The organism is uncultured Desulfobulbus sp. (assembly GCF_963662935.2).
Classification (GTDB): Bacteria; Desulfobacterota; Desulfobulbia; order Desulfobulbales; family Desulfobulbaceae; genus Desulfobulbus.
On record NZ_CAXXTL010000001.1, the window covers coordinates 749,730 to 865,072 of the forward strand.

Below are 115,343 nucleotides of genomic sequence, written 5' to 3' on the forward strand. Positions count from 1 at the left end.
GAAAAAACCTGCGCGAGATGATCGCCGACATCGGACGCCATCCCGAGCGGTACGCCATCAACGAAAATGAGAACATCTGCCGCGATGGCAGGCGCGTCTGGATCGCCTGGACCAACAATCCGCTGTGCGACGCTGAGGGTCAATTCAGCGAGATTCTGTGCATGGGCAATGAAATCACCGATCGCAGGATGGCCGAAGAAGCCCTGCGGTGGGAACGACAGCGCCTGGAGTTCGTGATTGACGGTTCGCGCCTCGGGGTATGGGAATGGAACGTCCAAACCAATGAAACCGTGTTCAACGAGATTTGGGCGGAGTTAATTGGTTATACCCTCAAGGAATTACTGCCTTACAACTACACCACCTGGGAAGAACTGCTCCATCCCTATGACGTGGAACGAGCCAAAGATGCGCTGTTTTCGTGCGTGGAAGGAAAAAACTCTGCTTACGACTGCGAGATCCGGATGCGCCACAAGAGCGGCCATTGGGTCTGGATTCTCGATCGCGGTAAGGTTTTCACCCGCGACGCCGCAGGCAACCCGCTGTCGATGTTCGGTACCCATACCGACATCACCACCATCAAGCGGGCCGAGGAGGAGGTGCAGGCCACCAGTGAGCTGCTCTCGCAGTTCATCAAAAATTCTCCGATTTACGCCTTTATCAAAGAGGTGAGCCCCACCGAGAGCCGAACCCTCAAAGCCAGCGACAATTTTCAGGATATGATCGGCATGCCGGTTGCTGAGATGCTCGGCAAAACTATGGCTGAACTCTTCCCGTCGGAATTTGCCGCCGAGATCACCGCCGACGACTGGCAGGTTGTCTCTCAAGGAAACATTCTTCAGCGCGAAGAGGTCCTGGAAGGACGGACCTACACCACCATCAAGTTTCCCATTCGGATAGGAGAAAGGAACCTCCTCGCCGGTTACACCATTGATCTCTCCGATCGCGTCCGGGCCGAGGCGGCCCTGCGGGAGAGCGAGGCAACCTTTCGCAATATCGTCCAGGCCTCGCCCATGGGTATTCACCTCTATCAGTTGGACAAGGGCGACCGCCTGGTCTTCATCGGGGCCAACCCTGCCGCGGACCGGCTTCTGGGTGTCGATAACAGCCGATATATCGGCATGATCTGCGAGGATGCCTTCCCGCAGCTGCGCGACACGGACATCCCCGAGCGTTATCGCCGGGCGGCCCGTTTCGGCGAAAACTGGCAGATCGAGCATGTCAGCTATGCCGAAGGGGGCATTACCGGCGCTTTTGAAGTCCATGCCTTTCAGATGGCATCGGACAAGGTGGCGGTCTTGTTCAACGAGATCAGCGCCCGCAAACGGGCGGAAGAGGAACGGGAAAAACTGCGGGGGCAGCTGATCCAGGCGCAGAAAATGGAATCTGTGGGCCGGTTGGCCGGCGGAATCGCCCACGATTTCAACAACATGCTGAGCGTCATCATCGGCCATTGCGAATTGGCGCTCCGGGGTCTGGAGACCGTTCATCCGCTCCATGCAAGCCTGCAGAATATCCGCATGGCGGCCGAACGGTCCGCCGATCTGACCCGCCAGCTCCTGGCCTTCGCCCGGCGGCAGACGGTCGCTCCCAAGCTGCTCGATATCAACACCACCGTGACAGGGATGCTGGAGATGCTGCGTCGGCTCATCGGTGATGGTATCGATCTGGTCTGGCAGCCGGAAAGCAATCCGGGCCAGGTCCTCATCGATCCTTCGCAGCTCGATCAGATCCTGGTTAACCTCTTCGTCAACGCCCGCGACGCCATCGGCGATACCGGCAAGGTCACCATCGAGACCGATCTGGTCACCATCGATGAGCAGTACTGTGCCGACCATATCGAGGCTTTGAAGGGCGCCTATGTTCTGCTGGCGGTGAGCGACGACGGCTGCGGCATTGATTCAGCCACCTTGCCCCACCTGTTCGAACCCTTTTTCACGACCAAGGAGATGGGTAAGGGCACCGGCCTGGGGCTGGCGACGGTCTATGGCATCGTCAAGCAGAACAAGGGGTTCATCAATGTCTATAGTGAACCCGGCCAGGGCACGACCTTCAAGATCTACCTGCCTCGGCACAGCGCCGGTACCGAGCCGGCGGTTGAGGAAGTGGCGGACCAGGCCGCAACGGGCAGCGAAACCGTCCTAATAGTTGAAGATGAGCCAATGATCCTCGAAATGGCCACGACCATGCTGGAGAGTCTGGGCTACACCGTTCTGGCCTCGTCCTGCCCGTCCGAGGCCATCCGTCTTGCCAGCGAGCACGGCGGCACGATCCAGCTGTTGATGACCGATGTGGTTATGCCCGAAATGAACGGCCGACTTCTGGCCAGCCACCTGCGCGGCCTGCTCCCCAGCCTGAACTGCCTATTCATGTCCGGCTACACGGCCAATGTCATCGCCCACCATGGCGTGCTTGACGAGGGCATGCACTTCATCCAGAAGCCGTTCACCCTGCAGACCCTTGCCGCCAAAATCAGGGAGGCGCTGGCGGCGGAGGGGACTGGGGAGACCGCTGAAGCTCGAGATCCTCACTGATCAGAATGATCTCGATTCTCCCCTTGGAGCGCATTTGGAGGTAATTGTCCAGATATTGCATACGCGCCCCGAATTGTTGCATGCAATGCTCAACTATCTCGGGACAATCCGGCAGTGTCACCGTTGAACTGTCATCGGTCTCCAAGAAGAAAACGTTCCATGTCAGCGGATGAGCATGCTGGTAGAAATACTTGACCGTTTTCGTGTTGAGCTCGACAAACGCCTCGGGCTTGAGTTTTTTTGCTTTGCAAAGGGCTGCCTTAGAGACAATGTTCCGGGCCATTACATTGCCTGAAAGGATCTTCCAGAATTTGTTGAGTTCGGTGGTAGGAGCTTTTGATCAGGTTGCAGAAATACAGGATCAGTGCGGGAAGGGGCAGTTTTCTGTTACGAGTGAAGTCTCATGATTGATGACGGTTTCGTTCAATGAAATCTTGATAAAAGATGATTTTTTGAACAAACTCAACAATATAGGTACAGGTTTTCGAATGCAGGTCCCGTGGCAGTTTGCTCAAGATTTTTAAATGTATCAGCCATGATGCCCTCCTCTGGAGGGTAGATTTGACAGGGTTGACGAAGCAAGAAAAATGCAACAATAACATAGTTTTTCGACAATGTTTGTCCGAATTACTTGAGCGTTCAGTTAATGACATTGAGTTTGAAACCACAACCTGGAGCTCATTGGCCAGCGGGGAGTACTATGAAAATATTGATCACACCACGAATGGACCGATGTATTGGTTGCCACTCCTGTTCCCTGGCCTGCGCTCGCTTGCTTCATCATCGTCTTTCCTGGGATACCGCAGGGATTCGTATTCATTCTTCTGGTGGTTTGACCACTGGATTCACCGCCGTTCATTGCTTGGCCTGCGACCCACCTCCCTGTGCCGGCGCCTGCCCTGTCGGCGCCCTTGTTCCGCGGAAGGACGGCGGGGTGACGGTCAAAAAAAAACTGTGCAATCGCTGCGGTTCATGCGCCCCCGTCTGCCCGGTTGAGGCCATTTTTATCGATCAGGAAGGAGAACCTTTTGTCTGCCTGCACTGCGGCCTTTGCGTCCCCTTCTGTCCACATGACTGCCTGGAACTGGCCGAGGCAAACAGCCTCCGCCTTTCATCCTCCAGCAATTCGACGGAGTCTGCATCATGAACGGGGATCACTTCAACATTTTACTCTTTGACCTGACCACCGGAAAAGGGGAACGCACCCAAGTAGATGGCCGCGACCAAGTAGCTGGCGGTAGTGGCCTGGCAGCCCTTCTGTTCACCCGATACGGGCAACCGGATGCCTCTTGGGATTCTCCCGGCCAGCCCCTTATTTTTACCATAGGCCCGCTCTCTGGTTACTTTCCTTTGATGAGCAAGACGATCTGCGCCTTCAAATCTCCCTACCATAATCAATATACCGAGAGCCACGGCGGCGGCCGCAGTGCGATGGCACTTCGCTTGACCGGTCTCGACGCTTTGGTGCTGATTGGCCGATCACCGACGCTTTGTTTTTTTGAAGTGAGTGGCACTCATTTTCAAGTTAGGGATTGTGGTTTTCTCTGGGGTCAGGATGTGTTCGAAACCGGCAAAATTCTGCGGCGCATGAGCAAAGGCTCCGGACACCGTTCCATCTTGCGTATTGGCCCAGCGGGAGAGAACGGTGCAGCTATAGCGGGTATCAATGTTGACACCTATCGCCATTTTGGACGACTGGGGGGCGGTGCGGCAATGGGGGTGAAAAACCTCAAAGCCATTATCCTCCACGGTGACGCCATCTTGCCCTTGCCCAAAGATAACCGCTACTCCAAGTTGTTTGCCGAGGTGCACAGCCAGGTCACGGACAATGGGATGATGAAAAAATACCACGATCTTGGCACCCCGGCTAATCTCAAGACACTCAACGATCTTCAATCCCTGCCATGGCGCAACCTCCAGGCAACGGCCGACGAGGCCGTTGATCGCATCTCTGGGGAGCGATTCGCCGATGAAGCCCTGTTGCGCAACTCAGCCTGCTCCGGATGCCCGGTAGGTTGCATTCATGTTGGATTTGTCCGGGAAAAATTCATGGACAGCCACCGATACCTGTATCGGCAGGTCAGCTATGACTATGAAACGATCTTCTCGCTGGGAACCATGTTGGGAGTGTCGGACAGGTCTGCGGTGCTCACCCTCCTTGATCTGTTCGAAAAGGCCGGCATGGACGCCATGTCCGCCGGTGTGGCCCTTGCCTGGGCGACTGAAGCCACTGAAAAGGGCTTTGTTTCCGTTCAGGAGACCTTGGCGCCACTGGCCTTTGGCGACTTCGCCGGCTACCAGCAGGCCGCTAGCTCGTTTGGCACCGGAGCCAATGCCTTCTACCGGCTTCTTGGCCAAGGAACCCTCAAAGCAGCCGAAGTATATGGCGGGAAAGATTTTGCCTGCGTGCTCGGCCAGGAAATGGCCGGTTATGCCACCGGTGAGGTGTTTTTCGCAGCACAAGCGCTCGGGTTCCGTCACTCACATCTGGACAGTGGCGGTTATTCGTACGATCAGCAACATGCAAACCAGGATGTAAACGCTGCGGTGGAATTTCTTGTCCGGGACGAAGCATCACGTGCCTTCATGACCTCCATGGTTGCCTGTCTTTTTGCTCGCAATGTCTATACCGATTCACTCCTGGCAGATTGCCTGCAGTCCCTCGGTTATAAAAAACTGGCAGCCACCATACCCGAGTGCGGCAGGAATATTCAGAAGATCCGCTGGCAGACCCGTATTGCCGGCGGTTTCCACCCTGAATCCATAACGATCCCTAAACGGTTTCGTGAAATCACCACCTGGAAAGGTCCTATTGATCCACAGTATCTCCAAGCCCTGCAAACCGAGTACGGTCAGGCGATTCTTTCACTTGTAGGTAGGTGAATAGGTCCGCGGGCAACACGGTAATAATCACACCCTGTGTGGCCACCTTTTTCATAACAATCGACAAGTACAATATCTCCTGTTTTGATGTTCATGTTATAATAGATTGGAATAATGTTGATCCTATCGCTTCGCGATAAAAATGGGGTTCAGAAAAATCCAGCACTGTCGTCTTGATTTATTGGCCGCTGTTGCACCGGTATTCAGCTTCGGGTTTGCTGCCATGCTTATGGCTGCCGGAACAATTGTCTTGTTTCATTCGGACAGAAAAGAGTAGAATTATCTCTCAGGTGCTCGTTATTCTCCAAATGAAGTGAGGGAGGCTAATATGTATTCTTCAGAAATTGATACAGAGCAGAATAGGGTGCTAGCGAAGCTTCTGCCCTGTAAGGATAGAATGTTGGGATCATACCTGGTGAACAGCAAAGTGAATAACCCGAAAAACAATGGGCCGGTTTGTGTTGCGAGAGTCTAAGTGGTGAATTACTCATCTGCGCACAAGCAAGGATATCCCGCATTTGCTCAACAAAACCTCATTGAGCATAAAAAGGAAGCCGTGCTGCAAGAAAACAGTTCAAGATTACAATTGAAGTGGTTGAGGTGGGACATGGATTTAAATTCAGGAAAAAAACATGGCAAAATATGAGCAAGGCACAGCGCCCGGAGTGATTTTTATAAATCGAGAAGTCCTTTTTGCATTCCGAGGAGGAAAACTTGAACTTAAGGACGAGAAGGTCCGTGAGAATGGTGGTACACTTCACGATAAACTGATAGCTGCCGGTGCCATTTGTATCGAAGATGGCCGTATTTAATCCTCAGATGATCAGCGATATACAAAAATTCCGGACTCGCCGATTGAAAGTTTATTGGAAGATGTTAACTTTAGCTGGATTTACATGAACTTAAAAGACGATATTAAATTGGTTATCTTGCCCTCCCAGAATTGATAATTTTTTTCAGCTTCAGCGGGTGTTCCCCCTACCCCACTGCAGGATAGAGTCCACGTCAATCCCGGTGTAGCTGTCATCAGTACACGCCCAGAAGCATAAGTATTTTCAGCTGTTTTGTACTGCACCCTCGCAATATGTGCAGGGTGAGAATGGAGAGTACCTGTACTGGCCTTTGACACCTTAAAAGCATTGTTTGCCTGACTAAAAATTTCCTCAACTTCAGATGGTGTCGGCGGCACAAGGAATATTTGGTCGATATCGCTCTGCTTAGCAGAGATTGCTTTGGGATAGCGCTTTACAACCACAGCGCATTCAACCGCCTGGGTGTTGGCGGGTGACGCCACCTTCACCTTCAAGTTTGGCACCGAACCAGGTCTCTCCACCCATGACGCGGGATATTGAAAGCTGAAACGAAACTCCTCATTGTGGTAGCTGGTTAGCTTTTCGGCACAAGTCGCAGAGGGTACAACTGCTGCCAGAATTAGAACGAGAAGGCATAAATATTTTGAACAGGCGATAGGTTTCATTTTTTAAGCTCAATCGATTTGGTTGAATAGAGTCCGACTCCTGCAAGAATGTAGACGTCAATCTATCACATTGCTGGTAACTTGCCAATCAAGCGGTTCTGCTTCAACCTGCATAATCACCTCTGGCAATCTGAAATATGGCTGAAATGGGATTGTCCACGACACCAATTTTTACAAAATAGTAGGCTAAGCAACTTGGGAGGAATTTTGCAATGGCGAACAAAAATGAATCACCTTGGGTCGCTCATGTTTTTGTTTGTACCAATGATCGTGGCGGAGAGAGAAAATCGTGCGCTGACAATAACAGCCAGCTCGTTAAATCTAAATTGAAAGAAGCTGTTCACGAGAAAGGGTGGAAAGAGAAGGTCCGGATATCTACTTCAGGGTGTATGGGACTTTGCGCTAAGGGCTCCAACGTGATGATTTACCCACAGAATATATGGTTTTCCGAAGTTTTGCCTAACGAAGTGGATGAAATCATCTCCACAATTGAACACGTCATGGCAACGGACTAATATTATTATATTTGTCATAATTCAGTAAAGAATAGCAGATCGAGCAACGGATGAGATGTGAAAAAGAGATGCAGATGGTGCGGCAGCGACCCCCTTTACCATGCTTACCACGATGATGAATGGGGAGTTCCTGTCCATGATGATCAACGCCTTTTTGAGTTTATCGTGCTTGAAGGCGCGCAAGCAGGGTTGAGTTGGCTTACCATCTTGAAAAAACGAGAAAACTACAGAAAAGTTTTTCAAGGCTTTGAATGTGAACGCGTTGCGAGGTTTTCGGAAGGCGACGTTGCCCGTCTGATAGCTGACCCGGGGATTGTACGTAATCGCCTTAAGATCGAATCAGCAATCAAAAACGCGCAAGGTGTTCTGGATATTCAGGAAGAATACGGTTCCCTTGATGCCTTTCTATGGCGCTATGTTGAGGGAAAGCCCATACAGAATGCATGGAGATGTTTGGAAGAAGTTCCAGCACAGACAAAGCGGTCCGATCAGATGAGCAAAGACCTGAAAAAACATGGTTTTAATTTCGTGGGCTCTACCATCTGCTATGCGTTCATGCAGGCAGTTGGTATGGTAAATGATCACACAATTGATTGCTTCCGATATGTGGAAATAGCAAACCTTCCCTAAAGAGAAGCGGACAGAGACCAAATTTAAAATACAGCATCGCAGGAGAGCTTCATGATAACCGTAATTGTTGAATTCAACCTCCCGCAGTCGATCACCAGCAGTCAGGCCAAAGAAATTTTCCTCAGCACGGCACCTAAATACCAAGGTATGCCTGGTTTATTGAGAAAATATTACTTCCTCACGCCGGATGGCGCTAAGGCCGGCGGAATTTACCTGTGGAAGTCTCGTAAAGATGCTGATCGAGTGTATACCGAGGAATGGAAATCGTTTGTGCGCGGTAAATACGGCGCGGACCCTTCGTTGACCTTTTTAGAAACACCCGTTGTTGTTGATAACGTCTTGAATGAAATTGTTTCGGGCACGTAATGGATTGGAAATGAGCGAGAGGCCAGGAGTTCATTGGTATAGTGCTGAGTAAATCAAACATTCAGGGAAAATTCCCGGTACTGCACACTACGCGAGGCAAATCGGCCCGAGTTAATCAGCGGACCGTTAGACCGCTGAAGAGCGTAGTAGCCTAACCGACATATCAATACAGAGACGGTACAATGGCGCTTATTCACTGCCACTTCTATTCGCAGGTTCTGGGGCTGATGTCGACCATGAGCGTGATTCTCCCCGATCCAGGACCATTGGCGGTCGGCGTCACAACCAAAAAACGACAAGTACGCTATCCGATATTATACCTTCTGCATGGGCTATCCGATGATCACACCGCCTGGCAACGCCGCACGTCGATCGAGCGCCATGTGGAAGACCTGAACCTGGCGGTTGTCATGCCCGCTGTTGATCGGAGTTATTACACAAACATGATGACTGGTCAGCGTTACTGGACGTATATCAGCGAAGAAGTGAGGTGGTCGGGGTTTGTGAGACATCCTGAGGTGTGAAATAAGCAATGTTGCTTTTATTATACAGTTACAGGCCTCAGGCTGCCTTGCTCAATTGTTCGATTCGTTTTGAATAAGCCTCATTTGGAGTCTGCTTGTCAAGTGACGAATGTTTTCTTTTCTCATTATATGAAATAGTTTCGACTTGACCTGACACCTCACTTGAAAAAATGAGGGTTACCAGTTTTGATAATGGTGCGAACCAACCATCAAAACAAATGGAGGCAACCCTCATGCTGCATGGTAACGAACGAATCGTAAAACACAAGATTGGATTGCTCAATCTGGCGGAAGAACTCTCTAATGTCTCGAGGGCCTGCAAGATCATGGGTCTTTCCCGAGATACCTTCTACCGTTACAAGGCGGCTGTTGGTAACGGTGGCATCGAAGCGCTGATCGATAAAAGCCGTCGCAAGCCCAACATCAAAAACCGTGTCGAGGAGATGACGGAAGCGGCTGTGATTGCCTATGCAGTCGAACAACCTGCTTATGGCCAGGTGCGGGCCAGCAATGAACTGCGAGCAGGGTATATTCATCTCTCCAAGCGGGGTGCGTTGTGTCTGGCTGCGTCATCAACTGGGGCGGTTCAAGGATCGCTTGCGAGCACTGGAGAGCAAGGTGGCGAAGGAGGGTTTGATCCTCACCGAGGCACAGGTGCAGGCGCTTGATGATCTTGCCTCTGGCGAAATTGAAACTTGTGGGCTCCCAGGACACCTTTTATCGGCACGCTCAAAGGTGTGGGTGAGGTGTGAAATAAGCCAATGTTGCTTTTATTATACAGTTACAGGCCTGCGGCAAGGTGGAGACGCACTGCTCTTGCCTCAATCGTGCGAGCGGTTCCATAAAACCATCCTCAATGAATTCTACCAGGTGACTTTTCGCAAAAAACTCTATGCTACAATAGAGGAACTTCAAAAAGATCTCGATTTGGAGTCTGCTTGTCAAGTGACGAATGTTTTCTTTTCTCATTATACCAGCCGAACCAGGAAGTCAGATCCTTGACAAGCTCAGTTCCCGTTTCGTATGACTTCAGGTAGATCCTTTCGTATTTCAGGGTGCGCCAAAGTCGCTCGATAAAGATATTGTCCTTGAATCGTCCTTTGCCGTCCATGCTGATTTTGACGTTCCAGGCCTTGAGGACTGAGGTGAACGCTTCGCTGGTGAATTGGCACCCCTGATCAGTATTGAATATCTCAGGAGCGCCATATTTAAAGAGAGCCTCTTTCAAAGCCTCAACGCAAAATCTGGTGTCCAGAGTGTTGGATAGTCGCCAGGCGAGAACCTTTCTGGTGGCCCAATCCATGATCGCGATCAGGTACATGAAACCCCGAGCCATAGGGATGTAGGTGATGTCAGTCGCCCACACCTGATCGGGCCTGTCAATGGTCACTCCCCGGAGCAGATAGGGATAGACCGGATGCTTCGGCTGTCGCCTGCTGGTGCCCGGCTTGGGAGCTAAAGACTCGATGCCCATGACCCGCATTAAGCGACGGACACGACCTCTTCCCACCACGAGTTCGGGAGTTGTGAGGTGATCAGCAAAGGAACGGCTCCCCATCCAGGGGTGCTCAATATAGAGTTTGTCTATCCGGGCCATCAGTTCCAAATCACCAACACGTAGACCGAAGCCAAGGCCGCGGTAATAGTTGGAACGAGGCAGTCCGAAAAGCTGGCAGCAACGCTGAACAGAAACTTCAGGATGTCCCATAGCGATCACCTGTTGTTTCTGCGCCCGGCCAAGTTCAGACCGGGCAGATTGGCTAAAAAATCGTTCTCAACCTTGAGCTTGCCGATCTGACGGTGGAGCTCGGCCACTTCGGCCTCATGGTTGACTTCTTTCTTCTTGCCCTTGCCAAAAAGCTCAGAAGCGTTCTTGGTCAGATCCTGCTTCCAGCGGGTGATCTGGGTCGGGTGAACCCGGTACTCAGTAGCCAGTTCAGCCAGAGTCTTGGACTCCGACAGTGCGGCCAGGGCTACTGTGGCCTTAAATTCTGCGCTGTGACGTGGACGATGAGGTGGGTTTGACATTGAACTTCTCCTTGCAAAATAGGTTGGTTCATTGCTTATACACCTGTCTCAATAATCGGCACCTCTTCAAAGTACCCGCCATTGCCCGTCACTTTTTTCCTCTCTCCGAGGATCGCAACAAGAACTAGCTATCGATGGGGGGGTATGGGGCCTTCAAATTGGCTTTGACCTATCCGGAGCGTTATGCGGCAGCGGCGAGTTTGTCGGGCGCGTTGGATGTGGTCCGTCTCGCACAAGCAGAACAAGCGGCGGGCCAGAGCGAGTTGAAGCACATTTTTGGCGAGGCCAACGCTTTGGCTGGCAGCCCGAATGACTTATTCTCTCTGGCTGAGCAGGTAGTTGAACAGAGGCGACCACGGCCCAGTCTGTATCAGTGGTGCGGAACGGAGGATTTTCTGTATGCGGACAATGTACGTTTTCGTGAGCATACAGAGTCTTTGGGCTTAACGATGACGTACGAAGAAGGAACAGGTGGGCACGAGTGGTCCTGTTGGGATACGCAGATTCAACGGGTATTGGCTTGGCTACCGGGTGAACCAAAAAAGACAGGGTCTGGGTAAAAAACTCAATTGAATTTGACCTGACAGGCACCTAAAAAATAGGTAACGGTCAGGTCAAGTAGCAACGAATGATATCTGCCGCAATGCAATCAATCCGCCTCCTTTAACCTTGAGGCCATGAGCGGAGAGTCTTAGGCTCCTTATTTTGTTTTCAGTTTCTTTTCCAGCACGTTCTGAGACCAAGACATGGCAGCCATGGTCTGTGGAAAACCTATCGTTGAAACCAAGAGCAGTAGGGTATGGGAAATCTCCTCGGGGCTTGCCCCCGCCTGCAGCGCCCTACGGGTATGTGAACAAACCGATCCTTCGGATTGTCCGGCGGCCGCAGCCGCCAACTGAATCAGATGAGAGGTCTTCTCATCGAGAGGACCGGCCGTGCGCAGAATTGTCCCGAGCTTTTCAACAGCACTGATAACTTCAGGGAATTTTTTACTGACTTTCTTGTAAAATGATGGTTTGCCTTTATCCGACATAGATATCTCCTTCTAAAGTTTTTAAAAGCGCCTTGCATGTCTACGGCCACTAGCCCTATCTATCGGCGGTTTGAGTAAATAACCCGTTCGTTTTTTTGAACTTTAATCCTCCAAGAGATAGGCCAGATATCGTCAGATATAAAAACCTTATACCGCACTATCTCTCCATTCTCTTCTTTTTCAAAAATATAATCCGCAAAGGAAGAGTTGGAGAATGTTTTAAACTCACCTTTACCGTCGTACTTTACCAACTCATCTCTGCTAAAAACCGTTTTTTTAATCTCAATAGCGTGGCCGTCTGATAATATAGTATACCTTGCCATGACTTCACCCCTCCGAAACCCCGGACACCACCTATGGAATGCATATCGTGGAAGAGGTGCATGCAACTCTCCACAACCCCCGGAGAGCATCTACCTTTGAACGTGATGCTATCACTAAGCCAGGAAGTCAGCCCACGCCCAGTATAGTCAGCTCTTGTTATAAACGTAGGACTGGAAATGCGGTTGTCAATGGTAGTAAATAGTTGAGAAGTGGGCTGGAAAGAACTGGACTTATCATCAAATTTACCTGTCTCAAACAGTTAGGCAAGGCTGATGTGGTCTGAATATCCTGTATGGGGAACTGGGTGGGAGGGGCTTTGGAAATCGTTTCGTAACCGAGATTATAAATGTTGTTGCGAAAAGACTGAGTGGGCAGTATCCCTCTTTTCTCTAACTGCCTGGATCTGATCGATTGTTCCTCGCAGAGTTTTGTGGCGATTACGATATTTCATGCTTTATCCTGAGAACCCTCGGGCCTGTTTTGCCCAGCAACCAAAATTGGACCAGTCTTATGCAAAGAGCGCTCATTATTCAGATTGTCATGGCATTTCTCCTGACATATCAGGGTGGTATATGCCAAACAGTAGACGCGAGTTCCACCACATCTTGGAGTACCACCGTAACAACTAAGACGTCTTCAACGTCGACGGTTCGAAGAATCACATCCTCGCCCACAACAAAAAACACATCAATATCTTCTACTGCCTGTCCAGTAAACTTTTCTGCTGCCAATCCGGTAATTAAAAAAGTTGGCAACGGAAGTAACGATCACAATTGCGTTTTGTATTTAAGGCAGCAGCGAGGAATTAAACTACCAGCTCAAAATCTTACGACTTATGCTTCAAAATTATCGATCATCAATTCACGTTTTCCATGTGAAAAAAGTGTCGCAATCATTAAAACACCTGGCAGTAATGCAGGAATTGGACACCTCGCTGAGGTGACAGGTTTAGAACAAAAAGATGGTATGATAACAATGCGGTTGTCGGAAGCCAATAATCCAACTCGAGGATATTATGAACGTACGATAACAGGAAAAAAATTAGAAGATATACAAAAGAATGCGAATATAGTCGGATATTATGTGGAACCCACTGAAATCATAAAGGCTCAAATCATCCCGGCGCCACGATATTTGTGACACGGTTTTTCTTGCTCCGTTTCTACTACTTCAGTCGTTCAAAGCTAACCTTTCTCCTGATAACTTCACTATTTCAGTAGCCCCATTCGACTCTGATGGATCGATAAAAATATCGTGTTAAATAAAGTGGGTCGGGATCAGATTATTGCGGGTTGGCCCGTTTAAGAGTGCGAGCAGTTACAGGTAAGGAGGGCGTATCGTGTACCAGATTCAGAACAGGCCGATTGCCGAGCGCATTGAATGGATTTTTGAACTCGCCAGGCGACATGGCGAGAATTTCAGCAGCCCCGAGGCATGGTTGGCGCGCCAGCGCTATCTTGCCGAGCACCCCACCGCGATTGCAGTTTTGAAATGCATGGATGGCCGCATCAACATTCCCGTGGCAACCAACACGCCCACCGGCATTCTTATGCCATTCCGCAATCTGGGCGGCATGTTCAACCTGGGCTGGCCCCACCTCGGCGAAGTGCTGGCCCATCATGTCATGCGCATGACCGGTTCGGGCAGGCGCGTGCTCATCCTTATCACCTATCACTGGTCCAAGGGCGATTCCAAGCGTGGTTGTGCCGGATTCAATCACGATACAGAAGCGGCCTTTGCCCATACCCTTGAGATCCGCCGCCAGGTGGAACACATCTTCGGCCTCGGTCATGGTACGGTCTACCCGCTCGTCTGCGGTTTTGAAACCGATGAGGATGCCCTGGTGATTCACGGGACGGATAATGGCGCACTCGATCTTGCCTCCCTTTCTGCCGACGACGGAGCAACCCTGCCCAATCTGCTGGAATCGCTCCTGCCGGACATGCCCGCCCAGATGCGCGCTGATTTACTGCCGCTCTTGCAAGGCAACATGGAGCACATCGCCCAGGTGCGCGAGCAGGTTCAACGACATGAGCGGACCCTTGATATCGAACACCGCGAGTGGATGATCTGCCTTGGCCGTGGTTTCGACTTCCTCCACACACCCAACCTGGCCCTGATCATTGGCCCCTACAGTCCGGATCTGGCCGACCCCTTGCGTAAAGCAGCCGCAATTATCGAAAATAATATGCGGGCAGGCCGCATCCCGGATGACGGTTTCCTGCTTCTGGCCTCGGTTCCCTACGACGAGATCGGTGTCGACCGGGCGCGGGCGGAATTGAAGTCGACTTTTCTTTCCCAATTCGCCGCAGAGGTCATCGGTAACGAATTCGGTGCATTGGCGCACAAGATGAAAAAGTGCACAGCCGTACTCGACTGGAATTCGCGAACTCTTGAACAGATCGACGACTGAGTAAAAAAATGGTCCGGTAAAAGAGGGGCTTATGCATGCAAGCAGATCTGTTTTTCATTTTCGCTATGCTGAGTTCACATATCTGAAATATTGACTTCCGGCTTGTAAGTCTGTTTCCGTTGGGATTGTGCAAAACAAACAGATCAGTAACCGTGTTCTTTCAAGGCCGGTGTATCGACAGGCAGGCTCTTTCACCATTAAGCCGGGCAATTTGGCCTGTCATTTCGATTACCAGACAACAGGGAGGGGACAATGATTTCAGAGAAAAAAATATTTATGCTTGGCGTGTTTCCACTGTATTTGTTGGGATTTTTCTTGTTTCCATGCTTTCTGTCGGGGGTAGCAGCAGAGCTGACAGGGGTAAAAATAGTCAATCCCTCACACGGCTACGCCAATATCAAAGGTGAGAATATCAGCTACTATTATTACAGAGCAAAAATTGCAGCAGATACAGAAAAATCCGTGCTTTTCAAACAAGACACCTGTTTCGTATCAGACCAGAAAAGTAAGAAATATTCGAAATGCTGGATTCATATAGCTGGAGCATCTGCAGGACTGTCACTTTCTCAGCAGGCGCCAATAAGTATGAAAACATTTGGCGTTGGACTTGAAGGCAGCAAATCAACCGATGTTGTTCAATGGAATACCTTGTTGATTGATGGTCCAGACGGTTCGATTGAGTTCATGATACCCAAAGGGGGGTACGTCGAACTTAACTTCCTTTGGGAAGTGCCAAAAGGATTCTCGCCAAGCAACATCAAAATCGGCGATATTGCCGAGGTCTCTCTTTGACAAAGAGAACTATCTCGAAAAGCATATCCCGAGCGTAGACTTTCTAATCATCAAATGAGCCCGAACGCTCCATTGCATCACCAACAAAGGTGGCCTAGTTGTATATTTGTGACTTTGGTGAATTATGTCAAACCCCTCTCCGAGGTGAAATCGTCAGTGAATTTTCTGCGTTCTTTTTTCCCCATGTGAACACCTACTCAGAGCAAACTAATCGCTCTTAACTTTGTGTCCACTTTTTCTGAACCAGGTATCCTTCAAAACTGCATAATAACCAGTCAGCTGAAACCCAAAAAACGGTGACTCGTGGACCGGCTGGATAGAAACACTGAATGGCTAACCAATAAGGATTGAAGACGACCGCTCTCGCGGATCATTTCAAACCTTTCTGGTTCAAAGGGCTGCGGGCGGGAAATTGGAAAATTAGGGGGTCCCCCCCCCGATGGATTTATGAAATTTACCATTAGGTTTAAAGCGTGAAAATTTATCTTCTTTTTGTGAGCATCTTTATTTCCATGATGTTCCTTGGATGCACAAAACAGGCCTGGTTTGAAGGGTTGAAAAACAGGGAAAAGCAGGAGTGCTACAAGTATCCGAGTGATATTGACGTGAAAAATTGCTTGGATCAGATTGATGGTGTCACTATTGATGATGGCAGGAAATAATCGAAGAGACTGGGCAAGGATTCAGTCAGATCTCTTGCGTTAAATGAGAACGGAACCCGATATTTTTTCTTTCATTGTGGAACTAGGGGATGATCCATCTCTCTGCGCCGAGTCCATATATCTCCAGTTTACCACGACCTAAGTCAGTGACCACCGGCAAAGCCGGTGGCTTGAAAGATTGTGAACCGCTCAAAGCGGTATGTTTAACAGATACTCTGACCACCATTCGGTGGTCGACTATCTGAATAGTTGCAGTTGCTCGACACGATGGTCTTCTTGTTCTTGCTCGCGGATGTAAGCCCGCACAACCTCTTCATCGGCACCGACAGTTGAAACAAAATAGCCCCGTGCCCAAAAACTCATGCCGCTATAGTTCTTCCGTTGGCCAAGGTAGGTCCGCGCTATATGGATCGCGCTTTTTCCTTTCATATACCCAACCATCTGCGATACCGCATATTTCGGCGGTATCGAAATCAGCATGTGCACATGATCGGATTGCAAATGCCCTTCCAACACCCGGCTCTCCTTCTGCCGGGCAAGGTCATGGAACACATCTCCAAGATTCTTGCGAAGTTGACCGTAAAGCATCTTCCGACGGCATTTCGGTATCCACACTACATGGAACTTGCAATCCCATTTCGTGTGGCTTAAACATTGTAAGTTGTTCATGAAGCCTCCTTTCTCGTGACTTTGAGCGGTCCACGTGAGAGGAGGCTTCTTTATTATGCCGGAACCGTCAAACTTTTGTTGTCCCCCGGCAAAGCCGGGGGTTTACCTAACGGAAATTATAGATGATCAGTGCAACAACATGCATGCGATTAATCGAAGATGATTGCCGATGAACCCAAAGAGCGAGGATGCACCTTGAGTATAGAAGGCTTATTTCAATATAACCTTGTTCCTACCAACGAAATTTCCCAACGTGTCTCAAGGCTTCAGCACCGGTTACAAGAAGGGACGGTGGATGGAGTTCTGATTCTCGATCCAGTGAACATGTATTACTACACAGGGACAATGCAACAGGGGGTTGTCTTTGTCCCGACAGAGGGAGATCCGGTCTTCCTGGTCAGGCGAAGTTTTGAGCGGGCACAGCTGGAAACACCGTTGAAAAGGGTTATTCCTTTGAAAGGGTTCAGCCAACTGCAGGCAACCCTTTCAGATTTTGGCCTACGAGCCAATATCTTGGGGGTGGCGGAAGCAACCCTGTCTGTTGCCGTTTTTAAAATGTTAATCAAGGCTTTTCCAAGAGGGACGTTCACGGATATCAGCACCCTATTGGGCATGGTTCGGGCAGTGAAATCCGACTACGAAGTGGGGCTCATCCGCAAAGCCGGGGCACTGCATGGGAGAGTCTATGACGCCATCCCTGCCATGATTAGTGAAAGGATGACGGAATGGGAGCTCGGGGCCGAGATCCACAGGAAGACGATGGCGTTGGGTTACACCGGGATTACACGGTTCGCTGTTTCTGGCATGGAGATGTTTTTGGGGATCGTCAGCTTTGGTGAATCAAGCAACTATCCCACCGCTTCGATAGGGCCGGGCGGACAGGTGGGACTGTCTCCAGCCTTCCCCTTGGTTGGGGGAATGAAAAAACTTGGAAGGGGTGAACCCATATTCGTGGACACCGGCTTTGGCTATGAGGGGTATTTCACCGATAAAACAAGAGTCTTCTCCCTTGGAGCTTTGCCTGCTGCGGCGATGGAGGCGCATAAGATGTGCCTGGAGATCCAGGAGGCCGTCCGGTACCGCCTCAAGCCTGGCGCCATTCCTTCTCAGATATACGAGGAGGTCTACGACGAATTCGTTCATTCCCGTGGTTTTGCAAAGCACTTCATGGGGTTTGGCAGCAATCAAGTATCGTTTCTTGGCCACGGGATCGGATTGACCATTGACGAATTCCCAGTCATCGCCGGCAAAGTGCATACACCCCTTGAGGCCAACATGGTCATTGCCGTGGAGCCGAAAAAGGGGTTGGAAGGCATTGGTCTGGTAGGGGTGGAAAACACCTTTCGGGTCACCGCGGAAGGGGGAGAACGATTGACTCCCGGGCCGGACAAGGTGACGATTGTATGACTTGGGCTGTTTTTACCGTCAAGAAGCATAGCGATATTGCGATCCACTTTCAGGAAAACAATCCAGTCTTGCGTATACCTGAATTAGAAAGAAACGGAAGAGAAAATAACCTGGATACCGGTGCTTTCCTCACATTTCAAAGGAACAAGGCTTGAGGTGAGGTGTCAGGTCAAGTCGAAACTATTTCACATTATTGTTCACATAACTCCTGTTTACGTGATTGGAAGTAGGTTGCCTGCAATGCTGAGAGTGTGCCGAGATATGCCCAGTGGTCTCGCGATCACCCTTACGCCTTTTTCGTAATATGACGATTGCGAGCTCTGTTTGCAGTGCGTCCGCACTTGTCCGAACCGGGCGTTTTTTTTTTGCCGCCGCAGTTGCCTCCAGGATTACAGCCATGTCTAAACGAAGTGATGAAGCAAAGGTGGCTCCCATTTCCTGTTCAACAACGCACGAGTTTTCCTATCTATGACTGCTATCACAAGCCTGCCGTTGCGATTTTCAGACGAGATACTTGTCCCCTGTCCTCCGGCTAAGGTTTGGCCGGTCCTGGCAAATATTGCTGAATATTCGCAATGGTGGCCGCGATATTTATTGGTAAGATTCCTGCATCCGGCGCCACATTTCATAGGGACGGAGTTCGTGATACGACCTTACGGATGGCGTTCCATTTTGTGCCGAGTGACATCTTTCGAAGAACCAGCCTGCATCTGCCTGCAATATGACGGTACGTACATGAGGGGGGCCGCAAACTGGCGTTTGGAGAGTGGAAAAGATGGCACTAGGGTCATCTATGAGATGGATGCGGTGGTGAATGATCTCGCTGTCTATCTGGTTAGTTTCATAGCAAGTTTGAAGAGTATTCATTCCTTCTCTATGCGAGGTATCTTTATGAATTTAACCAAGCAACTTGCTGATTGAATAGGTTATTTCACCGTTACAAGCCAACATATCTCTGAAGATATTGACCAAGTCTCTTCCATTTCCTTCAACCTGTTTCAATGTCCATTCCCCCTTAGTAGGCAAAATGCCTTATTTTGTCTGCTAAGGGGAATTTGCCTATTGGGAATGCAGCCCCTCTTTGCTCCCATCTCCCAAGACCTTATACAAGGTCACCAAATTTATTAACCGGGCTAGGCGAGTGGCAATCAACCCTTGTTGGGCGCTGTAGAGCGAACGCTGGGCGTCGAGCACATTGAGGTAGCTGTCAATGCCCTTGTCATATCGAGCCTGGGCAAGCAGATAACGGACGTTGGTGGCTGTGACCAGTGCCTGCTGCGCCGCCCATTGTTCATCAATGGTTCCACGTTGCGCCAGGGCATCGGCTACCTCCCGGAATCCGGTCTGGATCGCTTGTTCATACTGGGCAACGGCGATTTCTCGATCTACTTCGGCCACCTGCAACTGTGCTGAGCGTGCCCCGGCATCAAAGATCGGTACAACAATTTGCGGGGAAAAGGTCCAAACATCGGACCCGGATTTGAACAGCCCGGACAATTCATCGCTCCGGGTTCCGACGGTGCTAATCAAAGTGATGCGCGGGAAAAAGGCCGCCCGCGCTGCGCCAATATTGGCATTGAAGCCCTTGAGTTGGTGTTCGGCCTGGAGAATATCAGGTCGCCGCAGGAGTACTGTGGAGGGCAGGCCAGGTCTAACCTCTTGTACTTCGAGTTTTTCCGAGAACCTACTGGGAAGTAAGTTTGCAGGGGCCTGGCATCCCATCACCAGGTTGAGGTTGTTTTCATCCTGCGCGACCAGGGTGATGGCGCGAGCGATATCGACCCGCGCTGACTCCACCTGGGTTTGTGCCTGTCGCAGATCGAGCTCGGAGGAGGCGCCGACCTCAAAACGACGTTGGATCAGTGCCAATGAGGACTGCTGGGTTTTCAGGGTTTCCTGGGACAGCTGAAGCCGTTCACGGTCGGCGGCAAGGTTGAGGGCTGTCACAGCTACCTCCGCCACCAGGCTGATCTGAACCGTATGGCGTGCCTGCTCGGTGGCAAGATATTGCTCCAGGGCCTGATCCTTCAGGCTTTGCACCCGGCCGAACAGATCGAGTTCGTAGCCACTGACACCAAGGGCTACTGTATATTTCTGGTCGCTGGCAGCCTGGTTGTTGACGATCGAGAGGGCATCGAGCTTGGGGATGAGTTCGGCTCGTTTAATCTGATACTGCGCCCGGGATCGTTCGATATTGAGGGCAGCAATCCGCAGGTTCCGGTTGTTTTCAAGGGCCAGCTTGATCAATCCCTGCAGGTGTGAATCGGTAAAAAAGCTCTGCCAGGGAATATCGGTCACCCCCTGGCCGGACGCGTTGCCAGGCTGCTGCTGGTAGGCGGGGCCGCTGGGCCAGACATCTGGAACTGGTGTTTCCGGCCGGATGTACGTGGGGGCCATTGTGCATCCGGTCAGGCCAATACATAAGCCCAGAAAGAGACAGAGGGCGGTTGTTGTCCTTTTTCTTGATTCCATGTCAGTTCCCTCTCGGAGCAGGTTCGATCGCTGGAGGTTGCATGACCGGTTTCTTTGGTTTTTTTCCGAACACCCGAGAGATCAGGACAAAGAAAAACGGAATAAAGATCAGGTCGATGAAGGTTGCCGAGAGCAGGCCACCGGTAACGGCGGTACCGATGGCGTTTTGGGCCGCAGCTCCGGCCCCTTTGGTCAACGCCAGCGGCAGGGTGCCGAAAAAGAAGGCCAGCGAGGTCATGATCACCGGTCGGAGCCGGATCTTCACCGCCGTTAGGGTGGCTTCAACCAGCTCGTGTCCCTGCTGCATTTGCGCCTTGATGAACTGGATGATCAGGATGGCGTTCTTGGTGGAAAGACCGACCGTGGTCAATAGCCCGATCTGGAGATAGACATCGTTGGGCAGCACCCGCAGCTTGACCGCGGTCACCGCTCCCACTAACCCCAGCGGCAGCATCAGCAGGTTGACAAAAGGGATGGTCCAGCTTTCATAGAGGGCTGCCACGCTAAGAAACACAACCAGCAGCGAGATGGCATAGAGTGCTGGCGCCTGGGCACCGGCGTTTTTTTCCTCATAGGAGAGGCCCGTCCATTCGTAGCCGATCCCGGTCGGTAGCTGGGAGGCCATCTTTTCCATTTCGGTCATCGCTTCACCGGTGCTGATCCCCGGAGCAGCTTGACCCAAAATCTCCACAGATGGAATGCCGTTGTACCGTTCCAGACGGGGTGAGCCGTACAGCCAGCGTCCGGCGGAAAAGGCGGAAAACGGCACCATCGACCCGGTTTTATTGCTGACATACCAGCTGTTGATATCCTCCGGCAACATCCGGTACCGGGGATCTGATTGGAGGTAGACTTTTTTAACCCGGCCGTTCTGGATAAAATCGTTGACGTAGGTACTGCCCCAGGCTGTAGCGAGGATGTTGTTGATATCTGAGAGCGACACACCTTGGGCGCTGGCGCGGACATCGTCAATATCCAGTTTGAATTGGGGGGAGTCATCCTGGCCATTGGGGCGTACCGCGACCAATTTCGCATTTTTTGTTGCCATACCGAGCATTTGGCTGCGGGCCTCCATCAGCTTTTCATGTCCCAGGCCGCCTCGATCCTGGAGCTGCAAATCAAAGCCGTTGGCAACACCGAGCTCAAGGACCGCCGGTGGTGAAAAGGCGAAGGCCAAACCGTCACGGATCTGCGAGAATGCCTTCATGGCTCGTCCGGCAATGGCTGGCGCCTTCAGGTCCGGGGTCTTGCGCAAATCCCAGTTCTTAAGTTTGACAAAGGCCAGCCCCATGTTCTGGCCCCGGCCGGCAAAACTAAAGCCGGTCACGGTGATAACCCCCTCCACGGTCTTGGGCTCCTGGGTAAGAAAATGTTGCTCCAACTGGCGAATGACCTGGATGGTCCGCTCCTGGGTCGCCCCGGCCGGTAGTTGGACCTGGCAAATAAGAAATCCCTGATCCTCGTCGGGGAGAAAGGAGGTGGGGAGACGCAGGAAAAAGTACGCCATGATCGCGACAATCACGCCGTAGAGCACCAGGTAACGCACCGGCTTGCCAAAGGAACGGCCCACGATGCCTTCATACTTGGTTCTGTTCCAGTCGAAAAACCTGTTAAACCATTGGAAAAATTTGCAGAATGGACCGCACTCACCTGGTGCATGCCCTTTTTCGATCGGATTGAGCAGGGTGGAACAGAGCGCCGGGGTCAGGATCATGGCCACCATCACCGAGAGGATCATGGCGGCGATAATGGTGATGGAGAACTGGCGGTAGATGACGCCGGTGGAGCCGCCGAAGAAGGCCATGGGCAAGAAAACCGCAGTCAGGACGGTGGCGATACCCCACAGGGCGCTGGTGATCTGTCCCATGGATTTGATGGTGGCATCATGGGGCGACAGCCCTTCCTCGGACATGATCCGTTCGACGTTTTCCACCACCACGATGGCGTCGTCCACCAACAGGCCGATGACAATCACCAGGGCAAACATGGTCAGGGTGTTGATGGAAAAGCCGGCCGCCGCCAGCACCCCCATGGTGCCGAGCAGTACCACCGGTACGGCGATGGTGGGGATCAGGGTGGCACGGAAGTTCTGCAGGAAGAGAAACATGACGAAGAAGACCAGGCAAACCGCCTCGATCAGGGTATGGACCACCTCGACGATGGATATCTTGACGAAGGGAGTTGTGTCGTAGGGATAAACCACCTTCATTCCGGGAGGAAAGTATTTCGCCAACTCCTCCATCTTGACCTTGACTCGATTCCCTGTTTCCAGGGCGTTGGCGCCGGCTGCCAGCCGGATGGCCATGCCGCCCAGCGGTTTGCCGTTGTAGAACGACTGGAGTTCATAGTTTTCGGTGCCGATCCTGCTTTCAGCTACATCCTTGAGCTTGACCGTAGACCCGTCACTGTTGGTGCGTAGAATGATGGCGTCGAATTGCTCCGTGGTCTGAAGCAGGGTACGGGCGGTGACGGTGGCGTTCAACTGCTGCCCTTTGCCGGCGGGGAGGCCGCCGAACTGACCGGCGGAGACTTGGGCGTTCTGAGCCTGGAGCGCTGCAATCACATCGGTGGTGGTCAGGTGGTAATTATTCAACTTGGTCGGATTCAGCCAAATCCGCATGGCATTCTGGGTGCCGAACAGCACCAATTCCCCCACTCCATCCAGGCGGCTGATGATGTCCTGGATGTTGGAGACCATGTAGTCGGCCAGGGCGTTGCGGTCCAGGGTCCCGTCTTCCGAGACCAGTCCAACAATCAACAGGAAATTTCGGGTGGATTTAACCACCGCTATCCCTTGCCGTTGCACGACCTGGGGGAGAAGCGGCACGGCCAGTTGCAGCTTGTTCTGCACCTGGACCTGGGCGATGTTCGGATCGGTTCCCGCCTTGAAGGTGAGGGTGATGGACACCGCGCCTGATGAGTCGCTGGTGGAGGACATGTAGATCAGATTGTCGATGCCATTGAGCTTTTGCTCAATCACCTGGGTGACTGTATCTTGCACGGTCTGGGCCGAGGCACCCGGATAGGTGGCGTTTATGGCGATCTGCGGCGGCGCGATTGCCGGATATTGGGATACCGGCAGCGTTTTTATCGAGAGCAGGCCTGCCAGCATGACCAGGATGGCGATCACCCAGGCAAAAATCGGACGATTGATGAAAAAACGGGGCATGGCGGTTCCTTACGGTTGTTTCGCTGCGGGTTGGCTGCCGGGCGCTACCGCTTTGGTTTCAAAGGGCACGACCTTCACTGTCGCTCCGGGGCGAACCCGCTGGAGGCCTTCCACGATCACCCGCTCCCCGGCCTTTAAACCTTCGGTGACCAGCCAGGCATCACCCACTGTCCGTTCGGTCTTCAACATCCGACGTTCCACCACATCGTTTTCACTGGCCACCAGGGCAATGGCATTACCGGCAGGATCGCGGCTGACTCCCCGTTGGGGCACGAGCATCACCTGCTCCCGAACCCCCTCCTGTACCAGGCCGCGGACAAACATGCCGGGCAGCAGTAACTGGTTCGGATTGGGAAACAGGGCCCGCAGAGTGACCGAACCGGTTCCCTGGTCCACGGTCACCTCGCTGAATTTGAGTGTCCCCTCAAGCGGATAAGGACTGCCGTCTTCCAGCAGCAGCTTGACGGTGGCTTGGCCTGGATCATTGCCTTTGAGCTCGCCGCTGGCCAGGTTCCGCTTGAGGCGGAGCAGGTCGGCACTGGACTGGGTCACGTCCACATAGATGGGATCAAGTTGCTGAATCGTGGCTAGCGCGGTCGCCTGGTTGGCAATGACAAGGGCACCGGGGGTGACGGTCGAACGTCCGATTTTTCCTGCGATCGGCGCCGTGATCCGGGTGTAAGCGAGGTTGATTCGCGCGGTCTCCACTGCGGCCTTGCCGGCCTCTATATCGGCTTCAGCCTGCTTGAGTCCGGCGGTGGCATCGTCGTACTCCTGTCGGCTGACGGCTGAGATGGCCACTAACTGCTTGTACCGCTCGGTTTTCTGCCGGAGGGTGAACCCATTGGCCTCGGCCTTGGCCAAGGTAGCCTTGGCACTGGCCAGTGCAGCCTGATAGGTCGCCGGATCAATCTGGTACAGGGCCTCGCCGGCCTTGACCTCACTGCCCTCGGTGAACAGCCGTTTCTGAATAATGCCGCCAACCTGGGGACGAACTTCAGCCACCATCTGCGGCGAGATTCGGCCTGACAGTTCCATGGTTAAGGTCACCTGCTCAGTGGCCATGATCACCACCCCCACCTCAGGGTTGGGTTTGGATGTGCCCGGACCATCAGGTGCGGCCTGTTGCTTGCAGCCATTTATCACGATCATTCCGGCCAGCACTCCGGCCATGAGGAGCAGATTGATTGTGTCAGTGGTTTTCATCACTCTAGTCCTTAGGGTTAAGCAACTTTTCATCTCGTTTGTTATGAGTATCCCTTGATTAGTACCCTGAAAAGGATGTTTATTCAATTGCAACCAAACTTTAACAACCGCCATCAACTTTTCCGAAAACGCTTCGATGTATGCGGCAAATTATGCTAGCATTCATTGCTCATATATCTCCTGATGTACTCTCCCCCATGTGCGACCGAAAGACGGTATTCTAGAACAGGGTTTTGCCAATGAACATTCCATTCTTCAATTTGCACAGTCTATTCCCCTTCCTACGCTGGTGGCCTATGGTCAATCGACACACCTTGCGCGACGACCTTGTAGCCGGGGGTACTGGTGCGTTGGTGGTGTTACCACAGGGCGTGGCTTTTGCCACCATTGCTGGATTGCCACCGGAATACGGATTGTACGCCGCCATGGTGCCGACCGTGATGGCTGCTTTGTTCGGTTCTAGTTTGCACTTGGTTTCTGGGCCGACCACGGCAATATCAGTAGCGATCTTCGCTGTGTTATCAACGCACTATGAACCGGGTTCGGCACAGTATATCAGCATGGTCCTGACCCTGACCTTCCTCACCGGAGTGTTTCAACTGGTGCTTGGGCTGGCACGCATGGGCGCGCTGGTCAATTTCATCTCGCACAGCGTTATTATTGGTTTCACCTCAGGCGCAGCCTTGCTCATTGCTGCGAGCCAAATCCGCAATTTTTTTGGCATTGAAATCGTGCGTGGCGCACCTTTGCACGAAATCCTACATCAGTTAATCCTGCAAATCGGCAGTATTCATTGGCCGGTACTCTGTATCAGCCTCGTGACCCTGGCCACCGGTATCGTTATCAAGCGCTGTTGCCCCAAAATTCCGTTTATGGTTGCTGCCATGGTCGTCGGCAGCATCGTAGCGAGTTTGCTGAATTACTGGCTAGGCACGACCGCCACCGGGATTCGCACCGTGGGGGCCTTGCCGGCTCATTTGCCGCCACTGTCCCACCCCGACCTGTCTTTGGAAAGCATACGGCTCACCTTTGGGCCGGCCCTCGTCATCACTATGCTGGGGTTGACCGAGGCCGTGGCCATCGCCCGTGCCATTTCAGTGCGTTCCGAGCAGTGTATTGACGGTAACCAGGAGTTCATCGGCCAAGGACTGGCCAATGTCATTGGTAGTTTTTTCTCCGGGTATGCTTCGTCCGGCTCCTTCAATCGCAGTGGCGTCAATTTCGAGGCAGGTGCCAAAACCCCGCTGGCATCAGTTTTTGCCTCAATACTGTTACTGCTCCTGCTGTTGTTGGTCGGTCATTTGGCCGCCTATCTACCGAATGCCGCCATGGCCGGAATTCTGTTTTTGGTGGCCTGGGGGCTCATTGATTTCCATCAGATCCGCCACATCTGGCAGACCAGCAAAGCTGAGGCGGTCATTTTACTTTGCACTTTCAGCGGTACCTTGATCAATATTGAAGCTGGCATTTTTAGCGGCGTGTTTCTGTCGCTGGTGGTCTACCTTTATCGTGCCTCAAAGCCGGAAATTATGCCAATGGTGCCAGCCAACGAAGCCGGGGCCTATCATTTTGTACTCGCCCACAATGAACCGGAATGTCCGCAACTGAAAATAGTGAGGATCAATGGCCCGGTCTTTTTCGGTTCAGCCAGCCATGTTCAACAGGCCCTGCGCAGTATTGACGTCGAAAACCCGCAATGCAAATCCGTGTTAATCGCCTCCGCTAGTTTCAATTATATCGATATTGCCGGTGCGGAAGCTTTGGCTTCAGAGGCGCGCCGCCGCCGCCGCCAAGGGGGAGGGATATATTTCTATCGCCTGAAGGAATCCATTTACGAATTCCTGCGCCAGGGCGACTATCTCAAAGATTTTGGCGAAGACGCCTTTTTCCCGGTCATGACCCATGTCACCGGTGCCATTTATTGGAAGCTCAATCCGGATATTTGTCGCACCTGCAAGGTACGCCTCTTTGAAGAGTGTCGACTCGGGGTCTTACCGGGCGGATTGCGCCGTCAGCGCATTATGCTTGCCACCGATGGTAGTGCCTTTAGTCACGCCCCTGAGGGGGTCGCCATTGCCCTCGCCAGGGATTTTGGCGTCAAGTTGGATGTGATGACCAGTATCGAATCGCCAAGGGCGGATGAAATTGCCACAGCACGTCTGACCCTTGCCCAAAAGAAGGCGGAGGCTGCTGGAGTTGAATGTGAGACCTGGGTCAGTTATGGCAAAGACCCGGTGGAACAGGTCGTTGCAACCGCCCAAAAGGCCCATTCCAATATTCTCATCATCGGGCGCCGCCCTCTGCGCGGCGACATGAAGGAACGGTTGATCGGCGACATTGCCGAGCAGATTCTGATCGGATCCCCCTGCCATGTTCTGGTGGCGAATTGGCAGGTTCAGCCGTGGCAGAAGCACATACTGGTTGCCGTCGATGACAGTCGGATCAGCGAAACCGTGATCGAAGTCGCTATCCAAATCGCCAAGGTCTCAAAACTGCCGGTGACCGTACTTTCAGTTGTTTCTAACGAATCCCAGCGTGATAAGCTCGAGAAGGAGGTAGCCGATAAACTTGGTTTACTCAAAACGGAGGGGATTGAAGCTAATGCTCTTTTTGTCATCGGCAAAACACCGGATCGCGCCATCATTGACGCCGCAGGGGACATCGGCGCCGATCTGGTCATTATCGGCAATGACCAGCGTAAGGGCTTGCCGCGGAAGATTGCAGGGCAGACTACGGACCGCGTGGTCCTTGGCCTTTCCTGTGCCGTTCTAGTCGTCAAACGCGCCCCTGAGCCAAGTTCATTAATAGCTGCAGTGCGTCAGCAGGCTTAGCACCACTTGGAGAATAGACTTCTCAAATGACAAGATTCAGAAGGTTGCCAACACGATGGGCAGCCGCAGTCACACACTCTAACCAATAGGGAACGCAATGAAAAAATCACTCTTTGAGACAGTGCGTATGGGCGATTTGCATCTGAAAAACCGGATAGCCATGGCCCCCATGACCCGCGGGCGGGCTGGGGAGACACGGGTGCCCAACGAGATCATGGCCGAACATTATTTTCAGCGCGCCTCCGCCGGCCTGCTGATCACCGAGGCCACCGTCATCAGCCCGCAGGGGATCGGTTGGATTGGTTCGCCCGGCATCTACTCACCAGAGATGGTTGCCGGTTGGCGCAGAGTCACTGACCGGCTGAAACCCACCCAAACCCCCATCTTCCTTCAGCTTTGGCATTGCGGCCGGGCGTCGCACAGCGATTTTCATGGCGGAGAACTCCCTGTTTCGGCCTCAGCCGTGAAAATTGAGGGGGACGGCATCCAAACCCAGGGAGGGAAAAAGGCGTACGAGGCGCCCAGGCCGATGACTGCCGCCGAGATCAGGGCAACGGTAGCTGATTATAGATTGGCTGCGCTTCATGCCAGGGAGGCCGGTTTTTCCGGAGTTGAAGTGCACAGTGCCAACGGCTACCTGCTCAATCAGTTCTTGGATTCCAAGACGAATCTTCGGACAGACGATTATGGCGGCAGCTTGGAGAACAAGTACCGTTTTTTGAGAGAAGTTTTGGCCGCAGTGTTGGAGGTTTGGCCGGCGCATCGGGTTGGCGTTCGCCTCTCTCCCAATGGCGTGTTCAATGACATGGGCAGCCTGGATTTCCGCGAGACCTACCTGTATACCATCAAGGAACTCAGCAAACTTAACCTTGGGTATGTCCACATCATGGACGGGCTGGCCTTCGGTTTTCACCAGCAGGGAGAACCCATGACCCTGGCGGAATTTCGCGCCCACTACGACGGGATTATCATCGGCAACTGCGGGTACTCTAAAGAGGATGCCGAGAAACGGCTTGCCGAAGGCGTGATGGACATTGCCGCATTCGGCCGGCCGTTCATCACCAATCCCGATCTGGTGGCCAGACTACACAACAACTACCCTCTGACACCCTTCGAGGACATGTCGAAATGGTATACCTCTGGCCCGGAAGGATATATTGATTACCAACCCTATGGCCAATGAGGGTTGCCGTCCGCTCCGGCGGTGATGAGGCACCCTCGCCAGCTTACCTGTATGCCTCTATCGCCATGACAGCATCCACCTCTCATCCCTTTTGCCCGCACCGTTTGCCGCTTTCCGGGGCCGTCAATTTCCGTGACCTTGGCGGCTACCGGACCGGTGATGGCTGCCAGGTAAGGCAGGGACTGGTATTTCGCTCCGATCATCTGTCCCGTCTGACAGAAGAAGACCAGCAAATGCTGCGGAGCCTCCGGTTCAAGATGGTCTGCGATTTGCGCACCGTTCAGGAGCAGCAGCGCCACCCTGACCAGCTGCCGCAGGATGGTTCGATTCGCCTGCTCCTCCTCCCGGTCCAAGCGGGAAGCTTTGATCCGGCTTTGGCCATGGATAGGCTGCGATCCGGAGAACGGGACTGGCTGTCCCTCGATTTTTTTATCAGTGTTTACCGGCAGTATCTTGACGATTTCGGTCCGGTTTGGGGCAGAATATTGCGGCTCATTGCCGCTCCCGCGAACCTGCCCCTGGTCTTCCACTGCACCGGCGGCAAGGATCGCACCGGCATCTGCGCGGCCTTGCTGTTGCTGACTCTGGGAGTGAGGGAGGCTGATATCTTCCTCGATCACGACTACTCCAATTCCTGCAACGCCGAGCGTCTACAACCGATCTATGCCCGATTCGCCGATCTGGGCATCGGGCCGGAGCTGGCCGCACCCTATCTGCAAGCACCTCGGGAGCCCCTGGCCGCAATGTTGGCGCACCTCCGCACAGCCTACGGCACCATCGACAACTACCTGCTGTCCAAGGCTGGGTTGGACGAAGCGACCCTCGCGGCCCTGCGGACAAACCTGCTCGAATGACAGCCTCGACCACCTCCGCCGGTCGGAGCGACAATGTCCCGGCCTGGCGAGCGCCGGGAAGGGTGCCGTCGGCCTTGCGCCGGCAGGCGTGGCTGGCCGCAGCGCTCCTGTTCTGCCCCTGGCTGGTGACCCTTTTCCTCTGTGGCCCCCTTCTTCAACTGCACCTACACCCCTTCGTCATTGTCTCCCTGCTGCCGGGACTCATTGCGGCCATCTATCTGCACCTGCGATTGATATTCCATCTAGGGTCTAATCACCGATACGGCGAAGCGGACCGGCCTTTTCCCACTCTGGGGGCGGCCACCTGGATCACCCTGCTGCGCGGTGCGGCCATCGTTGCTCTTGCCGGTTTCCTGCCCCTGGCTGTTCTCCCGGTTCCGGCACTGCCACAGGCCCAGGTTTGGGCACCGGGACTGATCTACCTGACTATTTCTCTGGCCGATCTGCTGGACGGTTTTGTGGCCCGCAGGCAACATCGGCAAACCGAACTCGGCCAAAGGCTGGATATCGAGACCGATGCCGCAGGGCTAATGGTGGCCCTGCTGGTGGCCGTCAGCCTTGATCGGTTGCCGGCTCTCACCCTCCTGGTGGGACTGGCTTATTACCTCTTTCTATTCGGTATCTGGTGGCGCCAGCAGCGGCATCTGCCTCTGGTTGCGCTGCAACTGCGGCCCTATGCGCGGATCATCGCCGGCTTCCAGATGGGATTGGTGGCCATGGCACTGCTGCCTCTCTTCAATCCGCCCTTTACCTCCATCGCCGCCGCTCTGGTCATGACGCCACTTCTGGTTGGTTTTGGCCGGGATTGGCTGGTGGTTTCCTGCCGGCTGCGCATCGACAGCAACCAGCGCACCGCCATGGACCAATGGGCAGGCCTCGTGTTGACCCGCTTCCTTCCCTTGGTGTTGCGCCTGCTTCTCCTGGCCGGCGGCATCGTCAACCTTGTTCAGGGAGCAGCTTCCCTGCCGCATCCCGCCTGGCTGTGGGCACAAAGCCTTTGCTGCCTGCTGGCCGGTATCGGTTGGATGGGCCGTAGTGCTGCGCTGTTGCTCACCTTGGCGCTGAGCTGCAGCCTGGCCCCTTACGGGACTGGCCTTCCGGTATTGGTCCTTTTCGGTATTGCCGCCACCCTGATGCTGACCGGCACCGGCCCGCTGTCCCTCTGGTCTCCGGAAGAGGGTATCCTGTATCGCCGCCGCCGTGATAGTGGAATTCCGGCGGGGAACGAGACAACATGATCACGCGCGACACATCATCAGTTGCGGCCTTTCTCTCCCCGCTCATCGGCTGGCGCGGATTGCTGCTGATTCTCGGCTTGATCTTGGCCTGGTATGCCTTACGGGGCATGCCCTGGGGCGAAGCGTGGGGACGTTTGACCGCAATAAGTCCTGGTGGTCTCTTGATTCTCCTGGGACTCAATATGGCGATACTGCCGCTCATGGCTGCCCGCTGGTGGCAACTCCTGCAGGCGTTAGGCGCACCGGTCGCTTTGAGTACAGTCTGCGCCTATCGCTTTGCCGGCAATGCAGTCAACTATCTCACTCCTGGGCCCCATTTCGGCGGTGAGCCGCTGTTGGTCTATCTCCTGCGCCAACGCCAGGGGATACCGCTGCCTGCGGCCGCGACCTCGGTCGCCCTGGACCGTATGCTTGAGCTTTGGGCCAGCATCGTGGTTCTTTGTTTGAGTCTGATCATGCTGTCGCACACTGGCAGCGGGCCCTTTTCCAGGAAATGGGCGCTTCCCCTGGCTGTTACCCTGGTGACCGCTGTTGCCTCGCTCCTGGCAGCCCTGAGGATGGGCAAGCGTCCTCTCTCCCGCCTCTTCTCTTGGTTCATGGGGTCATGCGGTATGGCTCATGGTGCGACCACCGGTTTCGCCGGCCGGTTGCTCGAAACTCTTCAGCAGGGCGAGGCGCTGACCGAATCCCTCCTCCATCGGCTTCGGCGCCCGTTTTTGCTGGCCAATCTCTATTCCCTTGGCCAATGGCTCGGGGTACTTGCCGAATGTTGGCTGATGGCTGCCTTGCTGGGGCATTCGTTGTCGTTCCTGCAGTTGCTGAGTGTTGTGATTGCCGCCCGCCTCGCCTTTCTCACCCCCTTGCCGGCGGGCCTCGGCGTCCTCGAGTCCGCCCTACCCTGGGTAACCGCCGCCCTTGGACTGGGGAGTGTCCTTGGTTTCAGCCTCTGCCTGCTCATTCGGGTTCGCGATATTCTCTTCAGTCTAGGCGGATTAGGACTGACCATGAAATATTTGACTTGTCCGGGCAGGGCCAGTACTGTGGCCAAAAATGTGGAATGACAGTTTGCGGTCGAAAAACAAATCCCCTTTAAATTCTCTGGGTTCGGACCTTTTTTCTCCGCATACCTGCACCTTTTTTTCGTACGGATGCACCGCATCCTCTGTTCCTTTTAAAGGAAGGCATTCTCAATAAACCATGCGGCATCAAGACTACCCACCCTCCCTTTCCGGCACCAGTGCCCACAAGGTCGACCCGGAACAATGGTTCGATCAATTGCCGCTCCTGGCCGCGCAATTCCTGGCCGAGCATCACCGGCCGCTGGTCACGGTTTCCTACGCCCAAAGTGTGGATGGCAGCATCGCCACCCGGAATCGAGAACAGCTTCGACTGAGCGGCCACCAGTCCATGGTGGTCACCCATCGCATCCGCGCCGCCTGCGACGCCATTGTCATCGGCATCAACACCCTGCTGATCGACAACCCTTTACTCACCGTCCGTCTCGCCGATGGTCCGAACCCCCAGCCCATCGTCCTTGACAGCCAGCTGCGCATCCCTTTGCAGGCCCGTCTGATTGAACGGTCCGACCTTAGTTGCTGGGTCGCCTGTACCGAAAAGAATGATCCCGAACGCATCAGCGCGGTGGAAGACCAGGGGGCCGAGGTCATCCGCTGCCGCCGCGATCGTCAAGGCCGGGTGGACCTGCCGCACCTGCTCCAGCAGCTTGGCGAGAGAGGGATCAGCAGCCTCATGGTCGAAGGCGGCGGCCAGGTGATTTCGAGCTTCATCGAGGCGCGCCTGGCGGACCAGATGATCATCACCATCGCCCCTCGCCTGGTTGGCGGCCTGCCGGTGCTGGACCGCCCGGCCGTAAACAACGGTGCCCAGCTGTATCTCAACTCCCCGACCTACCAACCCTGCGGCCCGGATCTCATCCTCTGGGCCCAGCCGCAATGGCAGGACCCATGAGGCGACATCGGCTGGAATTTGTCGCCCCCGGCCGGGTCGCGATGCACGAGGGACCGGCGCCGCAACCGGCTGCGGATCAGGTCCTGGTGCAGACCCGGCTCTCCGCGATCAGTCCAGGAACCGAGATGCTGGTGTACCGGGGGCAGTGGCCCCAGGGAGTCACGGTCGACGCCTCCCTTGAGGCCTTGGCCGGCACCTTTGCCTATCCCCTGGCCTACGGTTATTGCGCTGTTGGCCGGGTGATCGCAACAGGTTCGGCGGTGCCAGGCGACTGGCTGGACCGCCGGGTCTTTGCCTTCCATCCCCATGACAACCTCTTCTGCGCTTCACCCTCGACGCTGCATCCCATCCCCGATGATGTGGACGACGAGACCGCCCTCTTCCTTGCCAATATGGAGACCGCGGTCAACCTGCTGCTGGACGGTGCTCCCCTGATCGGTGAACAGGTGGTGGTCATCGGCCAGGGCATTGTCGGGCTGCTCGCCACCGCTCTGCTCGCCCGTTTTCCGCTGGCATCCCTCACCACCCTTGAATCGCACCCGTTGCGGCGCGAGGCCTCGATTCGTCTCGGTGCCGCCCTCTGTCTTGATCCGGCGAGTCCGGACCTTTTTGCCCGGCTGGGCGCAATTCCCGGCCAGGGCGGCCAGGCGGATCTGGTCTTTGAGCTTTCCGGCAACCCGGCGAGTCTGGACACGGCGCTGGCCCTGACGCGCCCCAGCGGCCGAGTGGTGGTCGGCTCCTGGTACGGCAGTAAAAAGGTTGAGCTGGACCTGGGCTCGTTCTTCCATCGCGGCCGTCTTACCCTGATCAGCTCCCAGGTGAGTAGCATCGCCCCCGCGCTCTCGGCCCGCTGGCAGGCCCGCCGCCGCCTGGATGTGGCCTGGGAGATGCTGCGTCAGGTGCGGCTTCAGACCTGCATTACCCATCGCTTTGCCCTGGCGGATGCTGCCTTGGCCTATGCGCTCATTGACCGCAGCCCGGGTGAGACCATTCAGGTCATCTTCGAACACCCATCCGCAAACACGCGGTGAATTTTTTTAGGGAGTAAACAAGCATGTACAGTCTCGGGATGCGGCGCGAATTCAGCGCCCGGCATTATCTGATCGGCGGTGATTGGGGGGCGGAAAACAGAGAGCATGCCCATCACTATCGGATGGAACTGGTTCTCGAGGCCTTGAACCTGGATCGGCACGGTTATCTGGTCGATATTGTCGAGGTGGAACAGCACCTGGAGGCGGTGGTTGCCGATTTTGCCGGCCATACCCTCAACGATCTTGCCGCCTTTGCCGAACTCAACCCCAGTATCGAGCGATTGACCACCATCCTCCATACCGCCTTTCGGACTCGACTCGCCCATCTCCGGCTCGAAGCCCTGACCGTCACCCTCTGGGAGGATGATATCGCCTGGACCTCCTACCGCGCACCCCTCTGATGCGCATCGGCTTGGTCATCTATGGCAGCCTGGAGACCTTGACCGGCGGCTACCTCTACGACCGGATCGTGGTCAAAGGCCTGGAGCGGCTGGGCCATGATGTGAAGGTGATTAGTCTCGCCAACGGCTCGTATCTCCGTCGACTCGGGCAGGGGTTGTCGACCGATCTTTGCCAGCGGCTGCTGGCCGGTCGCTTCGACATCCTCCTGCAGGACGAACTCTGCCACCCCTCTCTTTTTTGGCTGAACCAACGCCTGCGCCGCCTGCATGGACCTCCGCTAGTTGCCATCGTCCACCACCTCATGTGCCGGGAACCGCGGCCCTGGTGGCAGAACTGGTTCCTGACCCTGGTTGAACGACGATATCTGGCCTCGGCGGATGGCTTCATCTTCAACTCGAAGACCACTGGAAGGACGGTAACAGACCTGGTGGGCGAGCACCAGCCCCACGTCATCGCCTACCCGGCGGGAGACCGTTTCGGTAGCCCCTTTTCCGTTGACAGCATCAGCCAGCGGGCCCGCCAGCCCGGGCCTTTGCAACTGCTCTTTCTGGGCATCGTCATCCCCAGGAAAGGTTTGCTGCCCTTACTTAGTGCTCTGGCTGGAATGGACTGCGAACTTTGGCGTCTGACCGTGGTGGGCAGTCTCGACTTCGACCCAGCCCATGCCGCCGAAGTCCGGGACCAAGTCGATCAACTGGGCCTGGCCGATTCGGTCCAGTTCATCGGCCCGTGCTCGGATGAGCGCCTGGTAGAAATCATGCGCACCAGCCATCTGTTCTGCATGCCCTATGCCTATGAGGGGTTCGGCATTGCCCTTCTGGAGGCCATGGCCTTTGGCTTGCCGGCCATCGGCTGCCGGGATGGAGCGGCGGACGAGACCATCAGCCATGGGAGCAACGGCTTTCTGCTGGCAGCCGATGACCTGGCGGGATTGGCGTCGCTTGTGGTGCAGCTGCAGTATGATCGTGAAGCGTTGCTGCGGCTTAGCCTTGCGGCCCGCCTGACCTATGCCGGCCGGCCCGGTTGGCAGGACAGCGTGGCCGCAATTAACGCTTTTCTGGCGGAGATGAAGAGTGGCCAAGCGCAAGGAAATGGCCATGGAAACGGATAATTTTGCCGGTGGGGGGCTGACTTCGCCGCCCGCGGATGGACCCGAGACGGGTTTTGATCCCCATTACCTGGCGGCCAAGAAGTCCATTGATGACCGGGCATTGAATCGATACGTCTGGACCGCACTCTGCCAGGCCCTGCCGGAGACCAGAAGCGGTGAGCCAGCAAATATCGTAGAGATCGGCGCCGGCATCGGCACCATGCTGGCGCGAATAATCGATTGGGGCTTGCTGACCGGCCCGGCAACCTACCTGGCCACCGATTGCGATACCGACCACCTCCGGCTTGCCCGGCGCTACCTGGCAGCCTGGGCCGAAGAACGGGGCTATCCGTTGCACTGGCCGGAACAGCAGCGCGGCCGCTTATGCACCGCGCAGGCTGAAATTGCCCTGGTCTTTGAGGCAGTCCGGGCCGAAGAGATGGCCCGCCGGACCGAGACCAGGGGCACCTTCCACCTGGTCATCGCCCATGCCGTGCTCGACCTGCTCGACCTGCCGGCCTTGCTGCCCGGCCTCCTGGCGCAACTCGCCACCAACGGGTTGGCCTATTGCACCTGCAACTTCGACGGTGCCACCCTTTTTCTGCCCGAATACCCCGGAGGGGAAGAACAGGAAATTTTGCGCCGCTATCATGCCTCCATGGAGGCTCGGCTGACCGGGGCAAGCACCACCGGCCGGCGATTGCTGAGCCTGCTGCAGGGTCCGGGCTTTGAGCTTCTGGCAGCCGGCAGTTCGGACTGGGTCATCCATCCCCGGAACACGACCTATTCCGGAGATGAAGTGGTGTTTCTCCATGCCCTCATTGCAACCGTGGAACAGGAGCTTGCCGGAAAAAGCGGTCCCCCGCCGTCGGGCTTGGCCGCTTGGGCCCGCACCCGGCATTGGCAGGTGGATGCGGGCACCTTGTCGTTTCTAGTCCGCAACCTCGATTTTCTCGCCCGTCGCCGGACGCCGCTGCTATGAAATTCGGCAGTCGCTCCTGGCCGGCATCCCTGGCCCTGGCTGCGGCCATTGGCACACTCAGCATCCTGCTGAATTTTGAATATCCAGCTGACCCTCTTGTTTCCTGGTACCTGCTCCTGCCGTCCCTGGATGTTTTGCTCCTGCTTCTACCTTTGACCCTGGCCGCCTGCTGGGGTCAACGCTCCCTGTATTGGATAACACTACCGACATGGGCGATCTTCCTTGTCCTGCGCCTGATTCGTATCGGCGACACCGTCGTCCCCATGTACCTTGACAGGCCCTTCAACCTCTACATCGATTCCGGCTACCTGTACGGACTCTATGACCTGCTCAAGACCTCGTCGCACCAGGGGAATTTCCTCCTGCTGGCTGCGGGTTCGACCCTGGCCACCTTGGCGATTTGCGCTGTCAGCTGGCTGGCCTGGCAATGGGCCGCTAAGGCATTGACCGACCATCGGGTCCGGGCTCCGTTCCTGGGAGCATCAGCCCTCGTCCTTGGCGCGGCCCTGGTCTGGGGATGGCAGCCTGCCAAGCCACTCGCTCTGGTTCGCCTGGGGGAGGAGATTCGCTCGATCCACCGGCAGATCGAACAGCAGCGAGCTTTTGTTGCCCGACTGGCACAGACCGCTCAGGAGCGATCGGCCGGTCCCGCCGCCACCCTCAACGGTCTTGGCGGGGCGGATGTGCTGCTGTTTATCATCGAATCTTATGGTCGGGTCGTCTTCAGCCAGCCCAGGTATCGGCAGTTGATGGAGTCGACCATGGACCACTTTGGCAACGTTCTTGCGCAGCATGGCTTCGAGGCGGTGTCTTCGTATTTGGGATCGCCCACCTACGGTGGCGAATCCTGGCTGGCCCACGGCACCTTGGAGTCTGGGGTACGGGTGGGAAATGACCTTGAGGAGACCGCGCTGCTGCGTTCTTCCTTAGAACCCATGGCTGCAATTTTCGGCAAAAACGGGTATCGCACCGTCTCGGTAATGCCGGGCACCCGGTTTGTCTTTCCGCAAGGATCCTATTTCGGCTACGAACAGGACTATTACGCCTGGCATTTCGATTACCAAGGACCCGCTTTCGGCTGGGCGCCCATGCCTGATCAGTTCGTGCTCGACTGGATACGACGCCGCGAATTCATTGCCCCTGCAAAACCAATTTTTGCCCGCTACGCCCTGATCAGCAGTCATGCCCTGTTCAATATTCAACCGCCATATATCGTTGATTGGGAAACGATTGGTGATGGCAGCCTTTACAAGACGCGCGAACCCGTCTTTTTTCCCACAGAGTGGTCAAATCTCCAAAATGCGGGCGAGGCCTACCTACGTTCGCTGGATTACGAATTCGAGACCCTCGGAAACTATCTCGCCCAGTATGTCACCAGAGACACGCTGATTATCATTCTGGGCGATCATCAACCCAATCTGCAGCTCACCGGTCCAGGAGAACCCTGGTCGGTGCCGGTGCATGTCATCAGCCGCAATGCCCGCTTGTTGAAGCCGTTCCGAGAACGGGGATATACGGACGGCCTGTTCCCTGAACAGCCGGTGCCTCATGCGATGATGGAGACCTTTTTACTGGGATTTCTCAAGGATTTCCAATGACCGGCCGCGGACGTTTCCCGGTCCGCATTTGGTGCTTGGCATGATCGGTCCAAGGTGTTCAGAGGGCGAATACAGGGGTATTTCGGCCAAGTTGACCTGGAGGGCTTGCCTTTCTGTCATCACCATTTATCGTTGTATTGCAGTCTTACCATCCCTGCCCTGATGGCCACCGCGATGTTCACACGGTCAAAGGACGAACATTTTTCACCATTTGGAGGCACATATGAACAAGAAAATGCTGTTTCCCCTTGTCCTCGCTGTTCTCGTCGGATTACTCGGATCCCCTCAGCATGCCGAAGCCCGTTCCTGGGAGATTGACAAGGAACATACAAATTTCTATTTCAGTGTCGATCACATCTATGCCAAGGTCCGCGGTTGTTTTACCGATTTTACCGGTACGATTGTTTTTGATCCCGACAATCTCAAGGACAGTAAAATTTCTTTTGAGATCAAGGTGAAGAGCGTTGATACCGGCATCGGTAAACGCGACAACCATTTGTTGTCAGGCGATTTTTTTGATGCGTCCAAGTATCCATTAATAACATTTTCCAGTACCAGAATCGCCAAGGCAGAGGGGAACACCTATAACGTCAACGGCACCTTGACCATAAAAGGCGTTTCCACTGACTTGATTCTTCCGCTCACCTATGGTGGCAAGAAGGACAACCCTATGGCTCCAGGCATGGAAGTGACGGGCTTTAACGGCCAATTGACTCTTGACCGATTGGCCTATACAGTCGGGGACGGTAAATATTACACCATGGGCGTGGTTGGCAAGGACGTTGATATTCTAGTGACGATCGAGGCGCAGCGGAAGAAATAGGACTGCCTTCTACCGCAAACGTTTTGTGGCTGTTTTCGGATTAATGAGGTCTTTACGCCATGGCCACATTATCGATACAGGTACCAGACACAGAGGACAACCTACTTATTGAAGTGCCGGCGCCCCAATTGACCACAAACCGCCCAGTGCTGAAAACAGCTTTGGGCGGTTTTTTTCTCTGTTGCAACAAGCATTTATGGTGTCGAGACAAGTAAGTCTGCCGTGACGTGATTGGAATTGCGACGTATTCTAATCCCGGCCGACATCCTGACGAAACAAGTTGAGACAGTGTCATTCATGGCGTGCAGCTGAATTTCTTGTAAGTCTTACGCCTTCCACTCCCTGACGAGTAAGCCCATGGTGATGACAGACATATTGCAGGACGTGCAAAAATACTACGATCGTAACACCAAAAGCTTCCAACGGCATGGCCAGTCGGGTCTTTCAATCCATCGCTCCGTTTGGGGTCCTGGTGTCACCTCACGCGATTCAGCAGTACATTTCGTTGATGATCTGATTCTGAATCAACTCCGGAAATTTGAACCGAATCCAAAGATTCTCGATATGGGCTGCGGAGTCGGTGCAAGCTTACTCTACTTTGCGCAGAGACTCGCAATCGTGGGCGAGGGAGTCACAATCAGCCCTCTGCAAGCCTTATATGCTACTGAGTTATTCGAGAGCACACGAGTGATTAATCTTCGCTGCCGTTCCGGCAATTTTCTGGCGCTGCCTTCTGACATTCATGATGTTGATCTGGCTTTCTCTATTGAAGCGTTCGTACATTCACCTGATGCCAAGAGTTATTTCTCCCAGGCTGCCCGTGTCGTCCGGCCCGGTGGAAAATTGATCATTTGTGATGATTTTCTTTCGCAACGAGCATCCCTCAATCCTTCAACCAAGGAGTGGAAGTGGTTGCAAGAATTTCGAACAGGTTGGAAAATAAGCTCGCTCGTCACAGTCGATAGCGCTTGTGAGACAGCTCACTCAGTTGGGTTTAAGTTGATCAGTGTTCTTGATTTGACAGAGTTTCTAGAGATTCGTCGACCGCGCGATATTTTAATCAGCATTCTCGTAAGCACTGGCAAATATCTCGGATATCACGGAGGAGATTACTGGAGCGCGCTGACCGGTGGTAATGCTCTCCAACTGGCTACTTGCTCCGGGGCCGTGGGCTACCAATACCTTGTGTTCGAGCGTAATATATAGCTCGATAGTCGCTCTTGATGAGTCCTACGTTTGATTGTGTGCGGCTAGCCCTCTTTTATTGATCGCGTCACTCCTCGATGTGAAAACATCCTGGCTGCCAAAACCGCTCCAACCTTGTGTGACGTGGTCAAATAAAAGTAGACGTTTTTTTAAGCCGCTTTTTTCCAAAGCTGTTGTTTCTCAAATTCCATGGGATTCATGTACCCTAAAGAGGAATGACGGCGCTTGCTGTTGTAAAACATCTCGATGTACTCGATGATGTCCTGTCTGGCGCTAGATCGGCTGGGATACCTCACCCCAAAAACCTGCTCAACCTTGAGGAGGCTGCCGAAAAAACTCTCCTCCACAGCATTGTCCCAGCAATTGCCCTTTCTGCTCATGCTGGTCAGTATTCCATGCTTCTTGAGTAATTTCTGGAAATCATGGCTGTAATATTGACTGCCCCTGTCCGAGTGAAAAACGAGACCACTCGATGGTTTTCGTCGCCAAATCGCCATGGTGAACGCATCCATGACCAATCGCCTGGTGATGCATTTGTTCATCGACCACCCTACGATACGTCGGGAATGCAAATCGATCACAACCGCTAAATATAGCCATCCCTCGGATGGCCAAATATAGGTGATGTCGCCAACCCAGACGCAATTCTGTGTGGTCACGGAAAACCTATGGTTCAGAAGATTAGGGGCGGCAGGAAACGTATGCTTGCTATCGGTTGTGGCCTTGAACTTTTTCCGTTGTTTTGCTGCAACGCCAGCCAGCTTCATCAAAGTTCCGGCCTTATGCTTGCCACAATGAAACCCAAGAGCATTCAGCTCCTGAGCCATCCTTCGGCTGCCGTACGTTGCTTTCGAGTCCTGATGAATGGAACGAACCCTGGGAATCAGCTGGGATCGCTCCTTCTCCCTGGCCGATGTTCCACGCTTTTTCCAGTGGTAATAACCGCTACGACTCACCTGCATTACACAGCAAAACCAACGGGAACGCCTTCTTCTGGATATCGATGAAGGAAAATCTCAAACCGATTCTTTCGCGAAGAAGGCTGCTGCCTTTTTTAGAATCTCTCGCTCCATTCGAAGACGCTCATTATCTCGCCTCAACTGCTTAAGTCCTGCTTGCAACTGAACCGTGCTGGTCGTAACGGGGGGTACATACATCCGGTGATTTCCCTTTAACCCACCGTCGAAGTTGAGTGGCAAAATGGTTTTACACTTCGATGATCAGGTTCGGCAGCTCATTCCTGTCATCCGCGCCACCTGGAAATTTTTCCACAAGTACTCCCCGAATTCTGCAGATTGCCGCGCAGATTGCGACCGCTGGACGGCCGTCTTTGATCCCCGCCACGATCTGGTCCACGACCTCCTGCCAGAAGCCGGGGTGCACCACGGCATCGACCCCTCGGTCGCCGAGTACCCAGACCTTCCCCTCGAAAATCGAGAGGTAGATCAATATCCCGGTCTCCTCCTTTGTCCTATATAAGCCTTTCGAAAAAAAATGGAGCGTGGCTGCTTCCCTGACCTCAAGGTCCATCTCCCTTTCCGAAATAAACAAACGCTTCAGCCAGGGAAGCCGCATGACAATTTCGCGACAGAGAAAAAATAAGGGAAAGAAGATTCCCAAAAAAAGCCAGAGGTCGTGGGGGCCGGCCCAAACGAGTCGTCCGACCATGCGGGTGAAAGCAACAGCAGCCGGAATTGAGAACGCTGCAGCTCCAAGCAGCCCAGCAACTGGATAATCGTGGCTAGCAGGGGCCATCATAACCACGATTTCTCCTCGTGTCGCTTGTTCAGCTTCGCTGACACAAGTTTCAATCTTGTCCAGCTCAGCTTTCTTTATCAAATTTTTGACTGGATTTCTCAACATTCTCACCAACTCCCGGAAGCTCCACCGCCACCAAATCCGCCTCCTCCACCTGAGAAGCCGCCACCTCCGGTGGAAAACCCTCCCCCCCCTCGCGGAAAGCCGATCGGAAACCCGCCACGGCCGGAAGAACGCGGCCCCATGAACGAAGTAGCGCCTGCAATTAACGCGAGTATATAGCCGGCTATCAGGCCAAGACAGCCCAGAACGACCAGCATCAATGGCCCGGGGGCAAAAGCGATGTGCCCCAGGAAGGGCATGAGAAATCCACCGCCAGCAGCACCCAAGAGCCGGCTCGCGCGGCCCATCGTGAAGACCATGAAAACAAAAATGAGCAGGAATGGCATAAGGTCTTTGGCGCCGGATGCAGCAGGTGTCTGGCCACTGGCCTGAAATTCACCCCGCACAACTTCGATCAGTGCAACCACAACGTTCAACACCCCCTGGTCAAACCGGCCCGCCCGAAACTCAGGTACGATCCGATCCCGGATGATCCGCCCGGCGGTGATGTCCGTCAGGCGGCCCTCCAATCCGTACCCCACCTCAATTCGAACCTTACGATCGTCACGCGCGATGACCAGGATGGCGCCGTTATCGAGCCCTTTTCGGCCAATCTTCCAGCGTTCGGCTACCCGCATGGAAAAGTCTTCCAGCGAGTCCCCAGCAAGCGAGGGGACGGTGAGCACCACGACCTGGGTGGAATCCTTTTCCTCCAGATCTTTCAGGAGAGTTTCGATTCGGCTTTTGGCTTCAGGGGATAACATTGCACCGTAGTCGTTCACTCGACCCTTGAGAATAGGCACCTCGAGTGCTACTGCCGCACACGGCAACAACACGGCCAGGAACAGCAGCAGCACCCCTATGCCTCGGATCCAACCCATGTGCAGCGATTGCTTCATGCGGCGCACGCCCTCCCCTCTCAAAACTTCACTTTGGGTGCAGCCTTGGCGGCCTCGTCAGCCTTGATATACTCTTTGCGTTGTAAATGAAGCAGCAGGCTGTTGGTAGCGCTGTTGGGAAAGGACCGGATCATGGAATTGAACTCTTCCGCAGCTTGGTTATAGCGTTGTCGGGCCACGTTGATACGGTTTTCGGTCCCTTCCAACTGGTTTTGCAGATCCCGGAAATTTTCGTTGGCCTTGAGGTTAGGATACTGTTCGGCTACGACCAGTAACCGAGACAACGAAGACGAGATCTGCCCCTGCGCCTGCTGCAACCGCGCAAGAGCCGCAGGGTCGCTGAGGTCGTCCGCCGTGAGTTTTACGGAAGTCGCCTTGGCACGTGCATTGATAACCGCTTCCAGCGTTTCGCGCTCGTGGCTGGCATACCCCTTGACGGTTTCCACCAGGTTCGGGATCAAATCCGCACGGCGCTGCAGAGTAGCCTCCACATCACCCCAGGCTTTGAATACACGCTCTTCAGCTTGCTGCATGGTATTGTAACCGCAGCCGGTAAGTGAGAACACCACCCAGAGAAGCACCCAGAGCGAGACTCTATTCACTTTCAAATTGACCTCCTCTTGAAAAACATTTCCTCAATCGAACAGACAGAGACAAAGCATTCTGCTTTTAACCAACATAACCATACATCGGTTTTTTTCTTGGCCGGATTCTATTTCCCGCCTTTTTCAATATTCATTTTCTTGGAAACTGCAAACCACTTCTGGGCATTACCGGGATCATCCTTCTTCCCGTACGGCAGATACCAGATTTCCACATCAATGGTGAAGTCGTTGGCAATGATCGTCCTGACCAGCTTGCCATCCACGGTGGTTTCCTTGTACACAGGGATAGAAAATTGTTCTTTGACAGTCTTCTGTGGAGGCAGACTGGTATCGCGAAGTAGTCCGCTCTTCTCGTAAGGTCCCCTGCCCATCTTGTCGCCACGGCCGAACTGCTGCGGAACAGGCATGAAAATTTTCTCATTTTTGTAGAATACGTTGCCATCCAATGTTTTCGCGGTCACATCCAGGACCACCCGGTTAGGGGTGGGTCAGCCATCTGGGATGGCATGACCAGCCTTGTTGGTAATCGCCACCACAACGTTTGCGACCGGGGTTATGGTCGTGACATCACGCCATTGGAATGCCTGTGCCTCAACATTCACATCAAGGGCCATTTTGGCCATTTCGACCGATCGATAGCTTTGGATATTGTGCCCCAGATTGCTCTTGCGCATGTGGCATTCCTGACATTTTTCCTGTCCGCCTTCAGGAATATAGGCATAGAGATGCGTCCCATAGAGCGTCGCACATTGGGTCGGGTTATCTTGTTCCAAGTTCGGCCCGAGTCCATGGCATTGCCCGCAAAGGATGGATTCCTTCATGATCTTGCTCTGCTTCATCACCGGATGGGACGGATCCTCATGAACGCCATCCTTGCTGCCGTAAACAGCATCCTTTTGCGGGTAGCCGTCCGTCCATTTATGGACAATGGCGTTTCTTCCGTGGCAGATGGTGCAACCTATATTGAGAGTCTGCAGAGTCTGCCCGGCCTTTTCATCGCCGTCGGCAAAGGCATAGACATTCTTGACGATTTCCTTGGCCACACTGTCTTCTGCATCCTGCAGTTGCGGCAGATGGCATTTCGTGCACATCATCAGATGCTTGACGCCAACATCCCCCGGTGTCTTAACCCCGGAATAGGGCCATTCCTTGAGCCCGTTTTCGATGGTGGTCTTGATGGTTGCGGCTGTCCTGCCGACCTGGGCATCGCCAAAAATCGAACGAGCGTGGATTGACTTCTCCCATTGTGCATGAATTTCAAGGTGACATTCTTTACATGAGGTTGAATCATACATTGCCGCCAGTTCGGCAATGGTTTTTGCCTTCTCCTCTGCTGCCAAAGCACCAGTTATCAGCAGCGGCATCACTGAAAAGCCAAGTAACATATAATTTTTCTTGAACAATCCCATACCCCCTCCTGTTTATAATGGTTATGTAGCATGACCTCATTTTGCTGTGCACAGCAAACCAGCATCACCTCCTCTGTCTTGAGATAAAACCATGGTAGCAAGCCAAACTCTGCTGACAAGGAAATCCGCAGAATTTGGCAAAACACAGATGACGGTCTCTCTCAATCACAAGATGAGGAGATTAAAGTAGTTGGGGACAAATTTCTTCTCTTGTTCCCGGCCGGCAGTTCGTATTCAGCCTGAAGCATATCCCCTTAAATGAAAACGCCCCCCATGCAGGTGTCAAATTTGAGCGCCAAGGAGCACTTGAGCGAAAATGGTCGTCTCACATTGGAGGCATCAGCCGCCGAGAGTATGGAACCGTTTACGGTTTTGTTAACGGCCTCAATCCATAGGGACAAAAGCATAACCTTGAGACTGATAGACAATCATCGAGGCGTATCCATTGCTGACAACCTCCACGAGAGGAAGAAAATCAGCAACTGATATCTCCTGCATTCCTGCGGCAAGGCTGCATTGCTCCATGCGGAAACCTTTTGCCTTAAACTGATTAACCATGGAAGCGATTTTCTTTTTTACTGGAATATCCACATCAAGGACATAGTCATTATCCTTAGTAAAATAATTGCTCGCTTTTCCACGTATGCCGATAATAAAATGCGGCGAAATCCCTGATGCAAGGAACTGGCTATATGTCGTTTCTATCATTTTGAGTCGGATGAACAGTTTATCCGGTTCTCCGATATTGACATCAAAGTAGGCTTTTATTTCCTTGTTTCCAGTCAAGGCTTTGTCGTTGCTTAATACTTCTGCACTCAATCCGTATTGTGCGAAAATGGTGGTCAATAATATGATCAACACTTGAATCATTTTTTTCATAAGGACACCTCCTTTTTCGCTCCGAATGACCAGAGAAAATCAGCATCCCAGTTCCGGTAACCTGATTATTTTCAGACCAACATTGCCGGCTTGACTGGGGCGATACCACACCTTAACCTCCTGCCTGCTTTGCAGTTCCTCTATTTTTCCAAACCCCTTGAACTCAGTTTCCTGGTTTACAACTATAACAATTCGTTGTCCTTTATTCTGCTGGATCGATACAGTCTGATTTTGAAGAGAAACTGAATTGACCATCCCTTTTATATAGAGATAATCTTGAGTTGTAATCTCTTCTTCATACTGGGCGGCCAATGCGATAGTTGATAACATCAACGAGAGGCAGAGGCTTACGAGACAGATACGCACCTGAGTGAAAAAATTTAATGAGTTCATGCCGGCTTCCCTTGTTGAAATAAAATAAAAACAACCAATCTATCTAAACGAAATTGTGATATTGTCGGTGTATAAGCACTTTCGAACCTTTTCGCAATGCATCAAAATTTAGAACATAAGGATACCTCAACATGATTTGGCTTCCCGCTTTCCCTTGACGATGCCCGAAGAATGGTTGAAAGATTCATTCATCGTCAGGCTCCCACCTTCTAAGAAAAAACAACTGGCCACGTCTGGCAGAAACATTTGTTCAGAGAGTTCTCACTTGCCACCATTCCGGCGAAAAAAAGGCCACCTCTCCTATGCGCCACCGTGGAAGCAAATGAGGGCGTGAAGGCCTATTTTTGAAAAACGCATTCCCCGCTGACAGTGGCGGCAAGGAGGCATAACGAATGATGAACACTTCAGACGCGCCGGAGCAGATCAAGGCCGCAATGACGGTCCCGGAACTTCTTAAGTTGGCCAGCGACTGTTGGAAACCCTGTACCCTACATGCCGGGGTTAAGCTGGATGTCTTCAGTCACCTGGCCCACGGCCCCATGACGATTGCGGACCTGGCCCGTCTGCTCGAGGTTGACGTTCGTGGGCTTGACATGCTGCTCCATGCCCTGGCTTCCATGGACCTGCTGTGTAAGGAAGAGGATCGCTTCAGCACCACCCCGTTCAGCACCGAGTACCTCGCCCGACAGTCGACCCACTATTTGGGGCACATCATCATGCACCACCATTTTCTGGTGGATGGCTGGAGCCGGCTCGATGAAGCGGTCCGGTTCGGGCGGCCGGTGCGCAAGCGATCGTCCCACGACGCCGACGGCCTTGAACGGGAAAGCTTTCTCATGGGCATGTACAACCTGGCGTCCTTGCTTGCCCCGCGCGTGGCGGCAGCCATCGATCTGGGTGGCCGGCGTCGCTTGCTCGACCTGGCCGGCGGCCCTGGCACTTACGCCATCCACTTTTGCCTACAGAACCCTGAGCTGACTGCGGTCATCTTCGATCTACCCACCACCCGTCCCTTTGCCGAACAAACGGTAGGCCGGTTTCATCTGACCGATCGTATCGCCTTTACCGCCGGCGACCTTGTCGCCGACCCCATCGGCTCGGGTTTTGATGTGGTCTGGCTTTCCCACCTGCTCCACAGCGAAGGCCCGGAAACCTGCGCCGCCATTGTCGCCAAGGCGGCCGAAACACTCATTGAGGGCGGCCTGCTGCTGGTGCAAGAGTTCATCCTCGACGACAGCCGTACCGCACCGCTCCACCCCGCCCTTTTTTCCTTGAACATGCTGATCGGCACACCTGAAGGCAAGGCTTATGCTCAAGGGGAACTGGTGGCCATGATGCGCCAGGCCGGGTTCGACCAGGTTCGGCGGTTACCGATCGAACTTCCCAACGGCGCCGGCATCTTGGCGGCGGTTCGGTTGGCCGCATCACCGGCCCAGCAACCATGATCAACCATAAGCTTGATCCTCGTCATTTATAAATTAAACAAAAAAAACAAACTGAAGGAGGGGTAACATATACAGTTCACATTTTCCTGTTCACTTTGATTGGAATAATGTGAGATAGGTCGGTCGAACGAGTTGTTTCTATGCAAATTATTTAGCTAAGCCATCCTTGATGGATAGCTAGGAACCTAGGAGAAATAGGCGTCACACCATGGAAAAGGCAAAAGTTTATTTTTCTGATTTTAGGACCAAAGCTTTTGGTGACGGTCTGCCCGCCAAATTAAAAAAGCTGATTAAAAAGGCTGGAGTCAAGAGTCTGAATATGGAGGGCAAATTTGTTGCCATCAAACTCCATTTTGGTGAACTCGGCAATGTCAGCTATCTTCGCCCCAATTATTCCAGAGCGGTTGCCGATGTGGTTAAGGAGTTTGGCGGTAAACCTTTTTTAACAGATTGTAACACCATGTATCCTGGGAGCCGGAAAAATGCTTTGGAGCATTTGGAATGTGCCTGGGAAAATGGCTTCACGCCGCTGACCGTCGGTTGTCCGATACTCATTGGGGATGGGTTGAAAGGGACCGACGATGTTGAGGTTCCGGTGATAGGAGGCGAATATGTAAAGGTTGCCAAGATCGGTCGTGCCATCATGGATGCGGACGTGTTCATCAGCCTGACGCATTTCAAAGGACACGAGATGACCGGTTTCGGTGGGGCAATCAAAAATATTGGTATGGGCTGCGGTTCCCGCGCCGGTAAGGCCGAGCAGCACTTCAGCGGTAAAGCTGAGATTGACGAAGCCAAGTGCCGAGGTTGTCTCATATGCCTGAAGGAATGCGCTAACAACGGACTCGCCTTTGATGCCGAAGCAAAGAAGATGCGCGTTAACGCAGAAAATTGCGTTGGCTGCGGTCGCTGCCTGGGAGCATGTAATTTCGATGCCATTGCTTTTGCCAATTTCGCGGCCAACGAACTTTTGAACCGACGTATGGCGGAATATACCAAGGCTGTCATTAATGGCCGCCCGTGTTTCCACATTTCGCTGGTTGTGGATGTCTCCCCCAACTGTGACTGCCACGGCGAAAACGACGTTCCCATCCTTCCCAATTTAGGGATGTTTGCCTCCTTCGATCCATTGGCGCTGGATCAAGCCTGTGTCGATGCCTGCCTGAAGGCTCATCCGATGCCGGGAAGTCAGCTCTTTGAGAACATGGCAAAGCCGGATTCTGTTGACCATCACGATCACTTCACCAATTCGACCCCAGAATCCGAGTGGCGCACCTGCCTGGAACATGCGGAGAAAATCGGTGTAGGAACACGAAATTACAAATTGATTGTTGTCAAATAGCTGCTTCAAAAATCCCTGATTCTTCTTGATGAAGGATATGTGGGCGGATAGGTCCGCCATTTTCATCAGAAGCAATGCAACCGTTGTTTTTCACCACTACCTGCCGGTTGCTCCATGACAAGACATTTTTTTCTGGAGGGGGGTGAGAGACTGGTCAAGCGCCTCTTTATGTGGGATAGTGACTAGCAAAAATTCATAGAATCAAGGAGGTTTGATGATGGAATTGCAGGAAGCCGTACTCAAAAGGCGTAGTGTTCGAAGGTTCACGGAAGATATCGTTACCGACCAAGAGTTGCAGCAGATTTTTGAAACTGTGCGCTGGTCTCCTTCCTGGGGAAATACACAGGTTTGGGAATTTGTTGTGGTTCGAGATCGAGCGCTGATTCAAAAGGTAACCGAGACGTATCAGATGGATAAAGGGACGAATCCCGCAACCAAATGTTCCCTTGCTGCTTCCGCACTCATTGTCGTTTGTGCCAAGACAGGTGTCTCGGGCTGCAAGGGGGGAAAGGAATCCACCAAATACTCGAACTGGTTTATGTTCGATTTGGGCCTCGCCACGCAGACACTTTGTTTGAAAGCACACGAAATGGGGCTGGGAACAGTCGTCGTTGGCCTCCTAGATCATGACGTTTGCAGGAAATTAATTGCCCTGCCTGATGGTTATGAAACTGTTGCCGTCATTCCCATAGGACGCCCAGCGGTCGAACCAAAAGGGGGACCACCACGCAAAACTGTAGCCGACATGGTCCATCTTGATATGTTTGGCAAGAAGATATTTTAACTTGGCGGAAACATTAGCCTTAGGCTGTCAATAGACCTGACCTGAATAATTACATCACTTAAGAGACCAGAGCATGAACCAAATCCAAGAAAAAGATTGGGCTGAGGATAGTTGGCATGGGCATACAGGAATTGATAGCTCTTGCGACTACTGTATTGTTGATGGTGAGATCGGAGAGCTGCCAAAAGACGAATCTGGGGCAACCGCTCATGAAAAAGATGCTAACAGGGCGTTGAAAAACTCAAATCGATCAACCCGATCAGAATAAAACGCGTTATTCACAAGAAGCATATCGATCGGCCGTTTATCGCAATGATCAGGATCAAGCTTTCTCCTATCGAGGTGAATTGACATTATGCCTGCGTCCCCCACCATCCCGCCAAAGCCCTCGTTTACAAGATTGGCTCTTTGACGAATCAAATGGATTTGAATAATCTCCCGGGATCTGATGTACTCTCAATGTACTTTTATTTAGGTTTAAGGCGTAGAATAGTGGTTACTGGTGTTCCATGATATTCTTGCAACTACTCAATAAAACAGCAAAATAGATCGGAGCGGGAAGCATGGATTCGCCCACATCAAACCCTGACGAGCAAGGCACAGCCCCGGACGGGAAATCGTCCCTGTCCGCTGAATTCCTCGCCACCCTCAGCCACGGGCCAGGCGTCTACCAAATGCTCGGCAAGAAGCAGGTCCTCTATGTGGGCAAGGCTCGCGACCTGCGCAAGCGCCTCAGTCAGTACGCCCACTTCGCCGGACCTGTCCACTCGAAGACTGCGGTCATGCTCTCCCATGTGCAGCGGGTCGAAACCATCCTCACCACCACCGAAAAGGAGGCACTCATCCTCGAGGCCTCGTTGATCAAACAGCACCGGCCACGCTACAACGTCATTCTTCGCGACGACAAAAATTACCCGCTGATTAAAGTTACCACCCGCGATCCCTGGCCCCGGGTGGTGGTGACCCGCAAACGGCTACGCGACGGCAACCGCTACTTCGGCCCCTATTCCTCAGGCACGGCCATGCGCATCACCCTGCAGATGCTCTATGCCCAGTTTCCTTTACGCCGCTGCAAGGTCATGCGCGAACGAACGCGGCCCTGCCTTAATTTTCAGATGGGCCGCTGCCTTGCCCCCTGCGCCGGCAAGGTGAATGCCGAGGAATACCAGCGGATGGTGCACGATGTCCTGCTGATCCTGGAGGGGAAAGTCGGTGAAGTGGTCAAGGAGTTAACCACCAAGATGGCGCAGGCGGCGCACAACCTTGCCTTTGAGAAGGCGGCCCTGTTTCGCGACCAGATCAAGGGGCTGACCAGGACCATCGAGCACCAAGCCATTGTTGCCGAGCATCATCTCGACCAGGATGTGTTCGGCCTCCACCGCCAGGACGCCTCAGTTGGGGTGGCCCTGCTTTTTGTCCGGGGCGGCATGATCACTGGAGCCCAATCGTTTTTCCTCGCTGACCCCTTGGGTGAAGACGACAGCCTCCTTGCCCAGACCATCCTCCTCTACTATTCCAGCGAACGCCAACCGCCGCGCGAACTACTGCTGCCCTTTGGGATCGAGGATCAGCACCTGATTGAGGAACGGTTGACTGAGCTGCGTGAAGGACCCGTCACCCTGCTTGCCCCGCAGCGCGGCAAGCGGATGCAATTGATGCAGATGGCCGAAGCCAATGCGGCCCAGATTTTTTCCGAGCAGGCCAAGAAAGAACAGTCCTGGGAAACCCTGGCGACGACCCTGCAAGGCAAGCTGCGGCTGGCCAACCGACCGGAGACCATTGAATGCCTCGATATCTCCAATCTCCTGGGCAAACAGGCGGTCGGTTCCTTAGTCTGTTTTGTCCAAGGCGAGAAGGCGGCCAAGCTCTACCGCCACTACCGGATCAAATTGCAGGACACTCCCGATGATTACGCCATGATGCGCGAGGTCCTGGAGCGACGGATGGCCAAGGGGGTTGAGGCGGACAATCTTCCCGACCTGCTGCTGCTCGACGGCGGTAAGGGCCAGTTGCAGGTGGCGGTGGATGTCCTGGCCCAGTTCAACCTCCTGCATCAGGTGGACCTGGTGGCCATTGCCAAGGAAAAGGCTGAAGAAGGGGAAAAACTGTTTCGGCCGGGCCGCAAGAATCCCATCCTCTTGCCCGCCCATTCGCCGGTGTTGCTCTATTTAATGCGTATCCGCGACGAGGCCCACCGCTTCGGCATCACCTTTCATCGTAGGTTGCGCGGCAAAGAGCAGCTGCACTCCCAGCTCGACGCCATCGAGGGGATCGGTCCGAAACGAAAACAACAATTATTGCAGACCTTGGGCAGTTACAAACGGGTGACTGAGGCCGGGGTCGAGGAACTGGCTGCTGTGCCCGGCATCGGCGCGGAGTTGGCTCGGCAAATTTACCGGCAACTTCACGGAGAGGAACATGGAACCCAGTGAACGGGTGATGGCCAAGCTCAAGGCCGGCTGTGTCTGCAAGGGGGTCAAGCTGATTCGGCTAATCGAGGCCATCGAGAATGGGGCCACCACCTTTGAGCAGGTCGCCGCTACCACCGGCATCGGCGATGGGCCCTGCCAAGGTAAACGGTGCGGGGAAAAGGTGGCGGAGTTGCTGGCGCAGCATCGCTTAGGTTGAGGAGCGCTTTCTAACCATGGACAGAGTGTTGTCCCGAGAGATGCGAGACAGTACGCTTAAAAGAAACTAGAGGATCTGCCCACTTCGTAGGCAAGGCGTTGGTAGAGCTTGGCCTTGCGTTCATCGTCGACGTCAATGAACCGTGCCGCGAAGAGGTGCTCGCCCCTGCGAACAACACAGGCCTTGAGGTGAAACTCTGAAGGGAGGGTTTCGTGTTTGTCAAAGGTGATGATTATGCCAATCGCATCATTCTCTGCAAGAGGAAGAGTCGCTGACTCTACAGCGCATCCACTAATAGAGATGTCAACTATGCGACCGCTGCCGGCCTCATTGTTTCTTTCATAATGAAACAGGACATTGTTCAGGGGAAATCTTATACCGTCTCTTTTAATGAGGCATTCGAGTTTCTTTTCAGCATCTTCTTTATTCTCAGCGTAGACAGCTCGGTAGCAATGGATTTTTTCTGAGAAATTTACTATTTGTTTATAACTAATGTTATCTTTTTTGATTATTCGAACTACCTCTCCAATATTTTTTGCTATCAAGAAATCAATTATTTTTTTATATACAGGAAGACTGCTGATGTACAGCAGGTTACATTGTGAGATATCGCTAATGACCTCAAAGCCTTTTTTTAAGTCGGCGACACAAAATCGAATCTCTGTATAGAGTTTTTCCAGTGATTTTATATCAATATTTCCTGATATTGTAATATGCAGCCTGTTTTTTTTAATATTTGCCTCAGCCTTAGCCAGAGGCTTTGCGTTTGCCATTCGTTTTCCGATGTTGAGTTGCCGAGGAAAGTGCTTTTGTTCGGTGAAGGAATTTTATAAGAAAATGTTCTGTGATGTCAAAAAAAACATAAACGAGAGGAAGCCTGAGGTGGTCGGGGTTTGTGAGACATCCTGAGGTGTGAAATAAGCAATGTTGCTTTTATTATACAGTTACAGGCCTCAGGCTGCCTTGCTCAATTGTTCGATTCGTTTTGAATAAGCCTCATTTGGAGTCTGCTTGTCAAGTGACGAATGTTTTCTTTTCTCATTATACCAGCCGAACCAGGAAGTCAGATCCTTGACAAGCTCAGTTCCCGTTTCGTATGACTTCAGGTAGATCCTTTCGTATTTCAGGGTGCGCCAAAGTCGCTCGATAAAGATATTGTCCTTGAATCGTCCTTTGCCGTCCATGCTGATTTTGACGTTCCAGGCCTTGAGGACTGAGGTGAACGCTTCGCTGGTGAATTGGCACCCCTGATCAGTATTGAATATCTCAGGAGCGCCATATTTAAAGAGAGCCTCTTTCAAAGCCTCAACGCAAAATCTGGTGTCCAGAGTGTTGGATAGTCGCCAGGCGAGAACCTTTCTGGTGGCCCAATCCATGATCGCGATCAGGTACATGAAACCCCGAGCCATAGGGATGTAGGTGATGTCAGTCGCCCACACCTGATCGGGCCTGTCAATGGTCACTCCCCGGAGCAGATAGGGATAGACCGGATGCTTCGGCTGTCGCCTGCTGGTGCCCGGCTTGGGAGCTAAAGACTCGATGCCCATGACCCGCATTAAGCGACGGACACGACCTCTTCCCACCACGAGTTCGGGAGTTGTGAGGTGATCAGCAAAGGAACGGCTCCCCATCCAGGGGTGCTCAATATAGAGTTTGTCTATCCGGGCCATCAGTTCCAAATCACCAACACGTAGACCGAAGCCAAGGCCGCGGTAATAGTTGGAACGAGGCAGTCCGAAAAGCTGGCAGCAACGCTGAACAGAAACTTCAGGATGTCCCATAGCGATCACCTGTTGTTTCTGCGCCCGGCCAAGTTCAGACCGGGCAGATTGGCTAAAAAATCGTTCTCAACCTTGAGCTTGCCGATCTGACGGTGGAGCTCGGCCACTTCGGCCTCATGGTTGACTTCTTTCTTCTTGCCCTTGCCAAAAAGCTCAGAAGCGTTCTTGGTCAGATCCTGCTTCCAGCGGGTGATCTGGGTCGGGTGAACCCGGTACTCAGTAGCCAGTTCAGCCAGAGTCTTGGACTCCGACAGTGCGGCCAGGGCTACTGTGGCCTTAAATTCTGCGCTGTGACGTGGACGATGAGGTGGGTTTGACATTGAACTTCTCCTTGCAAAATAGGTTGGTTCATTGCTTATACACCTGTCTCAATAATCGGCACCTCTTCAGCCCTTATTATTCATTTTATAAATTATTGAACATTTTTGGGTAGTTATTAATACTTCCCGCATAATTTCCAATGCATTTTTCCGTCCAATTCCGTACAATAACTCCATGAGATTCCGACCAAGCCGTTGTCACCGGTGCTCGTCACCGGAGGGGGGAGTATGAAACGAAAACTGGTCATTGTAATGGTGGGGCTGCCGGCCCGGGGCAAATCGACCATGGCGCGTAAGCTCGGTCGCACCCTGGAACTAGATGGCGTCAAGGTACGCATCTTCAATAACGGCGAACTGCGGCGCAAGCTGGACACCAGTGAAAACACCTCCTCTTCGGAATTCTTTTCCCCGGTCAATCCTACCGGCAAGGAGCTCCGGGAACAGATTTCGCGGATGAACATCGAACAGGCCCAGGCCTTTCTCCGCGAGGGTGGGGAGGTGGTCATTCTCGATGCGAGCAACGTCACCCGGGAGCGCCGGCAGTCCATTGCTGCGGCCTTTCCGGGCATGGCGCTTTGCTATATTGAATGCCTCAACACCGACGAGGAGGCCCTGGAGGCCAATCTGGAACGCAAGGCCGGGCTGAAGGAATTCCGCCATCTGACTCCGGAAAAAGCCTTGGAGAGTTTTCTTAAGCGGATCGCCTATTATGAGTCGATCTACGAACCGCTCGACACCGAGCCCAACCGTATTCTGGTGGATTCTTTTGATAGTTGCATCCTCCAGGAGCGGATCACCGAGGTGCTGCCGTATTACGACCGGATCCGAGACATCATCACCACCCGGGTGGTGCGCAACCTCTTTCTGGTGCGCCACGGCGAGACCCATTACAACCGCGAGGATCGCATCGGTGGTGATTCCGATCTCACCGACAAGGGGCGGGACCAGGCCAACGCCCTGGCCGAGCATTTCAACACCATTCGCATCCCTATCATTTTCACCAGCAATTACAAGCGGACCTTGCAGACCGCCACCCCGATCGCCGAGCGGCAGGACCCCTGTTCAATCATCGCCCTGCCGGAATTCAACGAGATCCATGCCGGGATCTGCGAGGGCATGACCTATGAGGAGATCCGCAAGAAAATGCCGCATGTTGCCAAGGCCAGGGGACCAAACAAGTACCGCTACGTCTATCCCGAAGGTGAGGGCTACAAGACCATGGAGGACCGGGTACACCGGGGCTTGAAAAAGGTCTTTTTCCTCAATAACTACGACGAGAACATCATGATCGTTGGTCATCGGGCGGTCAACCGGATGATTCTCTCCTCGTTCCTCTCTCGCCAGGAAGAGGAAATTCCCTACATCTACATGCCCCAGGACCGCTACTACCACATCCAGATTGATCCCCATAAACGGATTTTCGAGATGGTGGCGTACAAAAGCACACCACCAGCGGGAGGTCTTTGGTAGGCGCTCTTTTTCTTCCTCTTGCAGGTTGAGACGGTGTGGCTACTGTAAAGTCGTGGTGTCGTCGTCGGAAAAACCGTGCTGGATGCCGTGTTTCATCTCCTTTTCCATCAGCTTTGCCCTGGCTTCCTCCTCGGAGATGTCCAGCGTCCGGGCCAGTTCGGCAAGGTCGTAGCAGGGGGTACCGTCCGGGCCATAGCGCTGCGGCTTGAGTTCGGGAAAGCTCTCGCTGGTGGCGTGCCCGCTTGCCTGTTGCAATAACTCCTGTATCTCCGGCGGGCCGTAGAGGAGCAACCATTCGACCGCCGAAGCCCAGATCGCACTGTCCACGGTCGGATGCTGCAGAATCTCCATGGCCGATTCCACGGTCCATTCCTTTTTGAAATCTGTCATAGCCTGTTATCCTGTTGTGCCCTTGAGGTGACTTCTGCAAAAACGGGCGGGGCAGCGCATCCCTTACCGGTTTTGTCGTCCGCATCTTTTTCCGTGGGGAAGACATTTCCCTTTGGTCCATTCTCCAGCCTCCACTATAATACAGGCATTCGTCACGGCAATATATTCAGCAAAGGAGCCAACAATGGGTATGGATAACGTTATTTTACTGGAGTCTCTGGAGTGGTTTGATGAGAGCGGCAAGGAGCTCCTACATCGGTTGCCGGAGCAGGGTTCTGGAGAAATCAAGTTCGGCGCCCAGTTGACCGTGCGAGAAAGTCAGGCCGCGGTGCTGTTTTACAAGGGCAAGGCCTGCGATGCCTACGGGCCGGGACGCCACACCTTGAAGACCGGCAACATTCCCATTCTGACCAAGATCCTCTCCGCGCCCTGGGGCATGATCAGTCCGTTGCGGGCTGAAGTGTTTTTCGTCAACCTCAAGGTCTTCACCGATCTCAAATGGGGCACCCGTGATCCGGTGGCCTTCCGAGACGCCGAACTCGGCCTGGTCCGCCTCCGGGCCCATGGGGTGTTCAATATTCGAGTGGTCCAGCCGCTGCTCCTGATCAATACCCTGGCCGGAACCATGGGCCGCTACACCACCGAGCAGGTCGAGGATTACCTGCGCCAGGTGATTGTCTCCCGGTTTAACGATTATCTCGGCGAAAAACTCCGTTCCCTGTTCGATCTTCCCGGTACCTTCGACGATATCGCCGAGGGGTTACAGAAGCGGCTGGCCCAGGATTTTTCCCGGTTCGGTCTGGCCCTGGACGGGTTGTACGTGACCTCGATCACGCCACCCGCCGAAGTGCAGCAGGCGATCGATGACCGCTCACGGATGGGCGTGATCAAGGATATGGACAATTTTGTGCGGATGAAAGCCGCCATGGCCATGGAAAAAGCAGCGGCCAGTGGCGGCGAAGCCGGGGCCGGGCTCGGATTAGGGTTGGGCATGATGATGCCGGCGATGTTTGCCAATCTGCAGCCTAACGGTAATGGCGGGGCTGGCAGAACCAAGGTGGCTGAGGTCGAATGCCAGGAATGCGATAACATGATTCCAGCCAACGCCCGTTTCTGTCCTTTTTGCGGCCACCAGCAGGTGCTGAATCAACAGTGCGGCAACTGCGGCAAGAATCTGCAGCCCAACGCAGCCTTCTGCCCTCGTTGCGGCCATCCGGCCGAGGAACGGGCCACGGACATTGTCTGCTCCCAATGCCATGCCACCAATTTACCCGGAGCCGTGTTCTGTAACCAATGCGGCGAAAAACTGTGTTGATCCGTCTTAGTAACGGTTATGCGGTTATCCAAAGAGTGGCCTGATGGAAATCCGGGTTGAACAGGGCTGTCCGCAATGTGGGGCCTCAGTTGTGCTCCCCGAGACCGACCATGTACTAACCTGCGTGTTTTGCGGCACCAGAAATCTTTTGCAGAGCAACGGCCCGTTTCGCTATGTCCTGCCCATGGCGGGCCAGGCCTCCTCGGACGGCCTGCTCCTGGTCCCCTACCTGCGGTTTAAGGGCACGATCTATCTAGTGACCGCCGAGGGCATCGAACACCGGGTGATCGACACCACCCAGGCGGCCAACCCGGCGCCCGGCCTGCCGCCTTCCTTGGGACTGCGGCCCCAGGCGATGCAACTGCGCCGGATCGACCCCGAAGCCGGCAACCTGTTTTTACCGCAGACCCTCAAGGCTAACGCCATTCTCGAAAAGGCCGCCGCCATAGGCAATCTCACCACCGAGGTGGGTGAGAATCTCTTTCATCGGTCCTATATCGGCGAAAATTACAGCTACATCTACTTACCCCTGGTGGCCAAGGATCAAGGGGTGCATGATGGGGTGACCGACGCCCGGTTGATTGAATTGGATGAACTGGACGGATATCCCCTCCAGGGTAAGCGTTATGACGAAGCCTGGCGGGTGTGGTTCCTGGCGACCCTCTGCCCCCAATGTGGCGCCGGATTAGAGGGAGCCGGAGATTGTCAGGTAATGACCTGCGCCACCTGTCACACCGCCTGGGCCTTCGGGCCGGAGGGGCTGACCGGGGTTGACTGGCACATCCATCCGGGTGACGGGGAAACCCCTCTCTACCTGCCTTTCTGGAAGGTGTCCACCCATATACCCGCCCTTGACATCTACAGTTTTGCCGATTTTGTCGAACGGAGCAACCAGCCCTTCCTGCCCCGGCCGCAGTGGCGGGATCGGGTGATGAGCTTGTGGATTCCGGCAATCAAGCTGCGACCGAAGATTTTCCTCCAGGCCGGCAGACAGGTAACCCTCGGCCAGTGGCAGCTCAAACCGGTGGAAGGCAGGGTGGTGCCGAACCTGTTTCCGGTGACGTTGCCGTCCTCGGAGGCCCGCCAGGCGGTTAAGTTGATGCTGGCGGCAGCCACTGCCAGCCCGAGGCAAATTTTTCCCCATCTGCCCCAGGTGCGGCTAACCGATGTGACGATGCAGTTAGTCTATTTGCCCTTTATCGATAAGGGGCATGACTGGGTACAACCGGAAACCGGGGTGGCCATCGGTAAAAATATCCTCCGTTTTGGCCGAACGCTGTAGTTTTGACAGGCAACCGGTCGCGTGGTATATCGGTAACATCTTCAATGCGGCGTTAGTGAGCCGTTTTTCTTTTTTTTACATGATTAAAAATGATGAGCGAACACGAATACTTCATGCGGGTCGCCCTGGAGGAGGCCCGGCAGGCACTGACGGAGGGCGAATTCCCGGTGGGTTGCGTCATGGTAGCCGACGGCCTGATTGTCGGCAAAGGAAGGCGGCACAATAGCCTTGAAGGCAAGCGCAACGAGATTGATCATGCCGAGGTTGTCACCCTGCGAGGGCTGATCGCCGAACAACCGGGTCTTGACCTGGGAACGGTCACCGTCTACTCGACCCTGGAACCCTGCCTGATGTGCTACACCACCATGCTGCTGTCCGGCATCCGCAGCTTTGTCTGGGCCTATGAGGACGTCATGGGCGGCGGGGCCAACCTGCCGCTTTACATGCTCAACACCCTGTACGCCCAGATGCGGGTCCATCTGTTTGATCGGGTGTTGCGAGCCGAAAGCCTCCGTTTCTTTCAGCAGTTTTTCCGGACCGGCTCCTACTGGCAGGACAGCCTGCTGGCCCGCTACACCATGGCGCAGACGGTGGAGGCGGAGAATCCATGAGCACAGCGTCGACCGCCCGTACCGTGGGGTTTCAACCGGGGGAGCGCAACGTTTTTTTGCATCTGCTCACCGCCTGCAATCTCGCCTGTCGCCACTGCTATATCAATCCCGCCCAACATGGCACCGCCACCTTGCCGCTTGAGACCGTGCGCCAGTGGCTGAAGCTTTTTGCCCGTCCCGAACGTCAGACCAATCTTATCCTTCTGGGCGGCGAGCCGACCCTGCATCCCAAGCTGCCAGCCATCATCAGAGCGGCCAAATCGATGCGTTATGCAGTGACCGTGGACACTAACGGCTATCTTTTTCACGATCTGCTCGACAAGGTGACGCCCAAGGAACTGGACTATCTGAGCTTCAGCCTTGATGGGCCTGAGGCGGCCGTCAACGACCCTATCCGGGGTGAAGGCGTTTTTTCGATCTGCACCGGCAATATCCGCAAGGCCGTGTTGCAGGGGTTTAATACCAGTTTGATTTACACGGTTTCCGGGCTTAACATCGACCACCTGCACCGGATGCCGGCTCTGGTCGCCCACCTGGGGGTACAGCGCTTGTTCATCCAGGTGATCGGCCTGCGCGGTAATCCGGCGATCACTAAGGCCTCGGACACCGTCAACTGGCAAGTCGATCCTGGTCAGTGGCTGCAGGTTGTCCCCAGGGTTGCCGAGGAGGCAGCTCGGCTGGGCATTCATGTGGTTTATCCCAAGGTCTATCTCGAATCCGAAGAATCCTTTCAGTGCGCTGGCATCGTGGCCGAGAATTTTTTTATTTTCCCCAACGGCCGTGTCTACCGCTGCCCGCTCTGCGAGGACCATCCCATCCACAGCGCCACCATTGAGAACAATCAATTGATCCAAAGGGATGGCCTCAACGAGGATCGTTTTTTCTCGCTGACCATCCCGGAGGGCTGCGTGATGAATAAGCTCCTCCAGCCAGACAACATCAGCTACCACACGGATGGCTCACCGGTCCACCGCATCTCCTGCTGCCTGCTCAAGCAGGAGGTTCGGCCCGTCCAATCCTAAATGGGCAGCAAGGGGAGAGGGAACAAAACGGCCCGCAGACCTTTTTCCTTTTGTTGTTTGGCAGCTTTTTGCTGTTCCCTGTTTGCTTTCAGTACACACATTGTGCAATACTACCCTTATTATTCTATGGAAAAATCATAACGTTAAGCTGTTCAAGAGATTCCTGTTTCGCTGTCTCCCCAGCGGAGGTATCCGGCATGACAAGCAGCACAGCTCCAACCTTCTCCTCGCCTTTCTGCGCAAAAATTATTGCCCTCCTCTTTCTTATTGTAAGCCTTCTCGCCTCCTGGTGTCTGGCCGGGAGTAAAACAGTGACTGTCGGCGTCTATGAAAACTCGCCGAAGATCTTCACCGACAAGGGAAAACCGGCCGGTATCTTTATCGATATCATTGAATACATTGCCAAAATCGAAGGATGGGAACTCCATTATATGCCCGGTTCATGGGCGGAGAATCTGGATCGTCTGGCCCAGGGTGAAATTGACCTCATGCCCGACATGGCCTATTCGGCCGTGCGCAGTAAGTTGTATTCCTTTCCCCAGGTGCCGGCCCTTTCTTCCTGGTTTCAGGTGTATGCCCCCAAAGGTCACGATATTCGTTCGATCCTGGATCTGAATGGCAAGCGAATCCTCATCCTCGATCGTTCCATTCAACAGGAGTCCTTCACCCGGCTTAGCAATGGCTTTGGCCTCAAGTGTACCCTGGTGAATGTTCCGGATTACAACACCATGTTTGAGCAGGTGAGAGAAGGCAAGGGGGACGTGGCTGTGACCAATAGTTTTTACGGTATGACCCATGCGCGAAAGTTCGACCTTGAGGACACAGCCATTCTCTTTGAACCCTCCGATCTTTTCTATGTGGCCGGCAAGAACGATCCCAAGCAGCTGTTGGCCGCCATTGATCGGCATCTGACCGAATTGAAGGAAAATTCCGAATCGCCGTACTACCACTCCTTGCGGCAATGGACCTCGGAAAAGGTGCGGTTTCGGTTGCCGATGTGGTTGAAAATAACCGGTGCGGTTGTCATCGGGGTTCTGGTTTTCAGCCTGATCGGTAGTGTGGTATTGAAGCATCAGGTCAACGAGCGCACCCGCGAGTTGCGGCAAATCAATCAGGAGATGGACGAGCGGATCAGGGAACGTACTGCCGAACTCGCCACTATCAACCGGGAACAGCACTCCATCTTTGAATCTGCCGGGGTTGGCATTGTTGTTCTGCGGGATCGATCCATCGTGCGGTGCAACCGGAAAATGGAAGAATTGACCGGCTACGGCCCCGGCGAACTGCTCGGCAAATCGACCCGTCCCTGGTATCCCGACGAAAAGACCTTTGAGGCTGCCGGGAAGCAGGTGTATGGGCAGATGGCCAGAGGGGAAACACACTGCCGCTCACAGCAACTGGCGCGGAAAGATGGGACGCTGTTCTGGGCACGGCTGAGTCTGCGTGCCATTGACGAAACCGATCCGCTCCAGGGGGCGGTCGGCATCATCGAGGACATTACCGAGGATCGGGAAACGGCCGAAAGCCTGCGCCTGGCCATGGAACAGGCTCAAGCCGCGGACCGGATCAAGTCAGCCTTTCTGGCCACCATGTCGCATGAATTGCGCACTCCCTTAAATTCCATTATCGGGTTCACCGGAATCATGCTCCAGGGCTTGGCCGGGCCGTTGAACGAAGAACAGCAGAAACAGATGACCATGGTGCAGAACAGCTCCCGGCATCTATTGTCGTTAATCAATGATGTCCTTGATATTTCCAAGATCGAGGCCGGGCAGCTCGATCTGGCTCCGGCTTCCTTTGCATTGAAGCCGTGCATCGAGAAAGTGATCAAAATGATCACACCGTTGGCCGCGCACAAGGAGCTCAAACTCCGGATGGAAATCGGTGATGAAGTTGGCGATATGGTCACAGATCAGCGCCGCTTTGAGCAAATATTGCTCAACCTGGTGAACAATGCGGTTAAATTCACAGAACAAGGGCAGATAACCGTAGCCTGCTGTCTTGAAGAAAACCAGTATCGGGTTTCTGTGGTCGACACCGGTATCGGCATGCAGGCCGAGGAACTGGTCAGGATTTTTCAACCATTCCACCAGATCGACGCCGGGTTGGCGCGCAAGCATGAAGGAACCGGTCTCGGTCTGTCCATCTGCAAAAAGTTATTGGATCTCATGGGTGGATCAATCGAGGTGCTGAGTCAACAGGGAGCGGGGAGTGAATTCATCATCCATTTACCCCTGCAGGCGAGAGGTGTGGCATGAACAGGCGGTTGCTGATCATCGAGGATAACGCCCAGAATCTTTACATGATGCGTTTTCTGCTGGAAAAGAGCGGCTTTACGGTTATCGGTGCCGAGGACGGGTTCAAGGGGGTTGCAATGGCCTTGGAGTGCGATCCCCTGGCTATTTTGCTGGATATCCAACTCCCGAAAATGGATGGATATGATGTGGCCGCTGCATTAAAAAGACACCGCACCCTCGAGCATGTTCCGATCATTGCCGTGACTTCCTACGCCATGGTCGGGGATCGGGAACGGATTCTGGCGGCCGGTGCCACCGGATACATTGAAAAACCCATCAATCCGGAAACCTTTGTAGCCGAAATTGCACAGTATCTTCCTGAAAATTGGGATGGCCAAGGAGCCTGAGATGCGCATTCTGAGTGTCGACGATATAGATTCCAACCAATACCTGGTTGAAACGCTGCTCAAGGGCCACGGATATGAAGTCCGATCAGCCGCCAACGGTGCCGAGGCTTTGGAATGGCTGAAGGCTGAGCATTTTGATCTGATCCTCAGCGATATTCTCATGCCGGTGATGGACGGTTTTGAGCTGTGCCGCAAGGTCAAGGCGGATGAACGGTTCTGTCGCATTCCCTTCATCGTCTATACCGCCACCTACACCGGCCCTCAGGATGAAGCCTTTGCGATGAAAATTGGCGCGGACAGGTTTGTCCAGAAACCCTGTGAGCCGGACCTTCTCATCAAGATCATAGGTGAGGTGCTGGCCGCCTCCCAAGAGGACGCTGCCGCGTCAGCGCCTGTCCCTACCCAGGAAGAGGAAGTGCTGAAACTCTATAACGAGCGGCTGGTACGAAAGCTGGAGCAGAAGATGCTGCAATTGGAAAAGGAGGTTGAGGCACACCGGAAAACCGAGGTGGTCCTCAAGCAAAGCGAGAACAAATACCGGTCGTTGTATAACAGTATCCGGGATGCGCTTTTAGTTGCCGACATCAACCGAACCATTATCGATTGCAACCAGGCCTTTGTCGATCTATTCGGCTATTCGCTTGCCGAAATGGTGAGGAAAAAGACCCGGATGCTCTATGCGCTCGAGGAGGAATACAACCAGTTAGGCGCAACCTTAATCAACCACATCGACGATCCGGGATTTTTGCATTTAGTGCGCTTTAAGAAAAAGGACGGTTTGGTGTTTCCCGGTGAGGTTAATATCTTTCCTCTGCGCAACGATGCCGGAGAGATGACGGGATTTATCGGTCTTATCCGGGATGTTACCGAAAAGATACGGGCTGAGGAGATCCGGAAAGACCTGGAATCCCAACTGCATCAAGCGCAGAAAATGGAATCCGTCGGCCGGTTGGCAGGCGGAGTGGCCCACGACTACAACAACATGCTGAGTGTGATTCTCGGCTACGCGCAAATAGCGCTCAACAAGGCGGAACCGGGTTCCTCATTGCGGGATAATTTGCATCAGATCATTGATGCCGCCCAACGTTCCGCCACTATCAGTCGGCAGTTGCTGGGTTTTGCTCGCAAGCAGGCTGTCACGCCCCAAATTCTTGACCTCAATGATGCAATTGAAGCAACATTGAAGCTGCTGCGCCGGCTTATCGGTGAGAATATCGATTTGATCTGGCGCCCTGAACCGGACCTCTGGCCGGTTCATATCGATCCTTCCCAAGTCGATCAAATAGTCACCAATCTGTGCATTAATGCCCGCGACGCCATCTCCGGCGTAGGGAAAGTCACCCTTGAAACAGGGAAAACTACCTTTGATGCAGCCTATTGCGCGCGTTTAGCCGGGGCTGTGCCAGGCGAGTATGTCGTGTTGACGGTGAGCGACAACGGCTGCGGCATCGATAAGGCAATCCTCGATAAGATTTTTGAACCGTTTTTTACCACCAAGGCACTGGGAATAGGCACCGGCCTTGGCTTGGCAACTGTCTACGGAATAGTCAAGCAGAACAACGGGTTCATCGACATCGAAAGCGAGCTAGGGATAGGGGCGGCATTCAAAATTTACCTGCCTCGGCACACTCGGCTCATCGACAAGGTGCAACCGGAAAGCCCTCAGGTGCTTCAACGCGGACAGGGCGAAACCATCTTGATCGTTGAAGATGATCAGGCAATTCTGACCTTCACCAGTACTTTGCTTGCAGATTTGGGATATATGGTTCATGCGGCCAACGGGCCCGCCGAGGCCGTTCGTCTGGCTCATGAACAACCCCATGGTATCCAGCTGCTGCTGACCGATGTGGTTATGCCGGAGATGAACGGCCGGGACCTGGCAGTGCTGCTTCAAACTTTTTATCCCGGCCTGAAATGCCTGTTCATGTCCGGTTATGCGGATACTCTTATTACCGGCAAGGAGGTCGCGGACAATGGGCTCCACTTCATTCAAAAACCCTTTACTGCCGTTGCTCTGGCAATGAGTGTGCGGCAAGCCCTGCTGCAGTGAAAAAAGCGGCACCACACCCAGGCCCAGCGATGGAGGATGTTCAAAAGATTTATCGTCTTTTCTACCAACCTGTTTTTCCGGTGGTATTCATGGCCGGTTTCGAAATAGATGCCAGCTTTAAAATGTCACCACCTCGGCTGCTTGGAGCAGTGTGCGCAAATCCTTTTGCCAGTTGGCGCCACCAAGTGATTCGGCCAGGAGCACGGCTAGGTGCTGGGGCACGATGTTAAGGTCGCGGTTGCGGCCCAGGCCGGAGATGCACGACGGGCAGTTGGTGACAATTGTTTGCTGGTTGCTCTCTTCATTGGCTTTAGCCCGGAGGTTATCGCGCTTGCGCCGCAGCATGGCCCCCGCAATATCGGGTCGTGACAGGGCCAGGGTTCCGGCCTCGGAACAGCAACCGCCGATAGAGGTCACCTGGCCGCCGATCCGACGCACCATCAGGTTGCCCTCGCCCTGAAGGGAGTCGTGGCAGGGGGCGTGATAGAGGAAGGAGCGTTCTTTGTTCTGCTCAAATCGTTCCGGTGCATGTTCCAGCACAAAAAAGGCGATGTCGGCAAGGCTGCAGCCAAAAATGGTCTCCGCACCCAGTTCATGCAAGGCTTCACGGCAGGTGCCGCAGCTGACGATCAGGCCGTCGAAGGCGATGTAGCCGAACATCTCCCTGATTTGGCTGAGGATGATCGTGTCGCGCAGGGTCACGTCACTGTGCATTTTGGTTTTGGCATTGGCCTGGGCCGGAAAGCCGCAACAAAGATGCGGCGGCGGCAGGACCACCCGCACCCCGGTTTTGAGCAGGCTGTAAATCGATGCCTCGGCAATGTCGGCGTACAGCCGTTCGGAACCGCATCCGGGGAAGTAGAAAACCGTTTTCTGGACAACCCCCGGTGGATTGAGCAGTAGGGCCTCGTTGAGCGAGGTTTTAGGCAGCACCGTGCGCAGAGAATGTTTGGAGGGTGACATCATCGGCGATTGCAGCATTCTCACCAACCGCCATTTCTTCGTGGTCAAGGCCTTGGGCGCTTGCCGAATCATCTCCGCTCCGATCTGTTGGAGGCTGGCGCCCCACTCGACCACAGTTTTGCGGAACAGGCTGTTGTAGAGTCGGTTGCGGGTTTTGAGGAAGTGGAGCGACATCCGGGTCGGCAGGGGCAAGTGCTTGTAGCCGCGTTCGCTGAGGATTTCACGCTCGAGAATGGAAACCTGGGCGGTGTCGATGTCAACTGGGCAGGGTTTGAGGCATTTGCCGCACAGCGTGCAGTGGTCGGCGATTTCCTCCAGGTTTTTGAGCTGGTTGAAACGAGGGAAGTGGGAGCGCTGCATGTCATAGAGCAGGGCTTCGATCAGCGAGCCGATAGCCAGGTTCTTGTTGCGCGGGTGGAAAAAGATCGTGCTGCCCGGATAAAACACGCAGCAGTCGGCCTTGCACTTGCCGCAACGGATGCACTTGGAGATCTTGGAAGCAAGCGTTTCCAGCGAACCATGTTGGAGGATGCGTGCCTCCAACTCCAGCAGGTTGAAGGACGGGGTGAACACCTTGTCGATAATGTCCGGATCGACCAGTTTGCCCGGATTCATCACATTCCTGGGGTCGACCTGACGGCGATACACACTCAATTCGTCGATCAACTGCCGGTCCAGGAACTTCATCTTGGTGATGCCGATGCCGTGCTCGCCACTGACTACGCCGCCGAGAGAAACGGCCTTGGCCATGATATCGTCGGCGGTCTGGGCTGCCCGCTGCATCATGGCGCGGTCGTTGGAAAAAACCGGGATGTTGACGTGAACATTGCCGTCGCCGGCATGCATGTGGGTGGCAATAATGATCCGCCGCTGGCGCACATCCTCGACGATTCTCTGGATGTTGCCACTGATGCGGGGATAGCCGCGGAACAATTCCAGCAGGTCGGCTGCAAGTGTTTTAAGGTAGGCTTCATGCCGGACCGCTTCCTTGGTCCCCAGAGCCAGATGGTCCAGGGTTGCCAGGCATAGTTCGTCGGCCTTGGGGATCTTGGCTTCAAGCCAATCCGGATCTTCGATAGGCTCGGCTGTTTCCAGGTAGGTCATGATCTCGCGAACCACATTCTCCTGGCTGTAGAGATCCTCTTCGAGGTTGGTGGTGTCGACAAAACGGGCAAATTCGGCCAGAGCCGGCAAGGGCAGAACGATATCCTCGTTGAGCTTAAAGGCGTTGGTGCGGGCGGCAATGGCCCCGAGCCGCTTACGGTCACGCCAGAAACGGCTGGCCTCGTCGGCGTCGCTGGCGACAAAAATCTCGGTGTTGGTGTAGCGGTCGAGCAGGCGCAACAGGTTTGCCTTACCCCGGAGAATCTGCTCGGTGGTGTGGCCAACCATGTCGATCAGCAGCACCGCCTTGGGCGATTCGCTCCGAGCCGCTTTAAACTTATAATTGATCGCCCGGATATACTCCTCGTCAAAATGTTCGAGCGCCATCAGGGCCTCCTCGCCCCGGTTGACAAACTGCTCGGAGATTTCGACTATCACCCGACTGGCCTCGTCCATGTCCTCGCCAAAAAATTCGAGGCAGAAGGTCAGTTTTTTTTCATAGGCCCGGTAGAGGATGAACTCGGCCGAGGTAATGATGCCGTCGGTCCCTTCTTTTTGCACGCCGGGCAACCCGCCCAAGGCCTTATTGGTGATATCCTTCCAGAGGCCTTTTTTGCGGATTTCGTCACCACGTAGTTCCACCCTCCGCAGAAGCCCCCCTTGCGCATCGAACACATCGTAGGCGACCAGATCCTCGGGCATGATTTTGCGCATCGGATGGTTGACCCTTCGCACATTCAGGAGGCTGGTGCCAGGCATGGCGATGGTGTAGGCCAGCAGGTTGTCGATGGCCGTACCCCAGAGCACGGCGGTCTTACCGCCGGCATTTTCCGAAATGTTGCCGCCGATGGTCGAGGCCCAGGCGCTGGTTGGGTCGGTGGCAAACACCAGCCCCTGTTTATCGCTGTAGGCCATGGCATCCTGGGTAATGACTCCGGCTTCAAGCCGGATCACTGCCATCTGTTCCTGATTGCCGTCATCGTCGCAAAACTCACGGTAGTCGACGCCGTGGATACGGTTGAGTTTTTCGGTGTTAATCATGACGCAGCCGGCACTGACCGGTACGGCGCCGCCGGTGAGGCCGGTGCCGCCACCGCGCGGGATCACATGCAGCCCCAATTCCTCGATGGCTGCCAGCAAGACCGGCACCTGTGCCTCGGTTGATGGCCGGACAACAGCCAGAGGCAGGTGGAGCCGCCAGTCGGTGGCGTCGGTGGCGTGGCTAATCAGGCTAAAGGGATCAAAACAAACATTATCGCTGCCGATGATCGCACCAAGCCGTTTTTTGATGCGGGCCCGGGCGGTCGAGGCGCCGCCAATCTCCTTTTGCAGTTCCCGCACCTGCTCCCGGCAGAGGTGGACGAGGTTGACCACCTTGTCGCTCCGATCCGAATCCACTTTCACCTTTTTTGCCGTGCCTTCAATAATTTCCAGATCTTTCTTCATAGTTTTGAAGAAGGAGTGGCGGCGTCGAGGTGAATCGATCAGTTCCTGGAACAAGAAGGGGTTGCGATGGAGGATGAACAAATCGCCAACGCAACGCATGACTAGGCGGGCGGATCGGCCGGTGACCCGTTGGCTGCGGAGTTCCTCCAGATCGTCCCAGACCGTGGATCCGAAGAGGTGGTTGATGATCAGCCGGTCATCGGCGGAGGTGAAATTGTAAGGAATTTCTCGGTAGTTGATGCTTTTCATATTGTCTGGTTGTCCGGCAAATTTGATACTATGGAAAAACTAACGAAGCCCTCAGCCGTGAGGTTGATGCGGCGACGCGGCCGATAGTAATGGTCTGTAGGGAGATTGCTGCTGTTTATTCGTTACTGGAGGGTGATAGACGTTTCTCGGAAAAACTGCCGTAGACGTCTTGGAGAATAAAAAAGCGACCTAGTCTCGTACCATAACGGAAGAACCGATGCAAATATTTCGAGCATCACGCGACGATAAGGTGCTTCCTCACCTGTTTACCTGGGCAATTATGAAATTTACAGTAGTGATCGGATAGCTTAGGCCAATGTTTCCATGTTTTCTGTCCATTAGACAAAATAAATTTTTCTGTTTAATGGGCAGGAATTGTCCGGAGTGAGGTCGCTTTAGAAAGCGATATTTCTTATATAACCAAGCAAAAATAGGTTGCTCATTTATCGAGTAAGATATACATAAAGGCCCAGTTCCTCGTTAGAATGAGGCGTTTGCACAAACACAGGCTACTGCCCAGAAACGTCGAAAGACGCCAACGGGCAGACCAGGTCTTGCCGGATTAAGGCTTGACTTAAGGTAGCTGGTTCAGTTGGACCTACGTTGTGCTCTGCCGAAAACCTACGAGTGGGGAATCTAAGCCGTTATATCCACAAGGCCATGGTTCTCCATGGCCTTTTTTATTGGCTCATCCTTAAACAGAAAGGAGTAATTTTTCAAATTGGACAGTCATAGTAGCGATTATCACTTATGCAGCCCGCAATTCCAGCAGTAAGCACCTAAAAGCTCCCTCCTCATTCACTGGATTTGCTTTGGGTGTGGTTTGCTGCATTTTGCGGGAAACAACCTGAAGCGAGGAATCCAGAGTCGGATATCTCTCTTCCCAACATTTCAGTCTCAGATTTTGCGGGTCATCGCAACCTGCGGCGCTTGCCGTTGTTGCTTTTTGTTCGCCCTGAGACGGAAGGGGATTCACGTCTATGTTCAAGTTATCAAATATATTTTCCAGTCGTTCTGACGCTCGATCTGTTCTTGATAAGGGTACAGATTCGAGCGAATATGAGCGCCGCATGGTTGAACTCTGCGCGGTTTCCACACAGGAGGCGATCGAGGCGTTAAACTCAACCCCCAGGGGATTGTCTTCCGAAGAGGCCGAACGCCGTCTTAACGAGTACGGCGCGAACGAACTTGCCCACGCCAAGCAACTCGGTTTCTGGGGTGACATTTTTCGCCGCTGCAAGAGTCCCCTGGTGGTACAATTGCTCGTGATCGCCGCCCTTGCCGGATTCATCGGCGAGGCTAAATCAGCGGTCATCGTTGGTGCGATGGTTGTTCTCAGCGTTGGGCTTTCCTATATCCTTGATCGCAGATCGAGTCGCGCGGTCGAGACGCTGGGTAAGCGTGTTCAATCACGAGCCCTGGTCTTGCGCAACGGAGAGGAGAGCGAAGTCAAGATCTCGGAAGTCGTTCCGGGTGATATTGTTCTGCTGCAAGCCGGTTCGGTCGTGCCGGCAGACGTGCGGCTGCTGGTCACCAAGGATTTTTTCTTGAGCCAGTCTTCGTTAACCGGTGAATCCATGCCCGTGGAGAAGACCGCTCATGTCGGGGAAGCTCAGGGCCAGAGCGCATGGGAACTGGTCAATGCTTGCTATCTCGGAAGCAGTGTGACCAGCGGTTCGGCTCGCGGCGTGGTAGTGAACACGGGGACACGGACCCTGTTCGGCGCCATTTTCAAAAGTCTTGGCGAAGAACGCGAGAAAACCAGCTTCGATATCGGCGTACGTTCCTTCACCTGGCTCATGATTCGTTTCATGCTGGTCATGACCTGTGCAGTCTTTTTCATTGTGGGCATGACAAAGGGGAATTGGAGCGAAGCCCTCCTGTTCGCCCTTTCCATCGCCGTGGGGCTCACTCCGGAAATGCTCCCCATGATCGTCACCGTCAACCTGGCCAAGGGGGCGCTGGCTATGGCCGCTAAAAAGGTCATCATCAAGCGGCTTCCCTCCATTCAGAATTTCGGCGCCATCGATATCCTGTGCACGGACAAAACCGGCACCCTGACCCAGGATCAGGTGGTTCTGGAGCGATACGTGGACATCACCGGACGCACAAGCGAGGACGTTCTGAGTTATGCCTATCTCAACAGCTATTATCAAACCGGGCTGCGCAACCTCATAGACCGTGCCATCCTTGACCATAGCGCCTTGGATGTCGAGGGGTGTCCGCTGGTGGACGAACTACCGTTCGACTTTCAACGCCGCCGCATGTCGGTGATCATGGACTATGATGGAGACCATGTTTTGATCTGCAAAGGCGCGGTGGAGGAGATCTACGATTGCTGCAGCCATTACCAGATCGGCGAAGAGGTGTATCCTCTCATAGAGATGATCCGGGACAATCTCTTCGAAGAAGTCGATAATCTCAACAAGGATGGTTTCCGCGTACTGGCCATTGCCTATCGCGAGTTTCCTCAGGAGAAGGCCGAATTTACTGTAAAAGACGAAGCCGAGTTGGTTCTCTTGGGATATGTTTCTTTCTTCGATCCTCCCAAGGCCTCGGCAACTGAAGCGCTCGACCTCCTGCACAAAGCCGGGGTTCGGGTCAAGGTGCTGACCGGCGATAATGGTCTGGTCACGCAAAAGGTATGTGCGAACGTCGGACTGAAAGCGGAGCGAGTAGTGTCGGGGGCGGAACTGTCCCAACTCGCGCCGCAGGAATTCAGCCAACGGGTGCAGGAACAGGATATCTTCGTCAAGCTCAGCCCGGCCCAGAAAGAGCAGATTGTCCGTGCTCTGCGCGAAGCCGGTCATGTGGTCGGATTCATGGGGGATGGAATCAACGATGCGCCCGCCCTCAAGGCCGCCGATGTCGGGATTTCCGTCGACTCAGCCGTGGACGTGGCCAAGGAAACCGCGGATATCGTGTTGCTGGAGAAAAGCCTGCTGGTCCTCGAAGAGGGGATCATGGAGGGGCGGAGGGTCTTTGCTAACATCGTCAAGTACATCCGCATGGGCGCGAGTTCCAACTTCGGCAACATGTTCAGCGTCGTCGGTGCCAGCTACCTGCTCCCGTTCCTGCCGATGCAGTCGGTGCAGATTTTGACCAACAACCTTCTCTATGATTTCTCTCAGACCGGTATTCCCACGGATAATGTGGACGAGGAACTTGTCCTCAAGCCGCTCAAGTGGAACGTCGACAACCTCAAGCGGTTCATGCTCTGCATAGGACCGATCAGTTCGATCTTCGATTATGCCACCTTTGCCCTGATGTGGTACTTCTTCGGCTGCAGCGCGTTCAGCGATCCGGGAATCGGAGCTGCGCAGCAGGAGCTGCACGCGCGGCTCTTTCAGACCGGGTGGTTTGTGGAATCGCTTTTAACGCAAACCATGATTGTGCATATTATCAGAACCCGGCGCATCCCCTTCTTTGGCAGTCGCGCCTCTTTGCACATGACGCTAACCACCCTGATCATCATGGCCGTGGCTAGTTGGCTTCCGTACTCACCCTTTGCGGACGCGCTCGGTATGGTTCCATTGCCTCCCATTTTTTGGGCATGGATTGCGGGTTTCCTCGCAACCTATGGCGTTCTAACCCACATCGTGAAAACATGGTATTTCAACCGTTATGGAGGTAATTGACAATGGATAGTTTACTGGACGCATTACAGGAAGGACGGTTGATCGAATTTCCTGATAACAACAAGGAACACTCCCTCCGGTTCCTGGCGCATATTCTTGAGGCAATACCCTCACTACCGGCGGGTACCGATGTGGCTGGGGTGATCATGTCCAAGGAAGGGTCCACCAAAACAGCGCTCGGCAAAGGCTGGGCCTGCCCGGATGCACGAGTTGCATTCAATGAAGACCTCATCTGTGTTGTGGGATGGAGCCCCACAGGAATAGATTATGGCGCACCGGATGGCATACCGGTCAAAATAATTGCGATGTATCTTGTGCCGGAAAACCAGCGGAGCAGTTATCTGCGGGAGGTTTCCCTGTTAGCAAAAGCCATCGAAATCTATCCCGGACTTGATCGGCTAAACGAAGCCAGCGAATTGAACGAGGTTCGTGATCACCTGCTTGATCTGATAAGCTCAACCAAGGGAACGGTCGGCCCAGACACAAGGGCACGAATGATTCAGTTACAGGCTAGGCCAAGTGTCATTGAAGCGCCTTCCTACAATTTTGCGAACCTTATCGTGGAGCCTGTGACCATTATAACATGTGCTGGTGCAAAACCTGTTGTGCTCGCGCATGACCGGGAACTCGTTGACTTGCTCGATAGCTCTACCGATCTTGCAGAGGGGATTGCCACGCAGGGCAAGTTCCAAAACAACGGGTGGTGTATTGTTAAAAGCCGGGAAACATCCTTTCAGGCAGACCGTGCTCTCTTCGACTGTCTGGCGATAAAGGAAACAGGAATCGTTCAGGTGGGCAAATGAGTCGATGGTGACAGGCTTCGAGGGGCGGTGTCATAAGAACACCGCCCCTCGAAGGGTGAAGGAAAAAAGGTCGGATTATCCGAGATAGAAATTGGTTGGGTCAATACCCCTGATGATTGCAAGCTCTTCTTCGGTGGGAGACGGAGTCTCGATAACATTGGGCGAGACCTTGAGATCCCATGCGCAGGCAGCTTTGATTTTTTCGACTGTCTGACCAGGGAAATACTCGGCCAAGTACATTTCCTTGGTGTCTTCATCAAATCTGTAGACGCCCATGGTGCTGACCACGCAGTCCGGTCCGCCGCCGATCATGCCGAGTTTCTCGCGTTCACCCGGGCCGCCCAGGAAACCAGGGGTGGTAAGATACTCGACTTTTTCAACGAACTTCTTTTTGTCCTGGGGCATGATGGCCAAGACCCGCTTGCCCGAGGTGGCCATGTCGTTGGCGCCGCCGCTGCCGGCGAAGTAAGTGAAGCTTTCTCTCTTGGCCCAGTCGCCAGCGCCGGTGGAGTTGATGTTACCGAATTTATCGATCTGGGCACCGCCGATAAAGGCCACGTCAACCTCGCCACGCTGCAAGGCCGCCATGGTGGACAGCATACCGAAGGACGCGTCGGCATTGGTGAACAGGCAGGGATCATCGACGGTGATGGCCAGACCAGGAGCCGCGGTGGCCCGAATGGCGCCGCCCTCGGTGAACATAACCATGTTTTTAGCATGGGAAACCATTGCGAATCCGGCAACAACCAGCGGCAGGCCAACGCCTACGAAGACAACCTCGCCGTCATTGATTTCCTTGGCGCAACGAATGGCCATCAGCTCTGTCAGTTTGAAAGTAGGTGCAGTCATGATCATTTACCCCCTTTTTTTGCGGCGAGTGCCTCTTCATAAGCTTTGAGACGGTCGTCAGAGTACAAGGGCACCCCTTTCCAGCATGCCGGATCATGATAGCCGTAGTCAACATCCATTTTTGGTTTGAAGCCGAGGACAGGTTTGAGGCGATCCAATCCTTCCTGGCCGAATTTGGCTTTATATTTCTCAATGTAGGCGGCGTGGTCTGCGCAACCATAAACCCATTCGTTGAGGAATTCAGGCAAGAGTTCTTCGTGCCGTTCGTATTTACCCTGATATTGGCTGAAGCGGATGTCGAGACCATAGTAACCGCGGCAGGCAGAAGGATGGGCGCCGTAGGGGCAATGAACAACGGCCAAAGTCTTGTAGTAGGGAACGATGACGCGGTCGGGATCGCTTCTGATCTCTTCCGGCTCGACGATTTCCTCGCAGGTAACGATGACGCCCCGCTTTGATCCCATGGCGCCGAACTCATCGGTAACACCGCGGGTACCATAGGAGACCACATTGCCATAACGGTCGGCCTTCTGGGCATGGATGACGGCGACATCGGCTCGCCAAGCCCGGACAACGGTTGTTTTATCGCCAGTGAAAGGATCTTCGACAAATCTGATGTCGGTGGGATTGTGCTTGGGCATGTCTGTTCCGATATTGCCCTTCACGGGAATGAAGGGAATGCCGAGGAAACCAGCAATCAGGGCGCTGGTCGCACCGAAATTGGAGATGTCATATCGTTTGAGATGCCCCTTGTTGAACGCGCGGCGGATGGCATAGGGTGCTTTGACGTACCAGTTCATGATCCAGGCGGAGTGAATCTCCGTAACACAGCCGGCGCCAACCAAAATATCGAGCCCGCCGACGTCGGTGGATGATTCGATGGTGGTCAGATGCCTTTTTTTCTGCCTGATGATTTCATGAGTCAAAGCCATGGGGACCATAATCTGGAATCCACCATAGTACACTGTGTCGCCATCCTGGATGTATTTAGCTACTGCATCCTTGAGCGTCATCCTTTTGTCGAGATCCATTCCATTCTCCTTCTGTTTTTCCTTCTTTGGGTTAAGAAAAGAACTAAGCAACGATGAGAATTTTTCGAATACCAGGGTACACCTCCTTCCAGTGGTTTAGCCAAACTCATGGGGAAAAGGTTACTTTCCGACAAATCTTTGAGAGTAGTTGGCACCTCCTTGTTGTATTTGTTGTTCAGTTATGTATTCGGATAAGGATGGCTTGTGTTTATCCGGGCCATTTACGGTGTATATTCGGGGCACATCACATGCATTTGCGGGTTCAGGACGCTATGGTTCGATAAAGCCCCGAGCGCTCAGTCTTTCGTAACAGGGACGACACAGATAATAAACGCGGACGTTGCCGCAGCCGGTGCCGTAGAGCTGTAAAGTGAACGTGCAGTCAGGGCAGCTCGGCAGCATGCATCTGCTTTCACAGAACTTGAAGTTCTCTTCGGGCAGACCGCATTCGTCGCAATCGTGAGGGAAAATGGGCATGTTTCTTTAATCGACAAGCTTTGTATTTATTGAAGCAACTACTTGTTTGATAACAAATATTCAAGCAACAAAAATTAAAGCAACAACTCTGTAAAGAAACGAAACCTGAATCAGGTTGGAAAGAATTCTAGAAGAACCGTTTGGAATTGAAAACTACATATATTTATAAGTGAAGCTTAACTTGGCATGCAAAACCATTTAGGCACAGGGTGGTATTTTTATGCGCACAAGCTTTACTGCGGACCATGATTCAAAAAATGGGTCATTCTGTCAACTCATTTTTTTGTCTCTGAATGTTTTTCGCGTTCTGGCCCAGTCAAAATGGAAAAACAAAGATCTTTCCAGGAAGGACCGATGAAGGAGGATGGTGGATTTGATCTTGAATGCCAAGGTTCGGTTATTGAACCTCTGGTTGCGACGGTTTAACCGGAAAAAAGTAGGCTTGAAAGGCAGCGCGGGCTTCATTGGAGCCGATGATGGCCACCAGATCCTTATTCTGGAAACGAAAGTGCGGGCCGGGATTCGGTTCCAATTGATCGTCCCGGAGTACGCCGACCACCGAAACCCCGGTTTTTTTGCGGACCTCGGCCTCGCCGATGGAGCGGTCCAGCAGGCTGCTGTCCGAGGCGACTGCCACCCATTCAAGATCAAAGCGCTGCTCGGCTGAACGAAACTGGGACAGGGTTTGATACCGTTTTGTCTGACTGACCCGGCTGGTAAAGTATTCCTGGCGCAACGCCTCGGTCTGCCGCTGGATCTCGGTCACCGGCACGTGGAGGGCAAGCAGCACCTGGCGAATCATCTCCAGGCCGGCCTCCAGTTCGGGGTAGACCAGATCGGTGACATTGAGTTCGCTGAAGATGGTAAAAAAATCCGGGTCTGAGAGGCGGGCGACCACCTCAATGCCACTGTTGAGCCGCTGGGCGTGGGTGATAATGGCCTGCGATTCGACAATGCCGGGGATGGTTACCACCAACAGGGCGGCATTGGCCACCGAGGCCGCCTCGAGAACAATCTCATGGCTGGCATCGCCGTACACCACAGCATGACCGGCATTTTTGGCCTGTTCGATCCGCCGCTGATCCAACTCGATGACCACGAACGGCATGGCCAGCCGGTGAAGGGTGGTTGCGATTTGCAGGCCCACCCGGCCGCCGCCGGCGATCACCACATGGCGATGGAGCCCTTTGTCGGGGAAGTTGATCGATTCCAACGGCTCCTTCTGGAACCAGCGTTTCTTTAAGGTGTACAACCGGGCGGTCTGCGCCGAGACGAGCGGGGTCATGACCATGGTCAGCACGGCAGTGGTCAGCACCAGGTTGTACAACTTGTGGTCGATTGATCCAGTAGACAGACCGATCCGGGCCAGGACAAAAGAAAATTCGCCGACTTGGAACAGTCCCAGGCCCACGGCTACCGGGATGACGTTGCCGTAGCGGAACAGCCAGGAAATTGCCGAAAAAATGAAACTCTTCCCCAGGCTAACCAGCACCACCAAAAGGAGAATGACGCCGAAGTTGTGCACGAGGAATTGGGGGTCGAGCAGCATGCCCACCGAGGCGAAAAAGAGCAGGCCGAAAACGTCGCGCAGGGGGATAATGTCGCTGAGCGCCTGGTGACCGTAGTCGGATTCGTTGAGCACCATGCCGGCGATAAAGGCGCCAAAGGCAAAGGAAAGCCCGACCAGGTAGGTCCCGTAGCCGATGCCGAGGCCAATGGCGATGATCGCCAGGAGAAACAGTTCGCGTGAGCCGAGTTTGGCTATATGACGCATCAACCAGGGCAGCAGTTTGGCCCCGAGAACAAACATGCCGACCAGGAAGAGAACGGCTTTGATGGCCGCGTGTCCCAGCGCTACCAGTCCGGTGGCCGGATCGTTCATCAGCGGCAGGATGATCAGCATGGGCACCACCGCCAGATCCTGCACAATCAGCATGCCGATCATCACTTTACTCGACAGGGTGCCGAGCCAGCCCTGGTTCATCAGGGTCTTGAGAATCACCATGGTGCTGGACAGAGAAATCAGGGAGCCAAACCAGATCGACACCTTCCAGTCCCATCCCATCATCCGGCCGATCCCGAATCCGAGCGCGATGGTCAGGCCAATCTGCAGGGGTGTACCGATCAGGGCGATCCATTTGACCGGCTTGAGGTCTTTGTGTGAAAATTCAAGGCCCAGAGCAAAGAGCAGCAGACCGACGCCGATCTCGGCCAGCAGTTCAATGTCATGCACTTCGGTGATAGTCAGGCCGCCGGTATGCGGACCTAGGATGACTCCGGCGAGGATGTAGCCCAGGATGAGCGGCTGCCGCAGCCGCTGCATCAACAGCCCACAGAAAAAGGCGGTGAGGACAAGAAGGATGATATCGGTGGCTATGCCCATGGATCAGGTATTGCGGCGGTTGCAATGGAAGTTTGCCCGTACGGTCGGTCCGGGAGGAAACGGTGTGTCGAATATACCAGCGGAAGAAAGAATGGCGAACGAATTCGCGATCAAGAGACATGGAAGAAAGGGGGAAACCACGTGCACGTTCTTAACCGGACACTGCTGGGTTTGTGACATGTAAAAAACGCTGCCAGCCTCGCCTTATCCCTCGTGGAGACGGTTGATTTCTCGGAATAAACCGGAGCCCCGGTAACGGCGGCCCCATTTTTCATTCTTTTGGAAGGACTGGAGAAGGCATTTTCCGTTTTCGCTTCTTTTTCTCCACCGAGAAACCGAATTTTCCGAGCTTCCTTCCCAACGTGAAATACTGGCCATGGGCAAAGACCAAAGGTTCCGCCTGAGCAAGGTCAAACGCACCGGTGTGGGGATCAATGTACTGCTGATCGGCCTTGACGTTGACCACCTCAGCCATGAACATATCGTGGGTTCCCAGCCTTCGGATCTCAGTTACCCGGCATTCGATATTGATAGGTGCCTCGACGATAATCGGTGCCTTGACCTTGGTGGCTGGGCCCGGCGTTAGTTGCATCTCATCAAATTTGTGGTACTGACGCCCCGAGCGAACTCCGCACCAATCGGTGGCAAAGGCCAGCGGCCGGGTGGTGAGGTTGATGACGAATTCTCCGGTCCGCTTCAGTATCGCATATGAATGGCGCTCCGGCCGCACCGAGATATAGCACATCGGAGGATCGGAACAGAGAGTACCGGTCCAGGCAATGGTAATGATATTGTACTCCTCGGCCGTTTCTCCCAGGCTGACCATGACCGCCGGCAGGGGATAAATCATGGTGCCCGGCTTCCAATCAACTTTTGTCATGGCATTTCACTCCTATCGTAATGTTTGGGAACCGAGGAACGGCTCACGGCTACCGCAACCGTCCGCGAAAAAGGGAAAAATAGACACCAATGCCGCAAAGTGCAGCCGAAAGGGTGAACACGGTACGGATGCTGAGGAGGAACCGGTCGTAATTCTCTGGGCCAATCGCCTCGTGCCCGACCAGCAGAGCCAGAACCACGGTGGCAATGGCCATGCTCATCATCTGGCCCATCAACCGCATGGTAGCCACGGCCCCGGAGGCGATGCCGTACTGCTCCTTGGTCACGGATCCCATGATAGCACTCATGTTCGGGGCGGAAAACAGGGCGAAGCCAAAACCGAGCAGCGCCAGCGTGCAGACAATGCCAACCAGCTCGCTGTCAGTTTGCAACTGGGTAAACACCAACATGCCCAGCACAGTGATGGCCATGCCCGCAGAAGCCAAGAGGCGCGGTTCAAGGCGGTCGGAAAGCCGGCCGGCAAGGGGCGAAAAGATCGCCATCATGACCGGCTGAGCCATGAGCAATAACCCGGCGGTGCGGGGCGGCATGCCTTTGAGATATTGCAGATACAGGCTCATGAGAAACGTGACGGCAAAGGTAGCCGAGTAATTGAGCAGGGCCGCCAGGCTGGAGAAGGTAAAGGTGCGGTTTTCGACAAAGAGGGAGACCTCAAATATCGGATGGGGTGTCCGATTTTGCTGCCGGAAGAAAAAAACCAGTCCGGCTAGCCCGATGGTCAAGAGAATGCAGCCTGTCATCGAAGGCAAGATGGTGGCGCCGTAGATCAGTGACAGGATGGCCACGATGTAGATCAGGCTGCCGAGAACATCGAGTTTTCGGCTGCGGCTGTCAGCCCATTCGCCTTTGAGGAAGAAGAGAGTGATGCCGGTGGAACCGACGCCGAGCGGCAGCATGATCAGAAAAATAGACCGCCAGCCAAACTGCTGGGTCAGGATGCCGCCGGCAAAGGGGCCGACTGAGAGCCCCACATAGACGGCGGCCACATACATGCCGATCGCCCGGCCACGTTTGTGCGGCGGAAAAACAGAGGTCAAAATGGCCATACCAGTGGTGATAAACATCCCGGCGCCCAGGCCTTGCATCGCCCGAAAAACAAGAAGCCAGATCGCGTTGCCGGCAAAGGCAGCCGCGGTCGAGGCCAGGGTATAAGTGATGAGGCCGGCGGTGAACACCTTTTTCCGGCCGTATATGTCAGCGATTTTCCCTGCCGGCAGCAAAACGACCGCCACCGCCAATAGATAGGAGGTGGCGATCCAACTCAACTGCACCGCATTCATCTGGAGATCGGCCTGGATGGCAGGAAGGGCAACATTGACCGAGGAGATCATGAACGGCCCCATGAACGAGGTCAGGGTGGCGACAAAAAGCGCTGATCGTTCAAGGGCAGACCGGTTGTCTGCCGGCGATTGCTCGGGATTGGCTCTCATGGAGAGGGTTGGTGTTTACTTGTTCCCTTTTCCCTTATTGCCCTTATCTTTACCCTTCCCTTGACCCTGCCCCTGGCTCTGTCCCTGGCCTTGATCGTACCCTTGCACGTTGTCTTTGCCCTGCCCCTTGCCGTTGCCGGGGGCACCAGTCAGAGCAAAATCACCTCGCTTGAGCGCATGGAACTCGGCGGAACCAGGCTTGATGCCTAGTTCCTTGGCTATGACACCCCAACCTCGGCCCCGATTGGTGTTGTACGTCTGCAAGATCCGCTCAGGCGGGAGACGCAGCATCTGACCAAGCTGTAAACACATGAAAGCATCGGCGGGAGTGGCCACCGACCTGATGAGGGAGTAGACCTGTGGCTGCGCCACACCGAACTGGATGCTCAATCGAACCCCGTAATCGTTGATGTCGGAATGGGCGCTATTGTTGAGCCCGGAGAGGAAGCCGTCCAGGTCCGCCTGGGCGCTGACAGCAGTCGAGACGAGGAATAAGCAGAGGGCAAGGAGAAGACGCACGTTTTTCATGAAAACTCCTGATGGTGAATGAGAATGGGGGATGGTGTGTCTGTTTATCAACCATTGGTTGACGCAGATCAAGTGATGAAGAGATCTGGGATCAGCGCCGCTGACCGAACTGTTCGTAACTGACCTGGTCAAAACAGAGGGAAGAATAGGGATGACCGTTCTTGCCCTCAACCGGATAGCCGATGCCGACGATCGCCAGGACCATCATCCCCTCGGGCAATCCAAGCAGATCAGCTAAATAAACTTGCGAACTGGTCAGATCCTCGCGCTGCCGCAAACGGATCTGCACCCAGCAACTTCCCAGGCCGAGATCGGTGGCCTGCAGGTGAATCAGGGTGGTGGCGATGGCGGCATCTTCCACCCAAACGTCGCTCTTGGCTGGATCGGCGCAAACCACAATAGCCAGAGGGGCGCCGTGGAGAAAGGTTGCGCCGTGGGCCTTGGCGACCGCCAGTTTCTCCAGTCGCTCCTTCTCGGTGACCACAATAAATTCCCAGGGGTTGTTGCCCTTGGATGAGGGTGAGCGAAGGGCCGCCTCCAACAGGAGATCGAGTTTTTCCTTTTCGACCGGCTGCTTGGTGAAGCGGCGGATACTTCGGCGGGCGCGTAAGAGATCGATCAACATAGAACACCTCACTTGTTTGATAGAGATCTATTCCAGGGCGGTCGCTATTTCTCGCTGGATAGCGGCGATGCATGCGTCCGGATCGGCGGCGTCGCGGATGGGACGGCCGATGACCAGATAATCGGCGCCGTCGGCAATGGCCCGGCCAGGCGTGGCCACGCGCTGCTGGTCGTTCAGGTCGGCCCCGGAGGGTCGAATGCCGGGGGTGACCATGATGAAGTCCTGGCCCAAGCGCTGCCGCAGCAGGGTCGCTTCGCGCGCCGAGCAGACCACCCCATGGCAGCCGAGCTTGAGCACGGTTTGCGCCCGCTGCAGCACCAGATCGTCCACCGAACCCGGGTATTGCAGTTCGCTCACCTGCTCGGCACCAAAACTGGTGAGTACGGTGACCGCCAGGATCTGAATGCCGGTCTCAGCAGCCAGCGCCGCTTCCACCACCGGGCCGTAGCCGTGGACCGTGGTGAAGCTGATGCCCCGGTCGGCGAACTGGTGCACCGCCAGCTGCACCGTGGCCGGGATGTCATAGAGTTTGAGGTCGAGCATCACCTTGCAGTTCTTGGCAACGATATAGTCCACCACCGGCCAGCCACCGGCAAAGAACAGCTGCAGCCCGACCTTGAAAAAACGGATCTGCCCGGCCAACCGGTCGACCAGAGCCAGAGCTTCGCGGGGATCGGCCAGATCCAGAGCAAAGATAATGCGCTCGTCCAGAGGGATTGATGCCTTGTTCATGCCCGGATCATCTCCTCTTTGAGCATGCGGTCGGCAAAATCGAGAACGAACAACCGTTGGCTCGGGGTAGCCCAGGCGATGCAAGAGCAGTGCATGTTGCTGGCGCTGCGGACCAGCAGCTCAAAGCGCAGCGAGCTCTGCTCCAGGATAACGGTGAAATAGAAAGGACCGCACTCCGCATGCCCCAGCTGCTCCGGCCCCAAAAGATCAGGGGGCACGCTAAGAAAAAAGACGCCTTCCAGGCCGCCCGGCTTCAGGGTCCGTTTGAGATAGCTGTCGAGGGTGTCGCGTTCGAGAAAAGTGATCTCGTCGATCATGTACTGGCGCATGGTGTATTCCTTGGCTGCCTGCCGGCAGCGTCATTTTAAAGATATTCGGCGGCCAACGAGGCCAGGTGGCTGCGTTCGGAACGGGTCAGGGTGATGTGACCGCACTCTTCCTGCCCCTTGAGCCGTTCGACCGTATAGCTGAGGCCGTTGCTGCTGGCATCGAGATAGGGGTTGTCGATCTGCTCGGGGTCACCGGTGAGGACCATTTTGGTGCCCTCCCCTGCCCGGCTGATAATGGTTTTGACCTCGTGCGGGGTCAGATTCTGGGCCTCGTCGATGATGACGTACTGGCGGGAGATCGAGCGGCCTCGGATATAGGTCAGGGCCTCGAGTTCGATCCGGTCTTCCCGGAGCATGCGATTGATGCCCAGTTCGGAGGCGGCATCCTGTTTGCCGCCGTTGGTCAGGCCCATCAGGTAGGAAAGATTGTCAAAAATCGGCTGCATCCACAATTTCAATTTATCGTCCTTGGTGCCGGGGAGGTAGCCGATATCCCGGCCGAGCGGAATCACCGGCCGGGAAACCAAGAGCTTTTCGTATCGGCTGCCCTTAAGGGTGTTGGCCAGTCCAGCGGCCAGAGCCAGCAGGGTCTTGCCGGTGCCGGCCTGGCCGATGAGCGAAACCAGGGAAATCTCAGGGTCCATCAATAATTCCAGGGCCACCCGCTGCTCCATGCTGCGGGGGCGAAGGCTGGAGGCACTCTCAAAGACGGGGTTAAGTGATTTCAACCGATTGTTGGCCACAACCCGGCCAATGCCGGTGTGTTTTTCATTGGCCTCGTCCACCAGAAGAATGAACTCGTTGGGCTGCAATGTCTCCTGATCGAGTTGCAGTTCCTTGCTCTGGTGGAAACGGTCGACAGTGGCTGCCGACACCTTGAGACTGCGCCAACCGGTGTACAGCTGGTCAAAATCAGCCTTTTCCTTTTCAAAATCAGCCACTTCTATGCCGAGAGCGTCGGCCTTGAGACGGGCATTGATGTCCTTGGAGACAAAAATCACCCGCTTACCCTCCTTGAACAGACGGTAGGCGGTGGCGATGATGCGGTTGTCGGGGATATTGAGGTCGATGCAGGTGCCGCAGTCCCCTTCCTTCTCCATGGTGATCCAGACGGTGCCGCCGTCGCTGGTGCGCACCCCTTTGCCCAAGCTGCCTTGGCCGCGCAGTCGGTCGAGGTCACGGATAACACCGCGGGCGTTGCGGCCCAACTCATCGTTATTCTTTTTGAATTTATCCAACTCCTCGATCACCGTCATCGGCAGAACCACGGTATTGTCGGCAAAGCAGGAGATGGCTTGGCTGTTGTGGAGAAGGACGTTGGTATCGAGGATGAAATATTTATCGGACATGCTGTTCCCTAAGGCTGAGGGATGGAAGAGGCTGAGCGCTTACAGATCGAGGCTGGTGGTGTCGCGGTTGAGGACCTCGCACCCTTCCTCGCCGACGATCACCATGTTTTCCAAACGGATGCCGCCCCAATCGGCCAGGTAGAGGCCCGGTTCAACAGTGACGACCATGCCGGCCTGCAGCTTTTTGCGGCCGCGCGGCGAAAGGCGAGGCTCCTCATGGACCGCAATCCCCACCCCATGGCCGAGGCCATGGCCGAAAGCATCGCCGTAACCGGCATCGATCAGCACCTGACGCGCGGCTTGGTCCACCGATACTCCAGTGACCCCGGCGCGGATGGCGCCGATGCCGGCAAGCATGGCCTGCCGCACCAGCCGGTGGCGTTCGATAAAGGTCGGGTTGGGTTTGCCGGCGACAAAGGTCCGGGTCATATCGGAACAGTATCCCTGGTAGACCAGGCCCATGTCGACCAGCACCAGATCGCCCGCCTGCAGCTCACGATCCGTGGGCACGGCGTGGGGCCGGGCGGCGTTGGTGCCGAAGGCAACGATGGTGTCGAAACTCGGGCCCTCGGCCCCCATCTCCCGCATGGTCAAATCCAGGGCCAGGGCTATCTCGCGTTCGGTCATGCCCGGTTCGAGGGTATGGTATACCGACTGAAACACCTTCTCGTTCAGCCGGGTGGACTGGCGCAGCAGGTCAAGCTCGCGTTCGTCCTTCACCGCCCGCATCGCCTCAATCAGACCGCTTTCCGCCCGCAGCGTCAGTCCCCGTTTTTGCGCCATATCGGAGAGCCGAAGATAGGCCGAGTGGAGAAAATAGTCGCTCTCAAAGGCCAGGGTATGAAAACCAAGTGTTTTCTTGAGCTTCTCCAGGAGTTTCAACAACCCCTTGGTATACATCTCCACCTTAAATAGCGGGGCCTCGGCCTCGGCCTGGAGGGTGAAACGGGAGTCAGTCAGGAGCAAGGGCGATCCGTCGGCGGGGATAAGGAGAAACCCGCTCGTCTCCTGGATACCGTGATCAGGTGCGGTATAGCCGCTGAGGTAGCGGCGGTTGTCCGGCTGGGAAACCAGCAGGGCGTCGATTTTCTTCCGACGCAAGGTTGATTGCAACCGGACGATCCGGTCAAACTCATCGTTCCTGGTCATACTCAAACCCCGGTCCAATCCTTGAGTTGTGCTTTAAACTGCTCCAGGGCCTGGCCGTACTGACCATCAAGATCCATCTCCAGCCGTGTCCACTGCTCCTTGAACTGCGGCTCCATGGTTGGGTCGATCTTCGAGGTGTCGGCCTTCATTCCCTTACGCATCAACATCTGCTCGATCTGCATCCGCATCTGTTCCTTGAGCTGGTCGTACAACTGGGTGCGGTGCTGGCCATACTGTGAGGTAATGGTCTGTAACTCCTGGCACAGAGCGGCGATATCGGCGGTGTCTTTGTTGAGTTCGATAATACCTCGAACAGCCCTTTCAATCCGCTTGGTGCCTTCTTCGTCTCGGGGCAAAAAAAGATTGCGCAGCAGCGAGTTAAGCATGCCCTTACGGATGGAGGCGTGTTCGGACGGCTCGTGCTCACCGAGGATTGCCGCTAGGGAGGGTTTGGTCCCATTGAGGTATTCGGCGGTGGACTGCATCCCTTTTTTCAGGCGTTCCTCGTGGCGCATCTCGTCCGGAGTGGCCATGCCCATGCGGGCGGCGCGCTCCATGACCAGATCCATAGTTGATTTTATCCCAGCCATGAACGGTTTCTCCTTATAGATTTTGAGGGGGGGGGACGGTATGGCCCTCGACTATATACATTGTCGGCGAAAACTACAAGTTGCGGCGATCGATCAGGCGAGCGGCAAAGAAACCATCAAGGCCATCGCCTGGATTGGGCCGGAAAAACCCGGCAGCATCCACCAGTTTTCGGGCTGCATCCGGCAGCAACGTCGTTGCATCTTCCACCGCAAAATGGGGGCAGCGCTCTTGAAACAGGCGGATCACTTCCTGGTTTTCTTCTGGTTCCAGTGAACAGGTGACGTAAACCAAGGCACCGCCGGGTTTGAGCAAAGAGGTAGCGATTTCAAGCAGGTGCACCTGGGTCTGCTGGTACTGGGCCAGATCCTCGGGCAGGCGGTTCCAACGGATGTCGGGCTGGCGGCGAATAACACCGGTGCCTGAACAAGGAGCATCAATGAGAATGACATCAAAGGGCTGGGGCCGGGTGGCGGCATAGCTCCGCAAATCGGTGCGTACCGGCAGTACCGGCTCATTGTGGCCCAAGCGGTGCAGGTTTTCCCGGAGCAGTCGATACCGGCGAGCATCTGGCTCAATGGCGACGAGCGTGCCATCGGGCGGCAGAATCTCGGCCAGGTGCGACGTCTTGCCGCCGAGGCCGGCGCAACCATCGAGGATACGGCAACGACTGCGCAGCGGGCCGACGAGTAGAGTCGCGAGTTGCGCCGCCTCGTCTTGGACCTGAAAATGGCCCAGATCGTAGCCGGGCAGAGAGGTGATGGAGCCGGGAAAAAATTCGATTGTCAGGCTCAGTGGGCTGAAGAATCCTTTTTGGGCGTCGATCCCTGTTTTCGCCATCAGGTCCTTTAAAGCGGATCGACTGGTGCGCCGTGTGTTCACCCGCAGAGAGAGCAGCGGCTCCGTATTGTTGCAGCGGCAAATCGTCCGGGCTTTTTCCGTGCCGAATTGCGTCTGCCAACGTTCAATCAGCCAGGCTGGGTGGTTGAGGACCGGCGGATCGGTCTGGGCCATCTGCTCGGCGGTGGGCAGGGTTGCCCGGCTCCGGGCCACGGTGCGCAGGATACCGTTGGCAAACCCGATCAACCAGGCCGGTTGGCCAGCCGCCTTGAGCGTATTGACCGTGGCATTGACCGCTGCCGACTCCGGAACACGGCTTAAAAACAACAACTGATAGACCCCGATCCTGAGCGTCATCAGGGTGCGTGGCTTCATCTTGCGCAGCGGATGCTTGGAATAGGTGCGGATGATATGGTCAAGATACTCTTTCTGCCGCAGGACCCCGTAGACCAGGTTTTTGACCAGCCCACGATCGATATCGGCCAGATGTTCGATAGCTGTCCGAAAAAGGAGATCTATCGAATTGTGAGTAGTGGCCCAGAGGCAGAGCACCTCGACGGCAACGGCCCTGGGTGTGATGGGGTTAGAAGGTAAAGTCATAGCTAGTTCGAAAATTATCCTTGTAATATCAATTAATTAAAATTATAAAAAATCTAATACCATCAAGCAATCAGTAGAGGTGCACTCTGCCATGCTTGACGTGAATTGCAATGATTTTTCGACCGGATACCCTATCCATGGACAGGAATCGGCACGGAGATTTTACAGGCGAAACGATGAAGCGAGTCCAGCTTTCCCCTTGACAGCGAAAAGCCCGGTAAGGTAAAAGAACGGCACACTCAAGCCGGAGTGGTGAAACTGGTAGACGCACTGGACTCAAAATCCAGCGGGGGCGACCCCGTGTCGGTTCGATTCCGACCTCCGGTACCAAAAAAATCAAGGAGTTACACAGCATACTGTGTGGCTCCTTTTTTGTTGGCACACTCTCGTCGAATGCCGGTCAGATGAAATTAACTTTTCCTCCCTCCGCATGCGTGAAATCCCAAACAATTCCAAAAATATAATCTCAAAGGTAAAATTTATGAGCAAGAATGATGTGGTTTTTTATGAATGCGAGAAATGCAAAGACGAAAATGCCATTGTGTGCCCCCATTGCAACGGCGAAGGGGAAAATCCTGATGAGTTAGGATTGCCCTGTGACTTTTGCGAAGGGGAAGGCGAAATAATTTGCCCAGACTGTAAAGACGGGCATAGGGGGTGAGGTGGCTCGTTGCCGAAGCTCAAGCTTAATTTGGACAGAAAGCCATGGCTGCATGGCAAGCATACTATCAGCAGGCGAACAAATTAGGCTTGGATTCGTGACATTTTGAACACGAAAGAGAATACCTGTTCAGAGAAATGCAGGAAGCAATGACGCTCTCTAGGTAAGATGGTAATATGGTGTTTGTGCTTCAGATACGATCACGAAAAATGCAGGACGGAGACTGAGGATGCCCAAGGGATTACTGATCGTTTTCACTGGCAACGGCAAAGGTAAAACAACCGCAGCCTTGGGCATGGCGGTGCGGGCTGCTGGCCATGGCCTCAAGGTCTGCTTTATCCAGTTTATCAAGGGTGGTTGGCACTATGGCGAACTCGACGCAGTTAAACGGTTCGAAGATTTGATCGACCTGCACGTGATGGGAAAAGGCTTCACCTGGAAATCCGACAACATCGAGGAGGATGCGCGCCTGGCCCGTGAAGCCTGGGATTTTGCCAGCACAGCAATTGCGTCGGGAAAATATCATACCGTCGTTCTCGACGAGTTCACCTACCTACTTCATTACAACATGCTGGAGATCGAACCCTGCCTCGATGTTCTTGCCGCCCGTAATCCAAATCAGCATGTGGTGATCACCGGCAGGTACGCGCCTGAGCCACTGATTGCTGCGGCCGATCTAGTCACTGAAATGCAGATGATCAAGCATCCTTTAAAAAGTGGTATCAAGGCGCAAAAGGGGATTGAGTTCTGATCGGCTTCTTCAACCCGTATAAAACCAATCGACCAAAACACTCTCCGCAACGACCTAAACATTCCACAAAAAAAGCCCCTTGACCGGTTGGCCAAGGGGCTTTTTTTCACGTTCTAATATCTAAGAAATGCCCGAGTCACTCCAGCAACTTCATACCAGAAAGAAGGAAGCTGAAGGTCAATTTGCCCAAAATCGGGCTTCCTGTTCCAGCCATTTCATGGCCCTGCCGTAAAATTTGGCTTCATCGATGCTCACATTGGCAAAACAAATGGCCGGTTCCAAGGGGAGCTGATCAGAACAGAGGCGAATTTCGCTGTCATCCAAAAAACGGACAAGCAAGGTACTGTCTTTCTTCAGCAACCCCTCTTCAAAAACGGATACAAGGGTGTCGGTATTCAGCACGGAAAGCTCATCGTCAATCACCGCTGACCGCAGGTCGATGATCAATTCCCGGCAACGGGGCATATTGAGCATGGTTTGAGCAATCTGCAAGATGTCCCACCCGGCATCATCGTCTACTTCCCCTGAAACAACAATGGAATAGACCGTTCCGTCCTTCTCCTTCTTGATTCTGAATCGCATATCTTCCTCCCTTGGATGAATGATTATTCCCTTAATCAAATGCAATCAAAGAACTCCCGCCATGCCCAGTAAATATTCGGTAACGTTTCTTTCTGATCACGTACCATTAAATATTCCGTATGTCTTTATCGGCTGGCGACCTGAAAAAGCTTTAGCGAAAAAGAAAATCTTTTTGCCTATCAATAAAATGTCAAAAAAACAGAACATTAGACATCTTCTCTCTCTCAATTGGAACAGAAGAACAACTGTCCAGGCAACTTCTTCGACCAAAATAGTATTGTAATAACAGGTGGATGAACACTTGACCCGTGAGTCTTTGCACCAATAAGCTTAATTTTAAGGGGAGACCGGTCGATAAGACGTGGGAGACAGGGATTGCTTTTTTGTATGCAGACGGGAAGGGATGATACGCATGGAATACATGATTCAACCAAACGATGCCGCCACCAATGCTACCCGCCAACTTGAAGCGGGCAGTAAAACGCGGAAAAACAATCGTCCCGAGGCGAAAGACTCGACATCGTTGCGCGGCTCATGGTCAAACGCCGCATCAGGCCTTTCAGTGCAGTCCAACTTCCAGGATTTTCTGGCACAAGAAACCGCCCTCCAATCCTCCCGGAAAACCGCCAATCAGGCAGAGGCCGGTTCTTCTAAAACAGCTGCGACACAGCAGACAACCGATGGAACGCACGAGATCGTGCACATCCTGCAAAAGGGGGAAACCATCTGGGAGCTGGCAAGGGAAAAATACAAGGTCGATCCGGCGGAGATTCTGCGTTGCAACAAGATCGACAACCCCAACAAACTCAGGGTCGGGCAGCAGATTCGTATCCCCACCGAAACCCAAGGCGGTTTGACTGGCGCCTCGGAGAAAGTGGTTGCCGGTTGGTACGGAGAGTACCACCAAGGCCGGCTCATGGCCAACGGCGAGCCGTTTGACATGCATGGCGCCACCATCGCCCACCGCGACATACCCATCGGCGCCGAGGTCGAACTGGAAAATCCAAAAACCGGGGAAAAGGCCAGGGCCGTGGTCACCGATCGGGGTCCTTATCATCGGGGCCGGGATGTCGATCTCAGTTATGGCCTGGCCCAACGCCTTTCCATCGCCAAACAGGGTGTCGGCAATCTGAAAATGCGCGTCCTGTAAGCGCCCTCGCCCCCCCTTTTCTACTGCCAGGAACAGCCGGTTGAATTCACCCAAGAGCAAGCAGACTATCGGCCAGCACGCAATCTTCCACCTGCGCCCTATCAGGCAAGGTGCTATAATCCCCTAAAATTCCGACCAGTTCCCCAATACACCACCGCCACTCTTCAATGGTGAAGAGTTTTCTCCGTTCAGCAACTACCCGCAATACACAATCGTTCTTTCGTCCTGCCTGATTAGTCTCTATCCGGTTTGATCGTTTGAGTCGCCTTCAAAGCCTGGGACTTCGGCTCACGTGAATACCACAATAATCCCGCCGAACAGCCGATGATGCCGGCAATTTCCCACGGTTGCAGCGCCTCACCCAGCACAATCCAGGCCAGCAGGGCGGTGGTCACCGGCACAAAGGACATAAACAAGGACACGGTGATCGTGCCCAGATGACGGATGGCATAGGCCACGCAGACCAGAGCCAGAACATTGACGATGACGCCTTGATAAATCGCCTGAACCGCCATATCTTGCAAGGAAGCCTGAGAAAAACCAGAGGGGAAAAAGTACCACATTGGGGTAAAGAGTACCACGTTGACCATGGGCACAATAACCACCACGTCCTGCCAGCTCATGTGCCAGAGACGGATGCCGGTCATGTGAAAGGTGTAGCAGAGTGCGGCGATCAGGAGCAGGATAATCCCGGCCGTCCGGTCCACGGTGAACACCAAACCACCAGTCATGACCAGGTTGGAGAAAAAGATCAGGCCGATGGCGGCATAACGGTGGAAGGCAATTCGCTGCCGGAAAAGCAGCCAGGCGGCGATAGCCCCCAGCACGGGCAGCATGCCGTTGACCAGCACCCCGGCATGGGCAGCCCGCACCACCTTGAGCCCGTAGAAAGAGAGCATGGTGTAGGGGAAGCCAACACCCAGACCGACGACCAGGTACTGCCACATGCTGAACCGCCGCCAAGGATAACGAAGAATCAGGGGTGAAACCGCAAGAAAGGCTGTCCAATACCGCAAGAGGGTGATATCAGCCGGTTGCAAGAGGGAGTGGACACCGTGGCGCGAGAGCGTGATCCAGCCGGACCAAATGAAGACCACGGCCAAGGCGGCCAGGTAGGGTTTAATCGTTTTCATCGCAGGCAGCATTACTCCGGATTATTCCCACCCGCAAGCCTTTCGCGGTCGCTACCGGGCGACGGCGTAGATCAAGAGCTTTTAACCTGCCACACGAGGAGTTTAAACAATGAGCCGACTTCTGGGACAACCCCATGCGCTCACCGCGCTCCGTTTCGACAACCGCTTCACCCGTGAATTACCCACCGACCCTCTGAGGGAAAACCGACGACGCCAGGTCCACGGTTCCTGTTACTCGCGGGTGGCACCCGTCCAAACCGTAGGGCCGCAACTCGTTGCCTATTCGCGGGAGGCGGCAAATCTGCTCGACCTGACGGAAGCGGAATGCCGCTCCGAACTCTTCACCCATATTTTTTCCGGCAATCAGCTGCTCCCGGGGATGGATCCCCATGCCGCCTGCTACGGCGGCCACCAGTTCGGCAACTGGGCCGGACAGTTGGGCGATGGTCGGGCCATCAATCTGGGCGAAATCGTCAACAAGCAAGGACAACACTGGACCCTGCAACTCAAGGGCGCCGGCCCGACCCCCTATTCCCGCACCGCCGATGGCCTGGCGGTGCTGCGCTCCTCGCTCCGTGAATTTTTGTGCAGTGAGGCTATGTTTCACCTGGGTGTGCCGACGACCAGAGCTCTGAGCCTGATCCTCACCGGCGAAACAGTGGAACGCGACATGTTCTACGACGGTCACCCAGAGGAAGAACCTGGAGCCGTGGTCTGCCGGTTGGCGCCCTCCTTCATCCGTTTTGGCAATTTTGAACTCTTTGCCGCTCGAAATGAGCTTTCCGTTCTGCAGCATCTGGCTGATTTCACCATTCGCACAGGTTTCGCCCATTTGGGCGAACCATCCCCCGAGGTGTACGGCCGCTGGTTTGACGAAATATGCCGGACCACCGCCTCCCTGATGGTCCACTGGCTGAGGGTTGGCTTTGTCCATGGGGTGATGAACACCGACAACATGTCGATCCATGGTCTGACCATTGATTACGGGCCCTACGGCTGGCTTGAGGATTACGATCCCACCTGGACCCCGAACACCACCGACGCCCAAGGCCGCCGCTACTGCTACGGTCGGCAGGCCACCATCGCCCACTGGAATCTGGCGCAACTGGCCAATGCCCTCTATCCGCTGATCGGCGCAACCGAACCTCTGGAGCAATCCCTGCGCGACTACACCCGCCATTTCGAACAGGGCCGGCAGGCGATGATGGCGCACAAACTCGGGCTCGCCGCCTTTGAACCGGAGCTGGACCGACCGCTGATCGAGGATCTGCTGCGGCTTCTGACTGAGGTAGAAACGGACATGACCCTTTTTTTCCGGCACTTGGCATTGGTGCCAATGGAAGCTGCAATGACCGCCGAGGATCGGTTTGCACCCCTGCATGAGGCCTTTTACCAGCCGGAACAACTGACGCCGGCTTATCGGAGTCGGCTGTCCTCCTGGCTCGACCGGTATAGCGAGCGGCTGCGCCGCGACAACCGGCCCGACGACAAACGAAGGGAGCAGATGAACGCGGTCAACCCAAAATACGTATTGCGCAACTATCTGGCCCAAATGGCCATCGACAAGGTGCTGCAGGGAAATTATTCCTTAGTGGAGGAACTGCTGGAGGTTTTGCGCCATCCCTACGACGAGCAGCCGGGCAAAGAACGGTTTGCCGAGAAACGGCCCGAGTGGGCCCGCAACCGGCCGGGGTGCTCAATGCTGTCATGCAGCTCCTAGGGAAGGCCAAGGAAAAACTATCCTGAATGCCAAAGAACTGTTACATGTAACCAATTCAATTAATTCGAATAACAACCGGACACCAATGAACTGATAGACTGATAACGTAGCATAAACAGAAAGCGGCAATCCTTGAGCTCAAGGATTGCCGCTTTCTTTTGTCATCAGCACAACCCGCCTCCAGACACAATGTTACAGACGAACACTTCCACGACACAACACCTACCAAAAAACAGCTAACGTTACGCAATCACAATAAAAACAACATCACCTCCCCGTCGATACCCATGACAGAGAGGATCTGTTCATGCGGAGTGGCTGCAACAAGCAGGAGTTCCCGGAATCGCCCCCTCTTGGAACATGCTCTTTCTCTCCAGGACGGAGAGTGCTGTTGCACGGATGCGCTCAACGGCCGACGGTTTCGCCGCTGGCCATGTCACCGGAACATCGGCACCGATAAGGCTCACCAATGACAGCCCTTCGGTAACGGCCACCGGTTTAAGGGGTAGGAAACATGGGACTTTCCAGCGCGTTATATACAGCGATCAGCGGCTTGCAGGGCAGCTCGCAGGCCATGACCGTCACCGGCAACAACATTGCCAACAGCAACACCGTGGGGTTCAAATCCAGCTCAACGGTCTTTGCCGATCTACTTTCGGCCAATATTGCCAGTTCCAGCGGCAATTCCCAGATCGGCCGCGGCTCCCAGGTACAGACCGTCCAGACCTGCTTCAGCCAAGGCGGCTTTGAGTCAACCGAAAGCGGCACCGACATCGCCATCGAGGGCAGTGGTTTCTTCATCGTCAGCGATCCGATGAGCGCCACCAGTCTGTATACCCGCAACGGTAACTTCAGTTTTGACGACGATGGATATCTGGTCACCGCCGACGGCTTTCGGGTGCAAGGATCGTCCTACAATGCCGACGGCATCCTTGCCAGCGGCAACCTCAGCGACATCCTGGTGGACTTGGTTTCACAAATCGAAGCCGAGCCGACAGAAAATGTCACCCTGCAAACCAATCTTGATTCCAACTCGGATATCCTCACCGGCTTTGACATCACCGCGCCTGAGGACACCTCCAACTATGCCACCACCACCACAGTCTACGACTCGCTGGGAACCTCTCATCTGCTCACCTGTTATTTCGCCAAAAACGCCGACCAGCAGTGGGGCTGGCACCTGACCGTTGACGCCGATGATGTAGGGGGAACAGCGGGCGTGGTGCAAGAGATCGGCACCGGCGCTCTAGAATTTGACGAAAACGGCAATCTCTTGACCGGTGGGGCGGCCGCAATTGCCGCACTGACCTGGGATAACGGCTCGGCCGCCCAGAACCTCACCTACAACTTTGACACCACCCAGTTTAACAGCGATTCCACGGTGTTTTCTCAGGATCAAGACGGCTACCCCTCCGGCGAGGTGACGGATGTCGACATCGCTGCCGACGGCACGGTGAGCGTCATCTATTCGAACGGCGAAACCATGGCAATAGCCATGATCTCGCTTGCTACCTTCATCAACGCCGATGGACTTGATGCGGTGGGCAACAGTCTTTATTCGGCAACTTCTGAATCGGGCTCGCCAACCATCGGCTACCCGGGCGCCACCCAGGGCAACCTGATCACCCAAGCGCTTGAACTCTCCAATGTCGACCTGGCCACCGAATTCGTTGACCTGATCACCATCCAAAACGGGTATTCCGCCAATTCCCGGGTGATCACCACCATCGATGAAATGATGCAGGAACTGTTAAACATCAAACGATAAGCCGGGAGCACGAACAGCATGAATACCGAGCGCGCAGGTCTTAAGCAAAACCTTAAAGCCCTTGACGACCTTCTTGTCCGTGAGCGGCACGCCATCATTCATCTGCGGGTTGGCCAGATGGTCGAGATCCGGCGGGATAAAACGCGATTGCTTAAACTGTTGCACCAGGTCGAGCAGTCCGTCGACGAGGAGAGCACCGGATTGATCAAACGGATAAAGATCAACAATGAACGCAACCGGATGCTGCTGGAGTCCGGTCTGCAACTGATCGGCACACTGCAGGACAACGTCTTCCGTCGCCTGGCCCTGACCTATGCCGCCCATGGCCGTTCCCTCAGCATCGGCGCAGGACCTCACCTACTCAACCGGAATGTCTAGCCGTGAGCAGCCTTGATCACCTCGCTCTATACCGGGGCCAGCGGCATCTTCACCAGCCAGACGGCGGTTTAAATCACCGGCAACAATATCACCAATGCCGGCACCGAGGGGTATTCACGCCAGATCGCCAACGTCAACAGCTCCACCCCCTTGACCCAGGGTGACCTGACCTACGGCACCGGCAGCTCAGTTGATTCCATTGACCGGGTCAGCGACAGCTTTGTCACCAAGCAACTGGTTGCCCAGAGCGCCACCTACGGCGAATACGAAGCGGCCAGCACCCCACTCGCCGATATCGAACAGATCCTTGATATCAGTGACGCAAGCCTGTCCAGCGACATTAACAGTTTTTTTGATGCCTGGGAGGAGTTGAGCACCAACCCGTCCGGAACAGCGGAACAGCAGCAGGTTATTCAAGAAGCAACCAATTTGGCGGATCATTTCAATCGGATTTCTCAACAGCTAAGCGATGTGGTGAACAGCATCAACACTAGCATCGAATCGGCCATTCCTGATCTCAATGATCAATTGCAGCAGGTCGCCAATCTCAACCAGTCGATCATGCAAACCGTGCTGGCAGGCGGCAATGCCAACACCCTGCGCGACGAACGCGATCTCCTGGTGCAGCAGATCAGTGAAACCTGCGGCGCCACCACTTACGCCGACGGCAAAGGCATGATCTGCCTGCAACTGCAAAACGGATTACCGCTGGTCACCGGCAATGTGGCATCGACCTTGACGACCACCAAGGTCGATGGCCTAACCCAGATATGCCTTACCAGCGGTAACACCACTTATTCTCTGAACCATGAGGATGTCGGAGGCGAACTTGAAGGATTACTTAATGTGCGGGATGTGACCATTCCGGAATTTCAAAACGACATCGACCGGTTGGCTTATAACATCGCCACCGACATCAACAACCTGATCGCCACGAATGGCGGCATCGATCAGAATGGCGACCCGGCCACCGACCTGTTCACCCTGATATCTCCCACCGATCCCCTGGCAAACGCCTGGGACGGCGCCGCAGCCTCAGTCGCGGTTGCCTTCGACGATGTGGCCCTGATCGCCACCGGCACGACCGGTTCAACCGCCGACAACAGCCTCTGTCTTGCAATCGCCGCTCTCCGTGAAACTACCAGTCTCAACGGGGCGACCTATACCGAGGAGTTTGCCCGGATTGCCGCCAATGCCGGCCTGATGGTGAAGAGCAACGAACAACGCCTGAGCGCCAGTTCCGATCTGATGACTGAGCTCAGCGCCAAACGCGATTCCATTGCCGGTGTTTCCACTGACGAGGAAATGGTCTTGCTCATCCAGTATCAGGCCGGTTACGAAGCCGCCTCCAAATATATTTCCATCGTCAAGGAAATGCTCGACACCCTTCTTATGATGTGAGGTTGACCATGATCATCACCAGAGACACCACTGCCTACCGAAACCTGCAGGCCAACCTCCGCACAACATCGACAACGCTCAATCAGTTGTACATTAAATCATCGACCGGCATCGAGGTGGCCAAGGCCTCGGACAATCCCTCCTCGGTCGGATCGATCATCAGCGGCCGCAGTGACATCGTCAAGGGTGAACGCTATGTGGAAAATTGCAAGCATGTCCAGGACAGCCTTTCCGCGGCGGAAGTCTCGATTGACTCCATTGAAGCACTGATGACCAGAGCCAAGGAAATCGCCGTGGCCGGGGCCAACGACAGTCTGTCAACGTCGGACAAGGCGACTCTGGCCGACGAAGTCAGCCAGTTGCGCACAGAACTGCTCGATCTGGCCAACACCCAGGTGGATGGCAAATATATCTTTGCCGGTTACAACGATCAAACCCTGCCTTTTTCCGGCACTCCGATTGCCTACGCCGGCACCAGCGATCATCAGAAAATCGAGATCAGCCCTGGTGCCACGGTGGCTAAAAACATCACCGGCGAAGAACTGTTGATGGATCCGGTTAATCTGTTCACCACCCTGGAGGACCTGCAAACCGCCTTGACCAGTGGAGACAGTGCCAACGTCTCCGCCCAATTGACGCCACTGGAGGAGGCCGCCGAGCAAGTCCGCACCCAGCAAAGTTCGCTTTTGCTGGTGGAGTCGATTTTATCCCGGCACCAGGACGCCGATTTCACCGAAATATTGTCTGAAATTGCCAAGATGGAAACCTCGCTGGAGGCCACCATGCAGGTCACGGCCAGGGTTTCCTCGCTCAGCCTGATGAATTATTTGTGACAGGGCAAAACAACCGATAAACAAGATGAGCGTTCTTGGACAAAATGTTGCGGGTTCCACGCTTATTCCAGAATTTTGCAATCAGAAAGAATATCAAGATCTTTATTGTAGACCGACGTCTCTATTTCCACCAGACCGAGCATGGTATGGAACAGATTGGTATGGGAAAAAGGTTGATTCACCTTCTTGCGGAGCGCTTTTTTATCGATTTTGAAACTGTCACCAAACCAAAGAACAGAGGCAATGTGTTTTTGGCTGTCCGGTGCCATGGCATAAGGCAGCCCATGCAGGTAGATGCCGAATTCGCCGAGGGATTCGCCATGATCGCTCATATAGACCATGGCGGTTTCAAAACGACTGGTGTTGTCTTTCAGCAAATTAATGACCTTTTGCAAAAAATAATCGGTGTAGAGGAGAGCATTGTCGTAGGTGTTGCCGATCTCCTCGTTGGTGCATTCATCCAGTTGATTGGTCTGGCAGGTCGGGGTAAAGTGTTCAAAGGCTGCGGGATATCGTTTGTAATAGGCAGGCCCATGATTCCCCATCTGGTGAAGGACGATCACAATATCCCCTTGTTGGTGTGTATTGATGTAGTCTTGCAGACCGACCAGCATCCCCTCATCCCGGCATTCAACATCATCACACATCGTATTGATTGCCCGTTGCTTATAGTCCTGATACAGGACCCTGAACGCCACGCCTTTTGAGTCTGAGTTGTTATCCCGCCACAAGACATGCACTCCGGCATGCTGCAAAACATCGAGGAGATTTTCGTTGGTTGCCCCTTTGCGCTCGTCGAAGAGGTCGCGCGGAAAATTGGAAAACATGCACGGCACGGAATAGGCAGTTGAGGTCCCGCTGGAATACATTTGGGTGAAGGAGAGGACATCCTCCTTTTGCAGGAGAGGGTTGGTTTGACGCTGGTAGCCGTTGAGCGAAAACCGGTCTGCCCGAACTGCCTCACCCACCACCAGAATGATTAATTCCCGGTCTTTATCCGTTGCCGGAATTTGAGCATCCAGGCCCAGGGGACGAACAGCATCCTTGGTGGTGTAGAAGTTTTTGTTGATATATTTTCCGATGGAATAGAGCACGTAGGTGGGGTTGGTATAATAGCGCAACGGTTTATGTTCTCTAAAAAAAGAAGCATAGAATTTACTAAACACAAGCACCAGGGCAAGCACAACCACCACAGCGAGCGCTGCCGTCTTGATTTTAGCCAGGAGAGCTCTTTTCCAGGGCATGGATTCAATCCGGATCTTGTAGACCACAATGGAGGGAAGCACTCCCAGGAGCGCGCAATACCACAGCAATTTGACACTGAGCAGATCGGCCGTTTCCTTGAGATTGGTCTGAAACACATTCTGCAGCATGGTATGATCGATCACCACACTCAAATTGTCCATAAAATAAGCGGTGACTGATGCTGTCAGCAGGAAAAGAATTAAAACCGGCTTGGTCGTATACTTCGAACTGAGCAGGGTCAAAACAAGCAGGATTATAGCTGCCAGTCCCACCACAAGGGAGATCAAAAAGCCACTATTTTTCAGGGTGAAGGGGTAGACCTCAACCACATGTTGAAAGAAGGAAAAGTTGCTAAAAAGAACAAGAAAGATGGCGCCGGAGAGATTAAGTTGTGTTTGGGTAGTTCTCATTTCTGCTGAAAATAAGCCGTAGTTAGAAGTGGGTGCTTGAGGTGGTCGGGGTTTGTGAGACATCCTGAGGTGTGAAATAAGCAATGTTGCTTTTATTATACAGTTACAGGCCTCAGGCTGCCTTGCTCAATTGTTCGATTCGTTTTGAATAAGCCTCATTTGGAGTCTGCTTGTCAAGTGACGAATGTTTTCTTTTCTCATTATACCAGCCGAACCAGGAAGTCAGATCCTTGACAAGCTCAGTTCCCGTTTCGTATGACTTCAGGTAGATCCTTTCGTATTTCAGGGTGCGCCAAAGTCGCTCGATAAAGATATTGTCCTTGAATCGTCCTTTGCCGTCCATGCTGATTTTGACGTTCCAGGCCTTGAGGACTGAGGTGAACGCTTCGCTGGTGAATTGGCACCCCTGATCAGTATTGAATATCTCAGGAGCGCCATATTTAAAGAGAGCCTCTTTCAAAGCCTCAACGCAAAATCTGGTGTCCAGAGTGTTGGATAGTCGCCAGGCGAGAACCTTTCTGGTGGCCCAATCCATGATCGCGATCAGGTACATGAAACCCCGAGCCATAGGGATGTAGGTGATGTCAGTCGCCCACACCTGATCGGGCCTGTCAATGGTCACTCCCCGGAGCAGATAGGGATAGACCGGATGCTTCGGCTGTCGCCTGCTGGTGCCCGGCTTGGGAGCTAAAGACTCGATGCCCATGACCCGCATTAAGCGACGGACACGACCTCTTCCCACCACGAGTTCGGGAGTTGTGAGGTGATCAGCAAAGGAACGGCTCCCCATCCAGGGGTGCTCAATATAGAGTTTGTCTATCCGGGCCATCAGTTCCAAATCACCAACACGTAGACCGAAGCCAAGGCCGCGGTAATAGTTGGAACGAGGCAGTCCGAAAAGCTGGCAGCAACGCTGAACAGAAACTTCAGGATGTCCCATAGCGATCACCTGTTGTTTCTGCGCCCGGCCAAGTTCAGACCGGGCAGATTGGCTAAAAAATCGTTCTCAACCTTGAGCTTGCCGATCTGACGGTGGAGCTCGGCCACTTCGGCCTCATGGTTGACTTCTTTCTTCTTGCCCTTGCCAAAAAGCTCAGAAGCGTTCTTGGTCAGATCCTGCTTCCAGCGGGTGATCTGGGTCGGGTGAACCCGGTACTCAGTAGCCAGTTCAGCCAGAGTCTTGGACTCCGACAGTGCGGCCAGGGCTACTGTGGCCTTAAATTCTGCGCTGTGACGTGGACGATGAGGTGGGTTTGACATTGAACTTCTCCTTGCAAAATAGGTTGGTTCATTGCTTATACACCTGTCTCAATAATCGGCACCTCTTCAGCTCAACCGAACAGATAAATCAAAAATGGAGAATTCATACCATAGTTCCTTCTATCTTGAGCAGCCATTAAAAATGACCGGCAAGGGGTACGAATCCTTAACAAGGGGATTGCGCTAGTGTACTTTTCCTGTGCGGTAAACATGGTTTTCCCTTCTCTTAAGCAAGGCTCTCTGAGCCTCCCTGGACAAGGGCCTCTCATTGAATGGGGCAAGGACTCCAATTTTAAAAGGAATTACCATAACCTTGATGAAGAAATGATGAATGGCGTTCTTCGTTCACTGGACTTCATCATTTCTTCATCTGCCAAAAGGTATAGAACGAGTTAAATGTTGGCAGGGGTAACAAGAACGCCACAGGGAGGACGAGATGCGAGTGTTGATTGTGGATGACGAGCCGGAGTTGTGTGAGCAAATCGCGCTGATTCTCAGGCAACAGCAATATACAGTGGATACTGCCGGTGACGGCACCCTTGCCTTGGAAAAAATCTTTACCGATCCCTACGACCTGATCGTGCTCGACATTATGCTCCCGGAAAAAGATGGCTTTGCGGTCCTTGAGGAGTTGCGAAGGAAAGGGGTGACCATCCCGGTGTTAATGCTGACCGCCAAGGGCGAAGTGGCCAACCGGATCAAAGGACTTGATTTGGGTGCTGACGATTACCTGCACAAACCTTTTTCCATGGCCGAACTCCTGGCCCGGATCAGAGCACTGTTGCGACGCAGCCATGAGCAGACAAGTCCCCTTCTGACTATTGACAATATCCGTCTGAACACCAACACCCGGATCGTCACCCTTGACAACGAGCCGATCAATCTCACCCCAAAAGAGTTCTCTCTGCTCGAATTTCTTTTCTACAACCGCAATCGGGCAATATCCCGCTTCAACATGGCCGAACATGTCTGGGGTGAAGCCTTCGACCCCTTCACCATGTCCAACAACATCGACGTCCACATCAAGAACCTGCGGAGAAAACTCGACGACCAGGCAGGGCAAATCATCGTCACCATCCGTGGGGTTGGTTACATGGCCAGAGACGAGCAGGCATGAAAATCCGTACCCGCACCACCCTTTGGGTCAGTTTGGCCGGGCTGATATCGAGCTCGGTCCTTTTCTTGATTGTGTTCTTCTGGGGGCTGGATACGCCCTATGAATTTCTCGATCAGGAATTGGAGATCCGGGCCCATACCCTGGCTGACGAACTCGGGAGAGAGCTGACAGCCGGCGTACCGGTCGGCGGCGAAACACTGGAAAAATTTTCCCATCTCTACTGGACCCGAATTTATGATGCAAAAGGACAATTGGTCTTTGCTTCCCGGATGGCTCAGGAGATTCCCTTGCCTATGAAAGCGGGGGACAAGGGGTATCTTATACGCACGGACATCCCCCTGAATCAATTTTATAGCGGCGAAAATGACGAACCCACGACCTTCTGGAACAGGGTGTTTACCCTGCCGGTAAGTGGCATACCCTATCAAATGCACGTTGCCAGGCCGGTAGAAAACCTGATGGAGGAATCGATCGAAACGGCGTTCATGATCGCATCAGCGCTACTGGCCACGGCCCTGACTCTCATCGTGGTCGGCTATCAAGTGGCCGGCAAGATCTTGCGTCCAGTGCAGGAGATCAACGAATTAACTGCCGAAATTACTGAAAAAACCTTGAAAAAAAGGATTCCACTTGCCGGCAACCACGACGAAATCGATGATCTAGCCACCTCGCTCAATGAGATGTTCGACCGGCTGGAGTATTCCTTTCTCCAGCAAAAAGAATTTATTGCCAATGCTTCCCACGAGTTAAAAACTCCCATCACCCTGTTGCGTCTCTCCATGGAGGAAACCTTACAGGATGAGCACCTACCGGTTGCTCTGCAGGAAAAATTGCTGGCCCAGGAGAACGCGCTGTCCCGTATCAGTCAGCTCGTCAAGAACTTGCTCGACCTCTCTCGGTTAGAACTGTCTGAACTGCTCGAAAAAGAAACCTTTTCCCTGGACGACTTGATCACCTCCGTGGTCGAGGAGTTTCAGCTGTTGATGCAGGAAGAGCACCTCAACTTCGTGAGCCAGCTTGGTGGTGCCCTCTACCTCCATGCGGACCGAGAAAAAATCCGCAGGATGCTGATCAACCTGCTGGACAATGCCATTCGCTACAATCAACCAAGGGGCGAGATCGTCTGCCGGACCGAAATGGACGAAGGGCAGATCGTCCTCACCCTTGCCAACACCGGTCCGGGGATCGAACCTGCCGATCAGGCACGCGTCTTCGACCAATTTTATCGTTGTGAAAAATCGCGCTCCACTGCCCGTGGAGGCTCGGGCCTCGGCCTGACCATCGTCAAGCGGATTGTCGAACTGCACGGCGGCAGCATCGCCGTGGAGAGCTCCTCACCAACATGGACCACCTTTGCGGTAAAACTCCCCACCGGTCCCCCTCTCTAGCAGAGATTTCTAGCTAATTCCGTTGTTCTCGATCAAATGGGGAAATCCGGCGAATCGTTTGCCGGCCTTGCTCTGCACACAAACTTTGACGCGATTATCCGGCCAGAGTTGCTTTTTTTACAAATAGGCATGCTGAGTAAAAAGAGTAAAGGCCGTTTGATAATAAGCGGCGGCAAGATCGGCAACTGCGTTGTCGTCGGCAATCGCCTCAAGACGATTTTCGCCGAGACGACACCTGTAGGTGTGGAGAGTGTTGTTCAACCCGAGAACAGCCAGTTTACCGTCCTGATAGAGGGCGACATCGTGGTTATGATTAAAAAGCAGGACCCGAGACTGTTCGTTTGCGGCTAACACATTTTGGCCAAAAAACGGCGCTTGATAGGGAAGCCCCAATAATCCCAGGACTGTCGGGGCGATATCGATCTGACTGATAGGGCTGGCAACTTGTTGGGGTTGGACATGCCCTGGTGCCATAATTAAGAGCGGAATTTCGTAACTTTGCAACGGAATCTTTTCGCTGCCGTACACCCTGGCGCCATGATCGGCAACAACAACGAACAAAGTGTTCTCGTACCATGAGGCGTTCTTGCTCTTTTCAATAAATTCGCCCAGGGCATAATCAGCGTACCTGACACCGTCCATGCGGTTCCCACCATGCGGTCTCACACCGTCGATGCCGACAGGAAAGGTGTACGGCGAGTGGTTGGATGTGGTCATGATAATGGAGAAGAACGGCGCGCCGCTCGCCTCCCGCTGATCAAAATATGTGCGGGCATGATCAAAAAGATCCTGATCCGACACACCCCAAATGTTGGTGAACCGGGGATTTTCGATATCCAAACGGTCACTGACCGCATAGCCGTTACCGGCGTAGAATGTTTTCATGTTATCAAACTGACTGAATCCACCGTAGAGGAAGCTGGTGTGATAGCCATTCTCCTGCATGACTGTTCCCCACGTTGCGATGTGGTCATTTCCCGGTCTCTTCACGATGGATTCGCTGGGTATGGGTGGAAACGAAGCAGTGATCGCTTCAAGTCCGCGCACCGTTCGCGTGCCGGTGGCGTAGGCTTTGTTGAAGAACACCCCCTGCTTGGCCAGTCTATCCAATTCCGGGGTCAACCGGGCGGCTGAGGTGGCCATGGCCGCATCAATATCAAGCCCTTGGCCGCAAGCGTCAACCTGCTCGCAACCCATCGATTCCTCAACAATCACCACCACATTCAATTTTCCTAACCCCTGATTAGACCCAGCACTGACACGACTAATATCAGAAGGGTTAGCGAGCGATCTGCTGGTGTCTGTTGCCAATTCTTTTCTCAAAAGGTTAGAGAGTGTCTGCGGATCACCGGTTCGATAAAAGGTGTTGTAGTCAAGATGGTTAGTACGTAATGCTTCAAAAAAACTACTGATTCCATCAGCGGTTATTTCATTGACGACCCGGTTTTTTGAAAAATCAAGGCTGTGGGTTGAAAAAATAGAAAGACAAAGGACGATGATCACCACATGCGCCATGAGCCATTGGCTCCTTTTTGATAAGGATTGAGGAGGAGCGCAAGTCTTCGTCATTTTGTTCCAGCAGATGCCCAGCATGATACTGGCGTAGACGGCTACAATAAAAAAAATAGGAATAATATGGTATGACTCGATTATATTTCCAAAAACTTCGTGAGGATAAATAAGATAATCAACTGCTACCAAATTGAATTTCGAACTGAATTCCTTAAAGAAATAATACTGAATGACCGCCATGTACATCATGGTGAAAAAACCTGTCCAGGCGATGAGGGCTGTCAATATCCTTCCAGGTAAGGATTGATGGAATTTGTTGGAAACAAGAAAAAAATACAAGGATAGTGGCATAAAAAGAAAGCAAAGGGTTATTAAATCATTAATTACCCCAAGGCTGACAGTTGGCACTAAGGCGATCACCGAGGCACCAGCCGAAGTTCCGAAGACAAAGAAAAGAACAAGCCGCAACAAAAAAGAGACACTGAGGTAAAAACAACCCAGAGTCAATAAAATCTTGATTCGTGTATCAGCAAGAATGACTCTGAAAAAGCTTATCCAAATGAGTCTCTGTAACAATGATCTGCTGGAACTCTGTATTTCCGGAAATGGTGGGTGAGTAGCAAGCATCTGTATCTCCATGGAGGATTAAGTGTTGCAGTCTTATACTCCACCTTCCATGAAGAAATGATGAACGAGGTGAGGATGTCCGCCTCGGTGAGGTCTTTTTTGTTCATAGGCGGCACATTCAATCATTTCGTGTTCCTGCCCAGTGCACGACTGGCTCCGGTAAAACAGGTCTTCAGGTAAAATGTACCTGACAATCTGTCTGGATAGGAAAACGAGATACATCACATTTCCAACCTGAGGGCTCGTTTACCATGTCTGCATAAAGAAACGCTATGCCACAAGAGAGGCTTTCCCAAATGACCTCGACGAAAGCAGCGACCTTCCTTCTTCCTCCTTGACTAAGCCGCTGGCAACATTTCGTGACAAACGAAATATTTTGTTCCTTTTTCACGACAAAACAGTAGAACGCTTGACTATCTCGCCATAATAATTTCGTCATTTTAAGGCGATAATTAGACATAGATCAGTTTCTCCTTTTTCATTGGAAAAAAACACCAAGGGAGGTGAACATCATGTCGACTATCTCCTCAACGAGCACCGGTACGGTCACCTTCGCGGGGCTAGCCAGCGGGGTCGATACCGATTCCATTGTCGATTCGCTCATGGAAATCGAGAGCGCCCCCATCACGACGATGGAGGACAAGCAGACCTATCTTGAGACCAAAAAGGACACCTATGATGAGTTCAACACCCTCCTCGAGAGTTTTTATTCCGCGGTCACAGGGCTGAACAATGAAAACGATTTGAATTCGTTTGAGGTGACCAACAATGGTTCGGAATATTTTTCCATCAGCACCACCAGTCTTGCCGAGGTAGGCTCCTATTCGGTGGAGATTGTCAGCCTTGCCCAGCAGCAAAAGGATGTCAGTGCCAATTACGTTGCCGACACCGGCACCACCAGCCTGAGTGGTACGCTCCAGATCGGCGACCAAAACCTGGATTATGACAGCGCAACCCTGAGCGGCTTAGTGGACCAGATCAATGAAGGCACCTATGGAGTGACCGCTTCGATGATCGACGATGGCACGGGTTCCGGCTATCGCTTGATGCTGACCGCCGAGACCGCCGGCGAGGAGCTTGAGATCATCGGGACCGGGAGAATTGAGATGGACACTGCAACCGATGGGCATACGGTTGATGGCTCCCTGGCCCATTTAGTCGTCGATGGAGTTGATTACTACAGTTCGAGCAATACAGTGACCAATGCATTTAAGGGATCCACCATCACCTTGATGGCAGTGAGTAAAGATGGCGCAGTCACTCTCAACATCAATTCAGATGCCCAAGACGTGATCTCCACCCAATTGCAGGAGATGGTCGACGCCTTCAATGCCATGGAGACCTTTATAGACACCATTGAAGCATCCGACTCTACCTTGGCCCGTTCCATGATATCGGTGCAACGCAGCCTGCGCAATTATATGACCAGCAGCAGTTTTCTCTCGCTCGGGATCCAGTCGGACTGGGAAACCGGAGAATTGACCTTTGATACCGATATATTCGATGAAGCATACGACGAGGATGCCGATGCGATGAAGGTGGCCTTAATGGGCGATGATGACAACGAGGGAATTATGAGCAGACTTGACGATTATTTAACGGAACAACTCAACTCCACCACCGGATTTTTGGTGACGAAAACAAATTCAATTGACAAACAAGTCTCCGCCCTGGATGACAAAATCGATTCAATGACCACCCGGTTGGAAAAACGGCGGGCAACGCTGGAATCCCAATTCGCCGCCATGGAAACTCTGGTCAGCAGCCTCAATTCCCGTGGTGATTATCTGACCAGTTTCTTTGAGAGCTTCAACTCTACCTCTTGAGCAACAGGGCTGCCCTGCAAGGATTAAGTCCACCCCTGCTTCTGCCATTTCTTGAACATGAATTCGTTTGTAACGCTACTTTGCACAGCTTAACGAATTCTTTACAGAAGGATCGACAGGAAACTCGTATGATACGCATAAGTGAGGAGAGGCTTGTCATGGTGAAGCCTGTGTTTCCAAGCCCTCCAGGTTGAACGAACTTTGCCAAACAGTGCCTCTTCCTCCCAGATACCGGTCGGCAAAAGCCGATAAAGTGAGGGGAAAAGAAACGCCGGCAAGCAAATTACCACCTCAATCCAGGTGCAAACTTCTCCTCTATCGTATGCGCATCTCTTCAGATAGTTCGGACCGGACCACCTCATGCAGCCCAGACTCAGCCAGCGTCATGCCCCACAGGCCGCATCAGAAAAAAACGAGCCGATCCATCATCTTTCTCACTGACAATGAGAAGGGTGCCAGACTTCTAGTCGACGCCCTGATCCAGGAAGATTTCACCGTTCGCCTGCACCCCAAAAAAGAGGAGCACCTGGATGGGCGTGCACCTGACAACACAGATTTACTCATTATTGATTCCAGCAAATTCTCTCTGGAAGAGCTGTCAACCTATCCACGCATCCGCTCGGTCTATACCGGTCTGCTCATGCTGCTGATCGACAATATTGACGAGATGCTCCAGGTGCTGCTGTATGAACAGGGGGTGGATGATCTCCTGGTCAAACCAATCAATCACCTGCTGATGCTGGCACGGATTCGGGCCCTGCTCCACCGTGGCTATCAACGGATAACCCCGGCCAACCTCCTGTTTAATCGTCTTGAAATCAACAGCGGTCTCCGGCGGGCCTCCTACCTGGGCGAAGAGCTCCCCTTTACTTCACGGGAATTTGACCTCCTCTGGTATCTGGCAAAAAACGCCTGCACCACCCTTGACCGCGACCATCCCTACAAATCGGTTTTTGGCATTGAGTATAACGGGTATGATCGTTCAATTGATATGTATATAGCCCGTATCCGCTCCAAGATGGCTCCGTACCACAATCTGGCCCCAATGATCAAAACCGTTCGCGGATCCGGCTATCTGTTTGCCGCCGAGCATTAGTCAGCGATTTGCCCATCCCCCCTTTGTTTCGTTCAATTAGAGTGTACGTTTTTTCAACTACCTTCACCGGTGTCCGGTTCTCTTTCAGAAACATCTAGGAAGAGAGGGGAGCTTGCAGCGCACAGTCTTGACAAAGTCGAAACGCCATGCTTGACTTGAAGGCGGCAAGAGTGATGGGGCGGCAGTCGCCCCCACTTTCCCTCCAGCTGGGCTTAGATTCTGGGGCTCATCATCAAAAATCTACCCACAGATTCTGCGGACGAGGCCTGAAATTTTCAAAGAACAGGACCCCATGTTGCCGCCTTGTGCCGGTAATGCAAGCTTTAGTGGGAGTTGTCCCGTAAACATCACTTTAGCCGTACCCCAGAAGAGAAACCCGGCCAAAGCCGTCACTCATTCAGGATTTATTCAAAAATACAGTGAATACAAACGCCCCATCTCCCTCTTGGCAGGCAGTCTTCTTCGATTTCGATGGGGTGATCGCCGACTCCACCGAAGTCAAGGTCCGGGCCTTTGCCACCCTCTTTGCGCCCCATGGTCGGGAGGTGCAGAAGGCGGTAATCGGTTACCATCTGGACAATGGCGGCATGCCCCGGCATCAAAAAATCCGCCACTGTTTCGAGATTTTTGCCAGCCTTACCCCCACTGACTCAGAACTCTGCCGCGCTGGACAAACCTTTTCCGATCTGGTGCTGGATGAGGTTGTGGCTGCTCCCTTTATCAGCGGCGCCCTGTCGACCTTGCAACGGCTGCAACAGGCCGCCATTCCTGCTTTTGTGGTCTCCGGCACACCAGAGGACGAAATGCGGTTGATTGTCGAGCACAAAGGGCTTGGTTCGTCCTTCCTGGAAGTCCACGGCTCACCGCGAGCCAAGCTGACAATTGTTGCCGACATTCTTGCCCGCTACAAATATCGTCCCAGTCGATGCCTGTTCATCGGTGACGCCCTTGCTGATTACCACGCCGCCCAAGGCAACGGGCTCCGCTTTCTCGGCATCGTCCCCGCAGGCCGCGATTCGATTTTCCCTGAAGACGTCGCCATTTCGTCGGAAGTCACCCTACCCCTCTAGCCGAAATTCGCCGATTTCACCTTTATTCCGAAGGTCTTCTCCTGCCGCGAGGTTCGCCTTGACACCCGTGGCTTCTTTTTCTATACACAGGACTTATTCTTTTTTCGTTGGGGCGTCACGAGCCTGGGAGGGAACCCATTCAACCTGATCCGGATCACTCCGGAGGGGAGAAGTGCATATTTTCATCTTGCTCTCCCCCACTTTCCCCGCTCCTGCGTTTGCGATCCCCCATTTTTTTTGCCAGAGGCCATCCATGTCCACACTTGCCGGGAAAACCGCCGAGAACCTGAAAAAAATCAGGGAAACGAAGCCGTTAATCCATAATATCACCAATTTCGTGGTGATGAACTATACCGCCAATGTGCTCCTGGCTTGCGGCGCCTCCCCGGTCATGGCCCATGCCGACAACGAGGTGGAAGAGATGGTCGATCATGCCGGCGCCCTGGTGCTCAATATCGGCACTCTGACCGATGCCTGGGTGACAGCGATGATTAAGGCCGGACGCAAGGCTTCGGAACGGGGCAAGCCGATCATTCTCGACCCGGTGGGTGCCGGGGCCACCGCCCTGCGAACCAACGCCGCCAAAGCGATCCTGGCCCAAACCTGGGTGAGCGTGGTCCGGGGCAACGCCTCCGAAATTCTCTCTCTGGCTGGCCAGGAATCGGCAACCAAAGGAGTTGATACCATTCATTCGGTGACCGAAGCCGCCGAGGCCGCCGGCACCCTGGCCCGTGAACTCGGCACCACCTTGGCGATCACCGGCCCCATCGATCTGGTGACCGACGGCAGAAGGACCCTGACCATCGAGGGCGGCCATCCGCTCATGACCAGGGTCACCGGCACCGGCTGTTCGGCCACCGCCCTGATCGGTGCCTTTCATGCGGTGGACAAGGATTCGGTCTCCGCTGCCGCCACCGCCTTGGCCTTTTTCGGCGTTGCGGGGGAAGTTGCCGGCATCGGATCCGTGGGTCCCGGCACGTTCATGATCCGCCTGCTCGACGCCCTCTATACGCTCACCCCGGAAGAGGTGGAGGCCCGGTGCCGCATCGCTAAGGGTTGACTCCAGCCATGATCGATTTTTCGCTCTACCTGGTGACTGACCGTGGCCTCTCCCAGGGACGAACCACCATCGACATCGTTCGGTCCGCCATCAGCGGCGGCGTCACCTGCGTGCAGCTCAGAGAAAAACAGGGCTCTACCCGTGAATTTATCGCGGAGGCGCTTGCCATTCGAGCAATGCTCGATGGGCTGGAGACACGCATTCCGCTGATCATCAACGACCGGATCGACGTGGCAATGGCCATCGGCGCCGACGGTGTCCATCTCGGTCAGACCGATATGCATATTCGCGATGCCCGCCGCCTGGCAGGCTCATCGCTGTTTATCGGCATCTCGGTGGAATCGGTGGCCGATGCCTTCCGCGCCGAGGCTGAAGGAGCCGACTATATCGGCGTCAGCCCGGTCTTTGCCACTCCCACCAAAAATGACACAGCCCTACCACTCGGCCTGGAGGGCATCCGTGCCATTCGGGCCGCTGTCTCCCTGCCATTGGTCGGCATTGGCGGCATCAAGGTGGAGAACGCCGCCGAGATCATCCGCGCCGGGGCGGACGGGGTAGCGGTGGTTTCAGCTATTGTCAGCGCCTCCTGCCCCCAGAGCGCGGCAACAGCCCTCAAGCAACGGATTCAATCAGCAAGGAAAAAGGATTAACAGCATGGATCAATTAAAGACATATCGCCGGGTGCTGACCATCGCCGGTTCGGACAGCAGCGGCGGGGCTGGTATCCAGGCGGATCTGAAAACCATTGCCGCCAACGGCTGCTACGGCATGAGCGTGATCACCGCCCTGACCGCCCAGAACACCCTCGGTGTCACTGGCATCCATGCGGTACCGGTGGAGTTTGTCGCCGCCCAGATGGAGGCGGTTCTCTCGGACATCGGCGTCGATGCGGTCAAGATCGGCATGCTCTTCTCACCGGAACTGATCCGCACCGTGGCGGAAAACCTACAAAAATTCGCCATTCGCACAGTTGTCCTCGATCCGGTGATGGTGGCCCAGAGCGGCGACAAGTTGTTGCAGGACGAGGCCATCGAGGCCCTCAAACAGTACCTTATCCCCCTGGCCCACCTGATTACCCCCAACCTGCCCGAGACCTCGGTCCTGCTTGGCCGAGATATCCACACCACCGAGGCCATTGCAGCTGCAGCGGTCGAACTGGCAGCCATGGGATGCGGCAACGTGCTGATCAAGGGCGGCCATCTGGAAGGAAGCGACAGCGACGACTGCCTCTACCTCGGGCCGGAACAACGGATGGTTATCCTGCCGGGCGAACGGATTGCCACCCGCAACAATCACGGCACCGGCTGCACCCTTTCCTCGGCCATTGCCTCGTTCATCGCCCGTGGTGAAACCATTGAGAACGCAGTGCGCCGCGCCAAGGACTATATCACCGGCGCCATCCGGGCCGGAGCCGAATACAGCATCGGCCACGGCCACGGACCAGTCCACCATTTTTACCGCTTTTCCTGAGCAGCGCGGATGATCCTGTCCGCGCCCCCCTCCCCGGCCCTCATCTTTGACCGGGTCAGCTTGGACTTTGCCGGCAAACCCCTGTTTCATGATCTGACGCTGCGGCTGCCGGGCGGCCAGACCACCTGCATCCTCGGCCCCAGCGGCTGCGGCAAATCGACCATCCTCAAGCTGATCGCCGGTTCCGCCACCCTGCCCTTCAGCGGCGAAATCCATTTCGATCCTCCACCGGAGGCTGGCCGCAGGGTTGCCTGGATGGGGCAGAACGATCTGCTCCTGCCCTGGTTGCCGCTGGTGGACAATGTGCTACTCGGGGCCCGGTTGCGGCACGAGTTAAGCGAACCCCTGCGGCACAAAGCCCTGCACCTGATCGCGGAGGCTGGCCTGGCCGGTTACGAACAGGCCCTGCCCTCGGCCCTGTCCGGCGGCATGCGACAGCGCGGCGCCCTGCTCCGCACCCTGATGGAAGAGCGGCAGGTTTTGCTGATGGACGAGCCTTTCTCGGCCCTGGACGCCCTCACCCGGCTACGGTTGCAAAATCTGGCGGCCCGGCTGACCGCAGGCGCTACCGTGATTCTAGTCACTCACGATCCCCTGGAGGCCCTGCGTCTGGGTGATCGGATTGTCGTTCTGGCCGGTTCGCCGGCGCAGGTGGCCGAAATCATCGAACCAGGCGGAAAACCGCCGCGGGAGGCAAGCGATCCTGCTACAGCGGTGCAATATGGTCAACTGCTCACCCTGCTGATGAACGGGGAACCTTGATGAAGGCTCTGCGGCTTCTTCTTCTGATCACCGGATTGCTGGTCCTTTGGCAACTGCTGGTCATCCTCACCGGGGCGCCCCCCTATATCCTGCCCGGCCCGCTGCCGGTTGCCAGGGCCCTGGTCAGCCATCTGCCGGTGCTCGGAGGGCATCTTGTCACCACCTTGACCGAGATCCTGCTCGGCCTGCTACTCGGGACCCTGCTGGGTACCTCCAGCGCTCTGGCCATGATCGTCTCGCCCTTGCTCAAGCGGTGGATGCTGCCGGTGCTGGTGATCAGCCAGGCCATCCCGGTCTTTGCCCTGGCCCCGGTGCTGGTGCTCTGGTTTGGCTACGGAATGGCCTCGAAGGTTGCCATGGCGGTGTTGATCATCTTCTTTCCGGTGACCGCCTCTTTCTACTCTGGCATGCAGCGCACCGATCCGGACCTGCTGGAACTGGCCCGAATCATGGGCGCGCGTCCCCTGGCCGTGCTTCGCACCATCGTTGTTCCCCAGGCCCTGCCCGCCTTTGCCGCCGGTGTCCGGGTAGCCACGGCGGTGGCTCCAATCGGCGCGGTGGTGGGAGAATGGGTCGGCTCCAGCGCCGGCCTCGGCTTTTATATGCTCCACGCCAACGCCCGCATGCAGATCGATCTCATGTTCGCGGCCCTGACGATCTTGGCCGCCGTCTCCCTGCTGCTCTATTTTTGCATTGACCGTCTGCTCGACAGACTCATTTACTGGCAACCCAACCAAGGAACCTCACTATGAAAAAAATCTTCGCCTGTTTGCTGCCCCTGCTCTGTGCCGTCCTCCTTCTGTCGGCTGGACCGGCCAGGGCTGCGGAAAAAATGACTGTCCTGCTCGACTGGTTCGTCAACCCCGACCACGCCCCGCTCTATGTGGCCCTGGAAAAAGGCTTTTTCAAAGAAAAGGGGCTGGAGGTCGAGCTGATCGCCCCCTCCAACCCCAATGACCCGCCCAAACTGGTGGCAGCCGGCAAGGCCGATATCGCTGTCTCTTACCAGCACCAGCACCAGATGCAGGTGGACCAGGGCTTGCCGCTGGTCCGCATCGCCACCCTGATCGCCACACCGCTTAATTCCCTGGTGGCTCTCGAAGATGGCCCCATTAAAAAGATTGCCGATCTCAAGGGCAAGACCATCGGCTATTCGGTCGGCGGCTTTGAAACCGCCCTGTTAAAGGTGATGCTGGAAAAGGAAGGGCTGAAGATCGAGGATGTCAAACTGGTCAATGTCAACTTCTCCCTCTCTCCCTCGCTCTTTACCGGGCAGACGGATGCCGTGATCGGGGCCTTCCGCAATTTTGAGCTCAACCAGATGGCCATCGAAAAACGGCCGGGCCGGGCCTTTTTTGTTGAGGAATATGGAGTTCCGGCTTACGACGAGTTGATTCTGGTGGCCAATGCCAAAGCAATCAACGACCCGATGATGCGCAAGTTTGTTGATGCCCTGGAGGAAGGGGTGCAGTACCTGATTAACCATCCGGACGAAAGCTGGAAGCTGTTCGTCAGCCATGGCCGGGAGAATCTGGACGATGAATTGAACCGGCGGGCCTGGAAGGATACCCTGCCGCGTTTTGCCCTGCGGCCAGGCGCGCTGGACAAGAACCGCTACAACCGCTTTGCCAAGTTTCTGCAAAAAGAAAAAATCGTCACCAAGGTGCCGCCGCTGGACACCTGGGCCGTGGAATTGCCGTAGGCTTGGTGCCGTCCATGAACATCACCCGGATTCCGCGATCATCCGGACTCCTTGCTTTTTGAGGGAGGCGCGACGGTTGTTCCTTCGCGGAACCATTGGCGCATGGTATAACCGACAATGACAACAACGCTCGATGACTCAACAAAGGAACGGGGAATGATGAAAAAAACAACCACCAGATTGTCAGGTTTGATCAACAGCAGGACACTACTCGCATTCGTCTGCACGGGTTTTTTGACGGTCGTATCCATTGGAGCGGCAATGGCCGCCGACCTGCCGGGCGCCAAAGACCATCCCCTGCTCAAACGGTTCGGCGGCTCGGATATCGTTGGGTACGACACCAAGCGATTTGTCGAATACGACTTGCAAACCTCCACTTTCACCACCTACGATCTTGAGGCGAAAAAACGGGAATATGCAAGCCCGCCTCTCAAGCTTGAAGGCGCACTGACCCGCATCTGGTATGAGGCTGCCGGCGATGCCAGCGGTGTGGAACTGCTGCGCAACTACGAAAATGAATTATCAGCCCAAGGGTTTGAGATTCTCTACGATTCAACCAAGGACAGTGCGGCGACCAAGTGGAACAATTTCTTGGCCTTCTTCAGCGGTATGACCATTAAGACAACCCGTAGCTATTATGTCTTTTACGCTGCAGACGCCAAAAGCATCAAGGTCATGAGCGCTAAAAAACAGCGACCCGAGGGGGATATCTACGTCTCCTTGACCACGGTGGAATGGGGCAAGGACGATGCCACCTACAAATCAAAACGAGGGGCCTACATCGCAGTGGACATCATCGAGGTCAAGCCCATGACCCAGAACATGGTGATGGTCAAGGCGGACGAGATGGCCAAATCCATCGCTTCCTCGGGACGGGTCGCCCTCTACGGTATCCTCTTTGATTTCAATAAAGCAGACATCAAACCCGAGTCTAAACCGGCCCTGGAAGAAATAGCCAAATTGTTGAAAGCC

102 protein-coding genes, 1 tRNA gene, 2 pseudogenes and 1 riboswitch (2 of these 106 cut by a window edge) are annotated in these 115,343 nt (G+C 54.2%); of the genes and pseudogenes, 66 read left to right on the plus strand and 39 right to left on the minus strand.

All coding sequences use genetic code 11. From position 1 onward, the window contains the following. Positions 1-2,531, plus strand: partial view of a PAS domain S-box protein gene (locus ACHZCX_RS03215; RefSeq protein WP_319585792.1) — the 3' portion only. It extends 1,114 nt beyond the left edge of the window; only the last 2,531 of its 3,645 coding nucleotides appear in the window; the start codon falls outside the window, past its left edge; it ends in the stop codon at positions 2,529-2,531. Here ACHZCX_RS03215 and ACHZCX_RS03220 read toward each other — a convergent pair. Beyond that, entirely contained in the window at positions 2,470-2,814 is a 345-nt protein-coding gene (locus ACHZCX_RS03220; RefSeq protein ID WP_319585793.1) for a hypothetical protein, read from the minus strand. The genes ACHZCX_RS03215 and ACHZCX_RS03220 overlap by 62 nt on opposite strands. 417 nt (positions 2,815-3,231) lie before the next feature. On the opposite strand from ACHZCX_RS03220, the gene ACHZCX_RS03225 reads away from it, so the two are divergent. From ACHZCX_RS03225 to ACHZCX_RS03235, 3 genes are all read left to right on the plus strand, one after another. After that, the gene (locus ACHZCX_RS03225; RefSeq protein ID WP_319585794.1) at positions 3,232-3,678 is read left to right on the plus strand and encodes a 4Fe-4S binding protein; all 447 of its coding nucleotides are present in this window, start codon (positions 3,232-3,234) and stop codon (positions 3,676-3,678) included. After that, positions 3,675-5,414, plus strand: coding sequence for an aldehyde ferredoxin oxidoreductase N-terminal domain-containing protein (locus tag ACHZCX_RS03230; RefSeq protein ID WP_319585795.1), 1,740 nt, complete (start codon positions 3,675-3,677; stop codon positions 5,412-5,414). Before ACHZCX_RS03225 ends, ACHZCX_RS03230 begins: the two co-directional genes overlap by 4 nt. 632 nt (positions 5,415-6,046) lie before the next feature. Next, positions 6,047-6,226, plus strand: coding sequence for a hypothetical protein (locus ACHZCX_RS03235; protein WP_319585796.1), 180 nt, complete (start codon positions 6,047-6,049; stop codon positions 6,224-6,226). 80 nt (positions 6,227-6,306) lie between these two features. Here ACHZCX_RS03235 and ACHZCX_RS03240 read toward each other — a convergent pair whose 3' ends face one another. Further along, positions 6,307-6,891 carry a PsbP-related protein gene (locus ACHZCX_RS03240; RefSeq protein ID WP_319585797.1) on the minus strand — a complete coding sequence of 195 codons (585 nt, stop codon included), beginning with the start codon at positions 6,889-6,891 and terminating at the stop codon, positions 6,307-6,309. 212 nt (positions 6,892-7,103) lie between these two features. On the opposite strand from ACHZCX_RS03240, the gene ACHZCX_RS03245 reads away from it, so the two are divergent. From ACHZCX_RS03245 to ACHZCX_RS03265, 5 genes and pseudogenes are all read left to right on the plus strand, one after another. After that, positions 7,104-7,406, plus strand: a complete 303-nt coding sequence (locus ACHZCX_RS03245) for a (2Fe-2S) ferredoxin domain-containing protein (RefSeq protein WP_319585798.1) — start codon at positions 7,104-7,106, stop codon at positions 7,404-7,406. A 57-nt stretch (positions 7,407-7,463) separates the two neighbouring features. Beyond that, positions 7,464-8,036, plus strand: coding sequence for a DNA-3-methyladenine glycosylase I (locus ACHZCX_RS03250; protein WP_319585799.1), 573 nt, complete (start codon positions 7,464-7,466; stop codon positions 8,034-8,036). Positions 8,037-8,087: 51 nt separating this feature from the next. After that, positions 8,088-8,402: a YdhR family protein gene (locus tag ACHZCX_RS03255; protein ID WP_319585800.1), complete on the plus strand. Its 315-nt coding sequence runs from the start codon at positions 8,088-8,090 to the stop codon at positions 8,400-8,402. Positions 8,403-8,584: 182 nt separating this feature from the next. Further along, the gene (locus ACHZCX_RS03260; RefSeq protein WP_319585801.1) at positions 8,585-8,926 is read left to right on the plus strand and encodes an alpha/beta hydrolase-fold protein; all 342 of its coding nucleotides are present in this window, start codon (positions 8,585-8,587) and stop codon (positions 8,924-8,926) included. Between the two features lie 233 nt (positions 8,927-9,159). Beyond that, positions 9,160-9,853 (plus strand): annotated as a pseudogene (locus ACHZCX_RS03265) (helix-turn-helix domain-containing protein); the annotation flags it as partial. Here the strand turns inward: ACHZCX_RS03265 and ACHZCX_RS03270 are convergent. Further along, a protein-coding gene (locus ACHZCX_RS03270) for an IS3 family transposase (RefSeq protein ID WP_319585802.1) occupies positions 9,822-10,954 on the minus strand; the annotation gives its coding sequence in 2 pieces (ribosomal slippage) (positions 9,822-10,696 and positions 10,696-10,954; 1,134 coding nt in all). The pseudogene ACHZCX_RS03265 and the gene ACHZCX_RS03270 sit on opposite strands and share 32 nt — an antisense overlap. A 134-nt stretch (positions 10,955-11,088) precedes the next feature. Here ACHZCX_RS03270 and ACHZCX_RS03275 point away from each other — a divergent pair. Beyond that, entirely contained in the window at positions 11,089-11,514 is a 426-nt protein-coding gene (locus ACHZCX_RS03275; protein ID WP_394708744.1) for an alpha/beta hydrolase-fold protein, read from the plus strand. Positions 11,515-11,654: 140 nt separating this feature from the next. Here ACHZCX_RS03275 and ACHZCX_RS03280 read toward each other — a convergent pair whose 3' ends face one another. Together ACHZCX_RS03280 and ACHZCX_RS03285 are read right to left on the minus strand one after the other, a co-directional pair. Further along, a complete protein-coding gene (locus ACHZCX_RS03280; protein ID WP_319585803.1) occupies positions 11,655-11,987 on the minus strand; it encodes a carboxymuconolactone decarboxylase family protein in 333 nt (110 codons plus the stop codon). A 59-nt stretch (positions 11,988-12,046) separates the two neighbouring features. Next, a complete protein-coding gene (locus tag ACHZCX_RS03285) occupies positions 12,047-12,310 on the minus strand; it encodes a hypothetical protein (protein WP_319585804.1) in 264 nt (87 codons plus the stop codon). Positions 12,311-12,821: 511 nt separating this feature from the next. Here ACHZCX_RS03285 and ACHZCX_RS03290 point away from each other — a divergent pair. From ACHZCX_RS03290 to ACHZCX_RS03300, 3 genes are all read left to right on the plus strand, one after another. After that, a complete protein-coding gene (locus ACHZCX_RS03290) occupies positions 12,822-13,451 on the plus strand; it encodes a hypothetical protein (protein ID WP_319585805.1) in 630 nt (209 codons plus the stop codon). 196 nt (positions 13,452-13,647) lie between these two features. Further along, positions 13,648-14,724: a hypothetical protein gene (locus ACHZCX_RS03295; RefSeq protein WP_394708760.1), complete on the plus strand. Its 1,077-nt coding sequence runs from the start codon at positions 13,648-13,650 to the stop codon at positions 14,722-14,724. A gap of 252 nt (positions 14,725-14,976) precedes the next feature. Then, the gene (locus tag ACHZCX_RS03300; RefSeq protein WP_319585807.1) at positions 14,977-15,516 is read left to right on the plus strand and encodes a hypothetical protein; all 540 of its coding nucleotides are present in this window, start codon (positions 14,977-14,979) and stop codon (positions 15,514-15,516) included. Positions 15,517-16,415: 899 nt separating this feature from the next. Here ACHZCX_RS03300 and tnpA read toward each other — a convergent pair. After that, complete coding sequence (gene tnpA, locus ACHZCX_RS03305) at positions 16,416-16,847, minus strand: IS200/IS605 family transposase (RefSeq protein ID WP_319585594.1); 432 nt, start codon at positions 16,845-16,847, stop codon at positions 16,416-16,418. Positions 16,848-17,006: 159 nt separating this feature from the next. Here tnpA and ACHZCX_RS03310 point away from each other — a divergent pair, with 159 nt between their 5' ends. The 4 genes and pseudogenes from ACHZCX_RS03310 to ACHZCX_RS03325 all read left to right on the plus strand — a co-directional run bounded on the left by ACHZCX_RS03310 (position 17,007) and on the right by ACHZCX_RS03325 (position 19,175). Continuing rightward, a complete protein-coding gene (locus tag ACHZCX_RS03310) occupies positions 17,007-18,254 on the plus strand; it encodes a Xaa-Pro peptidase family protein (protein WP_319585808.1) in 1,248 nt (415 codons plus the stop codon). Then, on the plus strand, positions 18,251-18,409 hold the full coding sequence (locus ACHZCX_RS03315; protein WP_319585809.1) for a hypothetical protein: 159 nt from the start codon (positions 18,251-18,253) through the stop codon (positions 18,407-18,409). The genes ACHZCX_RS03310 and ACHZCX_RS03315 overlap by 4 nt, the downstream gene beginning before the upstream one ends. A gap of 148 nt (positions 18,410-18,557) precedes the next feature. Beyond that, a pseudogene (locus tag ACHZCX_RS03320) lies at positions 18,558-18,659 on the plus strand (4Fe-4S binding protein); the annotation flags it as partial. Between the two features lie 63 nt (positions 18,660-18,722). Next, the gene (locus ACHZCX_RS03325; RefSeq protein WP_394708745.1) at positions 18,723-19,175 is read left to right on the plus strand and encodes an SRPBCC family protein; all 453 of its coding nucleotides are present in this window, start codon (positions 18,723-18,725) and stop codon (positions 19,173-19,175) included. A 138-nt stretch (positions 19,176-19,313) separates the two neighbouring features. Here the strand turns inward: ACHZCX_RS03325 and ACHZCX_RS03330 are convergent, their stop codons facing one another. Genes ACHZCX_RS03330 through ACHZCX_RS03340 form a run of 3 tightly spaced genes read right to left on the minus strand, consistent with a single transcriptional unit; the run spans position 19,314 to position 25,101 of the window. Beyond that, a complete protein-coding gene (locus ACHZCX_RS03330; RefSeq protein ID WP_319585810.1) occupies positions 19,314-20,726 on the minus strand; it encodes an efflux transporter outer membrane subunit in 1,413 nt (470 codons plus the stop codon). A 1-nt stretch (position 20,727) separates the two neighbouring features. Further along, positions 20,728-23,895, minus strand: a complete 3,168-nt coding sequence (locus ACHZCX_RS03335; RefSeq protein WP_319585811.1) for an efflux RND transporter permease subunit — start codon at positions 23,893-23,895, stop codon at positions 20,728-20,730. Between the two features lie 9 nt (positions 23,896-23,904). Then, a complete protein-coding gene (locus tag ACHZCX_RS03340) occupies positions 23,905-25,101 on the minus strand; it encodes an efflux RND transporter periplasmic adaptor subunit (RefSeq protein ID WP_319585812.1) in 1,197 nt (398 codons plus the stop codon). A 239-nt stretch (positions 25,102-25,340) separates the two neighbouring features. On the opposite strand from ACHZCX_RS03340, the gene sulP reads away from it, so the two are divergent. The 13 genes from sulP (at position 25,341) to ACHZCX_RS03405 (ending at position 40,307) form a co-directional block, all read left to right on the plus strand. After that, a complete protein-coding gene (sulP, locus tag ACHZCX_RS03345) occupies positions 25,341-27,932 on the plus strand; it encodes a sulfate permease (protein WP_319585813.1) in 2,592 nt (863 codons plus the stop codon). A 97-nt stretch (positions 27,933-28,029) separates the two neighbouring features. After that, positions 28,030-29,115 carry an alkene reductase gene (locus ACHZCX_RS03350; RefSeq protein WP_319585814.1) on the plus strand — a complete coding sequence of 362 codons (1,086 nt, stop codon included), beginning with the start codon at positions 28,030-28,032 and terminating at the stop codon, positions 29,113-29,115. Beyond that, a complete protein-coding gene (locus tag ACHZCX_RS03355; protein WP_394708746.1) occupies positions 29,112-29,969 on the plus strand; it encodes a tyrosine-protein phosphatase in 858 nt (285 codons plus the stop codon). The genes ACHZCX_RS03350 and ACHZCX_RS03355 overlap by 4 nt, the downstream gene beginning before the upstream one ends. Continuing rightward, a complete protein-coding gene (locus tag ACHZCX_RS03360) occupies positions 29,966-31,207 on the plus strand; it encodes a CDP-alcohol phosphatidyltransferase family protein (protein WP_319585816.1) in 1,242 nt (413 codons plus the stop codon). The genes ACHZCX_RS03355 and ACHZCX_RS03360 overlap by 4 nt, the downstream gene beginning before the upstream one ends. Continuing rightward, positions 31,204-32,268, plus strand: a complete 1,065-nt coding sequence (locus ACHZCX_RS03365; RefSeq protein ID WP_319585817.1) for a lysylphosphatidylglycerol synthase transmembrane domain-containing protein — start codon at positions 31,204-31,206, stop codon at positions 32,266-32,268. The genes ACHZCX_RS03360 and ACHZCX_RS03365 overlap by 4 nt, the downstream gene beginning before the upstream one ends. 136 nt (positions 32,269-32,404) lie before the next feature. Further along, positions 32,405-33,175, plus strand: coding sequence for a RibD family protein (locus ACHZCX_RS03370; RefSeq protein ID WP_319585818.1), 771 nt, complete (start codon positions 32,405-32,407; stop codon positions 33,173-33,175). Beyond that, the gene (locus ACHZCX_RS03375; RefSeq protein WP_319585819.1) at positions 33,172-34,206 is read left to right on the plus strand and encodes a zinc-binding alcohol dehydrogenase; all 1,035 of its coding nucleotides are present in this window, start codon (positions 33,172-33,174) and stop codon (positions 34,204-34,206) included. Before ACHZCX_RS03370 ends, ACHZCX_RS03375 begins: the two co-directional genes overlap by 4 nt. A 23-nt stretch (positions 34,207-34,229) precedes the next feature. Continuing rightward, the gene (locus ACHZCX_RS03380) at positions 34,230-34,607 is read left to right on the plus strand and encodes a 6-carboxytetrahydropterin synthase (RefSeq protein WP_319585820.1); all 378 of its coding nucleotides are present in this window, start codon (positions 34,230-34,232) and stop codon (positions 34,605-34,607) included. Further along, positions 34,607-35,719, plus strand: a complete 1,113-nt coding sequence (locus ACHZCX_RS03385) for a glycosyltransferase family 4 protein (RefSeq protein ID WP_319585821.1) — start codon at positions 34,607-34,609, stop codon at positions 35,717-35,719. Before ACHZCX_RS03380 ends, ACHZCX_RS03385 begins: the two co-directional genes overlap by 1 nt. After that, positions 35,706-36,680, plus strand: a complete 975-nt coding sequence (locus tag ACHZCX_RS03390; protein WP_319585822.1) for a hypothetical protein — start codon at positions 35,706-35,708, stop codon at positions 36,678-36,680. Before ACHZCX_RS03385 ends, ACHZCX_RS03390 begins: the two co-directional genes overlap by 14 nt. Further along, positions 36,677-38,278 carry a sulfatase-like hydrolase/transferase gene (locus ACHZCX_RS03395; RefSeq protein ID WP_319585823.1) on the plus strand — a complete coding sequence of 534 codons (1,602 nt, stop codon included), beginning with the start codon at positions 36,677-36,679 and terminating at the stop codon, positions 38,276-38,278. Before ACHZCX_RS03390 ends, ACHZCX_RS03395 begins: the two co-directional genes overlap by 4 nt. A 223-nt stretch (positions 38,279-38,501) precedes the next feature. After that, complete coding sequence (locus tag ACHZCX_RS03400; protein WP_319585824.1) at positions 38,502-39,101, plus strand: YceI family protein; 600 nt, start codon at positions 38,502-38,504, stop codon at positions 39,099-39,101. A 357-nt stretch (positions 39,102-39,458) separates the two neighbouring features. After that, positions 39,459-40,307: a methyltransferase domain-containing protein gene (locus ACHZCX_RS03405; protein WP_319585825.1), complete on the plus strand. Its 849-nt coding sequence runs from the start codon at positions 39,459-39,461 to the stop codon at positions 40,305-40,307. A 149-nt stretch (positions 40,308-40,456) separates the two neighbouring features. On the opposite strand, the gene ACHZCX_RS03410 is transcribed toward ACHZCX_RS03405, so the two are convergent. From ACHZCX_RS03410 to ACHZCX_RS03440, 7 genes are all read right to left on the minus strand, one after another. Continuing rightward, positions 40,457-41,308, minus strand: coding sequence for an IS3 family transposase (locus tag ACHZCX_RS03410; RefSeq protein WP_319586056.1), 852 nt, complete (start codon positions 41,306-41,308; stop codon positions 40,457-40,459). A 205-nt stretch (positions 41,309-41,513) separates the two neighbouring features. Continuing rightward, positions 41,514-42,170, minus strand: coding sequence for a hypothetical protein (locus ACHZCX_RS03415; RefSeq protein WP_319585826.1), 657 nt, complete (start codon positions 42,168-42,170; stop codon positions 41,514-41,516). 2 nt (positions 42,171-42,172) lie between these two features. Further along, entirely contained in the window at positions 42,173-43,048 is an 876-nt protein-coding gene (locus ACHZCX_RS03420) for a TPM domain-containing protein (protein ID WP_319585827.1), read from the minus strand. Positions 43,049-43,086: 38 nt separating this feature from the next. Next, positions 43,087-43,668, minus strand: coding sequence for a LemA family protein (locus ACHZCX_RS03425; RefSeq protein WP_319586057.1), 582 nt, complete (start codon positions 43,666-43,668; stop codon positions 43,087-43,089). A gap of 110 nt (positions 43,669-43,778) precedes the next feature. Beyond that, on the minus strand, positions 43,779-45,056 hold the full coding sequence (extKL, locus tag ACHZCX_RS03430; protein WP_394708761.1) for a multiheme c-type cytochrome (seleno)protein ExtKL: 1,278 nt from the start codon (positions 45,054-45,056) through the stop codon (positions 43,779-43,781). A gap of 408 nt (positions 45,057-45,464) precedes the next feature. Next, entirely contained in the window at positions 45,465-45,959 is a 495-nt protein-coding gene (locus ACHZCX_RS03435) for a hypothetical protein (RefSeq protein ID WP_319585829.1), read from the minus strand. A gap of 39 nt (positions 45,960-45,998) precedes the next feature. Beyond that, the gene (locus ACHZCX_RS03440) at positions 45,999-46,352 is read right to left on the minus strand and encodes a hypothetical protein (RefSeq protein ID WP_319585830.1); all 354 of its coding nucleotides are present in this window, start codon (positions 46,350-46,352) and stop codon (positions 45,999-46,001) included. Positions 46,353-46,744: 392 nt separating this feature from the next. Here ACHZCX_RS03440 and ACHZCX_RS03445 point away from each other — a divergent pair, with 392 nt between their 5' ends. The 6 genes from ACHZCX_RS03445 (at position 46,745) to ACHZCX_RS03470 (ending at position 52,551) form a co-directional block, all read left to right on the plus strand. Beyond that, the gene (locus tag ACHZCX_RS03445; RefSeq protein ID WP_319585831.1) at positions 46,745-47,797 is read left to right on the plus strand and encodes a methyltransferase; all 1,053 of its coding nucleotides are present in this window, start codon (positions 46,745-46,747) and stop codon (positions 47,795-47,797) included. Positions 47,798-48,005: 208 nt separating this feature from the next. Then, on the plus strand, positions 48,006-49,139 hold the full coding sequence (locus ACHZCX_RS03450) for a DUF362 domain-containing protein (RefSeq protein ID WP_319585832.1): 1,134 nt from the start codon (positions 48,006-48,008) through the stop codon (positions 49,137-49,139). A gap of 214 nt (positions 49,140-49,353) precedes the next feature. After that, the gene (locus ACHZCX_RS03455; RefSeq protein WP_319585833.1) at positions 49,354-49,923 is read left to right on the plus strand and encodes a nitroreductase family protein; all 570 of its coding nucleotides are present in this window, start codon (positions 49,354-49,356) and stop codon (positions 49,921-49,923) included. Positions 49,924-49,996: 73 nt separating this feature from the next. Further along, positions 49,997-50,191: a hypothetical protein gene (locus ACHZCX_RS03460; protein WP_319585834.1), complete on the plus strand. Its 195-nt coding sequence runs from the start codon at positions 49,997-49,999 to the stop codon at positions 50,189-50,191. Positions 50,192-50,486: 295 nt separating this feature from the next. Beyond that, positions 50,487-52,355, plus strand: a complete 1,869-nt coding sequence (gene uvrC / locus ACHZCX_RS03465) for an excinuclease ABC subunit UvrC (protein ID WP_319585835.1) — start codon at positions 50,487-50,489, stop codon at positions 52,353-52,355. Further along, positions 52,342-52,551, plus strand: a complete 210-nt coding sequence (locus ACHZCX_RS03470; RefSeq protein ID WP_319585836.1) for a (2Fe-2S)-binding protein — start codon at positions 52,342-52,344, stop codon at positions 52,549-52,551. The genes uvrC and ACHZCX_RS03470 overlap by 14 nt, the downstream gene beginning before the upstream one ends. A 56-nt stretch (positions 52,552-52,607) precedes the next feature. On the opposite strand, the gene ACHZCX_RS03475 is transcribed toward ACHZCX_RS03470, so the two are convergent. Both ACHZCX_RS03475 and ACHZCX_RS03480 read right to left on the minus strand, forming a co-directional pair. Beyond that, complete coding sequence (locus tag ACHZCX_RS03475) at positions 52,608-53,324, minus strand: PilZ domain-containing protein (protein WP_319585837.1); 717 nt, start codon at positions 53,322-53,324, stop codon at positions 52,608-52,610. Between the two features lie 180 nt (positions 53,325-53,504). After that, positions 53,505-54,652 (minus strand): IS3 family transposase gene (locus ACHZCX_RS03480; RefSeq protein WP_319585211.1). Its coding sequence is split into 2 segments (ribosomal slippage): positions 53,505-54,394 and positions 54,394-54,652, totalling 1,149 coding nucleotides; the frame shifts between segments, so codons are not numbered across the junction. Between the two features lie 228 nt (positions 54,653-54,880). Here ACHZCX_RS03480 and ACHZCX_RS03485 point away from each other — a divergent pair. Further along, positions 54,881-56,122 carry a 6-phosphofructo-2-kinase/fructose-2,6-bisphosphatase gene (locus ACHZCX_RS03485; RefSeq protein WP_319585838.1) on the plus strand — a complete coding sequence of 414 codons (1,242 nt, stop codon included), beginning with the start codon at positions 54,881-54,883 and terminating at the stop codon, positions 56,120-56,122. A gap of 39 nt (positions 56,123-56,161) precedes the next feature. On the opposite strand, the gene ACHZCX_RS03490 is transcribed toward ACHZCX_RS03485, so the two are convergent. After that, the gene (locus tag ACHZCX_RS03490) at positions 56,162-56,512 is read right to left on the minus strand and encodes a hypothetical protein (protein WP_319585839.1); all 351 of its coding nucleotides are present in this window, start codon (positions 56,510-56,512) and stop codon (positions 56,162-56,164) included. 184 nt (positions 56,513-56,696) lie between these two features. On the opposite strand from ACHZCX_RS03490, the gene ACHZCX_RS03495 reads away from it, so the two are divergent. From ACHZCX_RS03495 to ACHZCX_RS03525, 7 genes are all read left to right on the plus strand, one after another. Then, entirely contained in the window at positions 56,697-57,827 is a 1,131-nt protein-coding gene (locus ACHZCX_RS03495) for an SPFH domain-containing protein (protein WP_394708747.1), read from the plus strand. Between the two features lie 43 nt (positions 57,828-57,870). Further along, on the plus strand, positions 57,871-59,109 hold the full coding sequence (locus ACHZCX_RS03500; protein WP_319585841.1) for a hypothetical protein: 1,239 nt from the start codon (positions 57,871-57,873) through the stop codon (positions 59,107-59,109). Positions 59,110-59,198: 89 nt separating this feature from the next. Next, the gene (locus ACHZCX_RS03505) at positions 59,199-59,720 is read left to right on the plus strand and encodes a nucleoside deaminase (RefSeq protein WP_319585842.1); all 522 of its coding nucleotides are present in this window, start codon (positions 59,199-59,201) and stop codon (positions 59,718-59,720) included. Continuing rightward, complete coding sequence (locus tag ACHZCX_RS03510; protein WP_319585843.1) at positions 59,717-60,742, plus strand: radical SAM protein; 1,026 nt, start codon at positions 59,717-59,719, stop codon at positions 60,740-60,742. Before ACHZCX_RS03505 ends, ACHZCX_RS03510 begins: the two co-directional genes overlap by 4 nt. Positions 60,743-60,939: 197 nt before the next feature. Continuing rightward, complete coding sequence (locus ACHZCX_RS03515; RefSeq protein ID WP_319585844.1) at positions 60,940-63,000, plus strand: ATP-binding protein; 2,061 nt, start codon at positions 60,940-60,942, stop codon at positions 62,998-63,000. After that, positions 62,997-63,386 (plus strand): response regulator, encoded by a 390-nt coding sequence (locus ACHZCX_RS03520; RefSeq protein ID WP_319585845.1) that lies wholly within the window; start codon positions 62,997-62,999, stop codon positions 63,384-63,386. The genes ACHZCX_RS03515 and ACHZCX_RS03520 overlap by 4 nt, the downstream gene beginning before the upstream one ends. 1 nt (position 63,387) lies before the next feature. Further along, positions 63,388-65,436: a response regulator gene (locus ACHZCX_RS03525; RefSeq protein ID WP_319585846.1), complete on the plus strand. Its 2,049-nt coding sequence runs from the start codon at positions 63,388-63,390 to the stop codon at positions 65,434-65,436. 117 nt (positions 65,437-65,553) lie between these two features. Here the strand turns inward: ACHZCX_RS03525 and ACHZCX_RS03530 are convergent, their stop codons facing one another. Continuing rightward, on the minus strand, positions 65,554-69,198 hold the full coding sequence (locus ACHZCX_RS03530; RefSeq protein ID WP_319585847.1) for a DUF3683 domain-containing protein: 3,645 nt from the start codon (positions 69,196-69,198) through the stop codon (positions 65,554-65,556). Between the two features lie 469 nt (positions 69,199-69,667). Further along, positions 69,668-69,837, plus strand: a riboswitch (M-box (ykoK) riboswitch). 341 nt (positions 69,838-70,178) lie between these two features. Here ACHZCX_RS03530 and mgtA point away from each other — a divergent pair. Beyond that, positions 70,179-72,836, plus strand: a complete 2,658-nt coding sequence (mgtA, locus tag ACHZCX_RS03535) for a magnesium-translocating P-type ATPase (protein WP_319585848.1) — start codon at positions 70,179-70,181, stop codon at positions 72,834-72,836. A gap of 2 nt (positions 72,837-72,838) precedes the next feature. Next, positions 72,839-73,639, plus strand: coding sequence for a PTS sugar transporter subunit IIA (locus ACHZCX_RS03540; protein ID WP_319585849.1), 801 nt, complete (start codon positions 72,839-72,841; stop codon positions 73,637-73,639). Between the two features lie 75 nt (positions 73,640-73,714). Here ACHZCX_RS03540 and ACHZCX_RS03545 read toward each other — a convergent pair whose 3' ends face one another. The 13 genes from ACHZCX_RS03545 to rsmB all read right to left on the minus strand — a co-directional run bounded on the left by ACHZCX_RS03545 (position 73,715) and on the right by rsmB (position 87,449). Next, a complete protein-coding gene (locus tag ACHZCX_RS03545) occupies positions 73,715-74,488 on the minus strand; it encodes a CoA-transferase (RefSeq protein ID WP_319585850.1) in 774 nt (257 codons plus the stop codon). A gap of 2 nt (positions 74,489-74,490) precedes the next feature. Continuing rightward, positions 74,491-75,519: a CoA-transferase gene (locus tag ACHZCX_RS03550; protein WP_319585851.1), complete on the minus strand. Its 1,029-nt coding sequence runs from the start codon at positions 75,517-75,519 to the stop codon at positions 74,491-74,493. An 874-nt stretch (positions 75,520-76,393) separates the two neighbouring features. Further along, a complete protein-coding gene (locus tag ACHZCX_RS03555; RefSeq protein WP_319585852.1) occupies positions 76,394-78,379 on the minus strand; it encodes a cation:proton antiporter in 1,986 nt (661 codons plus the stop codon). 271 nt (positions 78,380-78,650) lie between these two features. Continuing rightward, positions 78,651-79,259, minus strand: a complete 609-nt coding sequence (locus ACHZCX_RS03560) for a flavin reductase family protein (RefSeq protein ID WP_319585853.1) — start codon at positions 79,257-79,259, stop codon at positions 78,651-78,653. Positions 79,260-79,308: 49 nt separating this feature from the next. Continuing rightward, a complete protein-coding gene (locus ACHZCX_RS03565; RefSeq protein ID WP_319585854.1) occupies positions 79,309-80,709 on the minus strand; it encodes an MFS transporter in 1,401 nt (466 codons plus the stop codon). Between the two features lie 15 nt (positions 80,710-80,724). Beyond that, on the minus strand, positions 80,725-81,237 hold the full coding sequence (locus tag ACHZCX_RS03570; protein WP_319585855.1) for a hypothetical protein: 513 nt from the start codon (positions 81,235-81,237) through the stop codon (positions 80,725-80,727). 91 nt (positions 81,238-81,328) lie between these two features. Further along, on the minus strand, positions 81,329-81,862 hold the full coding sequence (locus ACHZCX_RS03575; protein ID WP_319585856.1) for a nitroreductase family protein: 534 nt from the start codon (positions 81,860-81,862) through the stop codon (positions 81,329-81,331). Positions 81,863-81,889: 27 nt separating this feature from the next. Continuing rightward, entirely contained in the window at positions 81,890-82,594 is a 705-nt protein-coding gene (gene pyrF / locus ACHZCX_RS03580; protein ID WP_319585857.1) for an orotidine-5'-phosphate decarboxylase, read from the minus strand. Next, positions 82,591-82,923 carry a hypothetical protein gene (locus ACHZCX_RS03585; protein WP_319585858.1) on the minus strand — a complete coding sequence of 111 codons (333 nt, stop codon included), beginning with the start codon at positions 82,921-82,923 and terminating at the stop codon, positions 82,591-82,593. Before ACHZCX_RS03585 ends, pyrF begins: the two co-directional genes overlap by 4 nt. Before the next feature lie 35 nt (positions 82,924-82,958). Continuing rightward, positions 82,959-84,272 (minus strand): PhoH family protein, encoded by a 1,314-nt coding sequence (locus tag ACHZCX_RS03590; protein ID WP_319585859.1) that lies wholly within the window; start codon positions 84,270-84,272, stop codon positions 82,959-82,961. Positions 84,273-84,311: 39 nt separating this feature from the next. After that, on the minus strand, positions 84,312-85,421 hold the full coding sequence (locus ACHZCX_RS03595; protein WP_319585860.1) for a Xaa-Pro peptidase family protein: 1,110 nt from the start codon (positions 85,419-85,421) through the stop codon (positions 84,312-84,314). 2 nt (positions 85,422-85,423) lie between these two features. Next, positions 85,424-86,011, minus strand: coding sequence for a DUF6657 family protein (locus tag ACHZCX_RS03600; RefSeq protein ID WP_319585861.1), 588 nt, complete (start codon positions 86,009-86,011; stop codon positions 85,424-85,426). Between the two features lie 73 nt (positions 86,012-86,084). Beyond that, the gene (rsmB, locus tag ACHZCX_RS03605; RefSeq protein ID WP_319585862.1) at positions 86,085-87,449 is read right to left on the minus strand and encodes a 16S rRNA (cytosine(967)-C(5))-methyltransferase RsmB; all 1,365 of its coding nucleotides are present in this window, start codon (positions 87,447-87,449) and stop codon (positions 86,085-86,087) included. A 243-nt stretch (positions 87,450-87,692) separates the two neighbouring features. On the opposite strand from rsmB, the gene ACHZCX_RS03610 reads away from it, so the two are divergent. Together ACHZCX_RS03610 and cobO are read left to right on the plus strand one after the other, a co-directional pair. After that, positions 87,693-87,779 (plus strand) — tRNA-Leu (locus ACHZCX_RS03610). Positions 87,780-88,339: 560 nt separating this feature from the next. Next, entirely contained in the window at positions 88,340-88,861 is a 522-nt protein-coding gene (gene cobO, locus ACHZCX_RS03615) for a cob(I)yrinic acid a,c-diamide adenosyltransferase (RefSeq protein ID WP_319585863.1), read from the plus strand. 177 nt (positions 88,862-89,038) lie between these two features. Here cobO and ACHZCX_RS03620 read toward each other — a convergent pair whose 3' ends face one another. Further along, the gene (locus ACHZCX_RS03620; protein ID WP_319585864.1) at positions 89,039-89,443 is read right to left on the minus strand and encodes a hypothetical protein; all 405 of its coding nucleotides are present in this window, start codon (positions 89,441-89,443) and stop codon (positions 89,039-89,041) included. A 412-nt stretch (positions 89,444-89,855) separates the two neighbouring features. On the opposite strand from ACHZCX_RS03620, the gene ACHZCX_RS03625 reads away from it, so the two are divergent. After that, positions 89,856-90,593: an RlpA-like double-psi beta-barrel domain-containing protein gene (locus ACHZCX_RS03625; protein ID WP_319585865.1), complete on the plus strand. Its 738-nt coding sequence runs from the start codon at positions 89,856-89,858 to the stop codon at positions 90,591-90,593. A gap of 233 nt (positions 90,594-90,826) precedes the next feature. Here ACHZCX_RS03625 and ACHZCX_RS03630 read toward each other — a convergent pair whose 3' ends face one another. After that, positions 90,827-91,726 (minus strand): DMT family transporter, encoded by a 900-nt coding sequence (locus ACHZCX_RS03630; RefSeq protein WP_319585866.1) that lies wholly within the window; start codon positions 91,724-91,726, stop codon positions 90,827-90,829. Between the two features lie 109 nt (positions 91,727-91,835). Between ACHZCX_RS03630 and ACHZCX_RS03635 the strand changes: the two genes are divergently transcribed. The 5 genes from ACHZCX_RS03635 (at position 91,836) to flgL (ending at position 97,826) form a co-directional block, all read left to right on the plus strand. Beyond that, entirely contained in the window at positions 91,836-93,446 is a 1,611-nt protein-coding gene (locus tag ACHZCX_RS03635) for a protein adenylyltransferase SelO family protein (protein ID WP_319585867.1), read from the plus strand. 514 nt (positions 93,447-93,960) lie between these two features. Continuing rightward, positions 93,961-95,214 carry a flagellar hook protein FlgE gene (locus ACHZCX_RS03640; protein ID WP_319585868.1) on the plus strand — a complete coding sequence of 418 codons (1,254 nt, stop codon included), beginning with the start codon at positions 93,961-93,963 and terminating at the stop codon, positions 95,212-95,214. An 18-nt stretch (positions 95,215-95,232) separates the two neighbouring features. Next, positions 95,233-95,592, plus strand: coding sequence for a hypothetical protein (locus ACHZCX_RS03645; RefSeq protein WP_319585869.1), 360 nt, complete (start codon positions 95,233-95,235; stop codon positions 95,590-95,592). A gap of 72 nt (positions 95,593-95,664) precedes the next feature. Then, positions 95,665-96,993 (plus strand): flagellar hook-associated protein FlgK, encoded by a 1,329-nt coding sequence (flgK, locus tag ACHZCX_RS03650; protein ID WP_319586058.1) that lies wholly within the window; start codon positions 95,665-95,667, stop codon positions 96,991-96,993. A gap of 8 nt (positions 96,994-97,001) precedes the next feature. Further along, positions 97,002-97,826, plus strand: a complete 825-nt coding sequence (flgL, locus tag ACHZCX_RS03655) for a flagellar hook-associated protein FlgL (protein WP_319585870.1) — start codon at positions 97,002-97,004, stop codon at positions 97,824-97,826. Between the two features lie 62 nt (positions 97,827-97,888). On the opposite strand, the gene ACHZCX_RS03660 is transcribed toward flgL, so the two are convergent. Together ACHZCX_RS03660 and ACHZCX_RS03665 are read right to left on the minus strand one after the other, a co-directional pair. Then, entirely contained in the window at positions 97,889-99,481 is a 1,593-nt protein-coding gene (locus ACHZCX_RS03660; protein ID WP_319585871.1) for a phosphoethanolamine--lipid A transferase, read from the minus strand. Positions 99,482-99,593: 112 nt separating this feature from the next. Further along, positions 99,594-100,741 (minus strand): IS3 family transposase gene (locus tag ACHZCX_RS03665; RefSeq protein WP_319585211.1). Its coding sequence is split into 2 segments (ribosomal slippage): positions 99,594-100,483 and positions 100,483-100,741, totalling 1,149 coding nucleotides; the frame shifts between segments, so codons are not numbered across the junction. A 436-nt stretch (positions 100,742-101,177) separates the two neighbouring features. On the opposite strand from ACHZCX_RS03665, the gene ACHZCX_RS03670 reads away from it, so the two are divergent. After that, positions 101,178-101,858, plus strand: a complete 681-nt coding sequence (locus ACHZCX_RS03670) for a response regulator transcription factor (RefSeq protein ID WP_319585872.1) — start codon at positions 101,178-101,180, stop codon at positions 101,856-101,858. Continuing rightward, entirely contained in the window at positions 101,855-103,246 is a 1,392-nt protein-coding gene (locus tag ACHZCX_RS03675; protein ID WP_319585873.1) for an ATP-binding protein, read from the plus strand. The genes ACHZCX_RS03670 and ACHZCX_RS03675 overlap by 4 nt, the downstream gene beginning before the upstream one ends. Before the next feature lie 117 nt (positions 103,247-103,363). Here ACHZCX_RS03675 and ACHZCX_RS03680 read toward each other — a convergent pair whose 3' ends face one another. Next, positions 103,364-105,385, minus strand: coding sequence for an LTA synthase family protein (locus tag ACHZCX_RS03680; protein ID WP_319585874.1), 2,022 nt, complete (start codon positions 105,383-105,385; stop codon positions 103,364-103,366). Positions 105,386-105,897: 512 nt separating this feature from the next. Here ACHZCX_RS03680 and fliD point away from each other — a divergent pair. From fliD to ACHZCX_RS03725, 9 genes are all read left to right on the plus strand, one after another. Next, on the plus strand, positions 105,898-107,211 hold the full coding sequence (fliD, locus tag ACHZCX_RS03685; protein ID WP_319585875.1) for a flagellar filament capping protein FliD: 1,314 nt from the start codon (positions 105,898-105,900) through the stop codon (positions 107,209-107,211). A 385-nt stretch (positions 107,212-107,596) separates the two neighbouring features. Further along, positions 107,597-108,307, plus strand: coding sequence for a response regulator transcription factor (locus tag ACHZCX_RS03690; protein WP_319585876.1), 711 nt, complete (start codon positions 107,597-107,599; stop codon positions 108,305-108,307). A 419-nt stretch (positions 108,308-108,726) separates the two neighbouring features. Then, positions 108,727-109,377 (plus strand): HAD family hydrolase, encoded by a 651-nt coding sequence (locus ACHZCX_RS03695; protein WP_319585877.1) that lies wholly within the window; start codon positions 108,727-108,729, stop codon positions 109,375-109,377. A gap of 253 nt (positions 109,378-109,630) precedes the next feature. Then, complete coding sequence (gene thiM / locus ACHZCX_RS03700) at positions 109,631-110,437, plus strand: hydroxyethylthiazole kinase (protein ID WP_319585878.1); 807 nt, start codon at positions 109,631-109,633, stop codon at positions 110,435-110,437. A gap of 8 nt (positions 110,438-110,445) precedes the next feature. Then, positions 110,446-111,087 carry a thiamine phosphate synthase gene (gene thiE / locus ACHZCX_RS03705; RefSeq protein ID WP_319585879.1) on the plus strand — a complete coding sequence of 214 codons (642 nt, stop codon included), beginning with the start codon at positions 110,446-110,448 and terminating at the stop codon, positions 111,085-111,087. Between the two features lie 4 nt (positions 111,088-111,091). Then, positions 111,092-111,907 (plus strand): bifunctional hydroxymethylpyrimidine kinase/phosphomethylpyrimidine kinase, encoded by an 816-nt coding sequence (gene thiD, locus ACHZCX_RS03710; protein ID WP_319585880.1) that lies wholly within the window; start codon positions 111,092-111,094, stop codon positions 111,905-111,907. A 9-nt stretch (positions 111,908-111,916) separates the two neighbouring features. After that, the gene (locus tag ACHZCX_RS03715) at positions 111,917-112,669 is read left to right on the plus strand and encodes an ABC transporter ATP-binding protein (RefSeq protein WP_319585881.1); all 753 of its coding nucleotides are present in this window, start codon (positions 111,917-111,919) and stop codon (positions 112,667-112,669) included. Further along, positions 112,669-113,421, plus strand: a complete 753-nt coding sequence (locus ACHZCX_RS03720) for an ABC transporter permease (protein ID WP_319585882.1) — start codon at positions 112,669-112,671, stop codon at positions 113,419-113,421. The genes ACHZCX_RS03715 and ACHZCX_RS03720 overlap by 1 nt, the downstream gene beginning before the upstream one ends. Next, entirely contained in the window at positions 113,418-114,371 is a 954-nt protein-coding gene (locus tag ACHZCX_RS03725) for an ABC transporter substrate-binding protein (RefSeq protein ID WP_319585883.1), read from the plus strand. The genes ACHZCX_RS03720 and ACHZCX_RS03725 overlap by 4 nt, the downstream gene beginning before the upstream one ends. 38 nt (positions 114,372-114,409) lie before the next feature. Here the strand turns inward: ACHZCX_RS03725 and ACHZCX_RS03730 are convergent, their stop codons facing one another. Continuing rightward, positions 114,410-114,622, minus strand: a complete 213-nt coding sequence (locus ACHZCX_RS03730; protein ID WP_319585884.1) for a hypothetical protein — start codon at positions 114,620-114,622, stop codon at positions 114,410-114,412. Between the two features lie 10 nt (positions 114,623-114,632). On the opposite strand from ACHZCX_RS03730, the gene ACHZCX_RS03735 reads away from it, so the two are divergent. Next, a protein-coding gene (locus ACHZCX_RS03735; protein ID WP_319585885.1) for an OmpA family protein crosses the window boundary here: on the plus strand, positions 114,633-115,343 show its 5' portion. It continues 237 nt past the right edge of the window; only the first 711 of its 948 coding nucleotides appear in the window; the start codon lies at positions 114,633-114,635; its stop codon lies off the right edge, out of view.

What these genes read in the sequence shown, in the direction of transcription:
- ACHZCX_RS03220 (WP_319585793.1), bottom strand. Translation starts at nt 2,814, where the DNA reads ATGGCCCGGAACATTGTCTCTAAGGCAGCCCTTTGCAAAGCAAAAAAA.
- ACHZCX_RS03440 (WP_319585830.1), bottom strand. Translation starts at nt 46,352, where the DNA reads ATGAACTCATTAAATTTTTTCACTCAGGTGCGTATCTGTCTCGTAAGC.
- ACHZCX_RS03395 (WP_319585823.1), top strand. Translation starts at nt 36,677, where the DNA reads ATGAAATTCGGCAGTCGCTCCTGGCCGGCATCCCTGGCCCTGGCTGCG.
- ACHZCX_RS03445 (WP_319585831.1), top strand. Translation starts at nt 46,745, where the DNA reads ATGATGAACACTTCAGACGCGCCGGAGCAGATCAAGGCCGCAATGACG.
- ACHZCX_RS03400 (WP_319585824.1), top strand. Translation starts at nt 38,502, where the DNA reads ATGAACAAGAAAATGCTGTTTCCCCTTGTCCTCGCTGTTCTCGTCGGA.
- ACHZCX_RS03255 (WP_319585800.1), top strand. Translation starts at nt 8,088, where the DNA reads ATGATAACCGTAATTGTTGAATTCAACCTCCCGCAGTCGATCACCAGC.
- ACHZCX_RS03435 (WP_319585829.1), bottom strand. Translation starts at nt 45,959, where the DNA reads ATGAAAAAAATGATTCAAGTGTTGATCATATTATTGACCACCATTTTC.
- ACHZCX_RS03725 (WP_319585883.1), top strand. Translation starts at nt 113,418, where the DNA reads ATGAAAAAAATCTTCGCCTGTTTGCTGCCCCTGCTCTGTGCCGTCCTC.
- sulP (WP_319585813.1), top strand. Translation starts at nt 25,341, where the DNA reads ATGAACATTCCATTCTTCAATTTGCACAGTCTATTCCCCTTCCTACGC.
- ACHZCX_RS03630 (WP_319585866.1), bottom strand. Translation starts at nt 91,726, where the DNA reads ATGAAAACGATTAAACCCTACCTGGCCGCCTTGGCCGTGGTCTTCATT.
- ACHZCX_RS03495 (WP_394708747.1), top strand. Translation starts at nt 56,697, where the DNA reads ATGGGTATGGATAACGTTATTTTACTGGAGTCTCTGGAGTGGTTTGAT.
- ACHZCX_RS03675 (WP_319585873.1), top strand. Translation starts at nt 101,855, where the DNA reads ATGAAAATCCGTACCCGCACCACCCTTTGGGTCAGTTTGGCCGGGCTG.
- pyrF (WP_319585857.1), bottom strand. Translation starts at nt 82,594, where the DNA reads ATGAACAAGGCATCAATCCCTCTGGACGAGCGCATTATCTTTGCTCTG.
- thiD (WP_319585880.1), top strand. Translation starts at nt 111,092, where the DNA reads ATGGATCAATTAAAGACATATCGCCGGGTGCTGACCATCGCCGGTTCG.
- ACHZCX_RS03240 (WP_319585797.1), bottom strand. Translation starts at nt 6,891, where the DNA reads ATGAAACCTATCGCCTGTTCAAAATATTTATGCCTTCTCGTTCTAATT.
- ACHZCX_RS03720 (WP_319585882.1), top strand. Translation starts at nt 112,669, where the DNA reads ATGAAGGCTCTGCGGCTTCTTCTTCTGATCACCGGATTGCTGGTCCTT.
- ACHZCX_RS03680 (WP_319585874.1), bottom strand. Translation starts at nt 105,385, where the DNA reads ATGCTTGCTACTCACCCACCATTTCCGGAAATACAGAGTTCCAGCAGA.
- ACHZCX_RS03335 (WP_319585811.1), bottom strand. Translation starts at nt 23,895, where the DNA reads ATGCCCCGTTTTTTCATCAATCGTCCGATTTTTGCCTGGGTGATCGCC.
- ACHZCX_RS03325 (WP_394708745.1), top strand. Translation starts at nt 18,723, where the DNA reads ATGACTGCTATCACAAGCCTGCCGTTGCGATTTTCAGACGAGATACTT.
- ACHZCX_RS03415 (WP_319585826.1), bottom strand. Translation starts at nt 42,170, where the DNA reads ATGTTGAGAAATCCAGTCAAAAATTTGATAAAGAAAGCTGAGCTGGAC.
- ACHZCX_RS03570 (WP_319585855.1), bottom strand. Translation starts at nt 81,237, where the DNA reads ATGAAAAACGTGCGTCTTCTCCTTGCCCTCTGCTTATTCCTCGTCTCG.
- ACHZCX_RS03355 (WP_394708746.1), top strand. Translation starts at nt 29,112, where the DNA reads ATGAGGGTTGCCGTCCGCTCCGGCGGTGATGAGGCACCCTCGCCAGCT.
- ACHZCX_RS03730 (WP_319585884.1), bottom strand. Translation starts at nt 114,622, where the DNA reads ATGGATACGACCGTCAAAAAACCCGTGCAGACGAATGCGAGTAGTGTC.
- ACHZCX_RS03600 (WP_319585861.1), bottom strand. Translation starts at nt 86,011, where the DNA reads ATGGCTGGGATAAAATCAACTATGGATCTGGTCATGGAGCGCGCCGCC.
- ACHZCX_RS03550 (WP_319585851.1), bottom strand. Translation starts at nt 75,519, where the DNA reads ATGGATCTCGACAAAAGGATGACGCTCAAGGATGCAGTAGCTAAATAC.
- ACHZCX_RS03460 (WP_319585834.1), top strand. Translation starts at nt 49,997, where the DNA reads ATGAACCAAATCCAAGAAAAAGATTGGGCTGAGGATAGTTGGCATGGG.
- ACHZCX_RS03290 (WP_319585805.1), top strand. Translation starts at nt 12,822, where the DNA reads ATGCAAAGAGCGCTCATTATTCAGATTGTCATGGCATTTCTCCTGACA.
- ACHZCX_RS03645 (WP_319585869.1), top strand. Translation starts at nt 95,233, where the DNA reads ATGAATACCGAGCGCGCAGGTCTTAAGCAAAACCTTAAAGCCCTTGAC.
- cobO (WP_319585863.1), top strand. Translation starts at nt 88,340, where the DNA reads ATGCCCAAGGGATTACTGATCGTTTTCACTGGCAACGGCAAAGGTAAA.
- mgtA (WP_319585848.1), top strand. Translation starts at nt 70,179, where the DNA reads ATGTTCAAGTTATCAAATATATTTTCCAGTCGTTCTGACGCTCGATCT.
- uvrC (WP_319585835.1), top strand. Translation starts at nt 50,487, where the DNA reads ATGGATTCGCCCACATCAAACCCTGACGAGCAAGGCACAGCCCCGGAC.
- ACHZCX_RS03230 (WP_319585795.1), top strand. Translation starts at nt 3,675, where the DNA reads ATGAACGGGGATCACTTCAACATTTTACTCTTTGACCTGACCACCGGA.
- ACHZCX_RS03375 (WP_319585819.1), top strand. Translation starts at nt 33,172, where the DNA reads ATGAGGCGACATCGGCTGGAATTTGTCGCCCCCGGCCGGGTCGCGATG.
- ACHZCX_RS03300 (WP_319585807.1), top strand. Translation starts at nt 14,977, where the DNA reads ATGATTTCAGAGAAAAAAATATTTATGCTTGGCGTGTTTCCACTGTAT.
- ACHZCX_RS03420 (WP_319585827.1), bottom strand. Translation starts at nt 43,048, where the DNA reads ATGGGTTGGATCCGAGGCATAGGGGTGCTGCTGCTGTTCCTGGCCGTG.
- ACHZCX_RS03515 (WP_319585844.1), top strand. Translation starts at nt 60,940, where the DNA reads ATGACAAGCAGCACAGCTCCAACCTTCTCCTCGCCTTTCTGCGCAAAA.
- ACHZCX_RS03635 (WP_319585867.1), top strand. Translation starts at nt 91,836, where the DNA reads ATGAGCCGACTTCTGGGACAACCCCATGCGCTCACCGCGCTCCGTTTC.
- ACHZCX_RS03505 (WP_319585842.1), top strand. Translation starts at nt 59,199, where the DNA reads ATGATGAGCGAACACGAATACTTCATGCGGGTCGCCCTGGAGGAGGCC.
- ACHZCX_RS03585 (WP_319585858.1), bottom strand. Translation starts at nt 82,923, where the DNA reads ATGCGCCAGTACATGATCGACGAGATCACTTTTCTCGAACGCGACACC.
- ACHZCX_RS03510 (WP_319585843.1), top strand. Translation starts at nt 59,717, where the DNA reads ATGAGCACAGCGTCGACCGCCCGTACCGTGGGGTTTCAACCGGGGGAG.
- ACHZCX_RS03285 (WP_319585804.1), bottom strand. Translation starts at nt 12,310, where the DNA reads ATGGCAAGGTATACTATATTATCAGACGGCCACGCTATTGAGATTAAA.
- ACHZCX_RS03595 (WP_319585860.1), bottom strand. Translation starts at nt 85,421, where the DNA reads ATGACCAGGAACGATGAGTTTGACCGGATCGTCCGGTTGCAATCAACC.
- ACHZCX_RS03330 (WP_319585810.1), bottom strand. Translation starts at nt 20,726, where the DNA reads ATGGAATCAAGAAAAAGGACAACAACCGCCCTCTGTCTCTTTCTGGGC.
- ACHZCX_RS03525 (WP_319585846.1), top strand. Translation starts at nt 63,388, where the DNA reads ATGCGCATTCTGAGTGTCGACGATATAGATTCCAACCAATACCTGGTT.
- ACHZCX_RS03625 (WP_319585865.1), top strand. Translation starts at nt 89,856, where the DNA reads ATGGAATACATGATTCAACCAAACGATGCCGCCACCAATGCTACCCGC.
- ACHZCX_RS03380 (WP_319585820.1), top strand. Translation starts at nt 34,230, where the DNA reads ATGTACAGTCTCGGGATGCGGCGCGAATTCAGCGCCCGGCATTATCTG.
- ACHZCX_RS03315 (WP_319585809.1), top strand. Translation starts at nt 18,251, where the DNA reads ATGACTTGGGCTGTTTTTACCGTCAAGAAGCATAGCGATATTGCGATC.
- ACHZCX_RS03520 (WP_319585845.1), top strand. Translation starts at nt 62,997, where the DNA reads ATGAACAGGCGGTTGCTGATCATCGAGGATAACGCCCAGAATCTTTAC.
- ACHZCX_RS03235 (WP_319585796.1), top strand. Translation starts at nt 6,047, where the DNA reads ATGGCAAAATATGAGCAAGGCACAGCGCCCGGAGTGATTTTTATAAAT.
- ACHZCX_RS03365 (WP_319585817.1), top strand. Translation starts at nt 31,204, where the DNA reads ATGATCACGCGCGACACATCATCAGTTGCGGCCTTTCTCTCCCCGCTC.
- ACHZCX_RS03530 (WP_319585847.1), bottom strand. Translation starts at nt 69,198, where the DNA reads ATGAAAAGCATCAACTACCGAGAAATTCCTTACAATTTCACCTCCGCC.
- tnpA (WP_319585594.1), bottom strand. Translation starts at nt 16,847, where the DNA reads ATGAACAACTTACAATGTTTAAGCCACACGAAATGGGATTGCAAGTTC.
- ACHZCX_RS03225 (WP_319585794.1), top strand. Translation starts at nt 3,232, where the DNA reads ATGAAAATATTGATCACACCACGAATGGACCGATGTATTGGTTGCCAC.
- ACHZCX_RS03470 (WP_319585836.1), top strand. Translation starts at nt 52,342, where the DNA reads ATGGAACCCAGTGAACGGGTGATGGCCAAGCTCAAGGCCGGCTGTGTC.
- thiE (WP_319585879.1), top strand. Translation starts at nt 110,446, where the DNA reads ATGATCGATTTTTCGCTCTACCTGGTGACTGACCGTGGCCTCTCCCAG.
- ACHZCX_RS03500 (WP_319585841.1), top strand. Translation starts at nt 57,871, where the DNA reads ATGGAAATCCGGGTTGAACAGGGCTGTCCGCAATGTGGGGCCTCAGTT.
- flgL (WP_319585870.1), top strand. Translation starts at nt 97,002, where the DNA reads ATGATCATCACCAGAGACACCACTGCCTACCGAAACCTGCAGGCCAAC.
- fliD (WP_319585875.1), top strand. Translation starts at nt 105,898, where the DNA reads ATGTCGACTATCTCCTCAACGAGCACCGGTACGGTCACCTTCGCGGGG.
- ACHZCX_RS03640 (WP_319585868.1), top strand. Translation starts at nt 93,961, where the DNA reads ATGGGACTTTCCAGCGCGTTATATACAGCGATCAGCGGCTTGCAGGGC.
- ACHZCX_RS03620 (WP_319585864.1), bottom strand. Translation starts at nt 89,443, where the DNA reads ATGCGATTCAGAATCAAGAAGGAGAAGGACGGAACGGTCTATTCCATT.
- ACHZCX_RS03455 (WP_319585833.1), top strand. Translation starts at nt 49,354, where the DNA reads ATGATGGAATTGCAGGAAGCCGTACTCAAAAGGCGTAGTGTTCGAAGG.
- ACHZCX_RS03260 (WP_319585801.1), top strand. Translation starts at nt 8,585, where the DNA reads ATGGCGCTTATTCACTGCCACTTCTATTCGCAGGTTCTGGGGCTGATG.
- ACHZCX_RS03565 (WP_319585854.1), bottom strand. Translation starts at nt 80,709, where the DNA reads ATGAGAGCCAATCCCGAGCAATCGCCGGCAGACAACCGGTCTGCCCTT.
- ACHZCX_RS03690 (WP_319585876.1), top strand. Translation starts at nt 107,597, where the DNA reads ATGCCCCACAGGCCGCATCAGAAAAAAACGAGCCGATCCATCATCTTT.
- ACHZCX_RS03490 (WP_319585839.1), bottom strand. Translation starts at nt 56,512, where the DNA reads ATGACAGATTTCAAAAAGGAATGGACCGTGGAATCGGCCATGGAGATT.
- ACHZCX_RS03670 (WP_319585872.1), top strand. Translation starts at nt 101,178, where the DNA reads ATGCGAGTGTTGATTGTGGATGACGAGCCGGAGTTGTGTGAGCAAATC.
- ACHZCX_RS03360 (WP_319585816.1), top strand. Translation starts at nt 29,966, where the DNA reads ATGACAGCCTCGACCACCTCCGCCGGTCGGAGCGACAATGTCCCGGCC.
- ACHZCX_RS03245 (WP_319585798.1), top strand. Translation starts at nt 7,104, where the DNA reads ATGGCGAACAAAAATGAATCACCTTGGGTCGCTCATGTTTTTGTTTGT.
- ACHZCX_RS03275 (WP_394708744.1), top strand. Translation starts at nt 11,089, where the DNA reads ATGGGGGGGTATGGGGCCTTCAAATTGGCTTTGACCTATCCGGAGCGT.
- ACHZCX_RS03715 (WP_319585881.1), top strand. Translation starts at nt 111,917, where the DNA reads ATGATCCTGTCCGCGCCCCCCTCCCCGGCCCTCATCTTTGACCGGGTC.
- ACHZCX_RS03310 (WP_319585808.1), top strand. Translation starts at nt 17,007, where the DNA reads ATGATTGCCGATGAACCCAAAGAGCGAGGATGCACCTTGAGTATAGAA.
- ACHZCX_RS03370 (WP_319585818.1), top strand. Translation starts at nt 32,405, where the DNA reads ATGCGGCATCAAGACTACCCACCCTCCCTTTCCGGCACCAGTGCCCAC.
- ACHZCX_RS03350 (WP_319585814.1), top strand. Translation starts at nt 28,030, where the DNA reads ATGAAAAAATCACTCTTTGAGACAGTGCGTATGGGCGATTTGCATCTG.
- ACHZCX_RS03590 (WP_319585859.1), bottom strand. Translation starts at nt 84,272, where the DNA reads ATGTCCGATAAATATTTCATCCTCGATACCAACGTCCTTCTCCACAAC.
- ACHZCX_RS03485 (WP_319585838.1), top strand. Translation starts at nt 54,881, where the DNA reads ATGAAACGAAAACTGGTCATTGTAATGGTGGGGCTGCCGGCCCGGGGC.
- ACHZCX_RS03560 (WP_319585853.1), bottom strand. Translation starts at nt 79,259, where the DNA reads ATGACAAAAGTTGATTGGAAGCCGGGCACCATGATTTATCCCCTGCCG.
- ACHZCX_RS03575 (WP_319585856.1), bottom strand. Translation starts at nt 81,862, where the DNA reads ATGTTGATCGATCTCTTACGCGCCCGCCGAAGTATCCGCCGCTTCACC.
- ACHZCX_RS03385 (WP_319585821.1), top strand. Translation starts at nt 34,607, where the DNA reads ATGCGCATCGGCTTGGTCATCTATGGCAGCCTGGAGACCTTGACCGGC.
- thiM (WP_319585878.1), top strand. Translation starts at nt 109,631, where the DNA reads ATGTCCACACTTGCCGGGAAAACCGCCGAGAACCTGAAAAAAATCAGG.
- ACHZCX_RS03475 (WP_319585837.1), bottom strand. Translation starts at nt 53,324, where the DNA reads ATGGCAAACGCAAAGCCTCTGGCTAAGGCTGAGGCAAATATTAAAAAA.
- rsmB (WP_319585862.1), bottom strand. Translation starts at nt 87,449, where the DNA reads ATGACTTTACCTTCTAACCCCATCACACCCAGGGCCGTTGCCGTCGAG.
- ACHZCX_RS03280 (WP_319585803.1), bottom strand. Translation starts at nt 11,987, where the DNA reads ATGTCGGATAAAGGCAAACCATCATTTTACAAGAAAGTCAGTAAAAAA.
- ACHZCX_RS03340 (WP_319585812.1), bottom strand. Translation starts at nt 25,101, where the DNA reads ATGAAAACCACTGACACAATCAATCTGCTCCTCATGGCCGGAGTGCTG.
- ACHZCX_RS03450 (WP_319585832.1), top strand. Translation starts at nt 48,006, where the DNA reads ATGGAAAAGGCAAAAGTTTATTTTTCTGATTTTAGGACCAAAGCTTTT.
- ACHZCX_RS03545 (WP_319585850.1), bottom strand. Translation starts at nt 74,488, where the DNA reads ATGACTGCACCTACTTTCAAACTGACAGAGCTGATGGCCATTCGTTGC.
- ACHZCX_RS03660 (WP_319585871.1), bottom strand. Translation starts at nt 99,481, where the DNA reads ATGAGAACTACCCAAACACAACTTAATCTCTCCGGCGCCATCTTTCTT.
- ACHZCX_RS03540 (WP_319585849.1), top strand. Translation starts at nt 72,839, where the DNA reads ATGGATAGTTTACTGGACGCATTACAGGAAGGACGGTTGATCGAATTT.
- ACHZCX_RS03390 (WP_319585822.1), top strand. Translation starts at nt 35,706, where the DNA reads ATGGAAACGGATAATTTTGCCGGTGGGGGGCTGACTTCGCCGCCCGCG.
- ACHZCX_RS03405 (WP_319585825.1), top strand. Translation starts at nt 39,459, where the DNA reads ATGGTGATGACAGACATATTGCAGGACGTGCAAAAATACTACGATCGT.
- ACHZCX_RS03555 (WP_319585852.1), bottom strand. Translation starts at nt 78,379, where the DNA reads ATGGGCATAGCCACCGATATCATCCTTCTTGTCCTCACCGCCTTTTTC.